Here is an 86,952-nt window from a genome sequence, read left to right on the forward strand (position 1 = left end):
GGGGCTCACGCGGTGCCCTCCTCGGTGACGGCGGTGCGGAACAGGTCGGTGAGGTCGGGGCGCTCGCGGCGGAACTCGTGCACCGGGCCGGTCGCCAGCGCGGCGCGGAGCACGGCCTGATCGTCGGCGCCCTCGGCGAGTTCGAGGACGGTGCGCCCTTCCCGCAGCGACAGCACGCGGGCCTCGGGCAGCCCGTCGGCCCAGTTCGCGGGCGCCAGCGGCGCGTGCACCCGCAGCCGCGCGGGCCCGCGCCGGCGCAGCTCGTCGACGGTGCCGCACGCGACCAGCGAACCCGCCGCGACGATCCCGACCCGGTCGCAGAGCCGCTGCACCAGGTCGAGCTGGTGGCTGGAGAACAGCACCGGGATGCCCCGGTCCCGGGTCTCGCGCAGCACGTCGCTCATCACGCCGACCGCGACCGGGTCCAGCCCGGAGAACGGTTCGTCGAGCACCAGCACCTCGGGATCGTGCACCAGCGCGGCGGCGAGCTGGACGCGCTGCTGGTTGCCGAGGCTGAGCCGCTGCACCTGTTCGTCGCGGCGTTCCCCCAGCCCGAGCCGGTCGGTCCAGCGGACGGCTGCCTCGCGGGCCCGCTGTCGGCTCATGCCGTGCAGCTCACCGAGGTAGGCGAGCTGGTCGCCGACCTTCATCTTGGGGTAGAGGCCGCGCTCTTCCGGCATGTAGCCGAAGCGCCTGCGGGCGGCGAGGTCCAGCGGGGCGCCGCCGAAGCGGACCTCGCCGGAGTCGGCGGCGAGCACCCCCAGCGCGATGCGCATCGTGGTGGTCTTGCCCGCGCCGTTGCTGCCGACGAAGCCGAACAGCTCGCCGCGCGCCACGGTGAACGTCATGTCCCGCAGGGCGGTGGTCCGCCCGTAGCGCTTGGAGACTCGATCGATCTCCAGGCCGCTGTCCATCGCGACGCCTCCTCCGGTGGTCCGCTCCGGGGTCATCGTGCCCGATGAGCGCGGGGCGCCGGGCCGGGGTGGTGCTCGGGGCCGGGTGGGACGGGTCACGCCCGCGCGTCAGTCGAGCAAGCCGCGCAGGGCCTTGTCGACGATCTCGGTGACGGCCGGGGCGGCGGCCTCCCTCAGGTCGCGGCGCGCGCCGAGGCCGCCGCGGCGGGCCAGCACGTCCTCGGGCTCCAGCGCGCCTTCGTGCCGCACCGCCCAGAGCACCTCGGCCGCGGTGAGCCCGGTGCCCTCCGCGACGGGTTCGGCGAGGTCGGCGTCCAGCTCGGCGAGCGCGGCGACCCGGGCGGCCTCGGTGCCGTACCGGGCGACGAGCCTGGCGGGCGCCTCGACCTGGTCGAGCCGGGCCCGGTCGGCGGCGCCGACCAGTGGCACGGCGGCCGTGCGGGACGGGCCGGCGGGCAGACCCGCGGCGCGCACGGCGGTGTCCACGGCCTCGGCGGCGCGCCGCCGGTAGCCCACGCGATCGCCGCCGACGACGGTCACCACTCCGTCCGGCGAGGCGCGCACCAGGTGCGCGCGGGACAGGTCGGGGAGCTTCCCGCCGGGTTCGTCCAGCGCCGGGCGCAGCGCGGCGGCCGAACCGAGCAGCTGCTCGGGGCCGAGCGGGGCCCCGAGCTCGGTGCGGACCGCCGCCAGCAGCTCGTCCACATCGGATTGCCCGGTCGCGGCCTCCGGCGCGGTGCGCGGGCCGAGGTGAGCGGTGGCGGGGAAGTGCGGCTCGTCGCCCGGCGGCAGCAGCGCGATCCCGCCGTCCACCGGCACCAGCGCGGTGCCGGTGATCCCGGCGGCTTCGGCGTCGACGAGGAGGTGCGACTCGCGGACCGCGCGCAGCCGGAACTCCGGCGCGAGCTCCCCGGCCCGCGCGCCGGTCGCGTTCACCACGGCCCGGGCGGACAGCCGCAGCGCCTCGCCGGTGCGCTCGTCGACGGCGTCCGCGCCGTCCCGGTCCAGGCCGACCGCGCGCACCCGGGTGAGCACCCGGGCGCCGAACCCGGCGGCGGTGCGGGCGAGCGCGACGACCAGCCGGACGTCGTCGACGAGCCGGGCGTCGTAGCTGAGCAGCCCGCCGCGCAGCCCCGAGGTGCGCAGGCCGGGGATGAGCGCGGCGGCCTCCACCGCCGGGACCCGGCGCGGTGCGGGCAGCAGCGCGGTCGGCGTGCGCGCGGCGCGCCGCAGCGCGTCCTCGGCGTGCGCGGCAGCGGTGCGGGCGGCTTCGGTGCGGCGGGACGTGCCCTCGCGCAGCGGGAGCAGCTGGGGCAGCGTGCGCACCAGGTGCGGTGCGGTGCGGGTGAGCAGCACCGCGCGTTCCGCCGCGCGCTCCCGGGCGCGGACGAGCTCGGCCGGTTCGAGGGCGCGCGGTCCGCCGCCGATCGGACCGGGCCAGCCCGCGTCGCTCTCGGCGAGGTCCCCTGCCTCCACCAGCGCCACCCGGAGCCCCCGGGAGGCGGCGTCCAGCGCCGCACCGGTGCCGGTGAGCCCGGCCCCGACCACGAGCAGGTCCAGCCGCTCCGCGGCGACCGCGTCCAGCTCGGTCTCGCGGCGGGCCGCGTTGAGCGAGGTGGCGCGCAGCGATCCTGCGGGCAGCGGAGTCGTGCTCATGGGGCCTCCGGGAAGGCTGGTCGGGTGGCGGGACGCAGCGCCGCGTCGAGCACGGCGGCCAGCTCCCGCCGCAGGGCGTCGGCGTCGGTGCCCGCCGTGGCGGGCCGGGCGGAGATCGTGAAGGACTGCGCGAGCAGCAGCAGCGTCCTGGCCTGCGCGGTGGCGTCGGTGCGGCGGACCGAGCCGTCGGCGTGACCCTCGGTGAGGTAGCCGAGCACGAAGCGCTCGGCGGTGACCTGGGCGCTGCCGAAGCGCTCCACGAGGTAGGGCAGCAGCAGTTCGGCATCGGTGTCGAGCACCCGGCGCAGCAGCGCCGAGCGCTGGAGCTGACGCACGGCTGCGGAGGCGGCCCGCACGAGCCGCTCGCGGGCGGTGCCGGTGCCCTCGTGCTCCCGCGCGCGGCGCAGCACCGCGGTGAGCTCGGCCGTGATCAGGGCGCTGACGAGGCCCGAGACGTCGGGGTAGCGGCGGTACAGCGTCATCCGGCTGATCCGGGCCCGCCGGGCGATCTCGGTGAGCGTCGTGCGCCGCACGCCGTGCGCGAGCACGCTGTCCCGCGCGGCCCGCAGGATCTCGGTGTCCTCGACGCGGTTGGGCGCGGTCCGGGACGGCAGTCCCGGCCAGCCCGCGGCGCTGTGACGTTGCGACGCCATGTGTAACACTGTACTGGTGAGCGAGTTGATCGACCACACCCTGCGCGGTGGCTGGACGGCCTCCGGGGCCGGTGCGGCCCCGCTGTCCGCCCATGCGCTGCGCTGGCTGTCCACCCGGCTCGGCCTCGGTGGCGAGACCACGCCGGCCGCCCCGCCCTCGCTGCTGGAGGTGCCGGCCAGCGCGCTGCCGGAACCAGCCCGCGCGGAGCTGGGGGAGCTGCTGGGCGAGCACCAGGTGCGGACCGACGACACCGCGCGGCTCGGCCGTGCCGGAGGTCTGTCCTACGTGGACCTGGTGCGCCGCCGCGACGGCGCGGACCTGGCGGTGCCGGACGCGGTGCTGCTGCCCGCGGATCCCGGGCAGGTGCAGCGGGTGCTGGAGGTCTGCGCGCGCCACGACGTCGCCGTGGTGCCCTTCGGCGGCGGGACCTCCGTCGTCGGCGGGGTCGCCGCGCTGCGCGGCGACAAACCGGCGGTGGTGGCGCTGGACCTGGCTCGCCTGGACCGGCTGGTGTCGGTGGACCCGGTGTCGAGGCTCGTGGTGCTGCAGGCCGGGGTCCGGGCGCCGGAGGCGGAATCCGAGCTGGCGGCGCACGGCTTCACCCTCGGGCACTTCCCGCAGTCGTTCGAGCGCGCGACCATCGGCGGGTTCGCCGCGACGCGCTCCGCGGGTCAGGCCTCCGCGGGTTACGGGCGGTTCGGGGACATGGTCGAAGGGGTGCGGGTGGCGACTCCGGCGGGGGAGTGGCGGCTCGGTTCCGGGCCCGCCTCGGCCGCCGGGCCCGACCTGCGGCAGCTCGCGATCGGCGGGGAAGGCGCGCTGGGCGTGATCACCGAGGTCGCGTTGCGGGTGCGGCCCAAGCCCGCCGAGCTGCGCTGCGAGGCGCTGGTGCTCGACGGGTGGCAGGCCGCCGCGGACGCCGTGCGCGCGCTGGCGCAGCACCGGGTGCTCGCCGATGTCACCCGGCTGTCCGATGTGGACGAGACGACGGCGCAGCTGGAGCTGGCGGGCGGGGTGAAGTCGCGGGCGCTGCGCACCCTGCTGCTGGGCAGCCGCATCGACGAGCCCTGCCTGCTGGTGCTCGGCTGGGAGGCGTCGAGCGCGGCGGAGCTCAAGCAGCGCCGCGCCGCGACGCTGCGCGCGCTCGGCGGGTTCCGCGCGCTGCGGCTGGGGCCGCGCGGCGGGGAGGCCTGGCAGGCCAACCGGTTCGCCGGCCCGCGCCAGCGGGACGCGCTGCTGGACCTCGGCGTGTGCGTGGAGACGCTGGAGACAGCGACGTGCTGGTCGCGGCTCAGCGAGCTGCGCTCGGCGGTGCGCGCGGCGCTGGTGCGCGAGCTGGAGCGCGACGGGCAGCCGCCGATCGTCATGTGCCACCTCGCGCACGCCTACGAGACGGGAGCTTCGCTGCACTTCACGGTGCTGGCGGCGCGCAGCGCGCAGGACCCGGTCGGGCAGTGGGAGCGGGCGAAGGCGGCCGCGACGGAGGCGATCACGCAGCGGGTGCCCGGTCACGAGCTGGGGCGCGGCACGCTCACCCACCAGCACGCCGTCGGCACCGAGCACCGGCCCTGGCTGGAGTCGGAGATCGGCGCCATCGGCACCTCGGTGCTCGCGGCCGTGAAGGGCGCGGTCGATCCCACCGGCATCCTCAACCCGGGCAAGCTCATCGGCTGACCGCCTCCCGGCCCCGGCGATCTCGCAGGGGCGCCGCGCAAGCCTCCCGAAGACGGGCCCGCGCTCCAGCGATCCCGGTCGCCCGAACGACGGCCCGGCGGCCGCCCCGGGAGCTGGGCGGAACTCCTGCCCCGGGCGCGGAGGGGTGCCGCGGTGGAGTCGGGCGGCCCGTCCGGTCGAGCGGACCGCCCGGTCCGGGGTCAGACGGTGACCAGCATCTTGCCGGTGTTCTCCCCGCGCAGGAGGCCGAAGAAGGCGTCCGGCGCGTTGCGCAGGCCCTCCACCACCGTCTCGGTGTAGCGCAACCGCCCGTCGCGGACCAGCGGCGCGACGTCGGTCTGGAAGCGCTCGCGCAGGTCGACGTGGTCGATCACGATGAAGCCGCGGATGTTGAGCCGCTTCTTCACGATCTGGAACATGTTCCGGGGGCCCGGCGTCGGGTCGGTGTCGTTGTAGACCGAGATCGCTCCGCAGGCCGCGATGCGCCCGAAGTCGTTGAGCTGGTCGATCGCCGCTTCCAGGTGGTCCCCGCCGACGTTGTCGAAGTACACGTCGATGCCGTCCGGCGCGGCCTGCGCGAGCTGCTCGGCGACGGGACCGTCCTTGTAGTTGAAGGCCGCGTCGAACCCGAGTTCCTCGGTGAGGTAGCGGACCTTCTCCGCCGAACCCGCGCTGCCGATGACCTTCGCGGCCCCGTTCTGCTTGGCGAGCTGGCCGACCAGCGAGCCCACCGCGCCTGCCGCGCCGGAGACGAAGACGGTGTCGCCCTCGCGGAACTTCGCGATCTCGAACAGGCCCACGTACGCGGTCATCCCGGGCATCCCGAGCACGCCCAGGTAGGCGTTCAGCGGGGCCGCGTCCGGGTCGACCGGGGCGGCGCGCTCGGCGTCGAGCGTCGCGTACTCGCGCCACCCGAGGCCGTGCAGCACGTGCTGGCCGACCTGGAACCGCGGTGAGTTCGAGGCGATGACCTCGCCGACCGCGCCTCCGTCGAGGGCCTTGCCGAGCTGGAACGGCGGCACGTAGGACTGGACGTCGTTCATCCGGCCGCGCATCGCCGGGTCCACGCTCATCACCTCGTTGCGGACCAGGATCTCGCCCTCGCCGGGGGCGGGCACCGGTGCCTCCGCGATCTCGAAGTTCTCCCTGACCGGGAAACCGTTCGGGCGGCTCGCGAGCCGGATCTCGACGCCGGTCTCCGGAAGTCCTTGGTTCGTCACGTCGGCCTCCATATGTGGAACTGGTTCGTATCGTAAATAGGGTGCACAGGTGGTTCGCCGACTCCATGATGGTGGCGCGCGACTACCCGTGCGCGACGACGGCGTCCCCTCCCCGCAACCAACCCACCGCGCGGATCATTCCCGGGACGCTGTCGCCGCCGAAGCGATCGGCAGGGGCCCCGGCGGCGGGCTCACTCCGGGTTCCGGCTCCGCCGCAGCGAGGGCGACCAGCGGGACCTGCCGAGCGAGCGCTGCAGCGCGTCGCAGGCCTCCTGCACCGAGGCGATCAACGTCTCCGCGCGCCCGGCCGCCACCCGGCGGTCCGGGTCGGGGATCGGGGTGACCCGCATCCAGCGCTCGTTCCAGAGCGCGGCCATCGCTTCCTTCCAGGTCTGGTCGACCTTCGCGCGCACCGCGTCCCGGCTCTCGGCCGCCGCGGCGATCCGCTGCTCGGCCGCGGCGACCTCCGGCGCGAGCCGGGCCGACTTCTCCCGCTCGTGCTCGCGCATCCGCTCCGCCGCGCCGCTGGCGGCGGCGATGATCTCCTTGTAGCGGGCCGCCGCCGGGACCTCGCTCATTCCGCGTCCTTCCGGTCGTCCAGGGGTACCGCCGCCTCCGCCCGGGGGCGGGGAACCCCGGCGCCGAGCGCGCCGGTGAGGTCGAAGGGCAGGACGACCTCCGGCTGGGCGTGCACCGAGCGGTCGAAGAACAGGCCGCGCCGGGCTCGCGGCGACCAGTGCACCAGCTGGCCCGCGGCGAAGCTGGAGAGCTCCTGGCCGTGCACGTCGAAGGCGACCCACGCGCCGATCTCGTCCACCGGGCCCATCAGCGTCGTCTTGAGCCGTTGCGCGCTGCGCCACCAGCCGAGCACGTGCACCCGCTGCTCCGGACCCTGCTTGAGCAGCTTGCGCAGGTGGTCGAGCCCGCTGGTGAAGGTCGACGGGTCCTTGACCTCCATCGCCGAGTGGGCAGCGTCCACGCCGTAGCAGAGCACGTACTCGGGCCGGGTGTCCCCGCCCTTGTCGGCGGCTCGGTCGGCGATCTTCGCGGCCAGCCGCGGGACGACCTCCGTGGCCGCGTCCACGCCGTAGTGGACCTCGACCTCGTGCTGCCGCTCCAACGCCCCGACCAGTGCCGAGACGTCGGCGGTGACCTCCTCGACCAGGCTCAGCACCGTGAACCGGACCGCTCCCGGCTCGTGCGCCGCCGCCAGCGAGAGCGCGGCCGCGCCGAGCACGCTCACCGCGTCGACCCGCACCGAACCGATGACCGCCAGGTTCCGCCCCGGCGAGCGGTCCACCCGGACCGACGCGGGGGTGCCGTTCACGTCGATCACCTGGCCCAGCAACGCCTCCGGGGCCGGGGAGGGCCCGGACGGGGCAGGACGGTCCGGCAGCGCGGGCAGCAGCGAACCGTCGAACAGCCGGGGCGGGGCCGATCCCTCCGGCCGCCGCTCCCACAGCCTGCGCTGGAGCTCGTCGAAGGTGCCCTTGGCGGTGGCGTCCGGGATCCGCGCGACCTCGTTGCCGTGCTTGACGCCGGACTCGTGGTTGATCACCGCGTGCCAGCGCGGCAGCGCGAGCGCCGCGTCGTTCTGGTCCGCGAGCACCCGGCGGGCCTTCGGCAGCGCGATCCGCAGGATGAACTGCTCGAAGATCGCCGGCTTGCCCCAGAACGCCTCGATGCCCGAGACGTCCTGGCTGGCCAGCACCAGGTGGATGCCCTGCGAACGGCCGCGTCGCGCGACGTCCTCCAACAGCGAGGTGGCCTGCGCCGAGACCGTGTCCCGCTCGGCGAACAGGTACTGGAACTCGTCGATCACCGCCACGATGCGCGGCCAGCGGCCCGCGGGGTCCTCGGCGCGCAGCTCCTCCAGCTTGGTGACCTCGTGCTCCTTGGCCGCGTCCGCGCGGCGCCGCATCTCGGTCGACAGGAAGCGCAGCAGCGCCAGGCCGAACTCGCGGTCCTCGTTCACGTTCACCCCGACCAGCTGCGCGTGCGGCAGCCAGGTGGGGTCCCGGCGGCCCGGGGTGAACTGCGCGAAGGAGACGCCCTCCTTGAAGTCCAGCAGGTACAGCTCCAGCTCGTCCGGCGAGTAGCGCGCCGCCATGCCGCCGAGCATCGAGTACAGGAAGTTCGTCTTGCCCGAGCCGCTCGGCCCGCCGATCAGCGTGTGCGGGCTCGCGTCACCGAGCGTGATGTTGATCGGATCGCCCTCGTGGAAGCCCGCCGGGGAGTGCAGGCCGGAGGCCGATCGCTGCGTCCACAGCTCGGCGGGCACGAGGTCCTGGAAGGTGCGGACCCGGGAACGGCGGGTGATGAACTCCTCCGCGATCGCCGAGCAGGCCTTCGTCACCGCCTCCCGGGGCGGGGAGGCGTCCAGCCGCACCACCGCCTCCGGGCCGGTCATGCTGGTGCGGGCGTCCTCGGCGTGCAGGTGCACCGACTCCACCGAGCTGTTCACCGTCATCGGCAGGTCGGCGACGATCAGTTGCACGCCGCAGGCCAGGCCGTTGCGCGCTACCCGCTGCAACTGCTGCTGCTGTTCCTCGCGCAGCGCCTCGCCGTCGCCGAACAGCACCGCGATCCGCCAGGGTTCCTCGCGCCGCCCGGTGTCCTCGGCCAGCGCGCGCAGCGAGATGTGCCCGCCGTTGAGCGCGCTGGTGTGGATGCGGCGGATGTGGTCGGAGAGCTCCTCCAGCATCTCGCCGAGCCGCGTCGGGTCGTGCGCGGTGAGCAGGCCCGCGTTGGTCAGCGGGTACAGGCCGGGCAGCGTCCCGGTCAGCTGGGCCACGTCCCACACGTGGATCCGCACCAGCCCGGGCTTGTAGCGGCTGAGCACCCGCAGCAGCAGGTTCTGCACCAGGGCCTCGCGGGCATCGGCGCCCTGCCTGCCGGAGGTGATCCGCAGGTGCGCCTCGTCGATCATCGGCACGGCCACCGGGAACGAGCGCGGATCGGGGGAGGCGGGGACGTGACCGGTGCCGATGCGCCACAGCTGCGGCGGCAGCGCGCTCGCCTCGGCATCGCCCGGTGCGCCGAGCCACTCCTGCCAGGGGCGGCTCGCGGTGCCGGGTGCGGCCTCGGCGACGAGCGCCGCCAGCTGGTCGGGGCCCTGCCCGGTCCAGTCGGTGAACAGCCGCTCGCGCTCGGCCCGGGCCTCGCGCAGCGCGCCGTCGAACGCCGGGCCCGGCTCGCCGCCGACCGAGGCCGGTTCCTGCTCGGCCTTGGCGAGCCCGGCGGCAGCGATGCGCTGGGAGAACTCCTGCTGGGCGTATCCGGCGCGCACCCGGTCGAGCTCGTTCTCGGCGGCGCCGAGGGCGGTCGCGACGGTGCTCCGCAGGTGCTCGAAGGCCGTTTCGATGCTGCTACGCCGCTCGTTGCGTTTGCGCACACCCCACCTCGGCACCTGGTGTCACGGAACGTGAGGAAACTACCACCCGGAAGTTCCTGGAAGCGGTGCGCGGTGGCGCGGGGCACCGCCGCGCGGGGCCGCCCGGCGGCCCTCCCGGCACCCGGCTCACAGCCGCGTGGCGAACGCGCGCAGCGACTCGGCCACCTGCGCGAGCTGGGTCAGCGTGCGTTCGAGCTGATCGTCGGCGCGGCGCAGCTCCGGCGGTACCACGGTCTCCGGGTTGTCCGGGTCCAGCCGGGCCAGCGCGGCCTGCGTCTCCGAGAGCGCCCGCCGACCCGTGGACAGCTGCCGCCGGGCCTCGTCGAGCTTGGCCTCGGTGGCCCGCACCGCCGCCAGCAACTCCGTCAGCGCCGACACGTCACAACCGTCCCGCGTAGCCCTCGGCCGAGCTGATGCTGTTGCGGACCGTGCCCTGCACCAGCTGCAGGTTCTGCGTCGCGTCGACCAGCATGTTCCGGGACTGGAGGATCTCGTCCTGGCCGCTGCCCTGCGTCGCCTCGACCAGCATGGACTGCGCCTCGTCCAGCGCCAGGCCCGCCTGCTGGATCGCGGTCAAGGCCTCCTCGGCCTTCACCTTGGCGCGAGCAATTCCATCGCGAACATCGTCCACGCCTGCCATCTGGAGCCAACCCTCCGGGGAGCCGATCGGGGTATGTCGATCCACAAGTTAGCGTCCGCCACTAGCCCGATCGCGGGCAGGGCGGATGATGTTGATCAGGGGTGGCAGCCGAGGCGCGGCCCCTCCAGCCTGGCGTGCCGCGGGCCTCGGGCCGGGTTCGGGGGCGAGCTCGGCCCGGTCATCTCACCGGCTCCCGGGGCGCCGCACCGGCGGCCGGGGTGACCGCGCTCAGCTCCACCGCGGCGATGCCCGACGGCGGGGTCGGAGCCGCCGACCACCGGGACATCGCGACCTGCTCGCGCACCCGCAACCGGGACCAGCCGCTGCCCCCGAGCGCGCGCACCGCGTCGAGCACGACCTCCGCCGGATCGCCGAGCGAGGGCCCGAGGTCCATCGCGACGCGCACCACCGGCGGGCGCTCGGTCCAGCCGGTGATCGTCGACCGCCGGGCCAGCCTGCTGGCCAGCGCCCTGGCCGGCCACTCCGCGCCCGCCCGGCGCTCGGTCACCACGTCGACCAGCAACTCCAGCCGCGGTCGCGGCCTGCCGAACTCGTCCACGGGGCTGAGTTCCGGTTCCGGTTCGACGGCGGGCTCGTCCGGGTCGTCGAGCAGCAGGCCGGACCCGCCCGGCAGCACCGCCCCGGCCCAGGCCTCGACCAGGATGCGCTCGCCGCCCGGGACCAGGGCCTCGACCAGGTCCGGATCGTCCAGGACCGTCCACGCCGTCGGCGGCTCGCAGGCCACCCGGTGCCCGGCGCAGGCGGGACCGAGCTCGCGCAGGAACGTGCGCACCGCGCGCGCCAGCGCCGCCGGGCCCGCGGGCACCCCCGGTTCACCGGCCGAGCGGCCGATCGTCACCGACCAGCAGCCCGGTTCCTCGTCGGAGCAGTCACCGGATTCGGTGATCCGGCCGCCGACCCGGTGCAGCAGCGGGCGGCACGCCTCACGCGCTGAGCGGTCGTCGTCGGCCCCGACGACGACGGTGATGTGCAGGTCCAGCTCGGAGTTCTCAACCATCGCCGGGGCATTGTCGCGCATCCACCGCCCCGGCACGAAGGGTTGATCAGGTGAACCGCGTCGCCGTTCGTCCCCCGGGCCGTCCGCTGCTCCACCCGGTCGGCGCAGCGGACGGCCCCTCCACCGGAGCGGAGGGGCCGTGTCGCAGGTCAGCTGCTGGTACCGCCGCCCGAGTCGTCGGCGCGCTCGTGCTTGCCGCCCTCGGTCCGGTCCTGGACGTCGAACCGCTCGCGGCGGACTTCGTCCTGCATCGTCTTCTCCTCGGTCACGAGCTCGGCGTGCATCCGGATCCGCTCCACCGGGACCGTCTCCTTGGACACCGTCGGCCGATCCTCGTGCAGCACGATCTCCTGCTCCTCCTCGCCGAGGGCGGAGCTCGCCCGCATCGAGCCGCGCTCGGACTCGGTGATCGGCTCGCGCTCGATGCGGATCTCCTCGTGGCTGATCGGCACCGTGACGGTCTGGTGCTCGGTGACCACGTACTTGCGCACCCGGACCCGGCCGGTTTCGACCTGCTCGGTGTTGATCCGCAGCCGCTCCTCGGAGCGGACCATCGACTTCGCGCCGGTCGACCCGCCGCCCCGGCCCGCCGTGGCCGAACCCGCGCTCGTGCCGGCCCGGGAGCTCCGCTCGGAGGTGCTGGACGTCCCCCGCGCGCCGGAGGAGGTCATCCCGGAGGTGCCAGTCCCCGCGGTGGCGGCCCCGGAGGTCGTCGTGCCCGAGGTGCCGGTGCCCGAGGTCGTCGTGCCCGACGTGGTCGTGCCGGAGGTGGTCATGCCCGAGGTGGTCGTGCCCGAGGTGGTCGTGCCCGACGTGCCGGTGCCGGTGCCCGAGGTGGTCGAGCCGGAGGTGGCCTGCCCGGATGCCATCCGGCCGCCCGCCGCGCCACCGGCTGCCGCGCCGCCCGCCGCGCCACCGGCCTCGCGCTGCTCGGTCTCCTCGGCGCCGCTCTGCTGCCGCGGAACGTCCCGGGGCTGCGGCGAGGCCGAGCCCTGCTGGAGGCCGTAGTAGCTGTAGAGGTCGTGGCCCTCCTTGTCGGAGAGGTGCCCGTGCTCGGCGTCCACCTGCGGCGCGTCCCGGACCTTGTCCTTGGTGACCTCGACGTTGATGCCCTTGTCGCCCCGCTCGGCGCCCGACAGCGGGACGAAGCTCTCCTTGGTGCCGAAGAAGCCGGTCCGGACCGTCACCCACTCCGGCTGGTGGTTCGCGTCGTCGACGTAGACGTTGCCCACCTTGCCGATCCGGTCGCCTTCCCGGTCGTACACCTCGCTGCCGATGAGGTCCTGTGCGCGCTTGACGTCCTTCATGACTACCGCCTCACTCGTCTGCTGGGTCGCAGCTCGGGCTCGTCACGTCACCCGGGAACGCGGAAGAGCGCTCGGCGCGCCGACCGCTGTGCGGTGCCGCGTACGAAGGTGATGCCCCGGTCGCGGGGGGCGGCAATCGGTTCCGGTGCGCACTTCACACCTGTGGGTGAGGCGGATCCGGGCGTGTCGGGATTACGTGTTGAGCTGGCGCCCGATGAAGGTGAGCACCTCGTCGACGACCTCTGCGCGGTTGGTCTCGTTGAACAGCTCGTGGCGGGCGCCGGGGTAGACGTGCTCGTGGAAGTCCTGGCCGCGGATCCGGTCGATGCCGGTGCGGGTGTCGGCCTCCGGGACGAGCTCGTCGTCCTCGCCGTGCACCCACAGCGTCGGCACCCGCAGCACCGGGCCGTCGTTCACGGCCTCCAGCGCCCTGTCGATCATCCGCAGCGTCGGGCGCTTGAACGAGCCGTGCCACACCAGCGGGTCCGCCTCGTAGGCGCGGCCCACCTCCGGGTCGCGGGACAGCGTCGAGGGATCGATCGGGGTCTGCGGGAGCTCGTCGCACTCCAGCAGGTCCAGCACGTGCCAGGTGCCCAGCACCGGGCTGGACAGCACCACCGCGGCCAGGCAGTCCGGGTTCTCCTGCGCGAAGCGCGTCGCGAACAGGCCGCCCAGCGAGTGCCCGATCAGCACCACCGGCAGCTCGGGGTGCCGGGCGGTGACGTCCCGGAGCACCGCCTCGACGTCCCCGACGACGTGCTCGGCGTCGTCGATCAGCACCCGCTCACCCGGGGAGTCGCCGTGTCCCTCCAGGTCGGGTGCGATCACCAGGGCCCGCGCCGCCACCAGCTGCTCGGCGAGCCACTGGTACCGGCCCGCGTGCTCGCCGTAGCCGTGCAGCAGCAGCGCGATCCACCCGGGATCGCGCCCCGCCCACTCGCGTGCGGCGCGCTCGCCGCGGGGTCCCTCCACGGTGCGCTGACTCGCCTCGATCATGGCTCCCACCCCAGCACAACCCACCTCGCAAGGCCAGCACCCGCGCGGGGCGGCTCAGCCGTGGTAGGCGCTGTTGTCGATCGATCCGAAGCCGCAGACCGCACCGAGGTTCCAGCTCACCGTCAGCGGGTCCTCCTCGTCGGGCGGCGTGACGAGCGCGCCCGTCGGCTTCGGCTGGCAGTCGCCCCGTTCCGGCTCGCCCGCGTGCGGGACCGCGGTCCAGTGCAGGGTGGAACTCGCCGACTCGCCGGGAGCGAGCCGGACGACCGCCGGCCCCGGGTTCGGGGTGCGTTCCAGCTGGGTGGGCAGCCGCTCACCGCCCGCGCCGAGCAGCTGCATCCCGCCGTAGCCGTAGAGGGTGCAGGTCTCGCCGCTGGTGTTGGTCAGCCGCAGTTCCGCGTAGCGCTGGCCCGCGCCCGAGTCCCCGTGCTCGACGGACCCGGAGAGCATCGAGGTGTGGCAGCGCTCCACCTGCGCCGGATCGGCCGCGGCCTGCCCGGTCGCGGAGGCCGAGGACTCCGCCGCCGGGGACGCCGCCTGCTCGGAGCTCGGCGCCTCCTGCTGACTGGTGGGCGGGCCGGGCACCGGAACGCTCGGCATCGAGTCCGAGACCTGCGGGACGGGCTGCTGCCCCGCCATCGAGCCGCAGCCCCCGAGCAGCGCGGCGCCCAACGCCGCCGCCGTGACCTGGTAGAACCTCGTGCGCATCCGGCGAGTCCCGGTCGGCATCCGGTCGTTCCATCGCTGCGAGAACACGGTTGACCACCTCCATCGGCCGCCTCATGCGGCCCGTCTCTTCGCTGTCCGGTCCGCTGTGGTGAAAGACGTCTGGCGCCACAGGTGGTTGCACGTCAAGCGCGGCCCGTCCGGGAGTTCCCCCGGATGGAGGTGCGGCCGTGCGGCCGACCCCACTGTGCCGCCGGCCGACCGGCGCCGCGACCCGCGCGGCGGGAGGGCACCGTTCTCGATCGACGACCGGACCATTTGAGTGCACGACATGATCACGAGCACGAGAACAGGACCGATCGGGTGGCGCTCTTGACCTGAACGGCGGAACTCCGTGATCGTCGACCTTCGATACGTTGGCTCCGAGAACTGTCCTCGGTACGCCGCGGAACCACGTTCCTCGCTTTCCGGAAGGAATTCCGGTGCCGGGGGCGGACAGCACACGCAGACGAGACCGCCGATCCGGTTCGCGTGACGCGACTCGCGCACCGGGCCGCATCCGGTGAAGGGAGGGGGTTCGGGATGGCGAGCATTCCAGGAATCGACGTCGCTCGATATCAAGGAGAACCGGACTGGGCCGCGGTGCGCGGAGCCGGATTCGCGTTCACCTACATCAAGGCCACCGAGGGCGTCGGTTATGTGAGCCCGACGCTCGATTCGCAACTGAACGGGGCCCGCGGCGCCGGGTTGGTGACCGGGCTCTACCACTTCGCGCGGCCGGACACGAACTCGCCGCAGGACGAGGCCGCCGACTTCGCCGGCCAGCTGGCGCGGACGAACTCGGCCGCGCCGGGGAACCTCCCGCCCTGCCTGGACATGGAGACCGAGGCGGCCGACCTCGGAGCCTGGATCAAGGGCTTCGTCGACGCGCTGCGCGGGCACACCGGGCGCAACGAGGTCGTGGTGTACGCCTCCTCGACCTGGTTCAGCGACAAGCTCGCCACGGATTCCTGGGTGGACCCCGGGGTCTTCCTGTGGGTCGCGCACTACGGCAGGCCCGCGGGCCAGCCCGGTTTCCTCACCGATCGGGTCGCGATCCACCAGCACGCCTCGGACGGGAAGGTGCCCGGCATCGGCGGGGACACCGATCTCAACGTCGCGCTGGTGGACCTCCCGGTGCTGACCGGCGGGACCGCACCGCCTCCGCCTCCGCCCGCCCCGCCCGCTCCGGAGACCTACGTGGTGCAACCCGGCGACACGCTCTCCGGGATCGGCGCGAAGGTCGGCGTGGCCTGGCAGGCGATCGCCCAGGCGAACGGGATCACGGACCCCAACCTGATATACGTCGGCCAGGTGCTGCGCGTCCCGCGCTGATCCGCGCTTCGCCGCCGCCCATCCCGCACGGGGTGGGCGGCGGTGTCTCCGGACCGGAGCCGTTCAGCCGAGCACGGGGGCGCGGGCCAGGACCGCGCCGAGGCCGTAGGCCAGGCCCATCACGGTGAGCTCGACGGCGGCCCAGCTGGCCAGCGCGGTCCGCCGGTGGCGCTCGATCAGCGGCAGCAGGCGGTAGCGCGCGTGCCCGCCGAGCACGGCCAGCAGCACCAGCAGTCCCGCCTTGACCAGCACGATCCGGCCGTATCCGGTGGTGAGCAGGCCCCCGGGGCCGCTGCCCGCCGCGTCGAGCTCGGTCAGGCCGTTCACCGCGCCGGAGAGCGCGACCAGGACGATCGCGGCGGTCGCCAGCTTGGAGCAGCGCGGCAGTGCCGTCGCCAGCAGGCCCCGGCGCGGGGCGACGAACAGCGCGATCGAAGCCAGTGCGCCCGCCCAGATCGCGGCGGCGAGCACGTGCAGCTGCGCCGAGATCATGCTCAGCTCGTGGTGCTCCCAGCCCACCGCGTGCCCGGTCAGCGGCATCGGCAGCAGGCCGAGCAGGGCGAGCACCGCCCCCAGGTCGTCGGTGAGCACGTCCCGCGCCGGCGCTCGCTGGGAGCGCACCAGCCCGGCCAGCCCCAGGGCGGCGCACCCCGCCGCGCACCCCAGGCTCAGCGCCAGGGCAGTTCCGGCGGGGACACCGGTGACGTACCGGGCGACGTCCTGCGCGCTGGGCGAACCGCCCACCAGCTCGGCGGTGTGGATCACGAGCAGCAGCAGCGCACCGAGCAGCCAGGCCAGCGCGGTGATGACCGCTGTTCGCCGGGAGCGCGCGAGCAGCGCCGCCACCCCGCGCGCCCGGGGAGGGAGCAGCCGGGGCAGCAGGGCGAGGCCGACGGTGGCGACGGCGGCGAGGTCCAGCGCGGCCCGCACCAGAGGGCCGCCGTAGCGGACCACCGTCGAGGGTTCCGGCACACCGGGAGCGGTGCTGGCGCCGAGCAGCGCGGTCGCGATGACGGCCGCGAGCAACCCGGGCACGAGGATCGCCGGCGCGAACATCCCGGCACGCCGGTCTGCGCGCGCGGGACCGGATCCGGGGTCGGCGGGCATCCCGGCATCGTCTCACCCGTTCGGGCGGGATCCGGTCGGTCCGCCGGGCGCGGAACGGTTCAGCGTGTTGACCCGATCACCATTCGACTTCGAATAGTTGATCTTGAATCGGGCTCCGCCGTCCGCTGGCGTGCGGTTATCCCCGCCGTGCGGCGATTGCCGCTCGTTTCGAACCCGCACCGGACGAGCGGGGGAAACCGCCGATCCCTGTGTTGCTGACAAAGGTCTCAGGGGACTTGTTCTACAGTCGTGCACGTGGATCAGGCGGGCGGTAATGAGTGGGCGGGGTATGTGGCGCGTACCTCGTCGTCGCTCAGGTCCGCTGATTCGCGGAGGAGGGATGCGGTGCCGCGGCCGAACCGGCACTGGCCGCGTTCGGCCGTTCACCGCGCGCATTCTCGTTATCCGGCCCGCGGCTTCGAGAGGCTTCGCCGCGTTTCCCGGGAGCCCCGTGTTCGCGGCTATTCGGCGAATGTTTCCCCGCTGGTTCCACCGCGCGGCGGGACGGGATCGGTGGCGTCGCCCAGGGGTGCGGTCAGCGGACCCCGGGATCGGGTGGCGAGCCCGCGATGGGGACGTGCGGCGCTGCGCTGCGCGGACGCGCCGGATCGTCGGATTCGCACCCGTCCGCTGCCGGGGCCGGAGCATCATGGGGTGGGCCGGTCCGGTGCCGCCGGGTGCTTGGCCCGGTACGCCCCGGTCGCTGATCGAGGTCGGGGAAATTGAGGGTGCACCCCGATGTGGGTGAGCCCGCGATGCGCGAGATTGAGCGGTGTGGACGAACAGCACAGGCTGCCGGTGACGGCAACCCGGGGTGGAGACGGTGGCCCGCGCGTCCCGGTCGCCGTCACGTCCCGTGCGCGGCCGGTCGCCTCTCGCGCGGACCGGGCGGCGCTCGCGGGCGGGGTGCCCGGGAGCGGCCCCGGTGACCAGGTGATCTTCGTGGGGCGGGATGCGACGTGACCACACTGGCGGTGGTGCTCGCGGCGCTGGGCGCGTGCGGTTACGCGGTCGGCGCCCGGATGCAGCACTCGGCGGTGCGCGCCGAGATGGGTGATGGCGGGCTGAAGGTCCGTAGCCAGGTCCAGCTGCTGCGGAACCCCCTGTGGCTGCTGGGATTGGCCGCGCTCGGCAGCGGCGCGCTGCTGCACGCGACGGCGCTCGGCCTCGCTCCGCTGAGCGTCGTGCAGCCGGTCGGCGTGCTGGCGCTGCCGATCACCGTGCTGCTCAGCGCGCGGCAGCAGGGCCTGCGCACCCGGGAGCTCAACATCAACGTCGTGCTGGCGGTGCTGGCCGCGACCGGCGGGGTCGGGGCGTTCGTGTTCCTCGCCGCGGGCAGCGCGACCTCGACCCCGGTCCTGCCGGACGAGCAGTTGCTGGCGACCCAGCTCGTCGCGGGCGCGGTGCTAGCGCTCGGGGTGTTCGGCCTGCTGACCAGGTCGAAGGTTCGCTGCATGGCCTACGCGGCCGGATGCGCGGTGGCCTACGGGCTGGTCTCGGTGCTGGTGCGGGCGCTGGTGCAGCAGCTCGGCAGCACCCCGTTGCTGGAGATCAACCCGCTGCCGCTGGTGGCGATCGTGGCGGCGATGGCGGTGGGCGGCTGGTTGTTGCAGCACGGCTACGCCAGCGGGCCTCCCGAACTGGTGGTGGCGTGCTTGACGGTGATCGATCCGCTGGTCGCGGTCGGCCTGGGGATCGGACTGCTGGGGGAGGCCGACGCGGTGGGCAGCGCGACGGCGGCCGGCGAAGTGCTGTGCGCGGTGATCGCGTGCGCCGGGGTGTTCGCGCTCGCGCGACACCACCCGGAGACCCAGGATCGAGAAGTGCAAGCAACCGCGGCCGACGACGGCGACGCCGGCGTGCGGCGGATACGTTCTGACGGGAGTTCAACTTGACTTCGCAACCGTTCGGCGGAGATCGGCTGCGCATCGTGATCGGCGCGGTCATGTACCCGCCCGAGGTGAACGGCGCGGCGAACTTCGGCCACCGGCTCGCGACCGGACTGGCGCGCCGGGGCCACGACGTGCACGTCATCTGTCACTCGGTGGACCGGCAGGAGAGCACCAGCGTCGAGGACGGCGTGACCGTGCACCGGGTCGCCTCGTACCGCACTCCCGCGCACCCGACGTTCCGCGCCTGCCCGCCGTGGCGGGCCTCTTCGGTGGCGGACCGATTGCTCAGGGAGATCCAGCCCGACATCGTGCACGTCCAGTCGCACTTCTTCATCGGGCGAGGACTGATCAACGCCGCGCGCCGCCAGGGCATCGGGCTGATCGCGACCAACCACTTCATGCCGGAGAACATCTTCGGCTACGTCCGCGTCCCGAAGGTGCTGCAGAACGCCGCCACCCGGCTGCTCTGGCACAACCTGATCCGCCACTACGGCAAGGCCCGGCTGGTCACCGCGCCCACCCCGCGCGCCGTGCAGCTGTTGCAGGAGAACGGGTTCTCCGGTCCCGCGATGCCGGTGTCCTGCGGCATCGACGTCGGCCTGTACCGCCGCCGCGCGCAGGAGGTGCGCGAGCAGGACCCGGACCCGGCCACCCGCACCATCCTGTTCGTCGGCAGGCTCGACGAGGAGAAGCACATCGACGACCTGCTGCGGGCGATGGCGTTGCTGGAGACCAGCAGGGCGACCCGCCTGGAGATCGTCGGCGACGGCAGTTGCCGGGAGCCGCTGGGCGAGCTCGCCGCGCAGCTCGGGATCGAGGACCGGGTGCACTTCGCGGGATTGGTCGACGAGCAGGAGCTGCTCGACGCCTACGCACGGGCGGACCTGTTCTGCATGCCGAGCATCGCCGAGCTGCAGAGCCTGGCCACCATGGAAGCGATGTCGGCGGGCACCCCCGTCGTCCTCGCGGACGCGATGGCGCTGCCGCACCTGGTCGAGGCCGGGCGGAACGGCTGGTTGTACCCGCCGCGCGACGTGCACGCGCTGGCGCACGCGATCGACGACGTGATCGAGGACCGCGCGACCATCGACCGGATGGGCGCCGCGGGGGAGCGGCTGGTCAGCAGCAAGCACGACATCGACGCGGTGCTGGGCCGCTTCGAGTCGATCTACCGCCACGCGCTCGCGGAGAACGACGGGGTGACACCGGTCGAGCTGCCCGCCGAGCTGGCGAGCTGAGCGGCCGTGACCAGTCGTCCACCGGGTTCCGCCACTCCGGAACCGAGCCTGCTCCCGGAACAGCGGGTCGAGCGGATCCACGGCTCCGAACTGCACTTCTGGACCTACCGGCCCGGGGCGGACTCCGCCCCGGACTCGCCCGGGGAGCCGCTGATCGTCATGGTGCACGGGTTGCGCGGCACCCATCACGGCCTGGAGCCGATAGTGCGGCACCTGCCCGGCCGCACCGCCGTGGTGCCGGACCTGCCGGGGTTCGGGGATTCCGGCCCGATGACCGGGCGCCCGCACGACGTGGCCGGTTACGCCGCCGCGATCGTCGAGCTGATCGAACGGCTCGGCGGCCGGGAGCGGCCGGTGGTGCTGCTCGGGCACTCCTTCGGCTCGATGGTCGCGGCTCACGTCGTCTCCCTCGATTCGGAGCTGGTGCGGCGGCTGGTGCTGGTGAACCCGATCTCGACGCCCGCGCTGCGCGGACCGAGGGTGGTGCTGTCCCGGCTGACGTCGCTCTACTACGCGCTCGGCACGGCGCTGCCGCCGCGGCTCGGCCGCGCCCTGCTCGCCAACCGCCTGGTGGTGCGCGGCGCGGGCCAGGCGATGCTGCGGACCCGGGATCCTCGGGTGCGCCGCTTCGTCCACGAGAGCCACCAGCGGCACTTCAGCCGGTTCCACAGCCCCGGCCTGCTCAGCGAGACCTACGCGGCCTCGGTCACCGGAACCGTTGCCGACCACCTCGCCGCGCTGGTGCTGCCCACCCTGGTCATCGCGGGGGAGTCCGACGAGATCGCGCCGGTGGAGGGCCAGCGCGAGCTGGTCGCCGGACTGCCGGACGCCGAGCTGGTGGTGATCCCGGGCGTGGGGCACCTGGTGCACTACGAGACCCCGGCTGAGGCGGCGGCCGCGATCGACCGCTTCCTGGAGCGGTCGTGAACGCGGCGGGGCGGTCCCCTCGGGTGTTCGTGGACGCCCGCTGGACTCGCACCGACGCCCACGACGGGATCAGCCGGTTCGGGGCCGAGCTGATCCGCGAGCTCCACGCGCTGCACCCGGTGACGATGCTCGTGCACGACGACCGGCAGCTCGCGCTGCTGCCCGACGGCGTGCCGCACGTGAAGATCAACAGTCCGCTCTCGGTGCGGGAGCTGTTCGTGGCGCGCAGGCTGCACGCCCTCGGGGCCGAGGTCGTCTTCAGCCCGATGCAGGTCATCGGGGGCTTCGGCCGCCGCTACCGCCTCGTGCTCACGTTGCACGACCTGATCTACTACCGGCATCCGCGACCTCCTGGTTTCCTGCCCGCGCCGGTTCGGGCGATCTGGCGGCTGTACCACCGCGCCTACTGGCCGCAGCGGGTGCTGCTGAACCGCGGGGACGCCGTGGTCACCGTCAGCGAGACGACGAAGCGGCTGATCGAGCGGCACCGCCTCACCCGGCGGCCCGTCACCGTGGTGCCCAACGCCCCTTCCGGGCTGCCCGAGCACGGGGAGCCGGAGCCGTCCCCGACCGGGCCAGTGCGCGACCTCGTCTACATGGGTTCCTTCATGCCCTACAAGGACGTCGAGACCCTGCTCGCGGGGATGCGCTCGCTGCCCGGTTACCGGCTGCACCTGCTGAGCCGGATCGCGCCCGCCCGGGAGGCGGAGCTGCGCGCCCAGGTGCCGCGCGGGGCGGAGGTGGTGTTCTGGAACGGCATCGAGGAGGACGCCTACCGGTCGCTGCTGCGCCGGGCGGAAGCCCTGGTCACCGCGTCGAGGGACGAGGGATTCGGACTGCCGGTCATCGAGGCGATGCATTCCGGAACTCCTGTCGTGTGCAGCGAACTGGACATCTTCCGCGAGGTCACCGGGGGACACGCGCGGTTCTTCCCGGTGGGCGACGCCGCGGCCTTCGCCGCGGCGGTCCGCGAGGTGGCGGACCCCGAGCAGCGGGCGGAGCTGGTGAGCCGCGGCCGCGAGCAGGCGGCGGGATTCACCTGGGCCCGCTCGGCCCGGCGGTTGCTGGACGTGCTCGCGCCGGGCCGGGACGACGCCGTCGAGGCGGCCGAAGCGGGCTAGGCCCGGTCAGCGCGGCCAGACCTTGATGGCCCGTGCGACGTAGTCGGGCCGGGGCGCCGTGGAACCCGGTGGGTAGGTCGCGAAGTCGGCGTGCGTGTCGCAGTCCGGGTCCTGGTACACGGTCACCGGCTTGTCCGTGCGGTTGACGAAGGACTTCGCCTCGGGCTCCGGCGGTAGCGCGACGCACTCCTCCAGCGCCGTGGTGCGCAGTTCGGCGCGGTGCGGTTCACCGCGGAAGTCCACGTGCGGATAGGCGCAGAAGGCCCCGTCCTGGCAGGGGATCGGCGCCGCCGGACCCGCCTGGGCGGCGCCGCCGAGACCGGCCACCGCGATGCCGAGCGCGAGCGCGGGAGCGAGCACCGATCGCCGTCGAGTCCACAGAGGACGCAATCCCCGCGGGGTCCGGTGCGACTTCGTGCTGATGGCGTGCGACATGAGGAACTCCTTACGTAGCAAGGGAAATGAGGATGGATCGAAAGCCAGCGGGCCGAACCGTGCCCCGGCGAGATCCAGATTCCCGAAACCGCGATCCGAGCGCCAGCACTTCGGCTGGATACACCCCGACCGAGTGGATTTCCGGCCCGCCGCACCGGAGTTCGCGGTCCGATCCGGGCTCGCGGTGCGCCCCGGTGCCGGAAACCGGGGCGGTCGGTCCGCGGTGCGGGATCGTGCCTCCCGGGGAGCCGCTCCGGCCCTCGCGATCGGGCGCCCCCTGAGCCTCCGCGCGCCGCGTCGGTCGGTCCGGGGACGGAGCTGGTCAGCGGGCGAGGTTCGGCCGCGCGTCCGACCGGGCCGCCGGACCGTGCGGCCCGGTGCGGCGAATTCGCCGCCGCCACGAGCCCGGCCGGGGTGGTGCGGACCCTTATAGTTCCGGAAAGCCTCCCGCCGAGGAGTACACGAGGAGACGCACGTGGCGTTCGACGCAGATGTCATCGTTGTGGGGGCCGGGCTCGCCGGCCTGGTCGCGACGGCCGAGCTCGCCGACTCCGGTCGCCGCGTGCTGCTGCTCGACCAGGAGCCCGAATCCTCGCTGGGCGGTCAGGCCCACTGGTCCTTCGGCGGCCTGTTCCTGGTGGATTCCCCGGAGCAGCGCAGGCTCGGCGTCCGCGACTCGGCGGAGCTGGCCTGGCAGGACTGGGAGGGCACCGCCGGGTTCGACCGCGCCGAGGACCGCTGGCCGCGTCGCTGGGCCGAGGCCTACGTGGATTTCGCCGCCGGCGAGAAGCGCGCCTGGCTGCGCGAGCAGGGGTTGCGGCTGTTCCCGGCGGTGCAGTGGGCCGAACGCGGCGGATCGCAGGCCACCGGGCACGGGAACTCGGTGCCGCGCTTCCACATCACCTGGGGGACGGGCCCGGGCGTGCTCGAACCGTTCCTGCGCCGGGTCCGCGCCGCCGAGGAGCGCGGGCTGGTCTCGACGCGCTTCCGGCACCGGGTCACCGGGCTGACCACCACCGGGGGCGCGGTGGACGGAGTGCGCGGCGAGGTGCTGGAACCCAGCCCGGCGCTGCGGGGACAGCCCAGCTCCCGCACCGCCACCGGGGAGTTCTCGCTGCGGGCGCAGGCCGTGGTGGTCACCTCCGGCGGCATCGGCGGGAACCTGGACCTGGTGCGGCGGAACTGGCCCGCCCGGATGGGGCCCGCGCCGCGGCGGATGATCTCGGGAGTGCCCGACCACGTGGACGGGAAGATGCTCGGGATCGTCGCCGACGCGGGCGGCAGCGTCATCAACTCGGACCGGATGTGGCACTACACCGAGGGAATCCAGAACTACGATCCGGTGTGGACCCGGCACGGCATCCGGATCCTGCCCGGACCGTCGTCGTACTGGATCGACGCCGAGGGACGCCGGTTGCCCCCGCCGCTGTTCCCCGGGGCCGACACCCTCGCCACCCTGGCGCACATCAACGCCTCCGGGCACGACCACACCTGGTTCGTGCTGAACCGGCGGATCATCAGCCGCGAGTTCGCGCTGTCGGGTTCGGAGCAGAATCCCGACCTCACCGGCCGCAGCATCGGCGAGGTGCTGCGGCGGGGTGGCGAGGTGACCCCCGGGCCGGTGGCCGAGTTCGTCAAGCGCGGCGCGGACTTCGTCACCCGTCGCACGCTGCCCGAGCTGGTGCGCGGGATGAACGAGCTGACCGGTTCCGACTCGATCGACGCCGAGCGGCTGGAGCGCGACATCACCGCGCGAGACCGCCAGGTCACCTCGGGGCTGGGCAAGGACGCGCAGGTGGGGCTCATCCGGGCCGCGCGCCGCTACAGCGTGGACCGGTGGGTGCGGGTCACTCCGCCGCACCGGTTGCTGGATCCCGAGGCGGGGCCGCTGGTGGCGGTGCGGCTGTCGCTGCTGACCCGAAAGACGCTGGGCGGGCTGGAGACCGACCTCGACGCGCGGGTGCTGGGAGCCGACGGCTCCCCGCTGCCCGGGTTGTACGCGGCCGGTGAGGTCGCGGGCTTCGGCGGCGGCGGGATGCACGGCTACCGCTCGTTGGAGGGGACCTTCCTCGGCGGCTGCCTGTTCTCCGGGCGGGCCGCCGGGCGGGCCGCGGCGCGGGCCACGGCATGACTTCCCGTCCGGGTTCCGGGAGCGGGCCACGGGGACGCTCCCGGAACCCGGACGTCACAGGAAGCAGGAGCTGGCGTAGCCGGTGACGCGGGTCCGCCGGTCCAGCACCTGCCACCAGGTGTTGCTGCGCGTTCCGTCCACGCAGGTCACCGGCTCCCCGGCGACCTCCCGGCGCAGCCGCAAGCGGTCGCCGGGGTTGCCGACGCCGACCACCGCCGAGGCGGTCCCGGGCTCGGCCCGCAGGTTGACCCCGGGGACCCGGAAGTCCCCGTAGCGGTCGGGCCGGTCCTCGTGGCGCAGCTCCGCCAGCCGGTGCCCGAACTCGAACATGAAGTGCGCGACGCCGGACCCCAGGCCGTTGATGGGCAGCACGAGTGCGGCCACCCCGGCGAGCACGGCATTCCGGATCGTGTGCATGAGTTCCCCCGTCTCCCTCGTGACCGGGTCGACCGCCCCCGGCAGGGAGTTTCGCGAATAGATCGTTCCGACGTTTCCCCGTAGCCGAATCAATCGAACGCGGGCATCATCTTATCGGCCACGAGCGGCCTTCCGGCAGTGTCCGATCGAGTGCACCGGAAAAAGCGCCCCGCCGTGCGGAACCATGAAAAGGATTCGCGGCCGGATCGCGGTGCGTTTCGTCTTTACCCACTTCTGTGGTTCCGGAACGGTGAACGAACGGATGTTTCTCGCGGTGCGTGATGTCGTTAGCGATCTGGAGCGGCCGTTAGGCTGCCCGGCGCAGGAGCACGGCGGACCGGAGGAATCGATGAGCGAGCAGGACCTGTGGCGAGGGCTGGCGGTGCCACCGGGATTGTGCCGGTACTGCCGTCACCCGTCGTTGAACCGGACGCGACACGGCGTCACGTACCTGCGCTGCACCCGGGCCGGATGGGATGAGCGCATTCCACGCTATCCGGGCCTCCCGGTCGCGGAGTGCGTCGGTTTCGAGCCCCGGAACGGCGGGCCCGCCGATTCGCGTTCCGAGGGCTGATCGAGGTGACCTGGCGAAACGGGACGACCCCCGCGAAGGCGGGACCGGTCCCCGGGCGTCGGAGCGACCCGGGGACCGTCCGTCAGCTGCGCTCGGAGCCGATGCCGGTGAGCGAGCGGACCTCCATCTCGGCCCGCCGGTCCTCGTCGGTCGACTCCTCGCTGAACAGCGTGCCGAGCGCGGCGAACAGGAACGAGACCGGGATGGACACGATGCCGGGGTTGCGCAGCGGGAACAGCGCGAAGTCCACCCCGGGGAAGATCGAGTCCGGGGCCCCGGAGACGACTGGGGAGAACAGCACCAGCAGCAGGCAGGACACCAGTCCGCTGTAGATGCCCCACAAGGTCCCCGCGGTGTTGAACCGCCGCCAGAACAGCGAGTACAGCAGGGTGGACAGGTTCGCGGAGGCCGCGAACGCGAACGCCAGTCCGACCAGGAACGCGATGTTCTGCCCGTTCACGGCGATCCCGCCCAGGATGGACACCGCCCCGATCGCCAGCGCGGTGTAGCGCGCGACCCGCACGACCTGCCGCGAATCGGCGCGGCCCCCGCGCAGCAGGTTCGCGTAGACGTCGTGGGCGAACGAGGCGGAAGCGGTCAGCGTGAGCCCGGCGACGACGGCCAGGATGGTGGCGAAGGCGACCGCGGCGACGATGCCGAGCAGCAGCGTGCCGCCCACCTCGTAGGCCAGCAGCGGAGCCGCGGAGTTCTCCCCGCCGGGCGCGTCCAGGATGGCCGGGGTCCCCACCAGCGCCGCCGCGCCGAAGCCGATGATCAGCGTGCACAGGTAGAACAGCGACATCGTCCAGGTCGCCCACACCACCGAGCGGCGCGCCTCCTTGGCGTTGGGCACGGTGTAGAAGCGCATCAGCACGTGCGGCAGGCCGCCCACGCCGAGCACCAGGGCCAGCGAGAGCGAGACGAAGTCCAGCCTGGTCATGTCGGAGAGCCCGTACTGCACCCCGGGGGCGAAGATCTCCCGGCCGTGCGGGTTGTTCTCGGCGGCGTAGGTGAGCAGCTTGGACGGGCTGTAGCCGAACTTGCCGATGAGGAAGATGGTCATCATGCCCACGCAGAGGAACAGCAGCGCGGCCTTGACGATCTGCACCCAGGTGGTGCCCTTCATCCCGCCGACGAGCACGTAGAGCACCATGATCACGCCGACGACGGCGATCACGAGGGCCTGCCCGCCCGAGCTGTGCACGTTCAGCAGCAGCGCGACGAGCCCGCCGGCACCCGCCATCTGCGCGATCATGTAGACGAAGGTGATGGCCAGCGTGGAGATCGCGGCCGCGGCTCGCACCGGGCGCGCGCGCATCCGGAAGCTGAGCACGTCGCCCATCGTGAACCGGCCGGTGTTGCGCATCCGCTCGGCGATGAGCAGCAGGTTGATCAGCCAGGCGACCAGGAACCCGATCGAGTAGAGGAACCCGTCGTAGCCGTGCACGGCGATGGCGCCCGCGATGCCGAGGAACGAGGCCGCGGACAGGAAGTCCCCGGACAGCGCGATGCCGTTCTGGGCCCCGCTGAAGGAGCCGCCCGCGGCGAAGTAGTCGGCCGCGGTGCTGCGGCTGCTCGCCCGGTAGGCGACGAAGAGCGTGAGCAGCGCGAAGCCCGCGAAGATCGCGGTGTTCACCGCGGGGCCGTCGGCGGGCAGCGCCGGACCTCCAGCGGGGTCCTGGGCGGCACCGGTGAGCTGGTGGATCACCGGTCGTCACCGCCCGCGGGCCCCGGGGAGTCCACTTCGGCCCGCAGGGCTTCGACGCGGGGATCCACGGAGCGCTCCGCGAAGTGGACGTAGGCGGTGGTGATGAGCATTGTGGACGCGAACTGCCCGACGCCGAGCAGCAGCCCGACGTTGATCTCGCCGAGGACGGGCTGCGCCATGAGGTCGGCGCGGTAGGCGGCGAGCAGCACGTACCCGAGGTACCAGAGCAGGAATAACGCGGTCATCGGAAATACGAACGTGATCACCCGTCGGCGCAGTGCGTGGAATTCCGCGCTGGCCGCGATGGCCGGGTAATCGGGCCCGCGCAGGGTGGTGTCGGTGCTGCGTTCGATTCCGGCGAAGGGTTTCGGGACTTTCCTCCTGGCGCGGTGCTGGGGATACGCGCGTATCGCTGTTCGAGTAGCGTCGCTCATGCTTCCTTCCCGGAATTTCTCTGCGTTCGGGTCGGTCGAACTCGGGGGACCCGGTGGATGCGATGTCGAGGCTTGGCGGCGGCGAAGTTAACCACCTGTCCCGAGTCCAAGAAAAGAGATGTCGCCACACAGGATGACGAAGCAACTGCGGAGCGTGACGAAACGGGGGGTCGTGGGCGGGAGTGCGCCACGACCGGTTGAACTTCGACCACTCGGCCGCGCGTTCCGGTGAAGGTTTTCGGCCGACGCCACTCGGTCTCGCGGGGACCTGCGCGCCCTTCCGCGCAGTGAAAAATTCCTCGTTCCGGCCCCCCGGGGGCGGTGTCCGCGAGTCGTGACGTGCGGCGTTCCCCGCAGTGGATTCGGCTGAAAACGCCCCCCGCTGTTTCTGGGGGGCAGGGTTTATAGTGCAGGCACCCGAAAGCAGACCGCTTCCTTCGCCCCCGGTTAGGTGTCCGTGTCCGGAATGCCGTCAGTCCTGGCACAGCCCGTAGCGATCGGTTCGGTAACGCTCGGTCTCGCTGGAGCCGCCGCACCGATACGGTTCTGTGCTGCCAGCCCGCCCCCTCGACTGCGAGCCTGCCCGCCGCCGGACCGCTTATCCCCCGACAACCCAGACGACGATTGCGGGATCACACGCATGCGCCGTTCCCCGACGCCAAGTTCGCTCGAAAGAGATCGCCTGCCGAGCTGGGCCAGCCGGCCGATGCCGGGGTGGTGCGCGTGACCGCGCCCACTCCTCCGCGCAGGCGAGCCTCGGTCACCGAGTGGCGCAACTGGAGCCTCCCGGTCAAGTTCACCGCCGTCGTCCTGATCCCGGTGGTCTTCGCGGTCGGCCTCGGCATCTCCCAGATCACCTGGCAGGTCGAACAGGCGAACGAGTACGAGCGCGTCTCGCACGTGCTCGAGAGCGCGCAGCAGGTGGAGCCGCTCGTGGCCGCGCTGCAGAACGAGCGCAACGCCGCCGTCCTCGTCAACAACACCGAGGACTTCGACCGCCGGATCGACGCGGTGAACACCGCCTTCGACGCGGTGGACGACGAACTCGGCCACGACTCCGGGCACATCGGCACCGACTACGGAACGATCGTCGCGGACCGCCACGACGAGCTGCACGCCGCGCTGGAGGACCTCAACTCAGCGCGCGAGGCCGTCCGTCGCGAGTCGCTGTCGACACCGGACACCATCAACGCCTACAGCGCCGTGATCACCACCGTGCTCTCGCTGGACCGCGCGCTCACGAGCACCGTCTCGGAGCCGTCGCTGGCCAGCACCGCCTCCGCGCTGCAGGACATGCTCTCCATCATGGAGGAGGTCCGCCTCCAGCAGGCCTGGGTGCTCAGCGGGATCTCCCAGGGCAGCCTGCTGCCGGAGTCGACCGACGCGCTGCTGGGCTCGCGGGCCCGGCTCATCTCCAAGATCGCCGACGCCCGCGCCACCGTCGCCCGCCACTGGCAGGAGCGGCTGGACACGACCACCACCGGCCCGGAGATCCTGCAGCGCAACGCGCTGCTCACCCAGGCCCTCGCCGCCGGGCCCGCCGGAATCACCCAGGAGCAGTGGAACGGCATCTCCGACCAGGTCGTCGAGCTCATCAACGACGGCCACGACGACCTGGCCGCCGAGGTCCGCGCCGGAGCGGGGACGTTGCGGGAGGACGCGGGCAACGCGGCCGGCTGGGACTCGGCGATGCTGCTGGCCGCGCTGATCGCGGCCGCCGCGGTGATCTTCTTGATCTCCCGTCAGCTGCTGGGCTCGCTGCGCTCGTTGCGGCACGGCGCGCTGGACGCCGCCCAGCACGGTCTGCCCGAAGCGGTCGCCGGGATCCGGGCCGGCGAGGAGGTCGGTGAGCTGCGGCCGGTTCCGGTGCGCACCACCGAAGAGGTCGGGCAGGTCGCCCGCGCCTTCGAGGAGGTGCAGAACCAGGCGTTGCGCCTCGCCGCCGAGCAGGCCTCGCTGCGGCACGGCTACAGCGAGTCGTTCGTCGGCGTCTCCCGGCGGAGCCAGGGCCTGCTGGAGCGCCAGCTGCGCCTGTTCGAGCAGCTGGAGCAAGACGAGGAGGACCCGGACCAGCTTTCCCGGCTGTTCCAGCTGGATCACCTCGCGACCCGGATGCGCCGCAACAACGAGAACCTCATGGTCCTCTCCGGCAGCGACCTGGCGCGGCGCTTCGTGCGGCCCACCGAGCTGGGCGACATGCTGCGCGCCGCGGTCTCCGAGATCGAGCAGTACCCGAGGGTGGTCGTGCAGCCGCCGCCGCAGGTGCGGCTGCTGGGCCACGCCGCCAGCGACCTGGTGCGGCTGATGGCCGAGCTGATGGACAACGCCGCGAACTTCTCCGCGCCCGAGACCACGGTGACCGTCTCCAGCTATCAGGCGGGTGACGGGTCGATCACCGTGGACGTGCTGGACGAGGGCATCGGGATGGGTGAGCACGAGCTCGAGGCCGCCAACGCCAGGCTGGCCCAGGTCGACGAGAACGACCTGGCGACCTCGCGGCGGATGGGCCTGTTCGTGGTGGCCCGGCTGGCGGTGCGCCACGGCGTCACCGTCCGGCTGCACGGCGGCCCCGATGTGGACGGTGTGCGGGCCACTGTGGTCGTGCCCGCCGAGCACGTCGTCTCGGGCGGGCCGGCGGCCCCGCAGCCCGCGCAGGGCGCGGGTGGCCAGCGCAACGGCGTGGCCCACCACGAACTGCCGGTCTCGGGCTCGTTCGGGACGGGCCCGCAGGCGGCGGGATCCGCTGCCGAGGCCGGTTCGCGACCGGACGGTGGTCTCGCCCGGAGCAGCGGCGAGACCGGCTTCAGCACGGGCGAAACCGGGTTCAGCACGGCGGAGACCGGGTTCAGCACGGCGGAGACCGGGTTCAGCACGGCGGGTTCCGGGTTCGGGACCGCGGAAACGGGTTTCGGCACCGCGGACTCCGGGTTCAGCACGGGCGAGACCGGGTTCAGCACCGCCGTCCCCGGCGAGTCGAACACCTTCAACACCGGCTTCCTCGCCCCCGGCGGGGACGGAATGGCGAGCACCCCGCTGCCGAAGCGGGAACCCGCGGCCGGGCTGGTCGGGCCCTCGCAGCGGGAGGACGCCCCGGCCGCCCCGATGGGCAGCCTGTTCACCCCGGTGGACCTGCCCGAGCAGTCCGACGGGCACGACTTCTCCGCCGACTGGACCTCCTCGGACCTGGCCTGGCCGCCCGCTGCCGAGGACGCCCCGGCGGCCGCGCAGGACGCCCCCGCGCCGATCTTCGAAGAGGCCTCGACGCAGTGGTTCCAGCCGATCGACTTCGACGCGGAGCCGGACGGGGAGCCCGGAGCGGAATCCGCCGGCTGGCCCGACGACGAGCAGGCGACGTCCATCATGGACACCGGTTCCTGGGCGTTCACCTCGGATTCCGCCGATTCGGACGCCGTCGCTCCGGATTCCGAGCCGGAGCGGGGGCCGTCGTTCACCGATTCGGGCCTGCCCCGGCGGGAAGCGCGCGGTGACAGCTCCGAGCGGCAGGTCCACGTGGACGAGAACGACCCGCTCGGCATCGGTGACCTGCACCGGGGCGGGCAGGCCGAGTCGGAACCGCGGGACACCGGAGCCGCCGCGAGCACGTCCGCGGACCGCAGCCCGCAGGAGCTCAGCCGCCGCCTCGCCGACATGCAGGGCGGCCTGCGATTCGGGAGGAGGAGGCCGATGACGGCGGCGCAGGACGGTGCCGAGCAGGACGCCACCGCCGGACGGCGGGACTCCTGGGCGAACGGCTCCGGGGACGCGGCGGTGCACGGGGACGCGGCGGTGCACGGTGAGTCGGCGGCGAACGGCGACGGCGGCTGGAGCTTCGCCGCCGACGAGTCCTGGCGCCAGGTCGAGGCCGCCGCGGCCTCGCAGCCCACCTCGTTCACCGAGTCGGGGCTGCCCCGGCGCACTCCGCGCGCCCAGCTGGCACCGGGCAGCGCGGGCAGCGCTCCGGCGCGGTCCGAGGGCAAGGGCTTCGAGCGGGACGCGAGCGCGTTGCGCGGCAGGTTGTCCAGTTTCCAGTCCGGTGTCGAGCGCGGCAGGCACCGGCTGCCGGACGAGTCGTAGGGAGGTCGCATGCGTTGCTCAGGTGCGGATGAGCCTCGTCGGACGAAGGAGCGGTAACCAGACCACTGAGGGCGCGGTCGCCACCGGCCGCGCCCGGTTCCACCGATTCGGCAAGCGGAGTCGACCGGACGACCTCGGCGATTCCACGACCACAAGCCAGGAGGTTGCATGACTCCCCAGGAGACGATGTCCCGGCGGTTCGGGTGGCTGGTGACGGACTTCACCCAGCGCGTAGCCGGAGTGGCGCACGCGATCGTGGTGTCCGCGGACGGACTTCTGCTGACCTCGTCGACGAACCTGCCCCGGGACCGCGCCGAGCAGCTCGCCGCCGTGTCGTCCGGACTGCTCAGCCTCACCAACGGCGCCGCGAAGTGCTTCGAGGCGGGTGAGGTCACGGAGACCATCGTGGAGATGCAGTACGGCACGCTGATCCAGATGGGCATCAGCGACGGTTCCTGCCTCACCGCGCTCGCCGCGCCCCAGTGCGACATGGGCCTGATCGCCTACGAGATGGCGATGCTGGTCGAGCGGGTCGGCCAGATCCTCACACCGGAGCTGCGCCACCAGCTGCAGGGCGCGGGGAATCCGCTCTCCCGCCCGGCCGCGGTGAGGTGAACCGATGAGCGGACCTGAGTTCGGCGAGCAGGACCGAAGACGGGACGAGCCGGACGCGAACACCTTCGCCGACGTGATGAACGGGTTCACCTTCGACAGCGGCCGCAGCAGGCGCGGCCGCCGCCGGAAGGGCGAGCAGGCGGAGGAGCCCGCCGCCGAGGGGGAGGCAGCCGCGCAGCCCCCGCCGTCCCGGCGCCCGACCGCCAGACCGCCGGTGGACCCCTTCGACCAGCGGGACCCGTTCGACTCCCAGGAGTTCGAGTGGGAGACGCAGGCGCCCACCTACCGCGATCCCGAGGAGGGGTGGGGGGCTCCCGAGCAGCCCGGCGGGTGGACTCGGGAAGCGGCGGACGAGGCCACGGGACCGCAGCACCCGTGGCAGCGACCGGGCGGGGGTGATGATCCGGCCCGCGAGCAGTCCAGGGGGGCGTTCGCCGGGCCGGGCTGGGAGCCGGAGCCCCCGGCCGAGGTTCCCGCCGCCATCCGCTCGTACACCTGGACCGGTGGTAGGACCAGGTCGAACTACGAGCTGCAGATGGAGACGCTCGTGTCCACCAGCGAGACCTTCCGGTCTGGTTCGGCGGGGCGGATGGAACACGAGTCGATCGCCGAAATGTGCCGGCATCCCAGGTCGGTAGCCGAAGTCGGAGCGCTGCTCTCCGTTCCGATCGGGGTGGCTAGGGTGTTGCTGGCCGACATGGCGGAACTGGGGATGGTCACCGTGCACCAGACGGTGACCGAAAGCGGTAGCGCACCACACCTGTTGTTGATGGAAAGGGTATTGAGTGGACTCCGTCGGCTTTAGAGCTCCCCAAGGAGGCGCTCGGGGGCCGGTTGCCCCCCAGCGCGGCGCCACCACCTCGGCGAAGATCGTCGTCGCGGGCGGCTTCGGGGTCGGGAAGACGACGTTCGTCGGTTCCGTCTCCGAGATCGTGCCGCTGACCACCGAGGCAGTGATGACGGAGGCCAGCGCGGGCGTGGACGACCTCGCGGCCACACCGGACAAGAGAAGCACCACTGTCGCGATGGACTTCGGGCGCATCTCGCTCGATTCGGACCTGATCCTGTACCTGTTCGGCACGCCCGGGCAGCAGCGCTTCTGGTTCATGTGGGACGACCTGGTCCGCGGCGCGATCGGCGCGGTCGTGCTCGTGGACACGCGGCGGCTGGCGGATTCCTTCGCCGCTGTGGACTTCTTCGAGGACCGCGGTCTGCCCTACTTGATCGCGGTGAACTGCTTCAACGGCGATCTCCAGCACCGGATGGAGGAGATCCGGGAGGCGATGGCCATCGGGCCGCACGTGCCGATCGGACCGTGCGACGCCCGGGACCAGCAGTCCACCAAGCAGGCGCTGATCGCCTTGGTGCAGCACGCGATGCGGCACTGGCAGCAGCAGGGCGGGCAGCAGGCTCCGAGGTGATGAGGGTGCCGGGAACCGCGCGTCCGCGCCGGTGACCGGGACGCACCGCCGGGCCCGGGGTAGGGCCGAGGTGGCGGTGGGACAACTGGAGAATTCCGGGCGAGCGCGCCGCGGAGCGGATTTCCCGCTCAGCGGCGCGCTCGTCGTCGTTCGGGGGCTGGTTCGAGGAAAAGGTCGGGAGCGCGCGGGCGCAGCGGCAGCGTGGCGCTGAGGCGGGCGGGCGGCGGTGCCCGGCGCCGGTGGGGCAGCGCGGGTCGTCCGGGGCCGGTTTCCCGCTCCCCGCGCCGATCCCGGTCCCGGCGGGGTGTCGGGCTGGGAGCCGGTGGACTGTCCACGGTGGCGGTTCGATCTTCGTCGCGGGGCCGTGGCGGCGGTGCTGCGGGCGCGGGGACGGGACCGCTCGGACGGTGATCGCGTTTTCGCCGTCACAGCGGGACATTTCAAGCCGGACGCGGCCGATCCGGGCTGGTTGAGGCACTTGCCCATTACCGTCCGCAGTGGACGAAAGTGCGGAAGTTCGAGTCCGCGCGGTGCTCGGATATTCACCCAATTGAAAGAGTGCGGACGTCGTTATCGTGCGGCTAACATTCTTAATTAGCGGCCGTTGGTCGACTCACTTCCACTTCTCAAGATCATCTGAACGAACAGGCCCGTTGTCCGCCCAAGATCTACTTTGGGGGGTGTGCCGCGTCGTGCCAGATGAATTTTCCGCGACATGCAAGGCGATCTGGTGAAAGGTGGCCACTGTGGACTTAGACGCGCTCTTCCACTCGCACCTGGTGGCGATTCGGGCAAGCGTCCACGAGGGGTTTCGTTTCCGGCACCTGCCCAGCGGGCGGGATGACGAGTTCGTGCTCCAGGGATTTCGAGTGCGGAACGGGGTGATGGACACGTACCTGGCATACGCGGCCGATGACGCCGTGGCGGCCAGGTATCGGGTCTCCGACCTGCGGCTCCCCGATCCACCCGCGCTCTGGCGCCGGGACGGGCCGGTGGACGAGGTGGTGCAGGCGTTGCTCGCGCTGCCCGCGCACGGGGCGCGGGGGTCCCCGATGACGGCGGGATTTCCCGTGCACTTCGGGATCCCGCCCGGTTCCGGCCGGAGTCCGGTAGCAGGGCGGGACGCCGCGGCGGACCGCGCCGAGGTGCTCTCCCGCATCCCGCAGCCGCGCTCCGGCGGGTGCACCTACCGTCCCGCGCCGCGCGGCGGGCGGGCGCGAGGAGGTGGGCGATGAGCATCAAGAAGGACCTGCCGATGGCCTGGCACTTCGAACGCATCTCGGCGCGGGAGGCCTACACGTTCCGCTGGGGCCGGGGTTCCGGGATGATCACCGTGCACCGCGGCGACGCCCGGGGCTCGCACAGCGACGACAACCTGGTCGACTGCGTGCAGATCGGCATCGACTGGATAGACGACCAGGACGTACGGGTTCAGGCTCGCAAATGGATCAGGGCCAATGCGGGACGCGGAGTGCGCTAGTGCGCCACCCGCCGGAACGCTGATTCCGGATCGGGCGGCATTCGCCGAATTCGAGCGCGGTTCATTCCGCGCGGAGACCGGAGCCGGTATTCCGCGCCGGAATGGGCCGCGCTCGGTCCGCGCGTCCGGGCGCGGCGCCGCTCCGGCGAACGCGGGGACACCGCCCCCGGACAGCGGGGTCGTCCCTCCCGCGCCCGGCGGATTTCCAAGTTCGTTACCCGCGTGTGGTTCACGGGGTCAGCACGCTGGGTAGTCCTGGTGCACGGGTACCAAAGCCGGCTCGCGGGACGCGGACCGGCGGAACAGGAGATTCATGATGACGAACCCGCACGCGCCGGCCGCGGAACTGGCCGCGGAGTGGTCCTGGTGCGCCGATTGCGAGGGCACCGGCCTGGCCCCGGCCGATTCAGCTGCCCCGGCCCCCGCCGAGGGGGACTGCTGGAGCTGCCGAGGACTCGGCATCGGGGCGCGCAACATCCTCTGATCGCCCCCGCCAGCGCCGGGGTTCGGTGCCGGATCCGAACCCTGAGTAGCTGTCGGCTACCCGTTCGCCTGACGCCTCGGGTCCTCTACCGTGTGGTGGTGGTTCCCAGCCGGGAGGAGGCCGTGGGTGGCGACGCAGCGGGTCCCGCCGGACATGTTCCGCTTCGCGGTCGGCGCTCAGGCGGAGTCGTACCCCGCGATCCTGCGGGTGTTCGCCGACGCGGCGGCCCGGCTGGTGGCGGCGCTCGGAGTTGACGAAGTCCGGACCGGGCTGCGCGCCGGGGACCGGTTCGACGCGGTGGCCGACGAGGACCTTCCGGAACGGCTCAAGAAGCTCACCGAGTGGGGGCTGCTCGACGTCGTCCAGGACCACGCGGAGAACTACCGCACCGCCACCGAGTACGAGCGGCGGCACCTGCGCTATTCCCTGACCCCCGCCGGAACGGCGGCCTGGGAGGGGGTGCGCGCGGCGGAAGCGGCGCTGGACGAGCCGGGAGCGCTGCGGACCGCCGTGCTCGATTCCCTCGCCGATCGGCTCACCGCGCTGGCCGACCTGCTGGACGCCCCGACCACCGAGGACCGGCGGTTGTGCGGTGTGCTCCGCGAGGTGGAGGCGCACCTGGCCGACCTGCGGGACGGGGCCGTCGCCTTCCAGGCGCAGCTGCGCCGGACGGTGCGCGCCGAGGGCGGCGACGCGCGCGACCGCGAGGCCCGCACCGCGATGGTGGCCTACCTGCAGGACTTCAGCACGAACCTGGACCAGCACCGCCACGGTGTGCGCACCGCGTTGGAACGGGTCGCCGCGCACGACCTCGACGCGCTGCACCGGCGTGCGCTGCGCGGTGCGGACCTGCCGCCCGCCGCCGACGAACGCGATGCGGCGGACTGGCTGCGGCGACGCGGGGAGCGGTGGGCGGAGCTGCGCTGCTGGTTCCTCCCCGAGGACGGGGCGGAACCGCGCGTCGAGCAGCTGCACGGCGTCGTCCGCCGCGCGATCGTCGCCCTGCTGCGGGACCTGGACCGGGGCACCGGAACCCGTGGGGAGGACTCGGGCGCCGCGGCCGATTTCCGAGAACTGGCGCGGTGGTTCGCCACCGCCGACCGCGACGAGGACCTGCACCGCCTGTGGTCGGCGGCGTTCGGCCTCGGGCCCGCGCGGCACGCCCACCTCGCCCACGAGGATCCCGAGCTCGTGGCCACCGCGACGCCCTGGGCCCGGGCGCCGCGGGTGCGGGTGTCCGCGCTGCTGCGCAGCAACGGGCGAACCGAGACCTTCGGAAACACGGGGAAGGTGCGCGACGTGACGGGCGTCGCGGCGCTGCGGGCGGCCCGCGCGCGGCGGGAGCGCGCCGAGCTGGAGTCGGCCTGGCAGCGGCTCGGCACCGGCGGAGAGGTGCGGCTGTCCTCCTTCGGCGAGCTGGAGATCGGCGTGTTCGACCGGTTGCTGGACCTGCTCGGCAGGGCCCTGGCCAGCAGCGCCGACGAGCGGGGGCGCCGTCGCGCCTGCACCGGGGACGGCCGGGTGGAGATCGTGCTGCGCGATCCGGCCGACGGAGCCACCGCCCGGCTGCGCACCTCGCGGGGAACGCTGACCAGCGCCGACTACGCGGTCGACGTGCGGGTGATCGCGGGATGAGCAACCTGGCCAACCAGCTGGTCATCGCGGAGCGCACCGACCTGGCGCGCGGCATCAGGCTGCTGCTGGCACGTCCGCTGCTCACCGCCGAGGCCGATCCGGAGGGATTCGACCTGGTGCGTCGCCGCGCCGAAACCCTCACCGGCTGGTTCGAGCACTACTGCGGTTGGGCGCTGACCGTGGAGCCCCGCGCGGGGTACGCGCGGCTGGCGAAGGTGCGCGCGGACCCCGATTCCTCCCGTCCGGCGCGGCGGAGCCGCGGCAACCGGGCGCCGTTCGACCGGCGCCGCTACACCCTGCTCTGCGTGGCCGCGGCGGAACTGCTCGGCGGTCCGGCCACCACGATCGGCCTGCTGGCGGACCGGATCGCGCGCGCCACCGCGGCGGATCCGGTGCTGCCCGCGTTCGACCCGGGACTGCGCTCGGAGCGGATGGCCTTTGTGGACGTGCTGCGCGCTCTGGAGGAGTTCGGGGTCCTGGACCCGCTGGACGGCAGCGCCGAGCACTTCGCCGACTCGGCCGGAGCGAAGGTGCTCTACCGGGTGGACGCGGGGTTGCTGCTGCGGCTGCTGTCCGCGCCGAACGGGCCTTCCGCCTCGGCCGGGGTGGAACCGGGGGAGCGGGTGGCAGCGCTGGCCGCGGAATCCCGCTACGGCGGGCGAAGCGCCACCGAGGTGCAGCACGCGCTGTGGTTGCGGCACTCGGTGCTGCGCAGGCTGCTCGACGATCCGGTCGTGTACTGGGCCGATCTCACCGAGGCGCAGCGCGGCTGGGCCTGCTCGTCGGCCGGGCGCCGGGCGCTGCGGGACGCCGCCGAGCACGGCGGGTTCGCGCTGGAGGAGCGGGCCGAAGGCGTGCTGCTGGTCGATCCGGAGGGGCTGGCCACCGACGTGCGGTTCCCGGACGACGCCGACAACGCGAAGGTCGCCGCGCTGCACCTGCTCGACTCGCTGGGCGCGGCCCCGGAGGGCCGCACCGCCGAGCAGCTGCGGTCCGACGCGGAAGCGGTGCTGGACCGCTCGCCCGGGGCCGCCCGCACCTACCGCTACTCGGACGGGCCGGGGCGGTTGGTCTCGGACGCGGTCGCGGTGCTCGTCGACTTCGGGCTGGCCCGCCGCGACGGGGACCGGATCGTCGCGCTGCCCGCCGCCGCCCGCTACGCGGTCGTGTCCGGATCTCCCGATCTCGCTGGAGGAAACCCGTCGTGACGGCCCCCCGAACCTCGCCCCGAGCCGGCCGGTGGCGCGCCGGGACGACGTCGCGCTGGCGACCGTCCCGGGCGGGCATCCTCAACGTCTGGCGCTACTACGACGAGGTCTTCGAGTTCCACAGCGGACGGTTGCTGCTGCGCGGCCCGAACGGGACCGGGAAGTCGAAGGCGCTGGAGCTGCTGCTGCCGTTCCTGTTCGACGCGAACCTGCGGGCGAACCGGCTGTCCACCTTCGGCAGTTCCGAGCGCACGATGCACTGGAACCTCATGGGGGAGGGCGCGGCGGGCGCGACCCGGGTCGGCTACGTGTGGCTGGAGTTCCGGGGCGGTCCGGGCGAGTGGTTCTGCTGCGGTGCCCGGTTGCAGGCCAGCAAGCACACCTCCGAGGTGCGCGCGGACTTCTTCACCACCACCGCCCGGATCGGTGCCGAGGACGGTGTCGAGCTGGTGAACGGCAGCGGGCAGCCGCTGGCCCGCGCCGCGCTCGCCGAGGCGCTGGAGGGCCGGGGAGCGCTGCACGAGTCGGCCGCCGCGTACCGGGAGGCCGTGCGGGCGGCGCTGTTCCCCGGGCTCACCGAGCAGCGCTTCGACGCGCTCATCACCGCGCTGCTGCAGCTGCGCACGCCGAAGCTGTCCGAACGGCTCGACCCGAACCTGCTGTCCACGTTGCTGTCCCGGGCGCTGCCGCCGCTGGGGCGCACCGAGATCGCCGAGCTGGCCGAGGGGTTCGAGCGCCTGGACCGGAGGCGGGAGCGGCTCACCTCGCTGGACGGGCAGGTCGGCGCGGCCGAGCTGGTGGCGGGCCGGCAGCGCGACTACGCGCGCCGGGTGCTGCGCGCGGCTGCCGAGCGCGTGCTGGTGGCGAGCGCCGAGCTGGACCGCCGGGAGGCGGCGGTCGAGGACGCCGGGCGGCGGCACGAGGACGCGCTGGCGGATCGGGAGGCGGGGCGGGCGCGCGAGACCGAACTGGTGCGGGAGACCGAACGCCTCCGCGCCCGCCTCGCGGTCGGCGGTGAACCGGTGCGCACCGAGGCGGACGAGGCGCGGCGGCGCGCCGACGAGCTGCGGGCGCTGGCGGCGGAGCGCGCCGCTCGGGCCGACGAGGCGGCCGGGCTGGCCGAGCGCGCGGGCCTGCGCGCGAGCGCGGCGGCGGCCGCCGAGGACGCCGCCGAGCGGGACGCCCGGCGGCACGCCGACCGGATCGGCCTGGCCGGGGCCTTCGCGGAGGTCGCGGGCACCACCGACCGGCAGCGCACCAGGCTGCTGCTGCGCGCTGCGGTGCGCGGCGGGCACGATCGCGTCGCCGAGGTCCGCGCCGGGCTGGAGCGGCGCGACCGGGCCGTGGCCGCCCGCGCCGACGCCGAACGGGAACTGGACCGGGCGCGGGCCGAGCTGGGCGCGGCCGCCGAGCGCCTGGCGGAGCTCGGCGAGCGCGGTGCGGCCGCGGTCGCCGAACGGGTCGAGCGGCTGCGGGAGTGGGCGGCGCGGCTCGCCGAGCTGAGCGCGGAGCCCGCCGAGTTCGCCGAGCCCGTCGAGTCGCGGGCTGATCTGCTGGAGCGGCTGCGCCCCCGCTACCTCGCCGCCGCGGCGGAGCTCGACCGCCGCGCCGCCGGGGTCGACGTCCGGCGCGGCGAGCTGCGCGAGCGGCACGCCGAGCTCGACGCGCACCGCGCCTCGCTGCGGGAGCGCACCGACCTGCCGCCCGCCGCTCCCGCCACCCGCACCGCGGACCGCGCGGGTCGCCCGGGTGCGCCGCTGTGGCGGCTGGTCGCCTTCCGCAACGGCGTTCCCGCCGAGGTGCGGGCCGGAGTCGAGGCCGCGCTGGAGGGCGCCGGGCTGCTCGACGCGTGGGTGACGCCGGGCGGGCACCCGGACTCCGCCGGGTCCCCGGAGTTCGCGGGTTCCCTCGCGTTCGACGGGCACGACTCCGCGCTGGACCCGGCGCGGCTGCGACCGGTGGACGGGCCTTCGCTGGTGGAGGTGCTGCGGCCCGAGTCGGCGGGACCGGTCGACCGGGACCGGATCTGGCAGGTGCTGCACGGGATCGGCTACGGGCCGCTCGACGCGGGCGGCGGCAGGCATCGCGGCCCCGAGCCCGACGTGGCCGTCGCGCCGGACGGTCGATGGCGCGTCGGCGGGCTGGAGGGCAGCTGGGGCAGGGCCGAGGCCGCGCACATCGGCGGCACCGAGCGGGACCGCGCCCGGCGGCAGCGGCTCGCCGAGGTCGAGCGCGAGCTCGGGGAACTGGGCGGGGAGCTGGCCGCGCTCGACGCGGAGGCCGCCGATCTCGCCCACCGCCGGGAAGCCCTGGACGCGGAGTGGGACGCGATTCCCCCGGACGCGGCGGTGCGGGAGGCGCGCCGTGCCGAGGACGTCGCCGAGGCCGCCGTCGCCGCCCGCGACGACGCCGTGAGCGCCCGGGTCGAGCAGGTGGCGCGCGCCGCCGAGGACGCGCGGCTCGCGGGCGTGCGGCTCACCGAGCTCGCGGGGGAGCACGGGCTGCCCGCCGACCGCGCCGCGCTGGACGGGCTGGACCGCGCGGTGGAGGCGTTCACCGGCGTCGCCGAGATCTGGCTGGACGCCCGCTCCGGCACGGCCGAGGCGCGGCGGGCCGCGGCCGACGCCGCGCGGCTCGCGGAGCTGGCCCGGGAGCTCGCTGCCGGGACCGAGGAGCACTCCGCCGACGTGGAGCTCGCGGCGCTGCGGCTGGGCGAGCGGCAGCGCGCGCTGGGCTTGGAGCAGGAGCAGGCCGCCGAGGAGTCGGCGGCGGCGAGCTCCCGGCTCGTGGAGCTCGACGCGCAGCGGGCGCGGCTGGCCGGGGAACTGCTGGATCTCGCGGAACGCATCGGCGCCCTCGCGGCCGAGCGCGCCGCCGCCACCACCGGACGGGACGCGGCGCGCGCGGAGCTGGACACCGCGACCGCCCGGCTTCGGGCCCGACTCGCGGACGGCTTCGGCGCCGACGCGGGGGCCGCCCTCGAACCCTCCGCGGTGGACGACGACCCGGTCGGGGCGGCCCGCGAGCTCGCCGCGACCTGGGCGGCGGAACCGCACGGTCCGGCGGACCTCGCGGCGGCCCTCGGCGAGCTCGGCGAGGCCGTGTACGACGGGCGGCACGTGCTGGCCGGGCGCGCGGACCTGGAGCTGCGGCCCGAGGACGAGGTGCAGGTCTGCACCGCCGCGCTGGACGGTGACCGGGTCGGCGCGAGCGCGCTGCGGGACGTGCTGCGCGCCGAGCGGGACCGCGCCCGGCGGGAGCTCGACGAGGCCGAGCGCGACCTGTTCGACCGCACCCTCACCGGCGAGACCCGCAGGCACCTCGCCGCGCGCATCCGGCAGGCGGGAGAACTCGTCGACACCATGAACACCCGGCTGAAGCGGGTGCGCACCGCGTCGAAGGTCGCGGTGCAGCTGGTGTGGGAGGTCGACCCGAACCTGCCCGCGAGCACCCGTGCCGCGCGGGACCTGCTGCTGGCCGACCCGGTGCGGCTCACCGAGGCCGACCGGGAGGCGCTGCGCGCGTTCTTCCGGGAACGGCTCGCCGAGGCAGGTTCGGAAGGCGCCGTCGCGGGCTGGGAGGGCAGGCTCGCGCAGGTCTTCGACTACACCGCCTGGCACCGGTTCGGGGTGCGGATCGACCGGGCGGGCGGCGCCGGGTGGCAGCTGCTGACCAAGCGCCTGCACGGGGCGCTCTCCGGCGGTGAGAAGGCCATCGCGCTGCACCTGCCGCTGTTCGCCGCCGTCGCCGCGCACTACCAGTCGGTGCCCTCGGCCCCCCGGTTCATCCTGCTCGACGAGGTCTTCGTCGGCGTGGACACCACCAACCGCGGCCAGGTCTTCGACCTGCTCGCCGCGCTGGACCTGGACCTGGTGCTCACCAGCGACCACGAGTGGTGCACCTACCAGGAGCTCGACGGCATCGCGATCCACCAGCTCATCACCGGGGACGGCGACGACGCCGTCACCACGGCGCGGTTCGTCTGGGACGGCCGGGCGCTCGCGGAGGAACGCGGTGCTCCCTGACGTCCTGCGGCGCGCCGAGTTCGCCCCGCTGTGGCGGGCGGTGCACGAGCGGCTCTCCGCAGGACGGCCGGTGGGGCGGGTGCGGGTCGGACCGCTGGACCGGCGGCAGCGGGAGGCGCTGGCCGACCTGCTCGGCGCGGACCGGTTGCCGGGTGACCACGTCTCGGTGTCGCTGCCCCGCCTCGACGTGGTGCTCGGGCAGCTGTGCGGGCGGGACTCCCGCGCCATCGCGGAGGAACTGCTCGGCCCGGTGCCGGACCGGGCGTCGCGCAGGCTGCGCGAGCAGCGGGAGCGGGCGCGGCTGTGGGAGTGGCTGCGCGGCCACCCCCAGGTGCGGGCGCAGCCGGCGCTGGTCGACTGGGCGGAGCAGGTTCGGCGCAACGGGTTGATCGGAGATTCCCCCGCCGCGACGGGGGAATCGCTGGCGGACGCGCTGCGGGTGCTCGCGAACCTGCCCGCACCGGGCGCGTCGCTGCCCGCGTTCGCGGACGAGGTGCTGGGCGATCCGCGCGCGCTGGAGCCGGGGCGGCCGGTGTCCGCGCTGGTGCTGCGGGCGCTGTCCGAGGTCCACGGCACACCGCTGCCCGCCGCGCCCGGGCAGCGCCGGGAGTTGTGGCTGCGGGCCGGGATCGGCGAGGACCCGCTGTCCACTGTGGTCCTGAGCGCCGGGGTTCGGCCGAGCGGCGGCCGGCTCGGCGGTGAGATCCTGCGCGCCTGCGCCGATTCCGGGGAGGTCGCCGCGCTCACCCTCACCCAGCTGCGGGACACCGGGCCGATCGCGCTGGGCGCGCGGGACGTGTGGGTGGTGGCGGACCCGGAGGTGCTGGCGCTCGCGGTGCGCCGCTTCGGCAGCACCTGCCCGCCGCTGGTGTGCACCTCGGGCTGGCCGAACGGGGCGGGGATCCTGCTGCTGCGGCGGCTCGGCGCGGCCGGGGCGCGGCTGCACTACCACGGGGACCTGGATGGCGAGGGCGTGCGGATCGCGGCCCACGTGCTGACGAAGACCCGCGCGCTGCCGTGGCGGATGAGCGCGGCGGACTACCTCTCGGCGGTGGAGCACTTCCCCGCCGGGCCGCACGTCGGCCGGGTCACCGAGGCCCCCTGGGACGCCGCCCTGGCCCCCGCGATGCGGCAGCACCGCACCGCGGTTCCCGAGGCGCGCCTCGCCGACGCGCTGCTGGACGACATCCCCTGAGCCACCGCACCGAGTGCGTCACCGCACCGCGGCCTGGCCCCCGTCGACGGGCAGCAGCTGGCCGGTGATGAAGCGCGACCCGTCGGAGGCGAGGAAGACCAGCACCGGGCCGAGGTCTCGGTCGGGATCCCCGTACTCGTGGCCCAGGGCGATCGTCGACTTGTTCGCCCAGTAGTCCGCGGTGCGGCCCGCTTCGTCGAGCCTCGCGCGCGCCGCTTCGTACATCGGGGTCACCATCGCGGGCAGCACCGCGTTCACCCGCACGCCGTCTCCGCCCCAGGCTGCGGCCGCCGTGCGCGTCCAGGAGTGCACCGCGCCCTTGGACGCCGAGTACGCCGGTGCGCCGGGTTCCGCGCGGAGGCCGGAGATCGAGCCGAAGTTGATGATCGAACCGCCGCCGGAGGGCGCCATGTGGCGGTGGGCCGCCTGGTTGGTGAGCATGGTGCCCCGCACGTTCACCGCGAACATCGCGTCCCAGTCCCCCACCGTGACGCCGCCCGCGTCCCCGGAGCGCTGGATGGCCGCCGCGTGCGCCAGCACGTCGAGACCGCCCAGTCGCGAGGCGGCCTCGTCGAACCCCGCCGCGACCTGTTCCGGGTCCGACACGTCGACCCGCAGGAACGCGGCCTTGCCGGGGCCCTCGGCGGTCGCGGCGGCCGCCACCTCGGCTCCCAGCTCCTGGTTCAGGCTCATGCTGATCACGTTCGCGCCCGCGGCGGTGTAGCCGCGGACCGCGGCGGCGCCGATCCCCCGAGCTCCCCCGGTGACGATGATCCGGCGGTCGTGCAGTTCCATGCGATTCCTCCCTCGGGACGGGGCGCCGAGGCTCGTCGGCGGACCGAGCCTACGTTCGCGATCACGGCCTGCCCAGAGCTCGCGCTGGATCGTCCGAACAGGAGCGTCGAGGCTCCGGGGCGAGCACTCCGCCCGCGTCGAGCGCGGTGGAGAGCTCGGCGGTTCTCGTCGTGTCGCCCGGTTCCGGGGAGCGCCGAGGGGGGGCGATCGTCTCGTAGCGGGAGCGGGCGAGGTCGGCGTGAAGTGCGACGAGTCGAGAGAGGGCTTCGCCGGGGGCAGCCGGCGTGTCTCGCGCATCGCGCTCGGGCGGCGCGGGGCCGACGGCGATCGCCAGGTGGCGGTACCCGCGCAGCGCGCTCAGGTGAACGTCGTCGAACTCCCGGTATCCGTTGGGCCGGGGCGGCCTGACGTCGAGGTGTTCGAGGTCTCGCGTCCGCCGCACGAGCTGCCGGGAGCAGCGGCGAGACGACTCGTCGCGCATCACCTGGAGTCCAGTGCTGCGGCCTCGTGCGGCAACCCTCCACCAGCACTTCGGGCGCACGCCCGAACCACGTCCACTCGGTCGACCCCGCCAGCGGTCCGAACCCGCGGTGGTCTCCGGGATCTCGCGCCCCTCCAGGGGGAGCGAACATCCCGAGATCTGCCGCGCGCCCCGGGCGATCCCGGGCAACCGCCCAGCCATGCGCGACGATCGCGACGAAGGACTACCCGGGCGACACCGGGTCCCGCCGCGACACCGGTGATCGCCGACGGCCGGACGTCCACGTCGGTCCGCAGGTGTGCGCCGAACGCCTCGGGCGCCAGCCCGGGAGATCGACGAGTCGGGCGTGGGCCGCGGTACGGCGAACGCGCTCCTCCCGCACCCGCTGCGCGGCGTTCACGGGTGGGCGCGTCGTGCACCCCGGTAGCGCCACGATCACTCGCCCTGGCCTGCACGGCGCACGGCTGGCTGACCGGCGGAGCGCGGGCAGCCCCCGGGGCGACACCTCGCGGAACGACTGAGCGCCGGAGCGCACCGCTGGCGGTGGGAAGCCGAAACGGCTCGGCAATCGCTTCCGCGGCCGCCCGGAACCACCACCGGCCGCCCCCGATGGCCGGCCGTCCGCGTCGCCGCCCCAGGTGCCTCGCCGGGGCCCGAGCGTCGCCCGGTCCGGTGAGCGGCGAGCCGCCCGACCGGTCGCTGTCCTCGCGCGGTGGCTCCCGCGCGAGGACAGCGCTGCCGCGAGCTGCCCGGGAAATCGGTCGCGCGGACGTCGTCGAGATCCCGCCACCGGCTCCCGCGCGGGACGGTTCACAGGCACATCGCGAACAGCATGGCGCCCATGCCGATGCTCATGGCGCCGTGGCAGGCGGCGTCCAGCGCCAGCCGGGTGGCCTCGGGAGCGGGCCGCGTCCCGGTGGCCTCGGCGGTGTTGAGGGCGTGCCGCCCGGTGTCGGCGGCCGTCGCGATCCAGGCCATCGAGGACAGCACCAGGAACGCCGCCAGCGCCGCCGAGGTCGCCACCACCGCGCCCGGCGGGCCCGGGGCCGGGGCGGCCGCCGCCAGCACCCCGGACCCACCGCCCCCGCCGAGCGAGTGGTGGTGCCCGCCGCCGGATTCCGAGGCGCCCATCATGAGCAGCGGCATCGCGGCGACCATCCACACCATCACTGCCGACATCACCGCGTGGTGCGCGTGCGCGAGCCGCGGCGAGCCGTGCTCGTGCGCGCACGGCACCCGGAGCGCGGTCAGCGCCGCGAACCACATCGCGATGATCCCGAACAGCACCACCTGCGGGAGCGCGGGCACGCTCATGCCCCACGGCCAGGCCATCGCGATCATCAACAGGCTCATCACCACGTGGCTCCACGAGCTGAGCCGGTCGCTCCACCGCAGCCCGGGCCGGGTGGCGCTGTGCGCGCACCACCCGCCGGTCAGCGCGAACAGCACCGTCAGGGCCCAGCTCAGCAGCATCGATTCGACCACGATCAGACTCCGGTGCTCCGCCGGGCGCGCAGGCCCAGCACGACGTCGACGACGAGGAACAGCAGCAGCGAGGCGCCCAGCAGCGGGAGCGCCCAGGCCACGAACGCGGCGGCCACGATGATCGGGGCCATGATCCGGCCGGGGACCCGTCGCCACGCCCCGCGCTCCGGGGGTCTGCCCAGCCGGGCTCCCCCGCGCGTCGGCCTGCGCAGCCACCACATCCGGTAGCCCCAGAAGATCATCGACAGCAGGCCGAACACCAGGGCGGCCAGCAGCAGCTGGTTGGGCAGCCCGAACAGCAGACCCATGTGCGCGTCGATGCCCCAGCGGGACAGCTTGGCCATCAGCGGGTAGTCGGCCCAGCGGATCGTCTCGACGACCGAGCCGGTGCCGGGATCGACCGCGACCTGGTCCTGCTTGGTCGGCCAGGTCCGCTGGATCTGAGCCACGGTGTAGGCGGACCCGGCGTCCGCCGGGGGCGTGATCTGCACCGGCCCGTCCAAGCCCTGCGCGAGGGCGGCCCGGTGGACCCGGTCGATCCCGACGTCCGCGGCCGGGGCGGCGGGGAGCTCGGTGGACACCGCCGGGGTCTCCCAGGACAGCTGCTCGCGCACCGCCGTCACGTTCTCGCCCGCGTGCACCGACCAGGTCAGTCCCGTCGCGGACAGGAACAGCAGGCCCAGGCCCGCCCACAGCCCCACCGCGCCGTGCCAGGACAGGACCCGCCGGCGTCCGGCGGGCCGCAGCTCCGGCGCCAGGAGCAGCCGCGCGCGCCGGTTCCGGCGGGTCCGCCCGATCCACAGCGCGGCGCCGCCGAGCACCACCACCCACAGCCAGCTCGCCGCGAGCTCGCTGTAGAGCCGTCCCGCGTCGCCCAGGTGCAGGCTCCGGTGCAGGTTGTCGATCCAGGCGCGCAGCGGCAGCGCCTGCCCGGACCCGTAGGTCACGAGGTCGCCGCGCACCTCACCGGTGTGCGGATCCACGAACACGGTGCGCTGGTAGCTCTCCGGCAGATCCGGAGCGGCGAACAGGACCTGGGTCGTGTCCACGGGCGTCGCGCCCGGCCGGACCGCTTGCAGCTCCTCGCCCGGCCGCACCCGCTGCGCCACCGCGACCTGCTCGGACAGCGGTAACCGCTGCGCGGCGGCGGGCACGTGCAGCTCGCGGGCGTAGACGGCCTGTTCCAGCTGCGGGCTGAACACGTAGAGCAGGCCGGTGAGGGCCGCGATCACCAGGAACGGGGCGATGAACACTCCGGCGTAGAAGTGCAACCGCAGCACCAGCGGCCGCAGCACCGACCAGGTCGAGGGCGCGGACGAGCGCCGGTCCGCCTCCCCGCCGGGGTCCGGTGGGGAGGACTGGTCCACGAGTCCCGGGTCCGTCGCCATGCTCGCTCCTGCTCGTCCGGCGGACTGGTCGCACCACTAGTCGGGCGATCACCGGTCCTTGTTCCCGCCTGTGACGTTGCCGTCGGTCAAGTGGGATCGAACGGCCCAGCGGCGCTCGGCTGGTCGACGGCCGGTGCTGGCCCACCAGGTGCGATCCGCCGGCGACTTCCTCACGACCCGCCCGGAGCGGGGAGCGGTGCCGTGCGGTGGGGCTGAGGTCACAGCCGTCGCGCGGAACTCGCCTCCGCCGGCGCACGACCTGTCCGGGTGCGGGCGGAGCGGCCTGCCACCGGGGACGGGCCCCGGTGCCACGACGGGCGCGGGAGCGGTGCGGTGCCGGAACCCAGCAGGCGGATCCCCTGGATCGCGGGCACGAGCCTCGCGGTGCTGATCAGCGCGGCGGTGGCCGCTCTCGGCGGTGCCGAGGTCTACGCGCTGGTCGGGTTGCCCGATCCAGGTGCGGTCGTGCGGTTCGGGATCGGGGTGGTGCGCCTCGTCGCGGACGGCTCGGCGGCGATCAGCCTGGGCGCGCTGGTCTTCGCGGTGCTGTGCACCTCGCCGCGCTCCGGTGGTGGCATCGCCCCGGACGGGTTCGCCGCCGTGCGCGCGGGGGGCGCCGCCGCGTGGGTGTGGGCGGTGGCGGCGGCGCTGATGATCCCGTTCGAGATGGCCGACACCACCGGACAGCCGCTGCGCCGGGTCCTCGGACCCGAGGCGTTCACCGGGCTGTTCGGCGCCCTCTATGAGCCGACGGCCTGGGCGATCACCGCGCTCGTCGCGGCGGTCGTGGCGACCTGCGCGCGGCTGGCGCTGCGGTGGCGGCCCGCGCTGGGCCTGGCGGCGCTGGCAGCGTTCGGGCTGCTGCCGCCCGCGGTCGTGGGGCATTCGGCCTCGAACGCCGGGCACGACCTGGCCACCAACGCGATCGTGCTGCACGTGCTCGCGGCGGCGCTGTGGCTCGGGGTGCTGGTCGCGGTCGCCGCGCACCTGCGGCGCGGCGGGGCGCACCGGGAACTCGTGCTGCGGCGGTACCGGGCGCTGGCCGGGGTGTGCTGGGCGGTGCTCGCCTTCTCCGGTCTGGTGGACGCGCTCGTGCTGATGCCGCTGGGGGATCTGGGCCGCACGGTGTTCGGGGTGCTCGTGCTGGCGAAGATCGTGCTGCTGGTGGTGCTCGGCGGCTGCGGCTGGTGGGTCCGGCGCCGGGTGCGCTCCCCGGCCGCGCTGCTCGGCGCGGAGCTGGTGCTGCTGCTGATCTCCACCGGGGTGTCGATGGGGCTCGCGCACACGCCGCCGCCGAGCCTGCTCGACCGCACGGTCAGCTCCTCGGAGGTGATCCTCGGCTACGACCTGCCCGGGCCCCCGCAGCTGCCCGGCATCCTCGGGCTGTGGCGCTTCGACCTGGTGCTGGGCACGGCCGTGGTGGTGCTGGCGGGGCTCTACCTGGCCGGGATGCGCAGGCTGCGGCGGCGCGGCGACACGTGGCCGGCCGGGCGCACCGCCGCCTGGCTGCTCGGCTGCGCCACGGTGCTCGTCGCGACGTCCTCGGGGCTCGGGGTGTACTCGTCCGGGATGTTCAGCGTGCACATGCTGGCGCACATGGTGTTGAACATGCTGGCTCCGGTGCTGCTGGTGCTCGGTGGGCCGATCACCCTGGCGCTGCGGGCCCTGTCGCCAGCCGGGCGCGGGAATCCGCACGGGGCCAGGGAGTTGCTGCTCGCCGTCGTGCACTCGCCGCCAGCACGGCTGCTGGCGCACCCGGCGGTGGCGACGACGCTGTTCGTCGGCTCGTTCTACGCGCTCTACTTCACGCCGCTGTTCGAGAGCGCCATGTCCGAGCACTGGGCGCACGAGTTGATGAACGTCCACTTCGTCCTGATCGGTTACCTGTACTACTGGACGGTCATCGGCGTGGACCCCGCGCCGAAACCGCTGCCGCACCTGGCGCGGCTCGGAATGGTGTTCGCGGTGATGCCGTTCCACGCCTTCTTCGGCGTGATCGTGATGAGCATGAACCAGGTCATCGCGGAGAACTTCTACCGCACCCTCGACCTGCCCTGGGGGCACGACCTGCTGGCGGATCAGCAGCTGGGGGGCGGGATCGCGTGGGCTGCGGGGGAGGGGCCGCTGGTGGTGGTGCTGCTCGCGCTGCTCACCCAGTGGTACCGGCACGACGCCCGCAGCGCCCGGCGCGCGGACCGCTCCGGGGACGAGGAGCTGGCGGCCTACAACGCCATGCTCGCGCAGCTCGCCCAACGGCGTTCCTGATCCCGCTGCCCGGCGCGCAGCGCCCGCGCGGTGCGGAGCTCCGATCCCGGAGCTTCGCCGGAGGGGTGAGCGGTGGGCTCATCCGCGGCGGATCAGGGCGCGAGGCGGTCGTCGCGGAGCGCGGTGGGGAAGGACGCCCAGGTCGCCGTGGTGAAGATCAAGGTTCCGGCTCGCCTGTCCTTGGTGTCGCGAACTGCCGCTAAGCCCGGCGCACCTCCCACCTCCACGCAGGAGCCCTGCTGAGCCGATCGGCTGCTCTTTCGCCATTCCCGGATGTCGACGGTCATGCCTCAGCCCTTCGTTGTTCTGCGGATATCAGCGATGAGGTCGAGGGAGTCGTTCTGGCTGAGCGCGAGTTCTGACAACGTCTCGACGGCCTTGGTGTGGGCGGCGATGTCGCGCGGAGACTTGAGGAACACCAGGCTGCTGAAGTGCTCGACCTCGATGATCGGATCTGCCGCCGGGAAGCGCATCAACACGAAGTGCCCTGCATGAGCGGGGTGGAAGGCCTTCGCACCGGAGCGGATGACGCGAACTGTGACGTTGGGCAGGTCGTTCGCTGTTCGCAGTAGGTGGTCGAGCTGTTCGGCCATGGCAGCCGCTCCGCCGAACGGTTCAAGCAGCGCTCCTTCGCCGATGAGAGCGGTGAGGGTGGGAGCGCTCGACTTGGTCAAGATCGTCCGGCGTTCCATGCGAGTCAGGATCCGAGGGCCGATCTGCTTGTCGTCCATGCCGTTCATGACGGCCCGCATGTAATCCGCGGTCTGGAGCAAACCGGGAATCAGTCGGAGCCTCCGCGACCGTCTGCCTCCGGCCTGGTGCCGCGTTCCTCCCCCGGGCGCGTCAGGCCGGACGGCCGGGCGGTGGGCACGAGACCCCGACCGGCGCACCGCCCGGCCACCCCGTCGCTCAGCCCGTCGTGTCCGAAGTGGACGTCGGGGTGAACCGGCGGAGGCGGAGGCTGTTGGAGACGACGAAGAAGGAGGACAGCGCCATCGTCCCGCCCGCGATGAACGGGTTCAGCAGGCCGAGCGCGGCCAGCGGCAGGGCGGCCAGGTTGTAGCCGAAGGCCCACAGCAGGTTGCCGCGGATCGTGCGGAGCGTGGCCCTGGCCAGCCGAATCGCGTCCGGAGCGACGAGGAGGTCATCCCGGACCAAGATCAGATCGGCGCTGTCGATGGCGATGTCCGTCCCGGTCGCCACCGCCAGGCCGAGGTCCGCCGTGGCCAGGGCCGGGGCGTCGTTGACACCGTCGCCGATCATCGCCACGGTGCGGCCCTCGGCGCGCAGCTCGCGCACCACTCGCGCCTTCTCGTCCGGCAGCACCTCGGAGATCACCCGCTCGATGCCGACCTCCTCGGCCACCGCACGCCCGGTCGCCGCGTTGTCGCCGGTGAGCAGCACGGTGCGCAGGCCCAGCCCGTGCAGCTCGGCGACCGCGCGCGCCGCCGAGGGCTTCACCGCGTCGGCCAGCGCGAACAACGCCACCGCCCGGCCGTCCTCGCCGGAGAGCACCGCCGTGCGGCCCCGCTCCTCCCACTCCTCGCGCAGCCGCTCCAGCTCGTCGGGAACCGACCAGCCCTCCGCGTCGAAGAGGGCGCGGCGGCCGATGAGGACTTCGCGATCCTCGACAACGCCGGTGGCGCCGAGCCCCGGTCGGGCGTGGAACGAGCTGACCGGGGGCGGCCCGGCGCCGTCCTCCGCGTCGGCCCCGGCACCGGCGAAGGCGGTGATCGCCGCGGCCACGGCGTGCTCGGAGGACGCCTCGACCGCGCCCGCTCGGCGCAGCACCGCCGCTCGCCCCGCCTCGGGGAGCACGTGCAGCTCCACCACGGACATCCGGCCCTCGGTGACCGTGCCCGTCTTGTCCAGCACCACCGTGTCGACCGCGCGGGTCGACTCCAGCGCCTGATAGCCCTTGATGAAGATCCCGAGGACGGCGCCGCGCCCGGAGGCGACCATGAGCGCGGTCGGCGTGGCCAGGCCCAGCGCGCACGGGCAGGCGATCACCAGCACCGCGAGCGCCGCCGTCACCGCCCGGTCCGGCGAGCCCGTCAGCAGCAGCCAGGCCAGCAGCGTCAGCGCGGAACCCGCCAGCACCGCAGGGACGAAGTACGCCGAGATCCGGTCGGCCAGCCGCTGCACGGCTGCCTTGCCGGACTGCGCCTCGGAGACCAGCCGCAGCATCGCCCCGAGCCGGGTGTCCGCGCCGACCTGCGTGGCCCGCACGACCAGCGCGCCGTCGAGCGACACCGTCCCGCCGAGCACCACGTCACCCTCGACCACCTCGACCGGGGTGGACTCGCCCGTCATCGAACTGCGGTCCAGCGCGCCCCGCCCGTCCTCGACCACGCCGTCGGTGGCGATCGTGCCGCCGGGACGCACCAGGAACCGCTGCCCCACCCGGAGCTCCGCCGCCGGGACGTCGCGCCGCGAACCGTCCTCCAGCAGCACCGTCACGTCCTTGGCGCGCAGCGCGGCGAGCGCGTGCAGCGCGTCCCCGGCCCTGCGCTGCGCCCGCGCCTCGAAGTAGCGCCCGGCGAGCACGAAGGCCGTCACCCCGGCGGCGACCTCCAGGTAGAGCGCGCCGCGCGGATCCAGCAGCAGCGCCCAGCCGGACTCCCCGGTCGGCTCGGGCCGGAAGAACATGGCGTACAGCGACCAGCCCACGGCCGCCGTGATGCCCAGCGAGACCAGGGTGTCCATCGAGGACGCACCGCGCCGGGCGCCGCGCAGCGCGGCCCGGTGGAACGGCCACGCGGCCCAGCCCGCGACGGGCAGCGTCAGCGCGACCAGCAGCCACTGCCAGCCGGGGAAGCGGGCCTGCGGCAGCACCACGAACAGGATGGACAGGTCGCAGATCGGCACGAACAAGGCCACCGCGACCACCATCCGGCGCCACAGGTCGCGCACCCGGTCCCCGCGCTCGTCGGGCGCGGAGTCCTCGGGAGGTGGTGCGGCCGGTACCGGCTCCGCCTCGTAGCCCGCGCCGCGCACGGTGCTGATCAGCAGCTCCACGTCCGGCTCGGCGGGGCACTCGACGCTGGCCACGCCCGTCGCGTAGTTCACACCGGCCCGCACGCCGTCGAGCTTGTTGAGCTTGCGCTCCACCCGCGTCGCGCAGGCGGCGCAGGTCATGCCGCTCACGGACAGCTCGACGCGGTGAGCTTCGGCAACCGTCGGGGACATCGGGACACCTCTCGCGATCCGGCGGCCGCGCGGCCACCCGTGCACACAGTCGGTCAGCCCCGCCGCGCGGTTCCCGGGAACTCCGAACCGCCGGTGTGAGGTGCGTCGGGGCCTGCTCCCAGGATGACCGGGTCGAACTGGCGTTCGCCACTACACGATCGGCGGTCCCTACGCGGGGGGAGACTTGACGAGCTTGGCGACGAAGAAGCCCTCGAACAGCTCGGACGGCCGCACCCGCACCGCGTGCTCCAGACCCCGGTCGAACTTCTCGCCCCGCCAGGAGCGCAGCCCCGGGAGGAACTCCTCCTCGCTGAACCCCAGCGGCGCCACCGACAGGTCCGAGTGCCGCCGCAGCACCTTGTGCACCGGGAACTCGTCCTCCTCCGGGCTCAGCGTGCAGGTCGAGTAGACCAGCGTCCCGCCCGGCTTGAGCAGCTTGTACGCGGCGTCGCACATCTTGGTCTGGAGGTGCTTGTACTTGTCGATCCGCTCCTCCGACCAGTACCGCAGCGCGTCCGACTTGCGCAGGTTCACCCGGCCCTCGCCGGAGCACTGCACGTCCAGCAGGACGCGGTCGAACCGCTCGGCGGGCAGCGACTTGTCGATGTACTGCGCGTTGTGCGTGGTCAGCTCGGCGTAGCGCACGCCGTAGAGGCCGGCCAGATCGGCGAGCTTCTCGGCGCGCGGAGGAGCGGAGTCGTTCAGCCACAACTCGCAGTCGCCGCCGGTGCGCGCGGCGATGTGGAACGCCTTCCCGCCCGGCGCCGCCGCCACGTCCAGCACCGCGTCGCCCGGCCGCGGGTCCAGCGCCACCGGCGGGATGAGGCTGGCGGCGTTCTGCAGGTAGACGCGGCCCTCGTGGGCCAGCGGCAGGACGTCCTCGAAGCCCTCGCCGTCGGGCCAGAACCAGCAGTGCTCGGCCCACTCGACCGGCACGATCCCGATGGCCTTGGCCCGCACCACCTCCAGCGTCTCCTGGTACCGCTCCTCGTCGAGCAACCGGTTGATCCGGATCGAGGTGGGCCGGGCGCCGCGGAAGACGGATTCGACCTCGTTCGGGCGGATGCCGAGCACCTCGGACATCCGCTTCTCGAACGTGCGGGTCTTGCGCTGGCTGCTCACGGCCGCTGCTCCTGTCGGGTCGTCCGGTCCGGTCTCCCCGAAGCGTGGCACGACGGCCACCCGCGGGACGCGCCCGGCCCGCCGGAGGCCGCCGCGACCTGGGCCGCGAGGTTCCCCCGGCAGGGAGCGCACGCCCTCCCGGGAGGGAGCCGCCGCCGCGCGGGCTCCGCGATTCTCGTGGCGTGGCGGCGAAAACGGGGACGCGGGTGCGGCCGCGGGAGTCGGCGCGGCGGCGTGGACGGTGGCCTTCGGGCCGCCGCCCGGGACGTCGCCGGCGGAGAACCCGCCGCTGCTGGTCATCGACGTCCTGGCTCTCCCGCCGCACGCGCTCGCGGCGGTGGTGGCGTGGGCGCCGGTGCGACCGCGGGGGAACGGGGTGCCCGGGTCGTTGCCGCGCTCGGCGGTCCGGGGGACGGCCGCGCCGCTGGTGGTGCACGCGGCGCCCTCGGTGGTCGACTGGGCGACTCGCCTTGCGACGTCCGCGACCGGAGGCGGGCTCGACGGAGCCGATCTCAGCGCGCGGTAGGCCGAGGTGCTGCGGTTGATGGCGGGCGGGCTGTCCAACGGCGAGATCGCGCAGCGGCTGTTCCTGGGCGCGCGGACGGTGAAGATCCACGTGAACGCACTGGCCAAGCGCGGTGCGCGGGATCGCGCCCAGACGGTGATCCCGGCCCGCGACCCCGGGTTCGTCTCGCCCTCAGGAGGGAGTTGATCCGCGCGGCGGGCCGGTAGCATCGGTGGCAGCGGTGGTGGGACTCGCCGCTCGGGCAACCGGAGAACCGCGGCAACGGCGCCGCCGATGGTCCCTGCTGGCCCCGGCGAACGTCGCCGGGCGCACGTAGGAGGCTGCGCATGGCGAACGACACCGCGGACGTCCGGAGCCCCGCCCGGCGGCGGGAGAGACCCCGCGCCCGAGGTGCGGTCCTCGCGGCGATCTCCCTGGGCGGCGGGCTGGGCGCTCTCGCCCGGCACGGCCTCGGCGAGCTGCTGCCGACCGCCCCCGGCGGCTTCCCCTGGAGCACCTTCGGGATCAACGCGCTCGGCTGCCTGCTCATCGGCGTGCTGATGGTCCTGATCACCGAGGTGTGGACCCCGCACCCGCTGGTGCGGCCGTTCTTCGGCGTCGGCGTGCTCGGCGGGTTCACCACCTTCTCCGCCTACGCGGTCGAGTTCGGCGAGCTGCTGCGCTCCGGCGAACCGATCACCGCGGCGGCCTACCTGGCCGGAACCCTGCTGTGCGCGCTGCTCGCCGTGCTGATCGGGGTCACGGCGGCCCGCTGGGCCACGGGGCTGGCCGCCCCCGGCACGTCGGAGGAGGTGGACTGAGGTGGCGCTGCGCATGTCGATCTTCGTGGGAGCCGACGACCGCTACCACCACCACCCGCTGCACCACGAGATCGTGAAGCGGGCCCGGGACGCGGGCTTGGCCGGCGCGACCGTGCTGCGCGGCGTCGAGGGCTACGGCGCGTCCTCCCGGGTGCACACCACGCGGTTGCTCGACCTGGCCGAGGACCTGCCGGTGCTGATCGTCGTCGTGGACGTCGAGGAGCGGGTGCGGGCGTTCCTGCCCGAGCTGGACGGGCTCATCACCGACGGGGCGGTGGTGCTCGACGAGGTCGAGGCCGTCGTCTACCGGGGTGGTGAGCGGGTGTGACGGCGACGCTGGTGCTCGTCGGCGCGATGGTCGGCGCACCGCTGCGCTACCTGACCGACCGGGCGGTGCAGGCCCGGCACGCCGCGCTGTTCCCCTGGGGGACCTGGGTGGTCAACGTGCTCGGCTCGCTGGTGCTCGGCGGGCTGGCCGGGGCGGGCGCCGCGCTGCCCCCCGCTGTCTCGGCGCTGGTCGGGGTCGGGTTCTGCGGCGCGCTGACGACCTACAGCACCTTCGGCTACGAGACGTTGCGGCTGGTGGAGGAGAAAGCGCACGCGCGGGCCGCGCTCAACGTCCTCGCGAGCGTGCTCGGCGCGGTGCTGGCCGCGCTGCTCGGGCACACCGCGGTGCACGCGGTGCTCGGCTGACCGCCCGCCGCGGAGACCCGGGCCGGGGTAGCGGTCGCCGGGAGAGCGGCGCCGATCGGGTTCGCGCGGCGTCCGCGATGCCGCCTCGGCCGAAAGGGCGGAAAGGCGCGGCGAAAGGACGAGTTCGAGTCACCTCGGAGTGTGCTCGTGGGGGGAATCCCCGGGCGGGCGTCCTCGCGATGATTACCGGCGAGTTCTCGTCGGCCCGCGGGTCTTGAATGAGCGCGGCGCCCGAGAGGTGCCGGATTTTCTGCTTTCACGAAAGGACTTCCACATGGGCATGAAGAATTCGGTCAAGCGGATTTCGGTGGGCGCGGCCGCGCTGCTGGGCGGCGCGGTGCTGGCGGGGACGGTCGGCGCGACCGCCGCTTCGGCCGCCGAGCCGGGCAAGGTCGAGTTCTGCGCGCAGGGCAACTACGCCGCTTACGTGGAGATCCACCCCGTCGACCTGGGCGGTGGCAGCTCCTCGGCCGGCATGGCCAGCACCATCCAGAACCCGGGTCAGTGCTGGAAGCACAGCTTCGACTCGGCCGGTGCGACCGCGCCCGTCGACGTCTGGGGCATCCGCGCCGACGGTTCCACCTTCCACGTCGGCGCCTCCTCGTACACCACCGGTGCCGGAATCGGCCTGGGTGCGCAGGGCACCCCGGCCAATCCGTCGATGGTGCAGTGGTGACCCGTTCCTGAACGCGTGATCGAGGGTCCGGAATCCCCCGCGAGGGGAATTCCGGACCCTTTCCGAATAATTTTCCGGTGCGCGTCCGGTCGCGTCGTCGGTCACGATTCAGCGGGGGAGCTGGTGCGGGAGGCGTCGCCACCGCGAAGGTGGGACCGCACCGGCCCTCGGCAGAGGAAGGACCACCCATGACCGCACCGCTGGCCCCGCGCGCCCTGCTGTTCGACATGGACGGCACGCTCGTCGACTCCACCGCCGTGGTGGAGCGGACCTGGCGCGACTTCGCGGAACGGCACGGCCTCGACGTGGCCGACATCCTGGCCGGTTCCCACGGCCGCCGCAGCGGCGAGACCATCGCCCAGCACCTGCCCTCGGGCGCCGACCTCGCCGCCGAGACGGCCCGCGTCGACGCGCAGGAGATGCGCGATCTGAACGGGGTGGTGGCGGTGCCCGGCGCGGCCGAACTCCTCGCGGGCCTGCCCGCCGGGAGCTGGGCGCTGGTCACCTCGGCCGGGGCGGACCTGGCCGCCCGCCGGATGGCGGCGGCCGGGCTGCCGATGCCCGGAGTGGTGGTCACCGCCGAGGACGTCCGGCACGGCAAACCGGACCCGGAGGGCTACCGGAAGGCCGCGGCCGGGCTCGGCGTGCCTCCCGAAGCGACGGTGGTCTTCGAGGACGCGGAGGCCGGGATCGCGGCCGGGCGCGCTGCCGGGGCCCGGGTGGTGGTCGTCGGTTCCCACGGGGGAGCGGCGGCGGAGGGCCTGGCTCGGATCCCGGACTTCTGCCACGTTCGGGTGGCCGCCGAGGGAACCGGGCTCGCCGTGGAGCTCGACGAGGAGCGCACCGCGCGGCGCTGACCGGCGGCCGGGTCCGGCCGCACGGCCGACGGGGACGCGCCGATCGGCCGAGGCGGCCGGGTGCGCCCGGGGGTGATGCTGCTCCGCGTGGCCGACGCCTACCTCCTCCCGATCCGCAACGCCGCGGTGCTGTTCCCGCTGCTCGCCTTCGTCCTGCTGGTCCCGGTGGCCGTGGTGCTCTACCGCAGGCACGGGGTGATGCGGTGGTGGGCGCTGTCGTTCTACGCCTTCCTCTACTACCTGATCACCGCCTACTGCCTGGTGCTGATGCCGCTGCCCGGCGCCTCCGTGGACGTGTGTCGCCGGTACCCGCTGATGGGCGACTGGCAGCTGGTTCCGGGCAACACCTTCCGGGACGTGTGGAAGGAGGCGGAGCACCGGATCACCCTCGGCGACCTGGTGCTGCACAACCCGGCGGTGATCGAGACCGGGTTCAACCTGCTCCTGCTGCTGCCGCTGGGGATCTTCCTGCGCTACCACTTCCGGCGCGGGCCGCTGAGCTCTCTCGCGGTGGCGGCCGGGGTCGCGCTCTCGTTCGAGGTGACCCAGGGGACCGGCGTCTTCGGGATCTACGAGTGCCCGTACCGGTTGTTCGACGTGGACGACCTGCTGGTGAACACGGCCGGGGCGATGATCGGCTGGTGGCTCGGGGGGCAGGTGGGCCGACTGCTGCCGAGCCTGAACTCGTTGGACGAACGGGTGCTGGCGCGGCACCCCGTCCCGTTCGGCCGGCGGGCCGTCGCGCTGCTGCTGGACCTCAGCGGAGCGGGCGTGCTCGCCGCGCTCGCGCTGCTGCTGGCGCTCGGGCTGGGACTGCCGGCGTGGTGGGGCCCGGTGGCGGTGCTGCTCGGCTGGTTCGTCGCGCTGCCCGCGTGGACCGGTGCGACTCCGGGCAAGCGCCTGCTGCTGCTGGAGCTCGTCGACGCCGAGGGGCGGCGGCCCGGGCCGGGGCGCTTGCTGCTGCGCGCCGTGGTGCTGGCGCTGCCGTTCCTGCCGCCGCTGCTGCTGGTGCTGCTGGCCCTCGGCACCGCTCCGGGCGCGCTCGCCGACCTGGTCCGGCTGGCCGGCGCGGGAGAGATCGACGGCGAGGTGCTGCGGCTCGCGGTCTTCGCGGGTCTGCTCGGCTGCGCCTCGCTGAGCTTCGTCGCGCTCTACGCCCTCGTGGTGCGCTTCCACCCGGCGGACCGCGGCATCCACGACCTCGTCTCCGGCGTCCGCAACCGCGCCCTGCCGCACCGCGCCACCACCACCCACGAGCACCGGGCGGACGCCTAGCCCCGCGCACGAGCGGTTCGCCGGCGCTCACGGCTCCAGCGCTACGACGAGGCCGCGGATCTGGTAGCCGCTGATGGCCTCGTTGAACGACACGCTCGGGGCCCGCACCATCCGCACCGGCAACCGCAGGAGCCGGTGCAGGAACACGTCGGTCTCCAGCACCGCGAGGTGCGCGCCGGGGCACTTGTGCGCGCCGTCGCCGAAGGACAGCCCGGCGGCGCCGCTGGAGATCGTCCGCCCCGGCCGCAGCTCCAGCGGCTCGGCGCCGACCTCGGCCGCGTCGGCGTTGGCCTCGTCGAGCAGCAGCTCCACCACCGTCCCGGCGGGAATCGGCTCCTGACCGGGAATGTCCACGGTGGCGGTGGTGCGGCGCCGCAGCCGCCCGATCACCGGCTCCAGGCGCAGGATCTCGTGCAGCAGCGCCACCCGGTCCGGCTCCTCGGAATCCAGGTAGCGGCAGCGGAGCTCGTCGTCGGTCAGCAGGTGCCAGGCCGCGAGGGTCACGAACTCCCGCGTCGTCACCATGCCCGCGGCGGCGAACGCGATGCACTCGCCCAGGACCTCCGCGCCGGAGCAGCCGTCGTCGAGCAGGTGCGAGATCAGGTCGTCGCGGCGTGCCCGGCGTCGCGCCCGCACCGCCGGAGCGACGTCGCGGAGGTAGATCGCGCCCCAGTTCCGGGACTGCCGCCAGGCCCAGCGGAGCCCGTTCACGCTGGTGAAACCGGGTGAGTCGAACTCGTCGGGGAAGAACCGCTCCAACCTGCCCCGGATCCCGGGGCGGCTCCCGGTCAGGCCGATGACGGCGGCGGTCACGCCGATCGAGAGCTCGAAACCCAGGTCCGAGAGCTCCGCGCGCCCGTCCCGGCGCAGCACGGTCAGCTGCTCGTCGGCGATCTCGGCCATCAGGTCGCGGTAGCGCTCGTCCACGCGGCGCGGGGTGAAGAACCGCGCGGTCCGCCGGCGGTCCTCGCGGTGCTCCGGGCCATCCCGGTAGAGCACCGGGCGGCGCAGCCGCGCCGGCATCCGCCGCATCGTCTCGACGCCGAGCCCGGCCTGCACGGTATCGGTGCTGCGCAGCAGCGCGCGTGCCGCCGCGTGCCCGCGAACCTGCCGCACCCCACCGGCCTCCGCCGGGCGACCCGAGCGCTCCACCTTGCGCGCCACGTCCCACCTCCGCTGATGCCTGCGCATCCTGAGTAGCAGGCGAGGCGGTGCGCGCCCATAGCCCGACCGGGGCAGGGCGTTACTCGGCGCCCCAGCGGTAGCGGAGCTCGCCGCTGTGGCCGGGCAGCTTCATGTCGTTGAGCTCCACCACCCGGTCGCCGCTCCACGAGGTGCGGCGGACCAGCAGCAGCGGACCGCCGCTCAGCCCCAGCGCCCGGCGCTCGTGCTCCTCCGGCATGGCGGCGGTGACGACCTCCTGGTGCTCGGTGACCGGATGTCCCAGCTCGGCCAGCCGGGCGTGGACGCCGCCCGGCCCGGTGTCCTGCCGTTCCAGGGCGGTGTGCGCGGTGAGCTGCCTCGGCAGCCGGGAGACCGCGAGCATCACGGGGTGGTCGTCGGCGAACATGATCCGGTCCCGGACGCACACCTCGTCGATCTCCTCGATCCCGAAGGTCCCGGCGAACTCCTGCGCCGGCTCGAACCAGACCCGCACCGAGGACGTCGCGGCGAACCCCTGCGCGACGGCCTCGCCGAGGAAGGCGGCCTCGTTCCGGTCGCGGCGGTCGCGGCTCAGCCGCTCGCGCGCCTCCAGGCGGTGCACGACGCGCGGCGGGGCGACCAGGGCGCCGATCCCGTGGCGCAGCTGGGCCAACCCCGAGTCCCGCAGCGTCGCGATGGCCTGCCGGACCTCGCTCCGGCTCGCACCGAACCGGCTGATCAGCTCGGGTTCGCTCGGCAGGCGCTCGCCGACCTTCCAGACCTGGGCGCGGATCTCGTCCCGCAGCACCTCGGCGATCTTCTCGTGATCCGCCCCGCTCATCCCCACCTCCGCGCGTCGCTGCTGGCGGCCCGATCCTCGCACCGCGCGGCGCCAGCGGGCGGGAACCGCCCCGGGCGTGGCCGGGTGATCGGGCCCGCTTCGCCGTGCGTTCGCCGGGCGAGACGGCGCCGCAGGAGGACGACACATCCGCGTCGCGGGCCGCTACGCCGCTCGGGACGCGGCCAGCGGGCGCACGGCAACGGCTTCACGAACTTCGGGCGCTACGGCGACACCGGCCGGGCGACGAGCATCGCCACCGCGCACGCCACGGGCGTCACCCTGATCGACACCGACGGTTTCCACGGAGTCGGGCAGCACGAACTGCTGCCGGCCGAAACCCCGCGCGACCGCGACGGCTATCGGCTGAGCGTCGAGTTCGGTGTCCTCGCGGCGACCCGCTATCGGCGGGACTGACCTCCGCGCGGACAGCCGACCACTACTCGGCCACGCTGACCATGAACTGCTCCCAGATCTTCTCGGCCGTGGCTTCGCCCGCCAGCGGGCGCCCGTCCGCGTCGACGAGCGGCAGGGGCTTGTTCTCCGCATCGGAGGCGCTGAGCACGATCGACGTCGCGTGCCGGGCGGTGAACCCGTTGGCCCACGCCGTCATCGAGTAGTAGCGCCCGGATTCGAGAGCCGCCGCACGCGAGTACTTCGTCGGCCAGAGCGTGCTGGTGATGGCGCCCGCCACGCGCCGGGTGTCGCCGTCGAAAGCGGGTCGGGACCGCGGGGCGGCGGAGAAGATCTCGCGGCCGTCCTGGTCCACGATCGCGGCGAGGAAGTGCGGGCGGGCCCGGTGACCGTCGACGAGCGTGGCGTAGGCGGTCGCGAAATCGGTCGCGCTCAGCGGATGTTCGCCCGCGAGCAGTTCGGCGACCTCGGTCCGGCCCGCCTCGTCGTCGAGCAGCCCGAGCCGGATCGCGGTGTCCCGGACGGAGTCCGGGTCGATCGGGGAGACCTGCGACGACTCGGCGCAGTCCCGCCCGTCGCACGGCCAGACGGCGGACGGGCCGGAACGCGCCTGCGCCACGCGGACCACGGGATCCACCGCCGTGCCGGGGTGTTGCGGAGCGGCGGCCCAGTCGTAGCCGCCGATGGTCTCGGTGCCGCTGTGGTACGCGCGCACCGCGCCGGTTCCCGGTTCGACCGAGACCAGCGCGGCGTGCAGGCCGGGGTTGCCGATGTCGGTGACGACGTCCTCGGCGACCCGCTGGGCGTCGGCGTCCACGGTGGTGACGAGCGTGGCGCCGTTGCGCTGGAGCAGGTCCTCGGTGAAACCGGCGCGTTCGGCTTCCGCCAGCGCGAGCTGCCGCACGTGGTAGGTGGGGCCGCTGGTGTTCTCCTGCTTCCACTCGGTGCGGCCACGGGTCTCCGGCAGCCGCATGTCCGCTGTGGCCTCGACGAGGCCGTGCCGCCGCATCTGCCCGGCGACGTACTCCCACCGCGCCCGCCCCTGCTCCGGGTCGTACGCCGGGTCGTTCTCGGTGGGACGCTGCACCATTCCGGCCAGCAGCGCGGACTCGCTCGGGTCGAGGTCGCGGGGGAGCTTCCCGAAGTACGCCTCGGCGGCGGCGTGGATCCCGTAGGCGCCGCGACCGTAGTAGGCGGTGTTCAAGTAGGCCTTGAGGATGTCGTCCTTGGACAGCTCGTTGGTCACCTTGAACGCGAGCACCACCTCTTTGAACTTCCGGGAGTAGCTGTGCTCGTCGGCGCCGGTGGCGAGCTTGATGTACTGCTGGGTGATCGTGGAACCGCCCCCGGGGCTGCCCGTCGCCTGCGCCCACATCGCCCGGAGGATGCCCGTCACGTCGAAACCCGGGTTGCGGTAGAACGAGATGTCCTCGGCGGCGAGGGTGGCGTCGCGCATCGACCGCGACACCTCCGCGTGCAGGTCCTCCACCATCGTCCGGTCGCCGGAGGACGGCACGATCCGCGTCATCTCAGTTCGGTCGGAGTACAGCACCGCCACGGACTTGTTCGTCTCCGCCGCGATCATCCGAGGATCCGGGGTGGGCCAGATCCAGTAGCCGACCCCGAAGGCGACGGCGCCGACGAGCAGCACAGCGCCCACGACGCCGAGCACGATCCTGCGCGCCGTCCGCCACGGCCGCCTCTCCCGTCCGGCACCCCGCTCGTCCACCGCACCGCTCACGCGTTCCCCGCTCCTTCGTTCCCCCGGACGACGGCCTGACCCGGTACGGGCCGGAGCCGCGCCGGACCACCGACGCCACCGATCATGGTCGGATTCGCGGGGGCGTGCCTCGGCCGTTCGGCCGGGAAGCGGTTCCCGCTTCCCGCTGAGCGGTCGGGTTCGCACCCCCGCCGGGAGTCGGGCGCAGCGAGGATTCCTGAACGGTGCACCCGCGGCGGCGCGATGGAGATCATCCCCCGTCACGGCCCGGCGATCTCGAACACGCGCGAATCCTGGCGGTCGCGGCTATCGGTCCCGCGAAAGCGGACCGGCTCCCCGACGTTCCAGGACGTCGGGGAGCCGGTCAGATCGGGCGATCGGTCACTCGCCCGCCGGCTTCCCGGGGACGTGGGGAGTGCCGGGCTCCACCTCGATCGGCAGCGTGTGGGCCGGCTTTCCGGGGACGTGGGGAGTGCCCGGCTCCACCGGGACGGGCTGCGAGCAGTCGATCGGCTTGCCCGGCTGGTCCTGCGCCTCGCCGGACTCCACCGGGACGGACTGCGAGCACCCGATAGGCGGGGTCGGCTCGGCGTCCGACCCGGCGAACGCGACGGCACCGCCCGCGCCACCGAGAACGACAGCGAGCCCAGCGGCGGCGACGACGACCTTCTTGCGCAGAGTGTTCATGGGATTTTCCTTTCCTGGTGCGGGAACCCGCCCGGCGGCCGATCCGCGGGGGGTGAACCTCGGCGGTGCGCCGCGTTCGGAACCAATGCAGCCAGAAGGGGGTTATCGCGAGTGTCTGGCGATCTCCATATGTCCGCCATATGTTGCGGGGCGGACCATGTGCACGCTCCCGACAAGAGGAGCGCGAGCGCGGAAAGGGCGGCACAGTGCGGGTGCTGGTAGTGGAGGACGAGGACTTCCTCGCCGAGGCGTTGCGGTCCGGTCTGAACAAGGAAGGAATTGCAGTCGACGTCGCAGGGGACGGGATGACGGCGCTGGAGAGCATCGCGGTCAACGATTACGACGTGATGGTGCTGGACCGGGACCTCCCCGGAGTGCACGGAGACGACGTCTGCCGGCAGGTGGTCGCCGAACACCCCGAATGCCGCATCCTGATGTTGACCGCCGCCGGGCGCCTCGCCGACAAGGTCGACGGACTCTCCCTCGGTTCGGACGACTACCTGGTCAAACCGTTCGACCTCCCCGAACTCGTCGCCCGGCTGCACGCCCTGCGCCGCCGCACCGCCCCCGCCGCACCGCCCGTGCTGCACCACGCCGACCTTCGGCTCGACTCCGCGCGCCGCGACTCGCACCGCGGCGACCGGCCGCTCCGGTTGACCCGGAAGGAGTTCGCCGTCCTGGAACTGCTCATGCGCGCGGACGGCGCGGTGCTCAGCGCCGAGCAGCTGCTGGAGAAGGCGTGGGACGAACACGCCGACCCGTTCACCAACGCCGTCCGCATCACCGTCTCCACGTTGCGCCGCAAGCTCGGCGACCCGCCGATCCTGCACACCGCCACCGGGGTCGGCTACTACCTGGGGACCCCCGCATGAGCATCTCGGCGACGCTGCGGCGCAGCCGGATGTCGATCCGGGTCCGGCTCACCCTGCTGCTGGGCGGGGCGGTGCTCGCCTGCGGATCGCTGCTGCTGGCCACCGTCTACGCCCTGATGCGCTTCGTCCCGCGCTACGCCGTGTCGCCGAGCGTTGTGGTTCCACGATCAGGCGCGCTGTCGGACGACGCGGTCGCGAGGGGCCCCACCTTCCAAACGACCATCGCTACCAGGGACGACTTCCTGAACGTGCTGCTGCAGGTCTCCAGCGTCGCCCTGATCGGGCTGGCGCTGGTCGCGTTCCTGCTCGGCTGGATCATCGCCGGGCGCATCCTTGCCCCGGTCCACCGCATCGCCTCCACCGCGCGCACTGTCGCGGGCGACAACCTGCACGAACGCATCCAGCTCGACGGCCGCCGCGACGAGTTCACCGAACTCGCCGACACCATCGACACGATGCTCGACCGGCTGCACACCAGCTTCGAAGCCCAGCAGCGCTTCGCCGCCAACGCCTCGCACGAACTGCGCACCCCGCTGGCCACCACCCGCACCATGCTGCAAGTGGCCCTCGCGCACCCTGCGGACCACGAACTCGCCGTGCTCGCCCCGAAACTGCTCGCCACCAACGACCGCAGCATCACGACCGTGGAATCCCTGCTCGCCCTGTCCCGAGCCGACCACGGCATCGCGGACCCGCACCCCGTGGACCTCACCGAAGTCGCCGAACACGCGCTGAACCAGATCCGCGATGAAGCGGCGACGAGCGGCATCGGCCTCCGCGCCGACCTGCTCCCCGCCCGCGTGGACGGCGACCAGGACCTGCTGCACCACCTGGTGATCAATCTGCTGCAGAACGCCGTCCGCCACAACCACCCCGGCGGCAGCGCACACCTGAGCCTCGCGACGTCGGACGGCACGGCGACCCTCCGCGTCACCAACACCGGCGAACCCCTCCCCGCCGATGCCGCCGACCGGCTCTTCGAGGCGTTCCACCGCCACCGCACCCGGACCCGCTCCCGAGGCCACGGCCTCGGCCTCACCCTCGTTCGTGCCATCGCCGACAGCCATCACGGCACCGCCACCGCCCGCCCCGACGGCGGCCTCGCGGTCACCGTCGACCTGCCGGTGACCGCGGCTGCGGACCGCCACTCCTCGTGAGGCGCTCGCCGGTCGGGGGATCTGGCACGGCGGCGCGACATCACGGGGCGTCCGAGTCCGCCGCGCTACGCTCCTCGGGATGCGGCCAGCGGGCGTACGGCAACGGCTTCAAGAACTTCGGGACCGGGAACGGGAGTGGATCCGAGCTCGTCCGCGGCTCGCCCTGCGACGAGCGCTGACCGACTTCTTCCACGGGTGTGCGCTGCTGTCCTGCGGTGACGTGAGCGGTAGCGGACTTGTCGAGCCCTATCGAAAGATCCTCACGCTCTGGGACGAGCCGACCCAGCATCGCACTGGGAGCCGCTTTGAGCGGCTGAGCTTCGAGTGCATCGAGCAGCTGCGGGTCTGCGAGCCGCTGGCCGAAGTGGCCGCCGCCCCGCAACGCCACGCGGCGCGGGACGACGCGGTGGAATCGCTGTTGGCACGGATCCCGCCGCGCGTCCTCGTCGGCCGCGACACTCCCGAAGCGCACTTCCCGATGGCGTGCCGCAACGCAACGGGTTCCTTGCTGGACGACGTCAGCACCCCGTACCGCGCGAGCTTGCTGATCACCAGCGTCGGATACTTCGAACCGGCTGAAGAACGCGAACTGCTCGCAGCGATGAGGACCCTCCGCGTCCGCTACGAGGACCAACCCGACGACCGTCCAGCCACGGGTGAGGACATCACCCGGGAACTCCGCGCCTGGTTCGAGCTCAGATGTAGGTAACTGACCCTTCATCATGGGAAGCGATCTGGATCAAACCTGATTCGATGTCCTCGTCGAGTGCGATGTTCTGGCCTCTCAGGCCAGACGCGTGGCCGGTCTCGTCGAACGGGACGTCGCGGCGGCAGAACACGGCTCCCGGGGCGGAATCGAGCGTGAACCACAGTTCAATAGTGGTATCCAGGCCGGCCCCGCGAACGACCAGTCGTACATCCCGCGCTCCTTTTTTGGCGGCGGAGTGAATCTGAGAGCGGGTGAAGCGCATGTATTCGTTGAGATCTCTCAGTGCTTCCCGTTCGTCTCGTCGGCGAGCCCAGCACAAGTGTCCGATATCGATGTGAGGCACCCCCATGCTTGTCAGAGCGCTTCGGGTTCTGGTGAGAATCTGGACTTCGGATTGTGGTTGAAAAGGCCACGGCCTCTTGTTCTCTCGCTGGACGGTGATTGCTGCCAGATCGCCCAGGGTGGCATGAGAGGTTATATGTGCCGGACTGGGTAGTGCTAGGTGCGCGCCTGCGTGGATCGCTTCTGAGTTCCAGATCCATCCCGTGAGGTGGTTGCGGAAAATCCAGTGTTGCTCTGAAGCTTCGATGGTGTGAGTGGCCCCTCGGGATGACATTCTCCTGTGCGTGCGGGGCGATGAGGGGACTTCTGATTCGTCGGCGGCTGCGGAAGTCAGATTTCCGTTTGGGCTCACCGCTACAGCTACGACAGAGATTGGATTTGATTGCGAGTTCGGCGCCGCGAGTGACGTCGGCCAGTCGATCACGAATACGCGACCCTCATCGGATGTGACGATCCGTTTCTTCGTGGCGACTGGACTTGCTTGATCGGCCCACGACGTCGAGCCGATCAGCTCTCCGGATGAAGAAATTGAAATCGCAACGGGCTGAACGTGGTCGATCGAGACGAAGTGCGATCCGATCGCGCGTACGAATGCAGGGCGAAATGGTCTCTGCGAGGTCACTGGGCGCCTCATGATGTTGAGAATAATGATAGGCTGACATCAGGTTAGCATGTGCGGCGTCGATGCGATGAGCGGAAACGGCGGATGGGTGAGGTCGACATGAGTGGAATGAACAAATGGATTGTGGCGCACCCGTTCTGCTCCGCCGTGGTCGTCGCGCTGGTCGCCGCAGCGGTTACGCTGTTGATGAGCGGCTTGTTTCATCCAGATGGGTTTTCTTTCGGTGTTGGCAAGCTTTGGTTGTCCCCGGTGACTGCTATTCTTAGTTACCTGTTCTCATTTTTGCCGATGAGCAAAAGTCATGGGAAGCGGGGGTGAAATTTCTAGGTGGCGCTGGTGGGAGTTGGCGATCTAGCGATTTACCCCCTGAAGCGTTCGCTGTTCTTCGCGGCGGCTCGTTCGGTACTTCCTTGGAGTCGGATCAGCAGTGTGGCGAGCGCTCGCAGTGGGAGGAGGCGCTAGTGTCGCACGAGTGCGATGATGTGGCACTGACCGTCAGCGTTATGGACGGCCAGTACCGAATTCACTCTCTGTCTGAAATGGTGGAAATGTGGCCAGGTAGTCAGGAGGGCCTGTTCGTCGGCGAGGACAACTGGGTTGCCATCTTGTGCGGTACCCAGTGGGGGCCGGTCGATCTGCGCATCCGTGCCTGCGGTCGGCCTCCGGGTGAGGTCGAGCGTGGCTGGGACATGGTTGCCGAATGGTCGCTCGACTGCTCTGATGGCCGTCTAACCATCCACGATCTGTACAGCAGTGAACCTCCCGAGGCCATTGATGTTGTCCCGGGATGGATGAGGTTGCGGCTTTCCGTTCGTGATCGTGCGCGTGCCTCGCGAACGCCGGAGCCCTTGGAGACGGCTGTGGAGCACCACTTCCTGCAGCTGTGGCCCGCGCCGAATCGTCAGGATCCCAGCGTCGTTCACGGCCCCGACGAACATGCGCAGTTCTTGCGCTAGTCCGCAGCTGTTGGATGGGCCTCGTCCGGGGAGTCCAGTTTGAGGCGCGGAGGCTGTCAACGAGAGCGTTCACGTCACCGATCGTCGCCGCCTCGGTGGACGCTGCTGGGCTTTCCGCGCCCAAGAGCGTCACCATCAGCGGGTCAGCACGACGCACCACCGGTACGTGCACCGCAAGTCGAAGGCCGTTCGGTGGCGAACGCACGGGCGGGGCGTTGGTGGAGCTCGGCGTCATGGGCAGCGTTGGCGCGTGCCAGCTCGCGGCGTGCCGCGACTCCGCGCCGACGAGGGCAGCCCGGTAGTCGGTGCGGCACATGTGAAGCCACGTCTGCCGTGATGCTCCGTTCGGGTGGCAGTGACCGATGTAAGATCTGGCTAGCTTGCTCGTGTGTAGCGTCACTGTACGTGAAATTCGCTCGCTTTATAGGAACCAGCCTATCGGTTATCGTGCTCGGGCTAGTGGTGGCGCCTACCGCTACCGCGAACTCCCCCCTTGAGGAGTCATCGGCGAACGCGTCGGCCAACGTCTCTAGCGTGGTCAAGTTTACCGTTCCTGGGAGGCCGGGCGATGCTCGTGGTGTTCCCGCCGAGTGCCGCATAAGCCAGAACGGGGATCCACATGTCAGGACTAGCACCAAGGGAGCTGGAGTGAAAGCAGTAGTAAACTGCACGACGCCCGTCAGGAGCATACAGATCACTGGCCAGATGTTTTACTATTGGGGTGATTGGTTGCCGCAGGCAGGAAGTGAGGTGTCCCCCCCGTCCAGGAACTCCAACCAGCCGAAGCTCGCCCACGACAAGACAAGCTCGCCGCCTTGTAGTTCGGCGAGCCCTACTTGGTGGTACGCGGAATTCAACGCCCTCTTCTTGCCGGTGGAGGGTGCTGAACCCCTGTCGCTAGCCCTAACGTCGACAAGCAAAGAGTTGCCTTGTGCACCGTAGAGAGTCTGATTCTGCATGGATGTAGATGAATTCGATGATCAGCTCGTGTGCGATCGGCAAGATCGCCCGACTTTCCTGGTGGAGCTGTGGTCATGGCACTACGACGGGCACGGAGAGCGTCAGGGTGCAATACTGAGCACTTACACGCTACACGAATGTGATGTGAGAGAGGCTCTGGCCTGGGCGCAGGAGAACCGCCCCGAACCAGGCTGTTTTGTGCTCTACGCGGGAACCTGGACCAATTGCGGATTCCTCAAAACATTGTGGCTGGCAGGGGAGACGCCGGGATACGGGGATCGAAGTGCATCAGTATCTTTCGAAATTTAATTAGGATTAAACTGCCGCACGGCCCGAGTCGTAATCGCCTCGGGTCGTGCGTCAACCTCGTCCGCGCCGGTCTTCACGGCTCCGTGCACAACGTCAACACCGGCACCGTCAGCGGCCCCAGCATTCAGACCGGGCACCTCCACGGCGACCTCCGCTCCACGCGGCCCCAGCGTGGTTCCTGGCCGCCTGCCTTCCGTTCTGCGCCCCGGGGGCCGGGAGTCGCCGGGACCGGCGCCAGCCGCACGCCCGGTGATCCCCGGCTTGGCCGGGGCTCGCACACGGCTTGCAGGCGGGCCCGCAGCGGCCGCCCTTGACCAGGGATGTGCAACCGGCCGTCGCTGAGTTGCGGGGGAGCGAGATCACGGTCTCGTTGGCGACTCGCGTGCTGCGGACGGTGCACGACACCGCAGGCCCTGGCAGTGCGCAACATGCGAAGGTCGTCCTCGGCGGGATCACGGGTCTCTACGTCCGGCACGACGCGATCGAGAACAACCCGATCCGGGAAGTCGTCCTTCCGAAGGCCGGCGGAAAGAAGGCCAAGAAGGAACGCATGGTTCTGGAACCGGAAGAGCTGCCGAAGCTGCGCGAACACCTGCACGGCCACAGGAAGGCGCTCCGGCGGGATCTTCCGGGTGTGGTGGACGGGTTGGGCGCTCTCGGTTGCCGCATCGGCGAACTGCTGGCCCTGGACTGGAGCAAGGTCGACTTCGCCGCTGGGACCGTCGCCATCGTGGGCACGGTCATCCGGGTGACCGGTGAAGGTCTGATGGTCCAGCCGCACACGAAATCCGGTGCCGGAATGCGGACGATCACCGTGCCCGCGTGGTACTTGGACATCCTCAAGCGCCGCAACGCGGAATCAGAATCGCCGTGGGTGTATCCCACGTCCACGGGAACGCTGCGGGATCCGGACAACACCCGTGCTGATCTGCGGGAGGCTGTGGGCGGGACGGAGTGGGAGGGGCTGCACCCGCATGCCTTCCGCCACCTGGTCGCGACGGTCTTGGACGCGGCCGGTCTCTCCGCGCGGGAGATCGCCGACTACCTCGGGCACGAGCGGGTCAGCATGACGCAGGACGTGTACATGCACCGCAAGTCGAAGGGCCGTTCGGCGGCGGATGCTCTGGCGAAGATGCAGCTGGAGAGCTGATGCCAACTGTGGGGGTTTAGCGGGGGTCGATCTTGAACCGACCGAATCCCCGCGTCTCTCACCAGCGGTAATGCGCCCCCGGCAGGATTCGAACCTGCGACACCGGCTTTAGGAGAGCCGTGCTCTATCCCCTGAGCTACGGGGGCGTGCGTCGACGTGTCGACGTGTGGAGGGTACCGGCCGGGGCGCGGCGGGGGGCAGCAGGGCGGGGTGGAACGGGCTCCCCGGGTGGGGTGATCGCGTAAGGTGAGGTGATCGTCACTGGACAGCGGTGCCGGCCGTGCCGACGTGGGGCCGGGGGAGTGGGCATGGGCAACGAGAACCACGGGGACGTCGAGCAGCTCGTCCAGGCCGGGTCCATCGGCCAGGTGCACCTCCACCAGCGCGCCCCGGTGGCGCTGCGGGCCGAGGAGTTGCAGCCGGGGCAGCGCGGGTTCGTGGACCGGGAGGCCGAGCGCGCCGAGCTGGACGCGGCGGTGCAGCGCAGCGGGGACTACCCGGCCTGCGTGCTGGTGACCGGACCGCGCGGGGCCGGGAAGACGGCGCTGGTGCGGCAGTGGATGCACGAATCCCCCCAGGTCTTCGAACACCGGGTCTACCTCGACCTGCGCGACCGGGAGGCGTCCGAGCGGGAAGTGGTCTCGCACTGCCTGCACGCCTTCGGGCTCGACGTCCCCGCCTCCGCTGACGCGGCCCAGGGGAGGTTCCGCAGCTTCACCCGCGAGCACGACGTGGCGCTGGTGCTGGACAACGTCGTGGAACCCAGGACGTTCCTGCCGCTGCTGCCGGGCTCGGCCGGTGGGCTGCTGGTGCTCGTCGCGCGGCGGCAGAGGCCGGAGCTCGCCGTGGAAGGCGTGGTGCCGCTGGGCGTGCGGCGGCTCGACCCGGAATCCGGGGTGGCCCTGCTGCGCACGGGAGCCGGGGAGCGGGTCGACGCGGAACCGGAGCAGGCGCGGCGGCTCGTGGAGTTGTGCGGGGGACTGCCCATCGCGCTGCGGATCACCGCCGGGAGGCTGGCGAAGCGGCCGGGGTGGCCGCTGGCGCGGATCGTCGCGGAGCTCGAAGGCGCGCGTCGGCTGGAGAAGTTCACCGAGGACGGCGTTCCGGTGGTGCTGGAGGCCTTCGACCAGGTGCTCGCCGAGCTCCCCGCCGAGCAGCGCGAGCTCTACCGGCTGCTCGGGCACGTCCCCGGGCCGACCTTCGCCCCCGAAGCCGTCGCGGCGCTCGCCGCCAGCGACGCCGAGGACGCCCTCCACGACCTGCACGAGGCGAACCTGCTGGAGCGCACCGACCGCGACGAGTACCGGTTCCACGACCTCGTCCGGCTGCACGCCGAGCGGCTGCGGGGCGAGGACGACGGCGCGCTGCGGCGGCTCGTGGACTGGTACCGGATGCGCGGTGCCTACGCGGACCGCGCGGTGCTGGAGCCGGACCGGCTGCGGATCGGGCAGGACGACGCGCTGCTGACCGAGCCGAACCCGTTCGACCACGACGCCGCTCGGGAGTGGCTGGAGCGGGAGCGGGTGAACCTCGTGCACGTCCTGGCCGCCGCCGCCGAACGGGAGTGGGACCGCGCCGTGATCTCGCTGTGCGACGGTCCGCTGTGGACGCTGCACCAGCAGCACAAGCACTACGCCGACGTCGTGCCCGCGCTGGAGCTCGGGATCGCGGCGGCCGAGCGGTGCGGCGACCTGGTCGCCGAATCGCGGCTGCGGACCTTGCGGACCCAGCTCCTGCTGGAGCTGCGGGACTTCGACGCGGCGCAGCGCTCCGGGGAGCGGGCGCGGGCCCTCGCGGAGGAGGCGGGCCACCGCCGGGTCCTCGCCTCTGCCCTGGAGTTCCTGGGCAAGGTGCGCAGCGCGCTGGAGGACTGGGACGGCGCGCTCGCGCTGCTCGCCCGGTCCCGGGAGATCAACCTCGAACTCGGCAAGTTCCGCGCCGTCGCGCTGCAGGAGTACCTGATGGGCCGGGCGCTGGTCGGGCGCGGCGAACCGCGCTCCGGGCTGGAGGTGCTGGACACCGCGATGGCGCGGCTGCGGGACTTCCCGAACGACCGGCGCACGCCGGATCGCGTCCGGGTCGTGGCGGCCCGCGCGCACCAGGCCCTCGGCCGCCACGCCGAGGCCGTCGCGGAACTGCGCGTCGCCGAGACGGGCATCCGCGCTCGCGGGGCGAGCCACGACCTCGCCGAGCCGCTCGAACTGCTCGCGGACTCCCTGGCGCGCACCGGGGACGAAGCCGCCGCGCGCGAAGCCCTGGCGGAGGCCGTGCGGATCCTGGAGGCCGAGCACCACCCCGACGCCTCGCGCCTGCGCGCCCGGCTCGGCTAGTCGAGCCAGGGCCGCGGGACGTGCGGGACCACCGGTTCCGGGATCGCGGGGAACGCGGGCTCCGGCAGGCCGAGCTGGTCGTAGACGACCTCGCGGAGCCGGGCGACCGCGTCTCCCGGTGGGAGGAAAGCCCGGGCCGCCAGCTCCTCGTGGCCGGGCACCGGTGCCGCACCCGCGACCTGCGCGGTGAGGTCGCCGCGCAGCCGCTCGGCGGCGCGCCCAGCTCCGCGATCGGGGTGCCGGGGGCGATCTCGGCGTCGCCGAACCCCGCCAGCAGCAGCGGTTTTCCCAGCGCCGCCGCGTACAGCGCGAGCGAACCGTGATCGGCGACGACCACGTCGGCGGCCACCAGCGCGGCGCGCCAGCCCCGCTGCGGGGGCACCACGACCAGCCCGGCCCGCCGCGCTCGCCGGGTCCAGCAGCCGAGCTGCCAGGTGCTGTGCCGGGACCACACGTTCGGGTGCAGCACCAGCACCACGCGCGACTCCGGGAACATCGCGGCGAGTTCGCCGGGCAGCTCCGGGTGACGGGCGAACAGCGAGCTCGGGCCCCACGTCGAGCTGACCAGCAGCGTCCGGCGCCCGCCCAGCTCCGCGCGGTACCGCTCCCGCATCGGGAGGCTCGCGCGCAGCCGGGCGTAGCAGGGATCGCCGATCACCGTCGCTCGCTCGGCCGCCTCGGGGCAGGAGGAGCGCAGCAGCGCGAGCTGGTCCTCGTGCGACAGCGCCACGACCTCGGGGACCACCCGGCCCTCGTGCAGCACCTGCTCCGGGGAGAGCCCGGAAATCCCCTGCGCAACACCGGAATCCGTCGCGCGCAGCTTGTGGTAACCCGCGCCGTGCGGGAGCGTCAGCACCGGCGCGCGCAGCTGGTGCAGCGGGCCGTTGCTGCTCGGCGAGATCGCCAGGTCCGCGTCCGCGACGGCCTCCTCCCACGGCAGCGAGCGCATCCCGGCCGCGTCCAGGTGCCCCTGGAGCTCGTGGGAGAACCGCGAGCCCTCCGCGATCGCGAACCGCATCTCCAGGCGGAAGTCGTCCGCCAGCACCGCGAAGACGTCGTGCAACCGGTCCAGGGCGGTCAGCGTGCGGACCACGCCGAGCAGGCGGCGGCGGACCGGGACCGTGGACCAGCGATCGGCCCGCTCAGCCACGGCGTTCCGGGCTTCCGGGCTTCCGGGCTTCCGGGCTTCCGGGCTTCCGGGCTTCCGGGCTTCCGCGGCGGATTGTCCCTCACCGCGGCGGGCACCCGAGCCGGGTCCGGTGCTGGTGGGGCGGGCAGGCATGAGGGTCGATCCTAGCCGCCCCGGATCTCCGGCCGGTCCCGCTCCGGTTCGTCCCGGTCGACCTCGACGCGGTTGCGACCCGCGCGCTTGGCGCGGTACAGCGCGATGTCCGCGGCCGCGAACAGGTGGTCCAGCTTCGCGGCACCGCCCGCGACTCCGATGCTCACCGTCGGGGGTTTGCGGGTGCAGCCGAGCACCAGCCGCCAGTCGTGCGCGTCCACGGCGCTCCGGATCCGCTCCGCCACCGCCGGCCCAGCCTGCTGGGAGTCCTCGCCGTCGTCGGCCAGCAGCACCACGAACTCGTCCCCGGCCCAGCGGCACAGCAGGTCCCCGGCGCGGCACTCGCGGCGCAGCAGGTGCGCGACCTCCTGCAGGGTGGTGTCCCCCGCGGCGTGGCCCGCGTAGTCGTTGACGTCCTTGAACCAGTCCACGTCGAGCAGCACCAGCCACGGGACGCGGCCCTGCCCGATCGTCTCCTCCAGCAGCGCGGGCGCCTCGCGCTGCAGGCCGAGGCGGTTCACCAGTCCGGTGAGCGGATCGCGCGCGGCCGCCTCCTGCGCCGCCGTCGCGAGGCGCTGCGCCTGCACCGCCACCCGGCGCTGCTCCAGGGCCTGACCCAGCCCCTCCTGCAGGGTCTCCACGGCGGTGCTGCTGGCCCGGACGGTGCGGCGCAGCGCCGCGGCCTCGCCGACGTGATCGCCCAGCTGCACGCAGATCGACGCCAGGTCCAGCGAGTAGCGCATCATCTGCATGGTCTCGCCGATGGTCTCGGCGTTGTCCAGGGCGCGGCTGGCGTAGGTCCGGGCCTGCTGCAGGTCGCCCTGGTCCCGCCGGACCACGGCCAGCACCCAGTTGGCGACCGCGGTGCAGAACCAGTCCTCGGCATCCCGGCTCAGCTCCAGGGAGCGCTGGGCGAGCTGCTCCGCCTGCGACAGGTCCCCGAGGCCGGCAAGTGCCCGCGCCCCGCCCGCCAGCGAGACGCGCTGCACCTGCCCCTCGCCCGCGATCAGCAGGGCCTCGTCGAACAGCTCGCGCGCGGCGCGGAAGGAGCGCTCCGCGGCGTCCGGATCCCTGGCGACCGAGCGGAAGATGAGCGCGCTGGCCTTGCGGGCCAGGCAGTGCGCGAGGGTGCCGGGGTCACCGGCGTCGCGGGCGACCTGCACCCCCAGCGCCATCAGCTCCAGCGCGGAAGCGCGGTGCCCGATGGTCTCCAGCAGGTTGCCGAGGATGCTGATGGTCTGCGCCGCCGACCCGCCGGTGGGCCGGTCGGCGTCGAGTTCGGTCCAGCCCTCCGCGGCCAGCTCCAGCGCCTGCGGGATGCGGTGGAGCCGCCAGGACAGCCACGCCCGGTGCACCAGCACGGTCGCCCGGTTCCACTGCTCGTCGACGAGGTTCGGCCCGGTCGCGATGAGCTGGTCGAACGCCACGTCGGCCTCGTGCCGCCGTCCCGAGTCCAGCAGGGCCCGCACGCGGCGATCCTGCGCGGGGATGTGCCCCGACATCAGCGAATCGTCCTGTCGCACGGCGTCTCCGAGGTCGCATCGCTCGTGCTCGCGTCCGGGTCCTGGTCCAGGCTACCGGGATCCGCCGCGCCGGTACTTGTCGTGATGGACCACGTCCTCGAGCGGGGCTCGCCGCCGCCACCCGTGCCGCTCCAGGTCGGGGGTCTCCGCCAGCCCGTGCACCGGACCGACGCACAGCCAGGCGACCGGCCGCACCCCGCTGGGGATGTCGAGCAGGTCGCGGAGGAAGTCCTCCCGGTAGAAGCTCACCCAACCCACGCCGAGCCCTTCGGCGGTGGCGGCCAGCCACAGGTTCTGAATGGCCAGGCACACCGAGTACAGCCCTGCGTCGGCGATGGCGTGCCTGCCCAGCACGGCGGGGGAGCCGCGGTGCGGGTCGTAGGTGACGGCGATGCCGAGACCGGACTCCACGATTCCCTCGATCTTGATCTTCGAGAAGGTCTCGGCGCGCTCGCCGCTGAGCTCGGACTCGAAGACACCGCGCTCGGCCAGGACGTGCTCGCGGAAGGCGCGGCGGGTGGCTTCGTCGCGGACCAGGACGAAGTCCCACGGCTGGCTGAGCCCCACGCTGGGTGCGCTGTGCGCCGCGGAGAGCACCCGGTGCAGCACGTCCTCGGGGACCTCGTCGCCGGTGAACTCGGAGCGGACGTCGCGGCGGCGCCGCAGCACGTCGTAGAGCGCGGCGGCGGACACCTGTTCGGTGGAGGTCGTCATCGCAGCCATCCTGCCGTGCCGACGCGCCCCGGCGTGATGGCGGGGAGCACATCGCCGCGCGGGGACCGCTCGGCCTCGGCCGGCCGGGCGCGCACCGTGGCGCGGGGACGGGTCGACGCGCCCGGCGCGCTCAGCGGCCCTCCCGCTCGCCGCGGGCCGGAGACCTCGCTCTCGCGCGGGAGGGCCGCTGAGGTTCAGCGCTGGGCCGGTCCGGGGTAGCGGAGCAGTGCCATCTCGCGGGCGTTCTTGATCGCGATGGCGACCTCGCGCTGCTCCTGCGGCGTCAGTCCCGTGACCCGCCGGGAACGGATCTTCCCCCGGTCGGAGACGAACTTGCGCAGCAGCGCGACGTCCTTCCAGTCCACGGCGGCGACGCCCTCCTTGCGCAGCAGGTTCTGCTTCCGGCGGGGCTGTCGGCGGTCGTCGTTCGGCACGGTGCTCACCAGCTCGACTTGGTCACGCCGGGCAGTTCGCCGCGGTGCGCGAGCTCGCGCAGGCGCACCCGGGAGAGCCCGAACTTGCGGAAGTGGCCGCGCGGCCTGCCGTCGACCGCGTCGCGGTTGCGGATCCGGGTCGCGCTGGCGTCGCGAGGCTGCCGGGACAGCTCGGCCACGGCGGCGTCGCGCTGCTCCGCGGAGCAGCCCGGCGCCGAGATGATCTTCTTCAGCTCCGCCCGCCGTTCGGCGTGACGGGCGGCGATCGCCTTGCGCTGCTCGTTCTTGGCGATCTTGGACTTCTTGGCCACGGTCCGGCCTCCTTCGGGTGGGGGAGCGCTCAGCGCTCCTCGCGGAACTCCACGTGCTTCCCGGCGACCGGGTCGAACTTGCGCAGTCGCAGCCGGTCCGGGTTGTTGCGGCGGTTCTTCCTGGTCACGTAGGTGAAGCCGGTCCCGGCCGTGGAACGCAGCTTGATCACGGGACGCGCGTCGGTGCCGGCCATCAGATCCGCTCCCCTCGTGCGCGCATCTCGGCGACCACGGCTTCGACCCCGCGCTTGTCGATGGTCTTGATCCCCTTCGCGGAGACCCGCAACCGGATCCAGCGGTTCTCCGAGGGCAGCCAGTACCGGCGCCGCTGCACGTTGGGCAGCCAGCGGCGGCTGGTGCGCACGTGCGAGTGCGACACCTGCTTGCCGTAGCCGGGTTCCCTCCCGGTCACTTGGCAGCGGATGGACACGTGAGCCTCCTGATAACGACAGTCGTTTTCATTAAGGGTAGCGTGTCGGACCAGCAGACGAAAACCGTTCCCGATCGGAGCTCAGGTGGACATCAGATCCGAACCGCCCCGGGTGCCGCTGGTCGTGGTGGCCGGCCTGCACGACGAGCACGTCGCCGCCGTCGCCGAGGCGGCCGCCGCGAGCGACCCGCTGGGCACCGCCGTCGTGCACCACGACCTGCGCGAGGTGACGGGCGGAGTGGTCCGGCGCCACCTCCGCCATGGCGACTCCGAGCGCCTCACCGTGCTCGAACTCGCGCACGGCTGCGTCTCCTGCACGCTGCGGGAGGACTTCCTGCCGCTGCTGCGCGGGCTCGCCGCCGCCCCGGACGTGCGGCGCATCGTGGTGCGCCTCGACCCCTCGCTGGAGCCCGAGGCGATCTGCTGGGCGATCGAGCACGTCGTGGTCGACTCCGCGCCCGTCGCGCGGGACGTCGAGGTGGCGGCAGTCCTCGCGGCCGTCGACCTGCCGAGCTGGTTGGCCGACGCGAGCGGCGACGAGCCGCTGCACGAGCGCGGCCTCGCGGGCAGCCCCGACGACGAGCGCACCGTCGCCCAGGTCGGCGTCGGGCAGGTCGAGTTCGCCGACGCCGTGGTGCTCGCGGGCGCGACCGACCGCTGGCAGGCGCTGCGCACCGAGGCCGTCGTGCACCGGCTCACGCCCTCCGCCCCGCTCGCCGGCCTCGACCGGCTGGACCTGCCCGCGCTGCTGGACCGGGTGCCCGCGCACGCCCGGCGCGGCGAGGTCGACGGCGCGCACGGTCCGCTGCTGCGCGGGCAGCCGCCGCTGGAGGAGGAAGCGGGCGCGTCGGTGCTGCTGTTCGAGGAACGCCGCCCGTTCCACCCGGAGCGCTTGCACGACGCGCTGGACGTGCTGCTCGACGGCGTGGTGCGCACCCGCGGCCGCGCCTGGGTCGCCAGCCAGCCCGAGACGGCGCTGTGGCTGGAATCCGCGGGCGGCGGCCTCCGCGTCGGGCACGCCGGGCCGTGGCTGGTGTCCCAGCCGCCCGAGCGGTGGGCGGAGGTGGACCCGGAGCGGCAGGTGAAGGCCTCGCTGAACTGGGACGCCTACTACGGCGACCGGATGCAGGAGCTCGTGGTCATCGCGCACGAGGCGGACCCGCGCGAGGTCCGGGAGGCGCTGCTGGGCGCGCTGCTCACCGATGCGGAGCTGGCCCTCGGCGAGGCCGCCTGGCGGGAGTTCCCGGACCCGTTCGGCGAGTGGCACGAGGACCCCTGCGCCGAGGACGAACCCGAACAGGCCCCCGCTTCCCGGGAGCGCGGCGGCAACCAGTGAGGCATGGCGCCCCGGACCAGCGGGGTAGCCCCGGCGGGTCGCGCACCGCGGCCCGGACCGACACGAGGAGGACCCGCGTGAAACCGAACATCCACCCCGAGTACGGACCCGTCGTGTTCCAGGACCGCTCGACCGGAACCCGGTTCCTGACCCGATCCACGGCCACCTCCGAGCAGACCGTGACCTGGGAGGACGGCGGCACCTACCCGCTGATCGTCGTGGACATCACCGCCGATTCGCACCCGTTCTGGACCGGCAACCAGCGGGTGCTCGACAGCGAGGGGCGGGTGGAGAAGTTCCGCCGCCGCTACGGCGACCGCGCCCGCTGACCTGCCACCCGCCCCGAGGAGAGGACTCCGATGGCCGTTCCCAAGCGCAAGACGTCCCGCAGCAACACCCGCCACCGCCGTTCGCAGTGGAAGGCGACCGCGCCCGAGCTGGTGCCGATCGTGGTCGGGGGCGAGCGCAAGCTGGTGCCCCGCAACCTGATCCCGTTCTTCCAGCAGCGCTGAGCACGCGCGTCCGCCGCTCGGCTCGCTCGGGGCCGGCGGCGGGCCCCGGCGGCTTCCTCGCCGCGGGCCCGATGCCCCGGGGACCGGCCCCGCGCCGCGGAATCGGCCTCCGCGCGGGGAGGTCCCGGGGAACCCCGGCCGCTCGCGGGCGCGACTCGGCGTGGGCGCGCCCGCTTCGCTCGGGGTGGCGAGCGGCGTCGGTCACACACGTCCGCGTGGTCCAGCAGCGGGGCGGTCGGTTCTCAGGTCCCTCTCAGGGCCAAGCGCAACACTGTGGCCATGCGCATCCTCGTCGTCGACGACGACCGGGCCGTGCGCGAGTCGCTGCGTCGCTCGTTGCAGTTCAACGGCTACCAGGTGGAGCTCGCCGCGGACGGTCAACAGGCCCTGAACTGGCTGGCCGATCAGCGGCCGGACGCGATGGTCCTGGACGTCATGATGCCCCGCCTGGACGGCCTGGAGGTGGCGCGCAGGTTGCGCAGCACCGGCGACGACCTGCCGATCCTGGTGCTCACCGCCCGCGACGCAGTGTCCGACCGGGTCGCCGGGCTGGACGCGGGCGCCGACGACTACCTGCCCAAGCCCTTCGCGCTGGAGGAGCTGCTGGCCCGGCTGCGCGCGCTGCTGCGCCGCGCCACGCCCTCGGAGGAGGACGGCGACGCCACCCCGCCCGCGCTGCACTTCGCCGACCTGCAGCTCGATCCCGGGACGCGCGAGGTGCGCCGCGGCGACCGGCCGATCAGCCTCACCCGCACCGAGTTCGCGCTGCTCGAACTGCTCATGGCGCACCCCAAGCAGGTCCTCACCCGCAGCAGGCTGCTGGAGGACGTGTGGGGCTACGACTTCCCGACCTCCGGCAACGCCCTGGAGGTCTACATCGGATACTTGCGCCGCAAGACCGAGACCGAAGGTGAACCCCGCTTGATCCACACCGTGCGCGGCGTCGGGTACGTGCTCCGCGAGACCCCGCCGTGACCGACCCCGCTCCCGCACCGCCGGAGGAGACGACCGCCAAGCCCGCCGGGCGCGAGCGGTTGCAGCGGATCTCCCTGCGCAACCGCGTCACGCTGCTCGCCGCGATGTGCGTCGCGGGGGCCGTCGCCCTGGTCTCGCTCGGCGCCTTCTTCACGGTCCGCGACAGCCTCTACGAACAGCTCGACGACGGCCTGCTGCGCCGGGCGGTGGAGGCCGAGGCCGGTCCGCTGATCAGCGCCCCGGCCGGGCTGCAGGGCGTGCCGGTCGCGTTCTACGCGGCCGCGAACCTCCAGATCAGCGTGCTCTACGCGAACGGTGCCGAGATCACCCCCAGCGAACGGCCGCCCTCCGGCCCGCTGGAGCTGGCCGTGGCGCAGGGCAAGCTGCCGCGCTCCATCCGCACCGACGACGGCACCAACACCCGGATCGTCGCCGTGCCCGCCGACAACGGGGCGCTGGTGATGGCCCAGTCCCTCGGCCCGACGAAGGCGACGCTGGCGCAGCTGAGCCTGGTGCTTGTCGTGATCGGCGGCGCCGGGATCCTGCTCGCGGCCGCGGCGGGCACGGCGGTGGCCAGCGCCGGGCTGCGCCCGGTGCAGCGGCTCACCGCCGCCACGGAGCGCGTCGCGCTCACCGGCGACCTGCGCCCCATCCCGGTCTCCGGCGACGACGAGCTGGCTCGGCTGACCACCTCGTTCAACGACATGCTCGGCGCGCTCGCGGAATCCCAGGAGCGGCAGCGCAGGCTCGTCGCCGACGCCGGCCACGAGCTGCGCACCCCGCTGACCTCGCTGCGCACCAACCTGGAGCTGTTGATGGCCGCCGCGCAGCCCGGGGCCCCGGCGCTGTCCGATCAGGACCGCGAGGAGATGTTCGAGGACGTGCGCGGGCAGATCACCGAGCTCTCCGCGCTGGTCGGGGACCTGGTGGAGCTGGCCAGGGACGACGCCCCGCAGGCCGTGCACGAGCCGGTCGAGCTGGTGGACGTGGTCGAGCGGGCGCTCAACCGCGCCCGCAGGCGCGCGGGAGCGGTGGAGTTCGACGTGCGGGTGCAGCCCTGGTCGATGATGGGCGACGCCACCGCGCTGGAACGAGCGGTGCTGAACTTGCTGGACAACGCGGCCAAGTGGAGTCCGGACGGCGGCGCTGTCCGGGTCGAGCTGCACCCGGACGGCGCCGGTTCGGTGGTCCTGGAGGTCGCCGACAGCGGTCCGGGCATCGCGGAGGCGGACCGGCCGCACGTGTTCGAGCGGTTCTACCGGTCCCCGCTGGCGCGCACGCTGCCCGGCTCGGGGCTCGGGCTCTCCATCGTCAAGCAGGTCGCCGAGCGCCACGGCGGCAGCGTCTGGGCCGGGGCCGCGCCCGAAGGCGGGGCCCTGCTGCGCATGATTCTCCCCGGTCGCCCGTCCTGATCTCGGACGAACGGTCGTCGCCGCGTCGGTCGGGTGTCCGGGTTCGAGCGGCGACCGCGGCGCTGGCAAGATCAACAACATCGCGCCGGGCGTTCTCGGGCGGGGGGTCGGCGGCCCGCCTCGCGGCGGTCGGGGCCCGGATCGCGCCGGTGGGCGAGGGGGAAGGTCCATTCGGGTCAATCTGTCCGATAATCCAACAGCATCGAACACCATTGGTGATCAATTGCGGTGGATACCCCGATTTTACCGGCGGGACTTTGCGGGTAGTGTTCATTCATGTTGACTTGACGAGTCAAGTCAGCAGCATCCCCACGACAAGGACGCGCAGCGACGCAGCGCCCGCCCGGGAACGAGCGGTCCCGGCGGGCTGGATGGGACGGGTGGAGTGCTCGCACGCCAACGCCAGGAAGTGATCCTCGACGAGGTGCGGCGCACCGGCGCCGTGCAGGTCAGCGAGCTCGTGCTGCGGCTCGGGGTCTCCGACATGACCATCCGGCGCGACCTCGACGCGCTCGCCCGCCAGGGACTCGTCGAGAAGGTCTACGGCGGCGCCACCTCCACGCTCGGCCGCAGCACCGACGAGCCCGGTTTCGAGGCGAAGTCGGTGCGCCAGCTCGCCGAGAAGGAGGCGATCGCGCGCGCCGCCGCCGGACTCGTGCGTCCCGGCACCGCCATCGGTCTCTCGGCGGGGACGACGACCTGGACGCTCGCCCGGCACCTCGACGACATCCCGGACCTGACCGTGGTCACCAACTCCGTCCGGGTCGCCGACGTGTTGCAGCAGCGCGGCCGCACCGACCGCACCGTGGTGCTCACCGGCGGCGTCCGCACCCCCTCCGACGCGCTCGTCGGTCCCGTGGCCGTGCAGTCGCTGCGCGCGCTGCACCTCGACCTGGTGTTCCTCGGCGTGCACGGCATGGCGCCGCGCGCCGGGTTCACCACCCCCAACCTCAACGAGGGCGAGACCAACCGGGCGCTGGCCGAGGCTGCCAGCAGGCTGGTGGTCGTCGCCGACCACGCCAAGTGGTCCACCGTGGGCATCTCCACGATCGTCGACTTCGCCGAGGTCGACGTCCTGATCACCGATGACGGCCTGCCCGCCGACGCCAGGCAGCTGCTGTCGGAGCACGTGCACGAGCTGGTGATCGCCGAGGCGGTGCCCACCGGCGAGACCGAGTCCGAGAAGTCCGGCCCAGGCGGGGCCGGCGGCGATCAGGAGGGCGCGCGGTGAAGCGCACGGTCCGGGAACTGGCCGACGGCAGGCAGATCCTCTACTACGACAGCGATCCGGCGCGGGTGCGCGAGGCCGTGGACACCCGGGACCTGCCGCCTCGGCCCCCGGTGTCCGAGATGCGGCGGGACCCGCTCACCGGCGAGTGGGTCGCGATGGCCGCGCACCGCCAGACTCGCACCTACAAGCCCCCGGCCGATCAGTGCCCGCTGTGCCCGACCGCGCCCGGCAGGCCGACCGAGATCCCGGAATCCGACTACGAGGTCGCGGTCTTCGAGAACCAGTTCCCGTCCTTCGCCGCCGCCGTGCCGCGGCCCTCCGCGGTGGACGGGCTGCCGATGGTCCCGGTGGACGCGGCCCGGGGGCGCTGCGAGGTCGTGTGCTTCACCTCCGACCACGGCACCTCCTTCGGTCAGCTGGAACCCGCCCAGGTGCGGACCGTCGTGGACGCCTGGGCCGACCGCACCGCCGAGCTCGCCGAGGTCCCGGGCGTGGAGCAGGTCTTCTGCTTCGAGAACCGGGGCGAGGAGATCGGCGTGACGCTGCACCACCCGCACGGGCAGATCTACGGCTACCCGTTCGTCACGCCCAAGACCGAGCGGATGCTGCGCACCGCCGAGGATTACCTCGCCGCCCACGGCACTCCGGTGCTCGGCGACGTGCTCGCCGCCGAGCGAGCCTCCGGGCGCCGCGTCGTGGTGGAGTCCGAGCACTGGACGGCCTACGTGCCCGCCGCCGCCCGCTGGCCCGTCGAGGTGCACGTGGTGCCGCACCGGCAGGTGCCGGACCTCGTCGCGCTCAGCGACGCCGAGCGCGATGACTTCGCCACCACCTACCTGGAGGTGCTGCGGCGGCTCGACGGGCTCTACGACCGGCCGCTGCCCTACATCGCGGCCTGGCACCAGGCCCCGGTGCGCACCGGGCGGGAGCTGTCCTGGCTGCACCTGGAGCTGTTCTCGGTGCTTCGCTCGGCCGACAAGTTGAAGTACCTGGCGGGCTCGGAGTCGGGCATGGCGGTCTGGATCAACGACGTGACGCCGGAGCAGGTCGCCGACCGCCTGCGAGCCGTCTGAGCAGGAGCGGACACGCGCGGTGACCGAGATGATCTCGCACAGGTGATGTGATCTCGGGCATCGCGCGAAAACAGGGGGGCACTCCACAGGCGGGTCTCAGGCGCTTCTCAGCTGAATGCCCCAAAGTGGGGAACATGAGCGACCAGCCCCAGCGCGGCTCGGGCGATTCCGAGGAACCGCGGCAGCAGGACGGCAGCGGTACGGCCCGGTACCCGGACCCGAGCGGCGACACGCCGCCGACCGGAACCCCTGAGCAGCCCGGCCACGGTTACCCCTCCCACCCCACTCCGGCCGGGCAGCCCGGCCCCTACGGTTCCCACGAGCAGCCGGGCCTCGGCGGCGCTCCGGGCGGGCAGTACCCGCACATGGGCTCCGCGGCCCAGCACGGCTGGTACCAGCAGCCGATGGGCGCGGTGCCGGTCCAGGAGCACCGCCCCGCGGGCAAGCGGAACACCCTGGTCGTCACCGCCCTCGTCGGGGCGCTCGCCATCGGGCTCATCGGCGGCGGAGTCGGCGGCTTCGTCGGGTACCAGCTCGGTTCCTCCGGGGCCTCCTCGCAGGGGACGAGCCTCGAACAGCAGCAGCCCGCGCGCAGCGCGAGCACCGCTCCGGCGGGCTCGGTGCAGGCCGTGGCGCAGAAGGTGCTGCCGAGCGTGGTGCAGCTGCAGGTGCAGAGCGCGCGGGGCTCCGGCGAGGGCTCCGGGATCGTGCTCAGCCAGGACGGCTACATCCTCACCAACGCCCACGTCGCCGAAGGCGCCGGTCAGGGGCGGCTCACCGCCATGTTCAACGACAACCGGACCGCCTCGGTCCGCGTCGTCGGCTCCGACCCCAAGTCCGACCTCGCCGTGGTCAAGGCCGACATCACCGGCCTGACGCCCGCCGAGCTCGGCCGCTCCGACGATCTGCCGGTCGGCTCCCCGGTGGTCGCGATCGGCTCGCCGTTCGGCCTGTCCGGCACCGTGACCAGCGGGATCATCAGCGCGAAGGACCGGCCGGTGCGCGCGGGCGGCCAGAGCGGCGACCAGGACAGCGTGCTCAACGCGCTGCAGACCGACGCGGCGATCAACCCCGGCAACTCCGGCGGCCCGCTGGTCGACATGGACGGCCGCGTGGTCGGCATCAACTCGGCCATCTACAGCCCCGGGTCCGGCCAGGAGCAGGGCGGTTCGGTCGGCCTCGGGTTCGCGATCCCGATCGACCAGGCGCAGCGCACCGCGAAGGAGCTCAAGGACACCGGCTCCGCCACCCAGACCACGCTCGGCGTGAGCATCCAGAGCGCCCCCCAGGGCGGCGCCGTGGTCGCCCAGGTCGTCGGCGGCGGCCCGGCGCAGCAGGCGGGCATCCAGAACGGCGAGCTGATCACGAAGTTCGACGGCCGGTACATCGAGGACGCCGACGCGCTGGTCGCGTCGGTGCGCTCGCACCAGCCCGGGCAGAAGGTCGCGGTGACCCTGGCCCAGCCCGACGGGGGCGGGGAGCGGACCGTGGACGTCGTGCTCACCGGCCAGAAGGGCTGATCCCACCCGGGCCGCCCCGGCGGCCACCCCCCGCAGGGCCCTGGCGGGCCACGGTGACAAGGAGAAGCGACCGATGTCCGAACGAAACGGCCATGTCATTCCGCACCGCTCGACGCAGGGGCGGGCTCAGCTGGTGGGGCCCGAGGGGTCGTTGGATCTCCCCCCGGAGCTCCTTGCCACTACGGTGAGCGGCATGGAACGCAGCGCGCAGCGGCTCGGACGTGCCCTGGTGGTCGTCGTGGACGACCGAGTGGCGCAGGGTGAGCAGGAGGACAACATCGGTCCGCTGGTGACCGAGTTGCTGGAAGAAGCCGGCTTCATCGTGGACGGGACCGTCGCGGTGGCCGGGGAGACGGTGGACATCCGCAACGCGCTGAACACCGCGGTGATCGGCGGGGTGGACGTGGTGATCACGGTGGGCGGCACGGGCGTCTCCCCCCGGGACGTCACGCCGGACGCGACCTCGGGCGTGCTGGACATGCCGGTGCCGGGGATCGCGGAGGCGCTGCGGACGTCGGGACTGGCCGCGGGAGCGGTCGACGCCGGGGTCTCGCGCGGGCTGGCCGGGGTCTCCGGCAGCACGCTCGTGGTCAACCTGGCCGGGTCGCGGGCCGCGGTCCGCGACGGCATGGCGACGTTGTCGCCCCTGGTCACGCACCTGATCGAGCAGTTGTCCGGTCTCGAACAGGCCTGATTCCGGCCCGAACGGCAGCGGGGGGGGGGGGGGGGGGGGGGGGGGGAGAAGGGAGGGGGGGGGGGGGGGGGGGGGGGGGGGGGGGGGGGGGGGGGGGGGGGGGCGGGGCG

82 protein-coding genes, 1 tRNA gene and 1 pseudogene (1 of these 84 cut by a window edge) are annotated in these 86,952 nt (G+C 73.1%); 45 read left to right on the forward strand and 39 right to left on the reverse strand.

Annotated elements, in window-relative coordinates; translation table 11 throughout:
- The 4 genes from ACL03H_RS17010 to ACL03H_RS17025 all read right to left on the reverse strand — a co-directional run.
- Positions 1-9: the start of an ABC transporter permease gene (locus ACL03H_RS17010; RefSeq protein WP_412812223.1), read on the reverse strand. 1,179 nt of this gene lie to the left of the window's left edge; 9 of the gene's 1,188 nt are visible here — the first part of the coding sequence; the start codon lies at positions 7-9; its stop codon lies off the left edge, out of view.
- A complete protein-coding gene (locus ACL03H_RS17015; protein ID WP_412812224.1) occupies positions 6-914 on the reverse strand; it encodes an ABC transporter ATP-binding protein in 909 nt (302 codons plus the stop codon). The genes ACL03H_RS17010 and ACL03H_RS17015 overlap by 4 nt, the downstream gene beginning before the upstream one ends.
- 108 nt (positions 915-1,022) lie before the next feature.
- Positions 1,023-2,570 carry an FAD-dependent oxidoreductase gene (locus ACL03H_RS17020; protein WP_412812225.1) on the reverse strand — a complete coding sequence of 516 codons (1,548 nt, stop codon included), beginning with the start codon at positions 2,568-2,570 and terminating at the stop codon, positions 1,023-1,025.
- On the reverse strand, positions 2,567-3,223 hold the full coding sequence (locus tag ACL03H_RS17025) for a TetR/AcrR family transcriptional regulator (protein ID WP_412812226.1): 657 nt from the start codon (positions 3,221-3,223) through the stop codon (positions 2,567-2,569). Before ACL03H_RS17025 ends, ACL03H_RS17020 begins: the two co-directional genes overlap by 4 nt.
- Before the next feature lie 16 nt (positions 3,224-3,239).
- On the opposite strand from ACL03H_RS17025, the gene ACL03H_RS17030 reads away from it, so the two are divergent.
- On the forward strand, positions 3,240-4,898 hold the full coding sequence (locus tag ACL03H_RS17030) for an FAD-binding oxidoreductase (protein ID WP_412812227.1): 1,659 nt from the start codon (positions 3,240-3,242) through the stop codon (positions 4,896-4,898).
- A gap of 200 nt (positions 4,899-5,098) precedes the next feature.
- Here the strand turns inward: ACL03H_RS17030 and ACL03H_RS17035 are convergent, their stop codons facing one another.
- From ACL03H_RS17035 to ACL03H_RS17075, 9 genes are all read right to left on the reverse strand, one after another.
- The gene (locus tag ACL03H_RS17035; RefSeq protein ID WP_412812228.1) at positions 5,099-6,118 is read right to left on the reverse strand and encodes an NADP-dependent oxidoreductase; all 1,020 of its coding nucleotides are present in this window, start codon (positions 6,116-6,118) and stop codon (positions 5,099-5,101) included.
- A 191-nt stretch (positions 6,119-6,309) separates the two neighbouring features.
- On the reverse strand, positions 6,310-6,696 hold the full coding sequence (locus ACL03H_RS17040; protein ID WP_412812229.1) for a hypothetical protein: 387 nt from the start codon (positions 6,694-6,696) through the stop codon (positions 6,310-6,312).
- Positions 6,693-9,512: an FtsK/SpoIIIE domain-containing protein gene (locus ACL03H_RS17045; RefSeq protein WP_412812230.1), complete on the reverse strand. Its 2,820-nt coding sequence runs from the start codon at positions 9,510-9,512 to the stop codon at positions 6,693-6,695. Before ACL03H_RS17045 ends, ACL03H_RS17040 begins: the two co-directional genes overlap by 4 nt.
- A 126-nt stretch (positions 9,513-9,638) precedes the next feature.
- On the reverse strand, positions 9,639-9,890 hold the full coding sequence (locus ACL03H_RS17050; protein WP_412812231.1) for a hypothetical protein: 252 nt from the start codon (positions 9,888-9,890) through the stop codon (positions 9,639-9,641).
- Position 9,891: 1 nt separating this feature from the next.
- Positions 9,892-10,152 (reverse strand): hypothetical protein, encoded by a 261-nt coding sequence (locus tag ACL03H_RS17055; protein ID WP_412812232.1) that lies wholly within the window; start codon positions 10,150-10,152, stop codon positions 9,892-9,894.
- 178 nt (positions 10,153-10,330) lie between these two features.
- Entirely contained in the window at positions 10,331-11,170 is an 840-nt protein-coding gene (locus tag ACL03H_RS17060) for a hypothetical protein (protein WP_412812233.1), read from the reverse strand.
- Between the two features lie 149 nt (positions 11,171-11,319).
- Positions 11,320-12,477 (reverse strand): DUF2382 domain-containing protein, encoded by a 1,158-nt coding sequence (locus ACL03H_RS17065; RefSeq protein WP_412812234.1) that lies wholly within the window; start codon positions 12,475-12,477, stop codon positions 11,320-11,322.
- A 192-nt stretch (positions 12,478-12,669) separates the two neighbouring features.
- Positions 12,670-13,473 (reverse strand): alpha/beta hydrolase, encoded by an 804-nt coding sequence (locus ACL03H_RS17070; protein WP_412812235.1) that lies wholly within the window; start codon positions 13,471-13,473, stop codon positions 12,670-12,672.
- 54 nt (positions 13,474-13,527) lie between these two features.
- Positions 13,528-14,229 carry a DUF4232 domain-containing protein gene (locus tag ACL03H_RS17075; protein ID WP_412812236.1) on the reverse strand — a complete coding sequence of 234 codons (702 nt, stop codon included), beginning with the start codon at positions 14,227-14,229 and terminating at the stop codon, positions 13,528-13,530.
- Positions 14,230-14,721: 492 nt separating this feature from the next.
- Here ACL03H_RS17075 and ACL03H_RS17080 point away from each other — a divergent pair, with 492 nt between their 5' ends.
- Positions 14,722-15,513: a GH25 family lysozyme gene (locus ACL03H_RS17080; RefSeq protein WP_412812237.1), complete on the forward strand. Its 792-nt coding sequence runs from the start codon at positions 14,722-14,724 to the stop codon at positions 15,511-15,513.
- A 63-nt stretch (positions 15,514-15,576) separates the two neighbouring features.
- Here the strand turns inward: ACL03H_RS17080 and ACL03H_RS17085 are convergent, their stop codons facing one another.
- Positions 15,577-16,620 (reverse strand): CopD family protein, encoded by a 1,044-nt coding sequence (locus ACL03H_RS17085; protein ID WP_412812238.1) that lies wholly within the window; start codon positions 16,618-16,620, stop codon positions 15,577-15,579.
- 959 nt (positions 16,621-17,579) lie between these two features.
- Here ACL03H_RS17085 and ACL03H_RS17090 point away from each other — a divergent pair.
- The 4 genes from ACL03H_RS17090 to ACL03H_RS17105 are packed head-to-tail and all read left to right on the forward strand — an operon-like array spanning position 17,580 to position 21,798.
- A complete protein-coding gene (locus ACL03H_RS17090; RefSeq protein ID WP_412812239.1) occupies positions 17,580-18,515 on the forward strand; it encodes a DMT family protein in 936 nt (311 codons plus the stop codon).
- Entirely contained in the window at positions 18,512-19,750 is a 1,239-nt protein-coding gene (locus ACL03H_RS17095) for a glycosyltransferase (protein ID WP_412812240.1), read from the forward strand. The genes ACL03H_RS17090 and ACL03H_RS17095 overlap by 4 nt, the downstream gene beginning before the upstream one ends.
- Before the next feature lie 6 nt (positions 19,751-19,756).
- Positions 19,757-20,677, forward strand: coding sequence for an alpha/beta fold hydrolase (locus ACL03H_RS17100; protein ID WP_412812241.1), 921 nt, complete (start codon positions 19,757-19,759; stop codon positions 20,675-20,677).
- The gene (locus ACL03H_RS17105; protein ID WP_412812242.1) at positions 20,674-21,798 is read left to right on the forward strand and encodes a glycosyltransferase family 4 protein; all 1,125 of its coding nucleotides are present in this window, start codon (positions 20,674-20,676) and stop codon (positions 21,796-21,798) included. The genes ACL03H_RS17100 and ACL03H_RS17105 overlap by 4 nt, the downstream gene beginning before the upstream one ends.
- Before the next feature lie 6 nt (positions 21,799-21,804).
- On the opposite strand, the gene ACL03H_RS17110 is transcribed toward ACL03H_RS17105, so the two are convergent.
- Complete coding sequence (locus tag ACL03H_RS17110) at positions 21,805-22,233, reverse strand: peptidase inhibitor family I36 protein (protein WP_412812243.1); 429 nt, start codon at positions 22,231-22,233, stop codon at positions 21,805-21,807.
- A 475-nt stretch (positions 22,234-22,708) separates the two neighbouring features.
- Between ACL03H_RS17110 and ACL03H_RS17115 the strand changes: the two genes are divergently transcribed.
- Positions 22,709-24,364 carry an FAD-binding dehydrogenase gene (locus ACL03H_RS17115; protein WP_412812244.1) on the forward strand — a complete coding sequence of 552 codons (1,656 nt, stop codon included), beginning with the start codon at positions 22,709-22,711 and terminating at the stop codon, positions 24,362-24,364.
- 54 nt (positions 24,365-24,418) lie between these two features.
- On the opposite strand, the gene ACL03H_RS17120 is transcribed toward ACL03H_RS17115, so the two are convergent.
- The 3 genes from ACL03H_RS17120 to ACL03H_RS17130 all read right to left on the reverse strand — a co-directional run bounded on the left by ACL03H_RS17120 (position 24,419) and on the right by ACL03H_RS17130 (position 27,497).
- Positions 24,419-24,781 carry an SH3 domain-containing protein gene (locus ACL03H_RS17120; RefSeq protein WP_412812245.1) on the reverse strand — a complete coding sequence of 121 codons (363 nt, stop codon included), beginning with the start codon at positions 24,779-24,781 and terminating at the stop codon, positions 24,419-24,421.
- 656 nt (positions 24,782-25,437) lie between these two features.
- Positions 25,438-27,012: a solute symporter family protein gene (locus ACL03H_RS17125; protein WP_412812305.1), complete on the reverse strand. Its 1,575-nt coding sequence runs from the start codon at positions 27,010-27,012 to the stop codon at positions 25,438-25,440.
- Between the two features lie 47 nt (positions 27,013-27,059).
- Positions 27,060-27,497, reverse strand: coding sequence for a DUF485 domain-containing protein (locus tag ACL03H_RS17130; RefSeq protein ID WP_412812246.1), 438 nt, complete (start codon positions 27,495-27,497; stop codon positions 27,060-27,062).
- A 723-nt stretch (positions 27,498-28,220) separates the two neighbouring features.
- On the opposite strand from ACL03H_RS17130, the gene ACL03H_RS17135 reads away from it, so the two are divergent.
- The 11 genes from ACL03H_RS17135 (at position 28,221) to ACL03H_RS17185 (ending at position 43,634) form a co-directional block, all read left to right on the forward strand.
- Positions 28,221-31,571, forward strand: coding sequence for a sensor histidine kinase (locus tag ACL03H_RS17135; RefSeq protein WP_412812247.1), 3,351 nt, complete (start codon positions 28,221-28,223; stop codon positions 31,569-31,571).
- A 168-nt stretch (positions 31,572-31,739) separates the two neighbouring features.
- Positions 31,740-32,186 carry a roadblock/LC7 domain-containing protein gene (locus ACL03H_RS17140; protein ID WP_412812248.1) on the forward strand — a complete coding sequence of 149 codons (447 nt, stop codon included), beginning with the start codon at positions 31,740-31,742 and terminating at the stop codon, positions 32,184-32,186.
- Positions 32,187-32,190: 4 nt separating this feature from the next.
- Complete coding sequence (locus tag ACL03H_RS17145; RefSeq protein WP_412812249.1) at positions 32,191-32,991, forward strand: DUF742 domain-containing protein; 801 nt, start codon at positions 32,191-32,193, stop codon at positions 32,989-32,991.
- Complete coding sequence (locus ACL03H_RS17150) at positions 32,972-33,607, forward strand: GTP-binding protein (RefSeq protein WP_412812250.1); 636 nt, start codon at positions 32,972-32,974, stop codon at positions 33,605-33,607. The genes ACL03H_RS17145 and ACL03H_RS17150 overlap by 20 nt, the downstream gene beginning before the upstream one ends.
- Positions 33,608-34,491: 884 nt before the next feature.
- On the forward strand, positions 34,492-34,842 hold the full coding sequence (locus ACL03H_RS17155) for a hypothetical protein (protein WP_412812251.1): 351 nt from the start codon (positions 34,492-34,494) through the stop codon (positions 34,840-34,842).
- Positions 34,839-35,087: a hypothetical protein gene (locus ACL03H_RS17160; protein ID WP_412812252.1), complete on the forward strand. Its 249-nt coding sequence runs from the start codon at positions 34,839-34,841 to the stop codon at positions 35,085-35,087. The genes ACL03H_RS17155 and ACL03H_RS17160 overlap by 4 nt, the downstream gene beginning before the upstream one ends.
- 316 nt (positions 35,088-35,403) lie before the next feature.
- Positions 35,404-35,571, forward strand: coding sequence for a hypothetical protein (locus ACL03H_RS17165; RefSeq protein ID WP_412812253.1), 168 nt, complete (start codon positions 35,404-35,406; stop codon positions 35,569-35,571).
- Positions 35,572-35,697: 126 nt separating this feature from the next.
- Entirely contained in the window at positions 35,698-37,206 is a 1,509-nt protein-coding gene (locus ACL03H_RS17170) for a TIGR02677 family protein (RefSeq protein ID WP_412812254.1), read from the forward strand.
- Entirely contained in the window at positions 37,203-38,414 is a 1,212-nt protein-coding gene (locus ACL03H_RS17175) for a TIGR02678 family protein (RefSeq protein WP_412812255.1), read from the forward strand. The genes ACL03H_RS17170 and ACL03H_RS17175 overlap by 4 nt, the downstream gene beginning before the upstream one ends.
- Complete coding sequence (locus ACL03H_RS17180; protein ID WP_412812256.1) at positions 38,411-42,439, forward strand: TIGR02680 family protein; 4,029 nt, start codon at positions 38,411-38,413, stop codon at positions 42,437-42,439. The genes ACL03H_RS17175 and ACL03H_RS17180 overlap by 4 nt, the downstream gene beginning before the upstream one ends.
- Positions 42,429-43,634, forward strand: coding sequence for a TIGR02679 family protein (locus tag ACL03H_RS17185; protein ID WP_412812257.1), 1,206 nt, complete (start codon positions 42,429-42,431; stop codon positions 43,632-43,634). Before ACL03H_RS17180 ends, ACL03H_RS17185 begins: the two co-directional genes overlap by 11 nt.
- 18 nt (positions 43,635-43,652) lie before the next feature.
- Here ACL03H_RS17185 and ACL03H_RS17190 read toward each other — a convergent pair whose 3' ends face one another.
- Positions 43,653-44,429: an SDR family NAD(P)-dependent oxidoreductase gene (locus tag ACL03H_RS17190; protein WP_412812258.1), complete on the reverse strand. Its 777-nt coding sequence runs from the start codon at positions 44,427-44,429 to the stop codon at positions 43,653-43,655.
- 61 nt (positions 44,430-44,490) lie between these two features.
- On the reverse strand, positions 44,491-44,910 hold the full coding sequence (locus ACL03H_RS17195; protein ID WP_412812259.1) for a MerR family transcriptional regulator: 420 nt from the start codon (positions 44,908-44,910) through the stop codon (positions 44,491-44,493).
- Positions 44,911-44,936: 26 nt separating this feature from the next.
- Between ACL03H_RS17195 and ACL03H_RS17200 the strand changes: the two genes are divergently transcribed.
- Complete coding sequence (locus tag ACL03H_RS17200) at positions 44,937-45,431, forward strand: DUF6194 family protein (RefSeq protein ID WP_412812260.1); 495 nt, start codon at positions 44,937-44,939, stop codon at positions 45,429-45,431.
- Positions 45,432-45,720: 289 nt separating this feature from the next.
- On the opposite strand, the gene ACL03H_RS17205 is transcribed toward ACL03H_RS17200, so the two are convergent.
- Both ACL03H_RS17205 and ACL03H_RS17210 read right to left on the reverse strand, forming a co-directional pair.
- Positions 45,721-46,395 (reverse strand): DUF5134 domain-containing protein, encoded by a 675-nt coding sequence (locus tag ACL03H_RS17205; protein ID WP_412812261.1) that lies wholly within the window; start codon positions 46,393-46,395, stop codon positions 45,721-45,723.
- 2 nt (positions 46,396-46,397) lie between these two features.
- Complete coding sequence (locus ACL03H_RS17210) at positions 46,398-47,783, reverse strand: PepSY-associated TM helix domain-containing protein (protein WP_412812262.1); 1,386 nt, start codon at positions 47,781-47,783, stop codon at positions 46,398-46,400.
- A gap of 333 nt (positions 47,784-48,116) precedes the next feature.
- Between ACL03H_RS17210 and ACL03H_RS17215 the strand changes: the two genes are divergently transcribed.
- Positions 48,117-50,048 (forward strand): cytochrome c oxidase assembly protein, encoded by a 1,932-nt coding sequence (locus ACL03H_RS17215; RefSeq protein ID WP_412812263.1) that lies wholly within the window; start codon positions 48,117-48,119, stop codon positions 50,046-50,048.
- 92 nt (positions 50,049-50,140) lie between these two features.
- Here ACL03H_RS17215 and ACL03H_RS17220 read toward each other — a convergent pair whose 3' ends face one another.
- The 4 genes from ACL03H_RS17220 to ACL03H_RS17235 all read right to left on the reverse strand — a co-directional run bounded on the left by ACL03H_RS17220 (position 50,141) and on the right by ACL03H_RS17235 (position 54,359).
- Positions 50,141-50,335, reverse strand: a complete 195-nt coding sequence (locus ACL03H_RS17220) for a DUF397 domain-containing protein (protein WP_412812264.1) — start codon at positions 50,333-50,335, stop codon at positions 50,141-50,143.
- Between the two features lie 3 nt (positions 50,336-50,338).
- The gene (locus ACL03H_RS17225) at positions 50,339-50,938 is read right to left on the reverse strand and encodes a DUF5753 domain-containing protein (RefSeq protein WP_412812265.1); all 600 of its coding nucleotides are present in this window, start codon (positions 50,936-50,938) and stop codon (positions 50,339-50,341) included.
- A 19-nt stretch (positions 50,939-50,957) separates the two neighbouring features.
- Positions 50,958-53,237 carry a heavy metal translocating P-type ATPase gene (locus ACL03H_RS17230; protein WP_412812266.1) on the reverse strand — a complete coding sequence of 760 codons (2,280 nt, stop codon included), beginning with the start codon at positions 53,235-53,237 and terminating at the stop codon, positions 50,958-50,960.
- Positions 53,238-53,405: 168 nt separating this feature from the next.
- Positions 53,406-54,359, reverse strand: coding sequence for an RsmB/NOP family class I SAM-dependent RNA methyltransferase (locus ACL03H_RS17235; protein WP_412812267.1), 954 nt, complete (start codon positions 54,357-54,359; stop codon positions 53,406-53,408).
- A 241-nt stretch (positions 54,360-54,600) separates the two neighbouring features.
- Here ACL03H_RS17235 and ACL03H_RS17240 point away from each other — a divergent pair, with 241 nt between their 5' ends.
- From ACL03H_RS17240 to ACL03H_RS17275, 8 genes and pseudogenes are all read left to right on the forward strand, one after another.
- Entirely contained in the window at positions 54,601-54,885 is a 285-nt protein-coding gene (locus ACL03H_RS17240; RefSeq protein WP_412812268.1) for a hypothetical protein, read from the forward strand.
- Positions 54,886-55,071, forward strand: a pseudogene (locus ACL03H_RS17245) (LuxR C-terminal-related transcriptional regulator); the annotation flags it as partial.
- 140 nt (positions 55,072-55,211) lie between these two features.
- Entirely contained in the window at positions 55,212-55,685 is a 474-nt protein-coding gene (locus ACL03H_RS17250) for a fluoride efflux transporter FluC (protein ID WP_412812269.1), read from the forward strand.
- Between the two features lie 13 nt (positions 55,686-55,698).
- On the forward strand, positions 55,699-56,013 hold the full coding sequence (locus ACL03H_RS17255) for a DUF190 domain-containing protein (protein WP_412812306.1): 315 nt from the start codon (positions 55,699-55,701) through the stop codon (positions 56,011-56,013).
- The gene (crcB, locus tag ACL03H_RS17260; RefSeq protein ID WP_412812270.1) at positions 56,010-56,378 is read left to right on the forward strand and encodes a fluoride efflux transporter CrcB; all 369 of its coding nucleotides are present in this window, start codon (positions 56,010-56,012) and stop codon (positions 56,376-56,378) included. Before ACL03H_RS17255 ends, crcB begins: the two co-directional genes overlap by 4 nt.
- Before the next feature lie 274 nt (positions 56,379-56,652).
- The gene (locus ACL03H_RS17265) at positions 56,653-57,054 is read left to right on the forward strand and encodes a hypothetical protein (protein ID WP_412812271.1); all 402 of its coding nucleotides are present in this window, start codon (positions 56,653-56,655) and stop codon (positions 57,052-57,054) included.
- Between the two features lie 188 nt (positions 57,055-57,242).
- Complete coding sequence (locus tag ACL03H_RS17270; RefSeq protein WP_412812272.1) at positions 57,243-57,911, forward strand: HAD-IA family hydrolase; 669 nt, start codon at positions 57,243-57,245, stop codon at positions 57,909-57,911.
- An 87-nt stretch (positions 57,912-57,998) separates the two neighbouring features.
- The gene (locus ACL03H_RS17275) at positions 57,999-59,186 is read left to right on the forward strand and encodes a VanZ family protein (protein WP_412812273.1); all 1,188 of its coding nucleotides are present in this window, start codon (positions 57,999-58,001) and stop codon (positions 59,184-59,186) included.
- Positions 59,187-59,213: 27 nt separating this feature from the next.
- On the opposite strand, the gene ACL03H_RS17280 is transcribed toward ACL03H_RS17275, so the two are convergent.
- Together ACL03H_RS17280 and ACL03H_RS17285 are read right to left on the reverse strand one after the other, a co-directional pair.
- Positions 59,214-60,350, reverse strand: coding sequence for a cytochrome P450 (locus tag ACL03H_RS17280; RefSeq protein ID WP_412812274.1), 1,137 nt, complete (start codon positions 60,348-60,350; stop codon positions 59,214-59,216).
- A 79-nt stretch (positions 60,351-60,429) separates the two neighbouring features.
- Positions 60,430-61,170 carry a GntR family transcriptional regulator gene (locus tag ACL03H_RS17285; protein ID WP_412812275.1) on the reverse strand — a complete coding sequence of 247 codons (741 nt, stop codon included), beginning with the start codon at positions 61,168-61,170 and terminating at the stop codon, positions 60,430-60,432.
- 84 nt (positions 61,171-61,254) lie between these two features.
- Between ACL03H_RS17285 and ACL03H_RS17290 the strand changes: the two genes are divergently transcribed.
- Complete coding sequence (locus ACL03H_RS17290) at positions 61,255-61,584, forward strand: hypothetical protein (RefSeq protein WP_412812276.1); 330 nt, start codon at positions 61,255-61,257, stop codon at positions 61,582-61,584.
- 22 nt (positions 61,585-61,606) lie between these two features.
- On the opposite strand, the gene ACL03H_RS17295 is transcribed toward ACL03H_RS17290, so the two are convergent.
- Positions 61,607-63,322 carry a transglycosylase domain-containing protein gene (locus ACL03H_RS17295; RefSeq protein WP_412812277.1) on the reverse strand — a complete coding sequence of 572 codons (1,716 nt, stop codon included), beginning with the start codon at positions 63,320-63,322 and terminating at the stop codon, positions 61,607-61,609.
- Between the two features lie 360 nt (positions 63,323-63,682).
- On the reverse strand, positions 63,683-63,988 hold the full coding sequence (locus ACL03H_RS17300) for a hypothetical protein (RefSeq protein ID WP_412812278.1): 306 nt from the start codon (positions 63,986-63,988) through the stop codon (positions 63,683-63,685).
- A gap of 206 nt (positions 63,989-64,194) precedes the next feature.
- Between ACL03H_RS17300 and ACL03H_RS17305 the strand changes: the two genes are divergently transcribed.
- The 3 genes from ACL03H_RS17305 to ACL03H_RS17315 all read left to right on the forward strand — a co-directional run bounded on the left by ACL03H_RS17305 (position 64,195) and on the right by ACL03H_RS17315 (position 66,726).
- The gene (locus ACL03H_RS17305) at positions 64,195-64,860 is read left to right on the forward strand and encodes a response regulator transcription factor (protein ID WP_412812279.1); all 666 of its coding nucleotides are present in this window, start codon (positions 64,195-64,197) and stop codon (positions 64,858-64,860) included.
- On the forward strand, positions 64,857-66,017 hold the full coding sequence (locus ACL03H_RS17310) for a sensor histidine kinase (RefSeq protein ID WP_412812280.1): 1,161 nt from the start codon (positions 64,857-64,859) through the stop codon (positions 66,015-66,017). Before ACL03H_RS17305 ends, ACL03H_RS17310 begins: the two co-directional genes overlap by 4 nt.
- 79 nt (positions 66,018-66,096) lie before the next feature.
- Positions 66,097-66,726: a hypothetical protein gene (locus ACL03H_RS17315; RefSeq protein WP_412812281.1), complete on the forward strand. Its 630-nt coding sequence runs from the start codon at positions 66,097-66,099 to the stop codon at positions 66,724-66,726.
- Here ACL03H_RS17315 and ACL03H_RS17320 read toward each other — a convergent pair.
- A complete protein-coding gene (locus tag ACL03H_RS17320) occupies positions 66,713-67,690 on the reverse strand; it encodes a hypothetical protein (protein ID WP_412812282.1) in 978 nt (325 codons plus the stop codon). The genes ACL03H_RS17315 and ACL03H_RS17320 overlap by 14 nt on opposite strands.
- A gap of 84 nt (positions 67,691-67,774) precedes the next feature.
- Between ACL03H_RS17320 and ACL03H_RS17325 the strand changes: the two genes are divergently transcribed.
- The 3 genes from ACL03H_RS17325 (at position 67,775) to ACL03H_RS17335 (ending at position 71,065) form a co-directional block, all read left to right on the forward strand.
- Entirely contained in the window at positions 67,775-68,008 is a 234-nt protein-coding gene (locus ACL03H_RS17325) for a hypothetical protein (RefSeq protein ID WP_412812283.1), read from the forward strand.
- 143 nt (positions 68,009-68,151) lie between these two features.
- Positions 68,152-68,646 carry a hypothetical protein gene (locus ACL03H_RS17330; protein ID WP_412812284.1) on the forward strand — a complete coding sequence of 165 codons (495 nt, stop codon included), beginning with the start codon at positions 68,152-68,154 and terminating at the stop codon, positions 68,644-68,646.
- A gap of 1,663 nt (positions 68,647-70,309) precedes the next feature.
- The gene (locus tag ACL03H_RS17335; protein ID WP_412812285.1) at positions 70,310-71,065 is read left to right on the forward strand and encodes a site-specific integrase; all 756 of its coding nucleotides are present in this window, start codon (positions 70,310-70,312) and stop codon (positions 71,063-71,065) included.
- A gap of 73 nt (positions 71,066-71,138) precedes the next feature.
- Here the strand turns inward: ACL03H_RS17335 and ACL03H_RS17340 are convergent.
- A tRNA-Arg gene (locus tag ACL03H_RS17340) sits at positions 71,139-71,211 on the reverse strand.
- A 162-nt stretch (positions 71,212-71,373) separates the two neighbouring features.
- Between ACL03H_RS17340 and ACL03H_RS17345 the strand changes: the two genes are divergently transcribed.
- A complete protein-coding gene (locus ACL03H_RS17345) occupies positions 71,374-73,395 on the forward strand; it encodes an AAA family ATPase (RefSeq protein WP_412812286.1) in 2,022 nt (673 codons plus the stop codon).
- Here ACL03H_RS17345 and ACL03H_RS17350 read toward each other — a convergent pair.
- From ACL03H_RS17350 to rpmB, 7 genes are all read right to left on the reverse strand, one after another.
- The gene (locus ACL03H_RS17350) at positions 73,392-73,556 is read right to left on the reverse strand and encodes a hypothetical protein (RefSeq protein ID WP_412812287.1); all 165 of its coding nucleotides are present in this window, start codon (positions 73,554-73,556) and stop codon (positions 73,392-73,394) included. The genes ACL03H_RS17345 and ACL03H_RS17350 overlap by 4 nt on opposite strands.
- 1,132 nt (positions 73,557-74,688) lie before the next feature.
- On the reverse strand, positions 74,689-76,179 hold the full coding sequence (locus ACL03H_RS17355) for a GGDEF domain-containing protein (RefSeq protein WP_412812288.1): 1,491 nt from the start codon (positions 76,177-76,179) through the stop codon (positions 74,689-74,691).
- Positions 76,180-76,251: 72 nt separating this feature from the next.
- Positions 76,252-76,914: a 5,6-dimethylbenzimidazole synthase gene (bluB, locus tag ACL03H_RS17360; RefSeq protein WP_412812289.1), complete on the reverse strand. Its 663-nt coding sequence runs from the start codon at positions 76,912-76,914 to the stop codon at positions 76,252-76,254.
- 194 nt (positions 76,915-77,108) lie between these two features.
- Entirely contained in the window at positions 77,109-77,348 is a 240-nt protein-coding gene (gene rpsR / locus ACL03H_RS17365) for a 30S ribosomal protein S18 (RefSeq protein ID WP_412812307.1), read from the reverse strand.
- A 5-nt stretch (positions 77,349-77,353) separates the two neighbouring features.
- A complete protein-coding gene (rpsN, locus tag ACL03H_RS17370) occupies positions 77,354-77,659 on the reverse strand; it encodes a 30S ribosomal protein S14 (RefSeq protein ID WP_412812290.1) in 306 nt (101 codons plus the stop codon).
- Positions 77,660-77,688: 29 nt separating this feature from the next.
- Positions 77,689-77,853, reverse strand: coding sequence for a 50S ribosomal protein L33 (gene rpmG / locus ACL03H_RS17375; RefSeq protein ID WP_412812291.1), 165 nt, complete (start codon positions 77,851-77,853; stop codon positions 77,689-77,691).
- Positions 77,853-78,089 (reverse strand): 50S ribosomal protein L28, encoded by a 237-nt coding sequence (gene rpmB / locus ACL03H_RS17380; protein ID WP_412812292.1) that lies wholly within the window; start codon positions 78,087-78,089, stop codon positions 77,853-77,855. The genes rpmG and rpmB overlap by 1 nt, the downstream gene beginning before the upstream one ends.
- Before the next feature lie 85 nt (positions 78,090-78,174).
- Here rpmB and mrf point away from each other — a divergent pair, with 85 nt between their 5' ends.
- From mrf to ACL03H_RS17425, 9 genes are all read left to right on the forward strand, one after another.
- Positions 78,175-79,425: a ribosome hibernation factor-recruiting GTPase MRF gene (mrf, locus tag ACL03H_RS17385; RefSeq protein ID WP_412812293.1), complete on the forward strand. Its 1,251-nt coding sequence runs from the start codon at positions 78,175-78,177 to the stop codon at positions 79,423-79,425.
- Between the two features lie 77 nt (positions 79,426-79,502).
- Positions 79,503-79,754, forward strand: coding sequence for a type B 50S ribosomal protein L31 (locus ACL03H_RS17390; RefSeq protein WP_412812294.1), 252 nt, complete (start codon positions 79,503-79,505; stop codon positions 79,752-79,754).
- A gap of 30 nt (positions 79,755-79,784) precedes the next feature.
- A complete protein-coding gene (gene rpmF, locus ACL03H_RS17395; protein ID WP_412812295.1) occupies positions 79,785-79,937 on the forward strand; it encodes a 50S ribosomal protein L32 in 153 nt (50 codons plus the stop codon).
- 279 nt (positions 79,938-80,216) lie between these two features.
- Positions 80,217-80,912 (forward strand): response regulator transcription factor, encoded by a 696-nt coding sequence (locus tag ACL03H_RS17400; protein ID WP_412812296.1) that lies wholly within the window; start codon positions 80,217-80,219, stop codon positions 80,910-80,912.
- Positions 80,909-82,324: a HAMP domain-containing sensor histidine kinase gene (locus ACL03H_RS17405; RefSeq protein WP_412812297.1), complete on the forward strand. Its 1,416-nt coding sequence runs from the start codon at positions 80,909-80,911 to the stop codon at positions 82,322-82,324. Before ACL03H_RS17400 ends, ACL03H_RS17405 begins: the two co-directional genes overlap by 4 nt.
- 385 nt (positions 82,325-82,709) lie before the next feature.
- Positions 82,710-83,555 carry a DeoR/GlpR family DNA-binding transcription regulator gene (locus tag ACL03H_RS17410; protein WP_412812298.1) on the forward strand — a complete coding sequence of 282 codons (846 nt, stop codon included), beginning with the start codon at positions 82,710-82,712 and terminating at the stop codon, positions 83,553-83,555.
- On the forward strand, positions 83,552-84,628 hold the full coding sequence (gene galT, locus ACL03H_RS17415) for a galactose-1-phosphate uridylyltransferase (RefSeq protein WP_412812299.1): 1,077 nt from the start codon (positions 83,552-83,554) through the stop codon (positions 84,626-84,628). Before ACL03H_RS17410 ends, galT begins: the two co-directional genes overlap by 4 nt.
- A gap of 134 nt (positions 84,629-84,762) precedes the next feature.
- Entirely contained in the window at positions 84,763-86,148 is a 1,386-nt protein-coding gene (locus ACL03H_RS17420) for a S1C family serine protease (protein ID WP_412812300.1), read from the forward strand.
- Between the two features lie 193 nt (positions 86,149-86,341).
- A complete protein-coding gene (locus tag ACL03H_RS17425; protein WP_412812301.1) occupies positions 86,342-86,842 on the forward strand; it encodes a MogA/MoaB family molybdenum cofactor biosynthesis protein in 501 nt (166 codons plus the stop codon).
- Positions 86,843-86,952 lie beyond the last annotated feature (110 nt).

This window comes from Saccharopolyspora antibiotica (genome assembly GCF_047200635.1).
Taxonomy (GTDB): Bacteria; Actinomycetota; Actinomycetes; order Mycobacteriales; family Pseudonocardiaceae; genus Saccharopolyspora_C.

What these genes read in the sequence shown, in the direction of transcription:
- ACL03H_RS17300 (WP_412812278.1), bottom strand. Translation starts at nt 63,988, where the DNA reads ATGAACACTCTGCGCAAGAAGGTCGTCGTCGCCGCCGCTGGGCTCGCT.
- ACL03H_RS17155 (WP_412812251.1), top strand. Translation starts at nt 34,492, where the DNA reads ATGGACACGTACCTGGCATACGCGGCCGATGACGCCGTGGCGGCCAGG.
- ACL03H_RS17195 (WP_412812259.1), bottom strand. Translation starts at nt 44,910, where the DNA reads ATGCGCGACGAGTCGTCTCGCCGCTGCTCCCGGCAGCTCGTGCGGCGG.
- ACL03H_RS17355 (WP_412812288.1), bottom strand. Translation starts at nt 76,179, where the DNA reads ATGTCGGGGCACATCCCCGCGCAGGATCGCCGCGTGCGGGCCCTGCTG.
- ACL03H_RS17020 (WP_412812225.1), bottom strand. Translation starts at nt 2,570, where the DNA reads ATGAGCACGACTCCGCTGCCCGCAGGATCGCTGCGCGCCACCTCGCTC.
- ACL03H_RS17080 (WP_412812237.1), top strand. Translation starts at nt 14,722, where the DNA reads ATGGCGAGCATTCCAGGAATCGACGTCGCTCGATATCAAGGAGAACCG.
- ACL03H_RS17140 (WP_412812248.1), top strand. Translation starts at nt 31,740, where the DNA reads ATGACTCCCCAGGAGACGATGTCCCGGCGGTTCGGGTGGCTGGTGACG.
- ACL03H_RS17285 (WP_412812275.1), bottom strand. Translation starts at nt 61,170, where the DNA reads ATGAGCGGGGCGGATCACGAGAAGATCGCCGAGGTGCTGCGGGACGAG.
- ACL03H_RS17110 (WP_412812243.1), bottom strand. Translation starts at nt 22,233, where the DNA reads ATGTCGCACGCCATCAGCACGAAGTCGCACCGGACCCCGCGGGGATTG.
- ACL03H_RS17230 (WP_412812266.1), bottom strand. Translation starts at nt 53,237, where the DNA reads ATGTCCCCGACGGTTGCCGAAGCTCACCGCGTCGAGCTGTCCGTGAGC.
- ACL03H_RS17055 (WP_412812232.1), bottom strand. Translation starts at nt 10,152, where the DNA reads ATGGCAGGCGTGGACGATGTTCGCGATGGAATTGCTCGCGCCAAGGTG.
- ACL03H_RS17315 (WP_412812281.1), top strand. Translation starts at nt 66,097, where the DNA reads ATGCGGCCAGCGGGCGTACGGCAACGGCTTCAAGAACTTCGGGACCGG.
- ACL03H_RS17120 (WP_412812245.1), bottom strand. Translation starts at nt 24,781, where the DNA reads ATGCACACGATCCGGAATGCCGTGCTCGCCGGGGTGGCCGCACTCGTG.
- ACL03H_RS17130 (WP_412812246.1), bottom strand. Translation starts at nt 27,497, where the DNA reads ATGAGCGACGCTACTCGAACAGCGATACGCGCGTATCCCCAGCACCGC.
- ACL03H_RS17420 (WP_412812300.1), top strand. Translation starts at nt 84,763, where the DNA reads ATGAGCGACCAGCCCCAGCGCGGCTCGGGCGATTCCGAGGAACCGCGG.
- ACL03H_RS17265 (WP_412812271.1), top strand. Translation starts at nt 56,653, where the DNA reads ATGGGCATGAAGAATTCGGTCAAGCGGATTTCGGTGGGCGCGGCCGCG.
- ACL03H_RS17070 (WP_412812235.1), bottom strand. Translation starts at nt 13,473, where the DNA reads ATGATCGAGGCGAGTCAGCGCACCGTGGAGGGACCCCGCGGCGAGCGC.
- ACL03H_RS17255 (WP_412812306.1), top strand. Translation starts at nt 55,699, where the DNA reads ATGTCGATCTTCGTGGGAGCCGACGACCGCTACCACCACCACCCGCTG.
- ACL03H_RS17325 (WP_412812283.1), top strand. Translation starts at nt 67,775, where the DNA reads ATGGGTGAGGTCGACATGAGTGGAATGAACAAATGGATTGTGGCGCAC.
- ACL03H_RS17065 (WP_412812234.1), bottom strand. Translation starts at nt 12,477, where the DNA reads ATGAAGGACGTCAAGCGCGCACAGGACCTCATCGGCAGCGAGGTGTAC.
- ACL03H_RS17160 (WP_412812252.1), top strand. Translation starts at nt 34,839, where the DNA reads ATGAGCATCAAGAAGGACCTGCCGATGGCCTGGCACTTCGAACGCATC.
- ACL03H_RS17400 (WP_412812296.1), top strand. Translation starts at nt 80,217, where the DNA reads ATGCGCATCCTCGTCGTCGACGACGACCGGGCCGTGCGCGAGTCGCTG.
- ACL03H_RS17250 (WP_412812269.1), top strand. Translation starts at nt 55,212, where the DNA reads ATGGCGAACGACACCGCGGACGTCCGGAGCCCCGCCCGGCGGCGGGAG.
- ACL03H_RS17025 (WP_412812226.1), bottom strand. Translation starts at nt 3,223, where the DNA reads ATGGCGTCGCAACGTCACAGCGCCGCGGGCTGGCCGGGACTGCCGTCC.
- ACL03H_RS17210 (WP_412812262.1), bottom strand. Translation starts at nt 47,783, where the DNA reads ATGGCGACGGACCCGGGACTCGTGGACCAGTCCTCCCCACCGGACCCC.
- rpmF (WP_412812295.1), top strand. Translation starts at nt 79,785, where the DNA reads ATGGCCGTTCCCAAGCGCAAGACGTCCCGCAGCAACACCCGCCACCGC.
- ACL03H_RS17190 (WP_412812258.1), bottom strand. Translation starts at nt 44,429, where the DNA reads ATGGAACTGCACGACCGCCGGATCATCGTCACCGGGGGAGCTCGGGGG.
- ACL03H_RS17085 (WP_412812238.1), bottom strand. Translation starts at nt 16,620, where the DNA reads ATGCCCGCCGACCCCGGATCCGGTCCCGCGCGCGCAGACCGGCGTGCC.
- ACL03H_RS17425 (WP_412812301.1), top strand. Translation starts at nt 86,342, where the DNA reads ATGGAACGCAGCGCGCAGCGGCTCGGACGTGCCCTGGTGGTCGTCGTG.
- ACL03H_RS17145 (WP_412812249.1), top strand. Translation starts at nt 32,191, where the DNA reads ATGAGCGGACCTGAGTTCGGCGAGCAGGACCGAAGACGGGACGAGCCG.
- rpmG (WP_412812291.1), bottom strand. Translation starts at nt 77,853, where the DNA reads ATGGCCGGCACCGACGCGCGTCCCGTGATCAAGCTGCGTTCCACGGCC.
- ACL03H_RS17345 (WP_412812286.1), top strand. Translation starts at nt 71,374, where the DNA reads ATGGGCAACGAGAACCACGGGGACGTCGAGCAGCTCGTCCAGGCCGGG.
- ACL03H_RS17175 (WP_412812255.1), top strand. Translation starts at nt 37,203, where the DNA reads ATGAGCAACCTGGCCAACCAGCTGGTCATCGCGGAGCGCACCGACCTG.
- ACL03H_RS17270 (WP_412812272.1), top strand. Translation starts at nt 57,243, where the DNA reads ATGACCGCACCGCTGGCCCCGCGCGCCCTGCTGTTCGACATGGACGGC.
- bluB (WP_412812289.1), bottom strand. Translation starts at nt 76,914, where the DNA reads ATGACGACCTCCACCGAACAGGTGTCCGCCGCCGCGCTCTACGACGTG.
- ACL03H_RS17310 (WP_412812280.1), top strand. Translation starts at nt 64,857, where the DNA reads ATGAGCATCTCGGCGACGCTGCGGCGCAGCCGGATGTCGATCCGGGTC.
- ACL03H_RS17040 (WP_412812229.1), bottom strand. Translation starts at nt 6,696, where the DNA reads ATGAGCGAGGTCCCGGCGGCGGCCCGCTACAAGGAGATCATCGCCGCC.
- ACL03H_RS17060 (WP_412812233.1), bottom strand. Translation starts at nt 11,170, where the DNA reads ATGGTTGAGAACTCCGAGCTGGACCTGCACATCACCGTCGTCGTCGGG.
- ACL03H_RS17015 (WP_412812224.1), bottom strand. Translation starts at nt 914, where the DNA reads ATGGACAGCGGCCTGGAGATCGATCGAGTCTCCAAGCGCTACGGGCGG.
- ACL03H_RS17220 (WP_412812264.1), bottom strand. Translation starts at nt 50,335, where the DNA reads ATGACCGTCGACATCCGGGAATGGCGAAAGAGCAGCCGATCGGCTCAG.
- ACL03H_RS17165 (WP_412812253.1), top strand. Translation starts at nt 35,404, where the DNA reads ATGACGAACCCGCACGCGCCGGCCGCGGAACTGGCCGCGGAGTGGTCC.